This is a genomic window from Butyricimonas sp. BSD2780061689_150309_C8 (assembly GCF_015560935.1).
GTDB lineage: Bacteria > Bacteroidota > Bacteroidia > Bacteroidales > Marinifilaceae > Butyricimonas > Butyricimonas paravirosa.
Map to the genome: position 1 here is coordinate 1 of NZ_JADMSV010000011.1, position 115,343 is coordinate 115,343.

The window sequence follows — 115,343 nt, forward strand, 5'->3', positions numbered from 1 at the left end:
CCGAACAGAGAAGTTAAGCCCGTTAGCGCCGATGGTACTGCCCTTGGGTGGGAGAGTAGGTCGATGCCGAATTTAGAAGAGAGGGCGAGTTCAAGTGACTCGCCCTTTTTTATTTTCTTTCATTTTCAATTCTTCATTTTCAATTTTCAATTGTTTCATTACCTTTGTGTACATGAGAATTCGGACCAATATAATATCGATAGGATTAATCTTGTTAGCTTTATTCATTGCCGCTATTTATTTAATAGGGGAAAAGATTAGTGACGTGGGGAACGATATGAATAATGCGAATGCACGAGAGGCTTGTCGATACCGGGCAGAATCTGTTGCGTATGAATTTAAGAAAACCGAAGAATTACAGCGATTGGCGAGAGAGTTTTTTGGGAAAAGTGAATCTTACCGGGAGCAGGATTTATTTTCGCTTTTGAAGACGATGCAACAATTGGACCCGAAATTAAGTAGAACTTGGTTTTTCAGGGGCACCAATGATTCTCTACGGTTGTTGGAACGGAATAGTTCCGAGTTACGCAAGATGAAACTTTCCGGGATCGAGTTAAAGTATATGTATACCTTATTGGATTCACATGCGGATCACCATTTTAGTGGTACGTACCACGAGGATGGAAAGACTTACTGGACAACAATCGAGGCTATTGAACCGACAGCGACCCGGCGTATTCTTTTTGGATTTGATATCTCGTTGACAGACTTACATTCATACTTTGCAGAGGTTACAGGGAAGGTGTCAAGTTACGTGTTTATTGTAAATGAACGGGGTATATTACTTTCGCATCCCGATGAAAATTTATTGGGAACCTCACCTTTCCAAAAAGAAGAGTTGGATTCTATCAAGGAAGTATTAAAAAGTCAGAGTGAATTGGAAATTATGGTTCATTCTAATTTTCTGTCTTCACAGGTGCTTCGAATTTACTATCCCCTACTTGTCGGGAGTGAAAAGTGGGTGATTGCCGTTAACGTGCCGCAGTATGGAAATCGGGAGATATTGGATGAATTTCATCGTTACACGGCTATGATTGCCTTGATTACAGTAGTTATATTCGCAATTTTGTTACTTTTTGCCCAGCATAAATGGCGTAAGGAATACCGTTTGCGGCGTAGTTTGGAACAGGAGTCTATGGAACTGCATTTACAACAGTTGAAAAATCAGATTAACCCTCACTTTTTGTTTAATTCCTTGAACTCCTTGAGTGTGTTGATTGGTTCGGATTCGACTTTGGCGAGGGAATTCGTGTTGAAGTTATCAAAGGTGTATCGCTATTTGCTGGAGACAAGAAACGAAAGCTTGTCCACGGTGAAGGAAGAGATCGAGTTTACCCGGCAATATTATTTTTTGCAGAAGATTCGTTTTGGGGATCAGTTGGATTTGTCCATAGATGTGAGACCGGATTGTTTGGAAGCAAAGGTTCCTTCGATCAGTTTACAGATGTTAGTAGAGAACGCTATAAAACATAATCAGGTGACTTTACAAAATCCCTTGCATATTAAAATTTATGATCGGGATGAATGTTTAATCGTGGAGAATAATTACCAGCCCCGTGCAGAATCTAGCGAGGAGTCCATGGGCGTGGGTTTCGAACGCATTCAGGCCATTTATGACTTTTATTCTGGTGAGAAATTTGTATGTGATTGTGAAAATGGATGTTACGTTTGTCGACTACCTCTTTTAAAAAATCGTTTATAACAAAAAATCGATGATTCACTCCTTTTTTTCGGGGTTTCACTCCCCTTTTATTTTTATTGATTGAAATCTGTCTTATCATTGTAAAGAATCAGTTAACCAGATAGATTTAATGAATAAAAGAAGTATGGTAAGAACAAAAACATTCATTTTAGGTGCGATAGCCCTTGTTGCCCTATCATTATTGTCAGAACCGGGATATTCTCTGGAAAGACGAAAGAAAAAACATGCCAAGGATACAACGGAAGTGTCTAAACCGGATGCTTACGGGGATTTGGTGAAAAAAGCCAAGATTACTGAAGGTATGGTAAAGATTTTAACGGTTGAGAATGATTACTATTTCGAGGTGGCTGATTCGTTGATGGGACGTGATCTTCTAATCGTTAATAAAGTGTCGGGAGTACCTTACGAGTTGAATGATGCAGGCTTGAATAGAGGAATGGAGTCGAATGACAAGCTCGTGCGTTTCTATAAAGATAAATCTATGAACAAGGTGTGGGTGACAACTTACAATGGAAAGGTAAGTGTACCCGAGGGAGATGCGATCAGTGAATCTGTGAAAGCCAATTATCGCGAGTCCGTGATCGAGTATTTCCCGATCGAGGCTTACGGGAAGGATTCGACTTCCGTGGTTATCAAGGTGAACAAGATTTTTGACGGAAGTGAGAAAAGTTTTAATGATATATATAATGAAATTGCTTTAGGCGGTTCGGTAAAAAAGGACTTGTCGAAGATATTGGGCGTGAAGGTTTTCCCCAAGAATGTGGTGGTAAAGGCGTTAATGACGACGCAGGTGGTTGATGGCGGCGTGGCGGTACCTCTTACGGTTGAAACGACAACAAATTTGGTGTTATTACCTAAGGTTCCTATGAAGCCACGTTTCGCCGACCCCCGTGTAGGTTTTTTTGCCACGGAGCATATTTATTTTACAGACGAGCAACAGCAAGTGGAAAAACGGGAATTCGTTCATCGTTGGAGATTGGAACCAAAACCGGAAGATATAGAGAAATATAAAAGAGGAGAGGTCGTAGAGCCTGTGAAACCGATCGTGTTTTATATAGATCCTTCTACCCCGAAACAGTGGAGAGAAGAGATTAAAGCAGGAGTACGGGATTGGCAGGCCGCATTTGAGGCGGCAGGTTTTAAAAATGCTGTTGTTGCGAAGGATGCACCGGAAGGTGATGAAGATTTTGACATAGACGACATTCGTTATTCGGTCATCACCTATGCGGCATCTCAGCAGGCTAATGCTATGGGGCCGTCCGTGGTTGATCCCCGTTCAGGAGAGATTATCGAGGCTGACGTGGTTTGGTGGCATAACGTGATGTCATTATTACATACTTGGATGCGAGTACAGACAGCACCGATAGATCCGAGAGCCCGTGCAAATAAATTGAGCGACGAGCATATGGCCAGTGCTATCCGCTTTGTTTCTTCTCACGAGGTAGGGCATACTTTCGGGTTGAAGCATAACATGGGTGCTTCTCATGCTTTCCCCGTGGATTCTTTGAGATCGCCGAGCTTTACGGCAAAAATGGGAGGAACGGCAAGTTCTATCATGGATTACGCACGTTTTAACTACGTGGCACAACCGGGAGACGGGGTAAAGGAAATTACTCCTAAAATCGGGACGTATGACAAGTTCGCGATTAACTGGGCTTATCGTTGGCTAGACACGGCGACACCTCAAGAGGAGTTGCCGATATTGAATGAATGGATTCAAGAGCATGAAGGAGACCCGATGTACTGGTATGGCGAGCAACAAGACCCGAAAGATCCGATCGATCCTCGTTCTCAGGATGAAGACCTTGGAGATGACATCGTGAAAGCCAATCGTTACGGGATTATGAATCTGAAACGGATTGTTCCGAATATTGTCGCATGGACAGAGGAAGACGGAGAATCTTTTGCGGAGGCAGGAAAATTATTGATGGCGGTGATTAACCAATGGAAGATGTATGCCGGGCATGTTACAGCTAACGTGGGAGGTATTTATATCAATAACCCGGTGAAGGGAAGTCCGGAGGATCGGTATATCCCGGTGCCGAAAGAGATTCAGAAAGAGAGCGTGAAGTACTTGATTGAAGAGGTGTTTATTGTTCCGGAATGGTTGTTTGGTGCTGAGGTCTGGAAGAAGAGTTACCCGATTCAGATGGGCGTGGAATATTCTCCTTACACGGTTGCACGTGAGTTGCAGTACGCTACATTCTATAATCTGTTGAAGGACGAGCGTTTGTTGCGTATGTTTGATTCTGAAGCGACTTTAGGCCGGGCGAAGAGTTACACGCCGGAAGAGATGTTCGCGGATATTCATAACGTGATATTTGCCAGCAGTAAGGCTGGGCGTAACTTATCTATCTACGAGCGGATGACACAAAAGAATTTTGTCGATGCGATCATCGTTAGCTCGAATAGGGCTGTGGAGAAAACAACCAAGAAAGCGTTACATCATTCAAACACGTGTTGTTTTGCCTCTAAAGTTCCCGAATTTACGATTGAGCCTAGAGAAGAGGTTCAATTGAGGACCTTACACTTCTCTTCCATGGGTAGAGTTTCCGAGGCTGTATCGGTGAAGAGAGGCGAATTGTTGAAAATTTTAAAATTAGCGGAAAATAAACGAAACACGGGTAATGTAGAAACTCGTAATCATTACGAGGATTTGATTATTCGGGTGAAAGAGGCGTTGAATATGTGATGATTTTACACCTTATAACATACAAATTAAATAAGTTAGCATGAAGAAAAGTTTATTATTAATTGCGTTATTGTGTCCGCTTTGGCTGTTTGCCCAAAGCGAGAGCGACTATCGTACGATCAAAGGAGTCGTGATGGACTCCGTGACGAACGAGACTTTGATTGGAGCTACGGTAATGATTGACCCGGATGCGGCAGAGGCTAAGAATCTCGGCCCGAAGGGAACGATTACTGATTTTGACGGAAAGTTTGAATTGAAAGTGCCGAAAGCGGTGAAATATGTGGTGGTTAGTTTTGTCGGTTATAAAAATGCGAAACTGGACGTGACGAAGACCACGGAATTTAAGGTTATGTTGCAACCGGATCAGGAGCAGTTGACCGAGGTGGTGGTGACGGGTTACCAACAGATCGAGAAACGTAAATCGACATCGGCGATTCAGACCGTAAAGATGGATGATATAAAGAGCATCGGTGTTGCTAGTATTGACCAGTTGTTGGAAGGGCAGGTTGCCGGTATGACGTCTATCCCCACGAATGGGGCTCCGGGAGCCCCGAACAAGATGCGAATCCGTAGTACGGTTTCTCTGACGGGAAGTACAGATCCGCTTTGGGTGTTGGATGGGATGATTTTGGAAGGGAATGATATTCCAGAAAATTTTAGTGACAAGGATAATATTGATAACTTGTATAATACTTCCATTGCAGGGGTAAACCCGGCGGATATTGAAAGTATAACAATCTTAAAGGATGCCTCGGCCACGGCTATTTATGGAGCACGTGCAGCAAATGGAGTCATTGTTGTAACCACCAAAAAGGGATCTGCCGGAAAAATGCGGGTGAATGCGTCAGCGGCAATGTTTATAACAACGAAACCTGACTTGGGGAAATTGAATTTAATGAATGCTTCTGAAAAAGTGGATTTCGAGTTAGGTATGGCGAGTATACCTGAGTTGACGTATCGTTCTAACTACGGAAGTGTGGCTCGAATTTTGTCAAATTCGGGAGAGTTAAGTGCTTTCCAAGAAGGAGGATTTAATGCATTGTCTGCACAGACTCAGAACGAGATTAATGCTTTGCGTACAACAGGATCCGATTGGGGAGATCTTGTGTATCAGAATGCTGTGAATCAGCAATATAATATAAGTGTATCAGGAGGCTCTGAAAAAGCTCGTTACTATGCTTCGATCGGTTATTATAATGAAGAAGGTACAACGATTGGGACGAATTTTGAGCGGATTACAGGTACTATGAAGACTGATTTTGATTTGAGAGATAACTTGACTCTTGGTCTTTCTTTATTCATGTCTCACAGTAAACGGAAAAGTTATATCACAGATTCGGATTCTTTCACGAATCCTTCTTATTATACTCGTAATGTGAATCCTTATTTGAATGTTCGTGATGAAAATGGTAAGTATGTTTATGACCAGGATATAAAGGGGTTGGATGATGCTTACTTGGAATTTAATTTACTGGAGGAACGTGAAAATACAGATTATTGGTTAAAGAATCTGGCTTTTAAGCCTATGTTAACTTTAAATTACAAGCCATGGTCTTTCTTATCTTTGACAACACAGTTTTCGATGCAGCTAGAGGATTCGAAGACAGAGAAATTTGCAGACGAAGAAACATATTTCGTGAGAAAATATAGGGAAGATTCTAACTATAACGGGACATATTTTTTGCCAGATGGTGGAATTATTCAGAACTGGGCTGCTGATATGTCACAATACCAATGGAAGATACAAGGGGAGTTCAGTCATATTTTTGCCGAGCGTCATTCCGTGAATTTCATGGCCGGTTTTGAAATGCGAGGGAATAAGAATACAAATGTTCATACCAAGGGCTTTGGCTATGATTCCAGAGCTTTGACGACCCAGCCTCTCGTATTCCCGGACGGTTACAGTACTTCTTCCATGTCGTCATCGAAATGGAAACAATATCAAAAGACCATGAGTGAGGATCGTTATCTGTCTTATTATATGACCGGGTCTTATACTTATGATAATCGATATACATTCTTTGGAAGTATGCGTTTTGATGGTTCGAATTTATTTGGTGTTGCTCGTAAATACAAATATCTGCCATTGTGGGCAGCTTCTGCCGCATGGAATGTTAATCGGGAAGAATTCTTGAGTAATGTTGAATGGTTGAATGATTTGAAATTGCGTGTATCATACGGTCTGCAGGGAAATGTGGATAAGAATACCTCTCCTTATGTTGTCGGGGAGTGGAATTCGACAACGGTTCTGCCTGGTTTAAATGAACCGACGATTAACGTGACCTCTCCTCCTAATCAAAATTTGCGTTGGGAGAAAACTAAAAACTGGAATGTTGGTATTGATATGGCAGTTTTGGATAATCGTCTCTCTTTTACAGTTGATGCTTATTATCGGAAAAGTGAAGATTTGATCGGGGCAAGGGCTTTGCCGCTTGAAAATGGTTTCTCTTCTTCTACGATGAACTGGGCTGAGGTTTCCAATAAGGGTATTGAATTTGCTCTTTCTACGGAGAATATCCGTACTCCGAATTTCCGTTGGAAGATGGATTTCAATATTGCCCATAACACGAGTAATGTGGATAAGATTCAAGTGAGAGATGATTCGTATTCTCCTTCTTTGGAAGGACATTCCATTGGGGCTCTTTTCAAATTGAGAACAGCAGGATTGGATGAAGACGGACTACCGATGTTTTATAATAAAGCAGGCGAGAAGGTGAATTTTGAGACTTTTTATGCTATAACGGATGAATGGAATATTGGCTATCCGACATCTTCGCTGACAAATGCAGAGTATCGAGACTTGTTCGTGTATGCAGGAACAACAGAGCCTAAATTTACAGGAGGTTGGATCAATCGATTCTATTATAAGAATTTTGATCTTACGGTAAGTTCTAGTTTTGTGATAGATCAGTTGATGCAAGAAACTCCATTTTATTCACCGAGTGAAACGTCTCCCGGTCAGAATTATTCGAAACGGGCTTTAGACATCTGGTCTCCTTCTAATACAACTGGAAAATATCCTCGTTTGGTGAATTATACGATGGAAGAGAATATGCGATTGGTAAATTATTATCAATGGGTAAATGGATTGGATTTAGGAGGAAATTCGTTTAGTAACTATGATTACTGGTTTAAGAATATGAGTTATTGGCGGATAAGTAGTATTCGCTTAGGGTATAATTTACCTCGGGAAATAGCAGATAAGTTACATATAGGCTCTGCCAGAATTAGTTTTGAAGCTCGGAATCCGTTTGTGATTGCTTCAAATTACAAGGGATATTTTGATCCTGAGACTTGGGGAAATATTTACACGCAACCCCTTGCACGGACTTTCTCAATAGGTTTAGATGTGTCATTTTAAAACTAGGTAAAAATGAAAAGAATAATATATATAATAAGTTTACTTGCCTTGTTCACATCTTGTAATTATTTGGATGTGAAACCCGTGGGGAAAGTAATTCCGGAAAAAGTAACGGAATTCAGAGCCTTGATAACTTCTGGTTATACGGCGGTGTCTGGCTATAAATATTTGTTAGCTTTACGGGCTGACGAGGTAATTCCTTCCGGTAGTGCTTACGCTTATCCTCGGTTGATAGATTTTGCTATTTGGAATGACAATTCTGTGAATATGGAAGAATCTTATCCGTGGGGAACTCCTTATAAAGTGATATTTTATGCTAATAGCGTTATTGATGATGTAATGAATGCGGATATTGATACGGAGGATGATTCTCGTGAGCAGATATTAGGAGAAGCTTATCTTTTGCGTGCTTATATGCATTTTGATTTGTTGAATCTTTACGGGAAACCTTACAATCCTTCGACGGCAGAAACGGATCAAGGGATTCCTTTAGCAACCCAAATAGACATAGAACAGGCGTATTCTCCCTCGACGGTAAAAGAAGTTTATGATCAGATATTTGAAGATATTGCTGCGGCTAACGAAGTTTTAACGGTTGACGAGCAACCTGCTTCTACTCTTTATCGGTTTTCCAAAAAATCTGCAAAAGCATTCGAGGCGCGCGTACGTCTTTACCATCAAGAATGGGAGAATGCGATGAATCTTGCAGAAGGTTTACTGTCTTCTTCTCCTCTGGAGGATTTGACTAGTGCAGATTTTACGGAACCTTATAATATCAATTCAAAAGAAGCTATTTTGTGTCTTGAAGAATGGGGAGACAATGATATGACTTCATATACAGAGCTTCTTCCGTCATTGATAGAAAAATATGATGCTGTAAATGATTTACGTTTTAACCTGTATTTTACAAGTAAAAATGATAAATATGTTCCGACCAAAGGAGGACCAAATTCTAATTACAAGGTTTCTATCCGTTCTTCCGAAATTTATTTGATAGCAGCGGAAGCTGCGGCTCATGTTGATGGAAAACTGGATCAAGCTAAAGACAGGCTGAAAGAGTTAATTAAAGTGCGATTACAACCTGATTACTATGAGGAAAGAGCAGCAGAGATAGATCAAATGACGGCTGAAGAGTTACTAGTAGAGATTGCGAACGAAAGAGCTAGGGAATTAGCTCTTGAAGGGGGACATCGTTGGTTTGATTTGCGTCGTACGGATCGTCCGGAGATAGTGAAAGTTTATACGACAGATCAAGGAGAACAAGATCGTCAGGTTTTGTCTAAAGATGATTCCCGGTATACGATCGCTTTCCCGAAAGAAGCAACGGAATCTAATCCGAATTTGCACAATTAATTTGTATGTTACTAGGTTGATCTAGTAGTTGGAAGGCCGTGGGGGTGGTTCCCCACGGCTGTTTTTATTGTTACATGAATTATTTTCGTTATTTTTGTGAATACAGAAACGATGGATGAAAGAATCCGGAGAAAGTATTGATAAAAATAGCCTATGAATGCAATTATAATTGAAGATGAATATCTTGCAGCGGCAGAGTTGGAACGGCTGTTGGGAGAGGTTGCCCCGGAGATCACTATATTGACGAAACTGGATTCGGTGAGCGAGAGCGTGAAATGGTTGAAGAAGAATAAAGCCGATGTGATTTTCATGGATATTCATCTGGGGGACGGGCAGAGTTTTGATATTTTCGAGCAGGTGGAGATCACGGTACCGGTTATTTTTATCACGGCTTATGATGAATATGCGCTCAAGGCATTCAAATATCAGGGGATTGATTATATATTAAAGCCTTTTGACAAGGAAGAGTTACAGCAAGCATTGAATAAGTTGGAATCGCTTTCCCCGGTAAATGCTCCTTTCCCCGTGGCATCGTTGACCGTGTATCAGGAGCGTTTCCTGGTTACCGTGGGGACGAAGATGAAATCCGTGACGGTGGGAGATGTTGCCTATTTCATGGCGGACGGAAAGTATCTGGTACTTTTCACCCGTGACGGGCAAAATTATATTTTGGATCAAACGATCAGTGGTATAGAGACAAAATTGAATCCGGCACAGTTTTTCAAGATCAACAGGAAATTTATTATCAGCTATAATTCGATCAAGGAGATGGTGAAATATTCCAACAGTAGAATCAAGATCGTGTTAACCCCGGCACCTCCTGCCGGAATTGAGGCAATCGTGAGTTCCGAGAGGATTCAAGAGTTCAAGCAATGGCTGAATCAGTAATTATTCTATCGGAATGTTGGTATCAGCCCGGTAAGTAGCGGGAGTTTTTCCTGTATGTTTTTTAAAGAATTTTCCGAACGAGGATTGATCGCAGAAGTGAAGGCGGTCGGCAATCTGTTGCAACGTGTAATCCGGATTCCGGAGTAGTAGTGAGGCTTGGGTGATTAGTTCATTGGCGATCACTTTATTTGCCGCGAATCCGATATATTTATGTGTTATTTTTGTGAGGTAATGAGGGGTGATGTTCAATTTGTCCGCGTAGAACAAAACTTCGTGCTCTTCTTCTATATGTTGCGTGAGAAGCTGGGTAAATTGATTGCAGAGTAATGAAGAGCGAGAGATTAATCTTTTTTTCTGTTGTTTTTCCATCTCTGCGAAGATCATTTGTGCAACCTTTAAATGATACAGTAAAACTGCATGTTCGAAGATACTTCGGTTTAACGGGCTTTCATTGGTTTGCGAGTTTTCCACGATGAGACGGAAATAGTCTGCCAAAATTTCGATTCCGGCCTTGGGGATTGTGATCGTGTGTTGAAAACGCATGGAAAGGACATCCCGGAAGGGGATCGGTTTGACCCCGTGATCTGCTCTGTCCATGAATGATTTGGGCAGGATGATGATGTGTCCTTTAAAGTCGTTACCCGGTGTCATCTGGGTGATGGTGTTCACCGGTTTAATGTTGACGATATTATTGTTTGAAGGGGTACATTTATGCCGGATGTTATCAATGACAATTTGAAGCGTTCCTTTTAAAATGACAATGTTTATAATGATGTTGGATATGGGTGGGAATTGCTGCAGGACGGTGTGGTCGAAACTATCGACTTGTAATTCAGCGAACAATACCTCTTGTTCGACTTGTTTGTTGGTTATCAGGGAAGAAAGAATGTCGATGTTTGCCATATCCTTGTTTAATTTTAGTTACAAAAATAAGAAATACGGATGAATACAAAAAGATGATTCGATCCGTATTTCAATCTATGAAACTATCTCCCTCCTCCGAGAGCCTGATAGAGCGTAATCGTGTTGGAAATTTCCGTCAAGTGGTTGGTCACTTGATTTACTTGTGCTTCCAACAAGGTTTGTTGGGCTGTCAACACTTCCAGGTAAGTGGTCGACCCGTGTTTCATGAGTAACTGGGTGCTTTTCACCGCATCTTGTAGATGTTTTACTTGTTTTGAGTAATTTTCTGCTTTTTCCCGTGCGCTTTTCACTGCAACCAAGGCGTCGTTCACTTCGATGCCGGCTTCAATGATTGTTTGACGGAAAGATATATCGGCTTCTTTCTGTTCGGCTTTGGCAATGTCAAGATTGGCTTTTAGTGTCCCTCTTTGGAATAGGGGCTGTACGAGCGACCCAACAATATCGTATAGCGAGTGTCGGAATTCGTAGTTTCCCGATATGGTCAAAGCGGGGTAGAAGGCTGCACGAGCCTCGTTCGTGGCATAAAATGCCTGAGCCAAAGTGTACTCGGCTTGTTTTACGTCCGGACGATTGGAGAGAACATGAAGTGGTACTCCCACATGAATCACTTCTGGAGCCAACCAGTCAGCGAGTTCTCCTCGCTCGATCGGGTGGGGTGTTTCCCCGAGTAAGGCGCAAAGTTGATTTTCCGTTTGTTGAATCTCTTGTTGGATATCGATCAGGTTATTACATACATTGTAATAATTTGCCTCTGTTTGTGAAAGTGAGGCGGCATTGTATTTCCCGGCTTTCATCAACCGGCGGGTGACTTCCACGTTTTGTTTCCAACTCTGTTCTGTTACCTCGTAGATTTTGTATTGTGCATCGAGGGATAACAATGTGTAATAGGTGGAGGCTACCGTGGCGATCAATTGCGAGCGTACAGCTTGCATGTAAGCTCCTGATTGGAGGTAAGCCGCCTGTTTCCTTTTCTTGGCGTTACGCAGGTTCCCGAACAAGTCGACTTCCCAACTTGCATTTACAGGTAATTGAACGTCCCAGGAACCATCGAAATCTGCACTGGGTGAAACGTTGAACGAGGGGAGAAATGCCAATTTTGATGCTTTGAGAGAGGCTTGTGCTGCCTGAATTTTCAAGATTGCGTTTTGCATATCGGCATTATTCTTTAAGGCGGTTTCTATCAAAGCGTGTAGTTTTTCATCTTGGAAAAAGGTTTGCCAGTGTATATTTCCTGTTGAGGCCGTATCCGGGGAAATGATGTCCCCGTAGGCTTTGTCTGTTATATCGTAGCGAGGCGTTTGGAATGTCTCGTATATGCCGCAGCTCCCCATCGTGAGTATGAAAATACATGAAACGATGGTGCGATGTATCTTGCAAATAATTATTTTATTCATAACGTTCTTCTTTCTTTTTGTGAATGATAAAACCGTATTTTTCCTGAAGTCTTTGCATGATGATGAAAAGGGGAGGAACGATGAATAGCAAGGCTATTGTTCCGATGATCATGCCTCCGACAACTCCGGCTCCCAAAGTACGATTCCCATTAGCTCCCGCACCACTGGCGTAGAGCAGGGGCAACATACCGAAGATCATGGTAAGTACGGTCATCAAGATGGGACGCAGGCGGACTTTGGCAGCGTCGAATGCCGCATCTTCAATACTCATTCCGGTTTGTCGACGCTGGGCTGCATATTCCGTGATCAAGATGGCTGTTTTGGCCAGCAGACCGATGATCATGATCATACCTGTTTGCAGGTAAATGTTGTTTTCGACATCGAATACCTGTGCCGCGATGAAACATCCCAGGATTCCGAAAGGCACGGAGAGGATAACGGCAAACGGGACAAAGAAACTCTCGTAGAGAGAACAAAGTAACAGATAGATGAATACTACACAAACGATAAGGATAAATACTGTATTATCTGATTGGCTTTGTTCACGGGAGGAACTTCCGAACTCGTAGCCGTATCCTTCCGGCAATGTATTTTGTGCCACTTCTTTGATGGCGTTGATGATGTCTCCTGAACTGTATCCGTTGGCCATGGTTACGTTGGCCGAGATACAGTTGAACAGGTTAAAGCGGCTCAGACTTTCCGGACCGGAGGTTTTGGTTAGTGTTACATATTGGCTGACCGGGGCCATTTCATCCCCGTTTTTGAAATAGATGTTGTCTAGGGAATGTGTGTCCAGCCGATATTCCGGGCTGGCTTGGATGATGACCCGGTATACTTTTGAGAAACGAATGATGTTGGAGGCATAGATTCCACCGTAGTACCCGGAAATGACATCCAGTATATCGGAAGGGGAGATCCCGGCCCGCTTACATTTTGCTGCATCCACGTCCACCACGTATTGTACGTAATCCACTCTGAAGGAGCTGAAAGCGGACATGACTTCCGGGCGTTGGTTCAGTGCGCTGAGAAAGTTTTGGGCAACATCATAAAAATCATTGATTTCCCCGCCTTTCTTGTCCTGCAGGTAGAGTTCCACGGCATTTCCCGTACCGTATCCGTCAATCATACTTGGAGCCATGACGAAGACCGAGGCCTCTGTAACTTGTTGCATATCCCGGTTGAGTCGATTCATGATTGCCGTGGAGGAATGTTCGTCACCTTTCCGTTCGGACCAATCCTTGAGCTGGATAATAAGCATCCCGCTGGATGAACCGGAACCACCTGTCATGCTATGGCCTACTACTCTGGAATAGGCTTTTATCTCGGGATAGGACAGAACAATCTTTTCAATCTGGTCCATGACCCCTATCGTGAATTGCATATTACTTCCGGGTGCGGTGCTGACGGAAACGAACAAGGTACCCGTGTCTTCATCGGGAATTAAACCGGTTTTCGTGTTATTCATCAGGAGAACGGCAAGGACAATGGAACAAGCGAGTGCTATTCCGGCAATCCATTTCCGTTTAAACATGAGGCGCAATCCGGATTGGTATTTGTTGTACAGTGCCAGATAGGAAATACTGTATGCTTTTTTGACGAGGGTGGTCAGTTTGCGGTCTTTGGATTTCCGTTGAAGTAATAGTGCGCTTAGTGCCGGACTTAATGACAGGGCGTTGACGGCAGAGATTGCAACGGCAACGGCCATTGTCAGACCGAATTGTTTGTAGAATGTTCCGCTTGTCCCGCTTATGAAGGATACGGGGATGAATACAGCCATGAATACGATCGTGGACGTGATGACTGCTGCCGTGATGTCATGCATGGCGTGACTTGTTGCAGTGGCAGAGTTTGTTTCTCCCGAATCCATTTGAGTCTGTACGGCCTCAACGACGACAATGGCGTCGTCGACAACTGTTCCGATCACCAGTACCAGGGCAAACAACGTGAGTAGGTTCAAGCTGAATCCCATCAAGTAGATGAAAGCAAAAGTTCCGATAAGGGATACGAGGAGTGAAAGTGTGGGTATTAAGGTTAGTTTATAGTCGTGAAGGAAGAAAAATACTACCAGTACGACGAGAATAATGGCTTCCAGCAATGTTTTGACAACTTCACCGATAGAGGCAAAAAGGAAATCATTGGTATTCTGGAGATATAGGTAATCAAGTCCTGCGGGGAATGATTCTGATAATTCTTCCAGTAATGTTTCTATTTGAGAGTTGATTTCCGTGGCGTTGGAACCGGCAGTCTGGTTGATCATCATGGTCACTCCGTGGTGTCCGCTGATCCCTCCGGCATAACTGTAACTCTGGTCTCCCAATTCGATTTCGGCGACATCTTTTAACCTTAGGACTTCTCCGTCCGCGGTGGAACGTACCACCAGTTCACCGAATTCTTCCGGGGTCTGGTAACGTCCCCTGTATTTCAGCGTGTACGTGAATACATTGTCAGAGTTTTCTCCGAAAGAACCCATGGAGGATTCAATGTTCTGTTCATCCAGCACGGCCGTGATGTCTGCCGGGACAAGTTTGTAGTGGGCCATCGTTTCCGGGTTTAACCAGATTCGTATACTGTACGTGGCTCCCATGCTCCGGACTTCCCCGACGCCTTCGATACGCTGTATCTGTGGAGCAATATTGATATTGATGTAGTTTGTAATGAATGACTCGTCGAATGAGTCGTCCGGGCTGTATATACCTAGAATGGCAAGAGTACTGATCTGTCTCTTCCCGACCGTGATACCTACTTTGGTGACCTCACTCGGTAGTTGTCCTTGTGCTTCCGATACCCGGTTCTGCACGTTCACGGCTGCCTGATCGGGATCTGTTCCTTGTTTGAAGTAAATGTTGATACTGGCGGAACCTGATGATGCGGAGGATTCCATGTAGGTCATGTTTTCCACCCCGTTGATCGTTTCTTCCAGGGGGACGATCACGGCTTTCTGGACGGTTTCTGCGCTTGCCCCCATGTAGGATGCGGAGACATGAACTGTAGGCGGAGCGATGTCCGGGAACTTTTCTACTGACAGGGATTGCAATGCCAGTAACCCCAAGAATACGATGGCTATGGATATACAAATAGCCAGTACGGGGCGTTGTATAAATCTATTTTCTTTCATGGCTTCTTTTATTTTTCAGGAGACGTGGTGTTTACACTTTTCACTTGGACTCCATCTTTGAGCAGTCCGGCACCGGATGCAATAATTTCATCCCCGACTTTTAACCCGTCGAGTACGATGTATTCTTTACCGTCATTGGTGGAAGAAACGGTAATTTGTGTTGACTTGGTTTTGCCGTCAATAATCTTGTAAACGAAAACCTTGTCTTGTAACTCGAAGGTCGCTTCTTGTGGAATTAGAATAATATCGGTGTAAGTTTCGGGGATAACCACGCTCCCGTTTGCCCCGCTATGAAGAAGTCGGTCCGGGTTGGGGAAGACTGCCCGTAGGGATGCCGTTCCCGTGTTCTCGTTGATGACACCACTGATACTGGCCACCCGTCCGGTTTGGTTGTATAGGGTTCCGTCGCTCAATTTGAGTTGAATATCGGGCATTTGTTCCAGTGCTTTTTCCAGAGTTCCGTACTCCCGTGCCATGTTAAGCAGGTTGTTTTCGTTGATGGAAAAATATACGTACATTTCTGAGTTGTCGGACACGGTTGTTAACGGTTCGGACATCGTTGAACTAACGAGTGTTCCCTGGCGATAGGGAATCGTACCGATCACCCCGTCTGATGGACTTTTGATTTCCGTGTAGGAAAGGTTGTTTGCCGCGTTGACTCGAGATGCCTCCATTTGTGCCAGAGTTGCCTCTGCCGTGTGTAACTGGTTTAAGGCCGTTTGGAGTTCATAATCGGATACAACTTGGTTGTCGTATAACTCCTTCGTGTTGTCATAGTCTAAACGGGCGGAGGCGACCCCGACTTTTGCTGCCGCGTAATTGGCTTCTGCCACTCCCAGGGCTGCATTATAGGGTACCTGGTCTATAACGAATAGAATCTGTCCTTTCTTGACCCTTTGTCCTTCCGTGACTTTAATATCGGTGATTTTGCCCGATATTTCTGCATAAATACTGACATCTTGTTTTCCCCGGATCGTTGCGGAGTAGGATGTTGATAGGGTTTTACTACTGTCTTTTACGACAAGGGTTGCGTACTCCTTGTTTATCGGTTGCGATGTCTCGTTCTTGCAGGAAGAAATCATTAGCACGAATCCGATTAATACCAAATAATAATTTTCTTTAATTCTCATATCCTTTTTCGTTTTGTGTGTATTCCAAATAACTGGTGTAAAATAAGCTAATAGAACTTATTTTGTCCATAGCCATACCCGCACGGGTTTGGTTCAAAACGAAACACTTTTTGTTGTCAGGAAAATGGAGATTAAAGTAAATGGAGCCGTGACATTGCCACGGCTCCATTCCCCTATTGATTACCTAGTTGTTTAACCTGTTTAATTTCCCATAAAGACGATACCGACACTGATCGTGAAGTTTTGCATGGCTTCCACTTTCCCGGATTTGGTTCCGTAGGTGTATTTAGCCCCGATGTTGAATGCAAATTGGTCATTGACGGGGATAATGGTACCTATTTCGGGTGCGAAAGCGAATTGCCATCTTGCGTTCGTGGCAGTGAATTGTCCCAGATCGGTTTTTAGTTCTGTCCAACTGGTACCTAGTCCGAGTCCTAGGTAAGGTCTGAACATGGTGTTTTGATCTGTCAGCCAGTAACGTCCCATCACCATGATGGGTACCGTGTTGATGTAACGGTATTGATAACCGGTGATCGTGTGTATATCTTTACTGCCTTTGAACAGGAAGTCTCCCGTTAATTTACCTTTGTCCTTGTAGAACGTGTTCCAACCGATCATACCCCCGATAGAGAATTTCTCGTTTAGGAAATGATGGTATTCAAGATCCATACCCCGGAAACTCATTTTGCCGGCGTAGTCATTCATTTTTCCAAGTGGAACAGACATCTGGTAGTTTAAGTTCAGCATTTGTCCTTTTACTAATGGGCTAAGCCCGAATAGTATGAGCGATATAATTAATAACTTTCTCATAATCGTTTAAATTTAAAATTGACAATTAATGATCTATCCTACTATTTTTTCAAGTATGGTGACTGGATGAAACACTGGTCAATCGTTGTTTCCATTCTGTCAATAATAGATTGTTTTGATCCTTGTAGCAAACCGTCGGCGATACCGCTCCAGAGTACAGGAACTTTCTTGGTTGAGCTGGCTTCTTGGTTGGTTGCGATCATGTCAATCACGATGGAACCACTTCTGTAAGAGTATACCGTTACCGGGTACCACGGGTATGAAGGACCCCAACCCGGACCCCATGTCGGACCCCAGATCCAGTTCCAGCCCGGATACCAACCCCAGTAGTTATACCAGTAGTCAGAGCCATAATAGTAGTTCACGTTAGAGAAAGCTGATACGGTGACAATGAAACTCGGTTGTTGATCCTCCTCGCTAGTCGGTTCGATGTACGAGTATCCGAGTTGGGTAAAATTGTCTTTTACCAGTTGTAAGATTTGGGCATCGAATTCGTGGTTCGGAGTTTCTCCTTTTGCCACGAAATAAACAATAGTGTCAGGGAGCGAGAATGTGGTGTACTTGGTGAAGTCCGCATTTTTGTCATAATTCGTTATGGCAACGTCCATCTCCTCCACGTTGTCAGCGCCTCCGGGATAGCATGATACCAGAAACTGTGCAAACAGCCCGATGAATGATAAAAATAATAAACGTTTCATACTGTGTTAGTTTTAGTTTAACAATTGTTGCTAATATATTTATCTACAACGAGATAATCATTACAAGCGATGAATGTCAAGTTTTGCTCACTTGTGAGGTTGTATACGCCGACTAGGACGATAGGTTTCAGCTACACGATTATTTTTTTTCGTGAACCTGTTCTGTGTTAATCCGGTAGTATGAATTTTTAGAGGCTATTCGGGTTCCGTGCTTAGGATAAGGCGGTAGTTGTGATCTTTGGCGATATTCATCACTTTCACGATTTGTTCCAAGGGAACAGATTTATCTGCTTGAAGAGAGATACACGGATCTTCCAATTCCCGTAGTTCTTCCACGAGTCGGCGCTCTAGCATGGAGAAAGGGATTACTTTTTCGTTCAGGTAGAACGTGTAGTTTTTGTCGATAGACACGACCGTGATAGGTTTGTCCGAAGTTTGATTCGTGCTTTTGGGTAATAATAATTTCAATGCGTTGGGATTGATCAACGTCGAGGATATCATGAAGAATAGCAACAATAGAAAGAATATGTCGGTCATGGACGACATGTTGAAATTCGGGTTGATCTTGCTTTTACGTTTTATTGCCATGACGAAATAATTGAAAATTGAAGATTATTTTTTGGGACGGAGGTATTCGATAAGTTCAGAGGAGTAGTGTTCCATGCGGAAAACGATTTTGTCAACACGGGCAACCAGAAAGTTGTAGGCCAGTTGGCCGATGATTCCGACGATTAACCCGGCCACGGTGGTGATCATGGCGGTGTAGATACCCCGGGAGAGAAGACCTATGTCGATGCTGTTTCCGGCCATGGACATATCGTAAAAAGATTGTACCATCCCGACCACGGTTCCCAAGAATCCGATCATGGGAGCGGTTCCGGCACAAGTGGCTAAGGTCGGAAGACCTCGTTCCAAGTTGGCGACCTCGTAATTGGCCGTGTCTTCCATGGCCTGGCGAATTTCTTGCGGGTCTTCGTTGCTTATTTTGATCCCCTTGGCGATAGTGTGTGCCAGTGGAGAGCCTTCTTTTTCACATTCTTCGAGTGCGACACGTGTGTTTCCGGTTTTCAAAGTTTCTTGTATTTTTTCCATAAAAGGGACATCCGTTAGCCCTGTTTTGCGGATAAGCCAGAATCTTTCGCAAGCAATGTAGATAATGATAACAGACAATATAAATATGGGGATCATCAACCAGCCGCCCATTACGACCATATCCCATAGATTCATTCCAGCGTTGTTTGTAGGTGCAGTTTGAACTGCCAGTATAAAAGTTTTAATCATACTCGTTTTTTATCGTCGTGCGAAGATAATGTGGTTTTTATAAAAACACAAATATGACTTCAGTTTATTGTCCATATATTTTGAATTCGATTCATAAATACGTATTATTGTATTGTATTTGAGGAATAAATTGTTTACAGGCGTTAATTTTATATGGGTGTATGAAAGGAAAAAGTTTATTTTTAGTAATCGTTTTTTCCATTTTTTGCTTGGCTTCATTCGGGCAGGTGGAAAAGAGTCTTAAACGTAAAGTGGCTATCGGGCGTTTTTCAAATGAGACGCAATATGCCAAGAGTGTCTTTTATGATAAAGACAATGACCCGATGGGTAAACAGGCTTCTGATATTTTATCTGCCAAGTTGGCGAGTTCCGGGAAATTTCTTTTAATTGAACGTCAGGATTACGACAAGATCGTGGCTGAATTAGAAAAAAATGGGGGTATGTCTCAACAGATTGGTGCGGACTATATCATTATTGGTTCGATAACGGAATTCGGACGTAAAACCATCGGAACACAAAAGGTTTTTTCCAATAGCAAGAAACAGATCGTGGAGGCGGGAGTAAATTTGCGCTTAGTGGATGTTTCTACCGGAATGGTTATTTACAGCGAGGAAGCGAAGGGTGAGGCAGAAACGGAGAACAAGAAAGTTATGGGATTGGGTAAATCGGCAGATTATGATGCCACGTTGTCAGAAAGGCCATTTCCGCGGCAATTACGAAATTAGTCGAGAATGTTATTAACAAGTGCATGGATAAACCTTGGAAAGCTTACATCCTGTCTGTTGAGGATGGCGTGTATTTTGTCTCCGGGGGAGCGAGTCAGGGGATTGAAACGGGAGATGAGTTTGCCGTGATGCAAAAAGGTAAGCAGGTAAAGAATCCCCAGACCGGATTGATGATTGAATTACCGGGGAAAGTTGTGGGTAAGATCAGGATTGAGCAGACGTTAGGTGATACTCCTCAGGATGAAGTTGCGATGGCTTCTCTGGTGGAGGGAACGATAGACGCGAATGCGCTGGATAAGTATTATGTAACAGAATTAAAAAAGGACTAGCGTGATGAAACAATTATTTTTTGCAATTATAGCTGTATTGTGTTTCTCCGGATGTGGTAAGCATATGTATAGTACGATGTCTTCGGGAAAGGATAACCAATCTTTTATTATTGTTCTGAGGCAAGATCAAGCTTATCCTTCAGGGGTCACGATTGTTGTTGATGATAAAGATCATTTTACAGTGGATAAGGTGTTCAAAATGAAATTTCAAAGAAAGGCTCGTCCGATCGTGATCACTCCGGGCAAGCACAGTATTAAGGTTCTTTTTGATGGAAAAGAGTTACGTAGGGAAGAGATTTTTATCGGGTTACAGGAAACGAAGAAAATAGTACTGCCATGATAAAATATATCTGTATTGTGATCGGGTGCCTCACTTGTATTTCGTGTGCATCCACGACTTCCTTGTATTCATGGAGAGGGTATGATGAAGCGATATATGCTTATACCGAAAAGGCTGATGAAACCAGAATGCGGCAAATTTTGAAAGTTTACGAGAAGATACTGAAATCAAAAGGGACCCGGGGAGTTCCTGCTCCGGGTATATGTGCGGATTATGGTTTCCTTTTGATAAAGAACGGGGAGGTGGATAAGGGCAAGCAACTATTGCAGAAAGAGATTGAGTTCTACCCGGAATCAGAAACTTTTATTAGTAGAATTTTGAAAAGATTTGAAGAATGAGAATATTATTTATACTGGGTGTCGTGGCTGTTATCATGTCGGGATGTGGTGCTACCGGTCCGTTGAAGTCCGAGACTTATAAATCGTTGTATGACGAGAAACCATTGAGTATTCTTGCCTTACCTCCAATCAATAAAAGTACCAAGGTCGAGGCTAAAGAGTTGTTTTATAGTTCTGTTGTCGTACCTTTGGCCGAAAAAGGTTATTATGTCATGCCTCCTTTATTGGCTATGGAGATACTGAAAGAGGAAAGTGCTTACGATAGCGAGATGTTTTTTGATCGTTCTATAAAAAAGATGGGAGAGGTTTTCGGTGTCGATGCCGTTTTGTTTACAGTTATACATGAGTGGGGGAAAACGACGCTTTTGAATCAAGTACACGTGAAAATTGAATACATTCTGAAATCAACGAAAACAGATGCTGTTTTGTTCGATCGTGTTGGAGATGTTACTTTAAAGCAAAATATGAATAGTGGTAATGCTTTGGCCGATTTGATTGGTGGAATGTTGGCAGCTGCGTTGACAAAAGAGATTGTTGTCGGGGAAAAGTGTAATTATTACACGTTGGATGACCTTCCTGCAGGTAGGTACAATTCTCTTTTTGGTAAAGACGGGAATACCGTTTCCGGACCCAAGGAATTTGAAAAGACCCTTTAGATTTGTTTTTTTGGAAAGAGGGAGGTGTGTCAAAAATCTTTTGACACACCTCTTTTTTATCGGGATCTGATCTCCTTTCTCATGAAAGAACCATACGAGAGTGCGAAACAGATGACGGTGGCAGCAATCAGTCCCGTGAGTTGCGGCCAGACAACCATTAAACTTTGTCCCAGTGGTAGCGGGCTGGGGATTGCCCCATGAACCTGTTCCATGGTCAAGGGGCCCAAGCTACGAACCGAGGGCATCAGTAGTGTCGTGGTTGCCTCGTTGAAGAGCATGCTCGGGGCAAAGCGTAACAGGTTGAGCATGAATTTCTGATAACTGATGACTTGGTAGGCGCTAGCCATGGCCGAGGGACTGATGGCTTTACCGACCAAGTTGATAATCATGTTGTAAAAGACGCTGAAGAATAACCATACGGCCACGCATGCCAGAGCCGAGGTGGCGGCTTGCTTGAACTTTATCGAAAAGAAAATGGATAAGTTCAGCCAGAAGGCCACGTAAATAATACTAACCACCACAAAGGCTATAATGCGTAAAAACTCTTCCGCTGTCGGCGGTATTCCTATCGCTATTAGCCCGAATCCCATAACCAGAAGTGCTAGGGCTAGTAACATGCTCCCGATAACGATCAAGGCTCCCACGAATTTGGCGTTGATCAGGTAATCCCGATGAATGGGTTGGGACAGGATGCGACTAAGCGTTCCTTTACTTTGTTCGGAATTGATAGCATCAAACCCGAGCGCGATGCCTAATAACGGTCCGAGAAAGTTAATGAAGATCACGAACGAGGGCAGGGTGCCGTCGGATACGGTGAATAGTTTCAAAAACAAAAATGAACCGTCGGGATCATTGGGTTTGATGGCTGCTCCGATATTGGTTAATGCCGTGTAGAGGGAACCCATGCAAGTCAGCGCGATAATGGCTATCAGGATAATGAATTTCCAGCTTCTGACATGGTCGGCGACTTCTTTACGGACAATAACCCAGAACGGACTTTGTATTTTATTCATGGCTTTTTCCTCCTCCGAAATAACGGTTATACATATTTTCGAGCCCGTGTTCCTCGTTTTGTAACTCGTTGACGTTGACCTCTGCCAAGAGTTTACCTCCCCCGAACAGGCCTACCCGGTCACAGATTTGCTGAACTTGATCCAGATGATGGGAAGAGAATAGCACGGTCAGCCCGTTTTCTTCTCTTAACTGCCGGATCAAATCCATGAATTCCTGAACCCCTGCCGGGTCAATACCGGATGTCGGTTCGTCAAGGATGATCACTTCCGGTTGCTTGATCAGCACATCCGCCAGTCCGAGACGTTGGCGCATACCCCGGGAGTATTTCCCGGCTTTCTTCTGTGTGTCAACCGGTAGCCCTACCCGTTCGAGCAATTCCTTGGCCTTGGTTCTTGCATCCGCTTCCGGGATCCGGTTCAGGCGGGCCGTGTACAACAGGTTTTCGATACCTGTCATGTCATCATAGAATCCGACGTCTTCCGGCAGGTAACCCACCTTTTCCCGTACCTGTATCGGGTTCCGGGTTGAATTGATCCCGCAGACCTGTACCGTTCCGGAAGTCGGATCCGTCAATCCGAGCATCATTAGGATTGTCGTGGATTTGCCGGCCCCGTTCGGGCCGAGAATCCCGAATATTTCCCCTTTCCGGACGGATAGATTTACGTGATCAACAGCGGTGAATTTCCCGTACTTTTTCGTCAGTTCATGAAGTTCGATGATAGGCTCGCTCATGATCTACCTCCTTCCATATTTGCGGAACAGGTAGTACACGCATCCCAAGGCGACAAGGATGACCAGTACGCCCATCCAACCCCAGATCATGGGTGTTCTCACCGCAATTCTGAAATCTGCCGAGGAGTTTACTTCCGGGGTTTTGGCAGATATTTTAGTCACGTAATCTCCCGGAAGAGCTTTTTTGGATGCTTTTACCGTGGCCGTGACGTTAGCGGTTTCACCTGCTTTCAAGCGATTGATTTTTGCCGGTTCGAAGGTTACTTCCCAGTCAACCGGTTTGTTGGCAGATAGCTGGATGTCCTTTAGTTCTGCCGATCCGGTATTCTGGACAATTAAATCTATATTCTTGTTATCTCCCGCGGTGATCTCGCTGCTGAGCAGGCCACGGGGTGTTGTCAGTTCCATCTGGTAGGTTCCCGTGATCACAACTTCCAGCTCCAGCTCGGCAGAGGTGGTGCTTGTCGTTGCTCGTACCGGAATTTTGTAACTTCCAGCTTCAACGTTGGCCGGAGGGTTAATGTCAATCGTGATGCTCTGGGTGGCATTCGGTTCAACTTGGGCCGATGTGGCTTGCTTGTAGTTTGCCTTGAAGACCACGTTCCAGCCTCTGGGAGCTTGTGCCATCAGCGCATAGAGCTGTTGTTCTGCTGTTTGGTTTTTCAGCGTGGCATTGAAGGTAAACGAGGATTTGGAGTTCCCCTGCATGTTGGGTTGATTCGTGGTGAAATCGGTTTGGTAGGTACCCTGTTTGGAGACCGTGATCGCGATGGGGAGTTCTCCAAGTCCCTCTGCAACAACCGTGAAACGGTAAGTCCCTTTGTTGACTTTTAGCGGGATGTCCACTTTTAGTGAAACGTTCTTTTTCTCGTGGGGTAGGACCGCAAGTTCACTGATGGTCCATGTGCCGGCCTTTAGTTCGTAATTCCAGCCTCGTGGCAGTCCTTTCACGGATAAGTTCACGTTTTTAACTACATCGTAGTTGTTGATAACGTCAATACTGTAGTTTACAGATTCTCCCGGTGGAACAGCGATTTTCGTGTAGGGAGTGTACAGAATCACATTTTTGTCGGATTCCGAGGCCTGCAATTGTATGGGAAGAACCCCCATCAGCAGTACCAGTAATAGATTAAAATAATTTGCACGCATTGTCATAAAAATTTTCGTTAGATAATTTTGATATGATTTTCAATACGTTCCCAAATATATATACTATCTGTATTACTTATTTTTAAAAGATTTGAAAAAAAATTATTTTGGTTCATAAGGTTCGTAAAGTTTATAAGGTTTGTAAAGTGACGGGAGTCCTTCGAACCGTGTTTAATGGTTGTTCTAGCTGCAATAGACAAAGCGTCCTTACTGGACGCTTTGACTTTATGAACCTTATAAACCTTATGAACTTTATAACCCCATCATAGTAGCATGATCACGCTAGCTGATAGTGTGCTGATGCAAATCCAAAGGATGATGCCTAACAGGATCGGTTTGAAACCTACTTGTTTGATGGTATCTTTAGAGAGGCCGGCACCGATAAGGAATAGTGTGAATAACATTCCGACTTTAGCGAATCCCACGATTTGAGTGTAGAGATGTCCCCATTGCGGTGTGTAGGTAGCGATGATCATGGCGACAATGTAGAAGAATATAAAGTAAGGAATGGATATTTTTGATTTGGTGTTTGTTCCTTTATTATAGAAGAAAGCGGCGATCAATGAAACCGGAATGATCCAAAGTGCCCGGATCAGTTTGGTCGTGGTGGCGATAGCCAAAGCCTCGTTGCTGTATGTTTTGGCCGCACCGACCACGGAACTCGTGTCATGGATGGCAATAGCACACCAGTATCCGAATTGATGATCGTCCATCTCCAACCAACGCCCGATCAGTGGGAAGATAAATAGTGCCACGGCGTTAAGCATGAAAATGGTTCCCATGGCCACGGTGATGTCCTTGTCTTTGGCTTTAATGACAGGAGCCAAGGCGGCAATGGCACTTCCCCCACAGATGGCGGTTCCCCCGGAAACGAGGAATCCGGTGTCCCGGTTGACTCTTAGTTTGCTGGTAAAGAACAATCCCAAACCGATGGTAACGACAATGGAAAATATAGTGAACAGGATTCCTGTTTTCCCGGCCTCGATGGCTTGTTCCACGTTCATACCGAAACCTAGTCCTACAACGGAAATCTGGAGAAGTATATGGGTGATCCGGCTATTAATTGCCAAGAACGGGTGACCGATAGTCAGCGATAAAATTAGACCTAGTAAAAGGGCAAAGCCCGGATCAAGAAATGGTACAAGAAATAAAGCTACGATGAAAAGTACTTCCTTTTGATTTTTGTTCAGTTGAATTTTGCTCATAATCTTTAGTTATTTGTTCGGTGCAAAATTCTCTCAAATATATGAATCTTGGAAATAAGAAATATTCAGATGGTATAACTAAAAGTAATATATTATTCGTCCTTGCAAATTTGAGATAGGAAAGTAAATTGTAGAAAAGCGTGGCAAAATTTGTATGCATGATAAATTAGTGGTAGTTTTGCCACAGAAATGAAAAGGGAACACTCATGAAAACGATGAATCAAGTTGTTGGAGAAAATCTAAAGAAAATTAGAGAGTTATCCGGTTTTACACAAGAAGAGGTTGCCAAATCTATAGGAGTAGAACGTTCTACCTATAGTAATTATGAAGGGGGAACACGAGAAATTCCTTATCCTGTTTTGGAAAATATTTCAAATCTATTCGGTTGTGAAGCATTTGTGTTGTTTGAAGATAGTATTCATGCGGATAATGAAATTATGGCTACTGCTTTCAGGATTTCAGATTTAGAAGAGAATGATTTGAAAGAGATAGCAGTTTTTAAGGATATTGTGATGTCTTATCTTAAAATGGAACGTATAGCACAACATGAGACCGAATAAGTTTGTTATCGAGAAACAAGTTTCTGAGTTTCGCTCGGATAATGGGCTTAGTTCGTCTGAACCCATTGCTTTAAAAAGTTTACTTTTGAAGTTGAATATTCTTACTATTTTTAGGCCGTTGTCTGAAAATTTTTCGGGAATGTGTTTAAAGGATAAATCAGACCATCGTTTTATGCTCGTTAACTCCAATCAATCCCGTGGAAGGCAGCATTTTACGATTGCTCATGAATTGTATCATCTTTATATAGAAGAAAATCCCACACCACACAAGTGCAATCCGGGAAATGGTAGTAAGGATCCGGTGGAGCAATGTGCTGATATGTTTGCTTCTTCCTTGTTAATGCCTGAAACTGGTATATGCCAGTTAATATCAGAGACTGAATTAGCAACTAAAAATATATCCATAGCGACAGTTTTAAAACTTGAACATTATTTTTCTGTTTCCCGTTCGGCTTTGTTATATCGGTTGTTAAATATCAAGCTTATAACCGAAGCCACACGTGCTAAGATTGCTGCTTTGGGAGTGAAAAGCTCGGCACGGTGTTTCGGGTATGATACTGCTTTATACGAGTCGGCAAATGAAGGGTTGATTATTGGTGATTTTGGAGAAAAGGCGCATGGATTATTTGAGCAAGGAAAAATTTCGGAAGGCCATTATATCGAATTACTTCATAAAATAAATATTGATGAAACTCAGGAAAACGAAGATAGTACTCGATGCTGATGTGATTATTCATTTTATGGAAGCTGATTGTTTTTCGCTACTACCGGCTATATTTCCTGAATATGAATATTTGATATTAGATGTAGTTTATGATGAAATTTCCAAAAATTCCAAAACGAAAGATTTCATAGATAAGTATCTTCATTTTTTCTCAAGATTGAAGAAAGAACTTTTCGTTCCTAAAGGAGAATCAATAAAAGAATATTTTTTGCTACAACGAACCTTGGGAAAGGGCGAAAGTGCTTGTATGGTTTATTGTAGGGATAATCGAGATGTGTTGGGAAGTAGTAATTTGAAGGATATACGAAAGTATTGTTCTGAAAATGATATTACTTATCTGACAACGCTGGATTTCCTGTATTATGCCTATTGTAGAGGGAAAATGACAGAACAGGAATGTCTTGTATTTATGAAAGCCGTAAATGATGCAGGGAGTAAACTTCCAATTGTTGATATTACCCGGTACACGTGTAACGTGCATATTTAGATTAAATCGCTTATCATCGTTTCGATTTTCTATTTCGGGATTCGCAGAATCTCAGGAGTAGCTCGGCGTAGGGATCAATGGTGCCCTGCTTGTGAATGGCATAGAGCGTACGGGAGATTTCGAGGTCGTCGATGTCGATGATTTTTAGCAGGCCACAGGACAATTCGTCTTGGATGGAAAACACGGAGACCAAGGCGTAGCAATCGGAGTGTTTGAGGTATTGTTTGATTCCCTCGGTACTTCCGATAACGATCTGTTGGTTTAGCTCGTTGATAGACATCCCGGCTGCGGATAGCTGGCGCTGGATAATATTATATGTTCCGGAGCCTTCTTCCCGAACGACGAATTTTAACGTCTTCAGTTGTTCTTTCGTGATCGATTCCGGGGAATCATTTTTGGCCGAGGTAACTAGGACGATTTCATCTTTTAAAAAAGGGATGTAGTGAATGTCCGTTTGCGAGGGTACACCTTCAATGAAGGCGAGTTGGATGTTTTTATCCAGTAATTCCTGCTCGATCTGGTAGGTGTTACCACTGATCAGGTTTATTTCGATATAGGGATGAGTTTCCCGGAAACGGGCCAAGTATTCAGGTAATATGTACTGGGATAGCGTGGTACTGGCTCCGATGTGTAAAGTTCCGGAGAACTCTTTTTTCATGTGCTGCAGGTTGAAGGTGATGATGCGTTCCCGTTCAATCAGTTCTTCGCTTTGTTCCAAAAGGTATTTTCCGGCAGGGGTAAGCATCAACCGCCCTTTCTCACGATCAAAAAGAGTGATCCCCAATCCCTTTTCCAGTTCTTTGATACTTTTGGAAATGGCCGGCTGGGAAAGCCGTAATATCTCGGCGGCCTTTGTCGTGTTCAAATGTTTTGCCGTGTGATAAAAGATCGTGAGTTTATGGTCTAGCATCTTGTTTGCTTTTAATTCTGAACAAAGGTAGAGAAAAATGGTCAATCTATTGCTTTAAAGTACACGTTCCTTTGCATCGTGGTTATTTTGATGTCATTATTGGTAAAAAGATAGTAATAATCATGTAATAATCTGATGTAAGTCTTTGAGGGGAGTTCATTCGCACTTGTAGTTCTATTGACAATGGGCGATGAAAGGGCGATGAAAGGGTGTGAGATGGGAGAGAGGAGATTATTACGGTGGCTTTTGTATGCCTTTATGAAGAACATATAGTGTTAAATGGATAATTTTTTTTCAAGAAAATATTATTTGTTTTTTGTAAAGAATTTTTGGGTAGGGAAAGAGGGTAATTTGTTGTTTATTAGTATGCTGTAAAGATCGAAAAACGATCGTTTAATGCGCTGCAAATATACATCAATTTTAAATATCACCATCTATTTGTCAATTTTTTTTGGACTCTTGTAATTAGATATTTACACTTTTAGGTTATCAATTTAACAGATCTGTTTTGTTAATATCATTAAACGATCGTTTTTTAATTCAAATGAATCGTTCGTGCAGACAGCTTTCATGCATTGTTGCTGTGTAAAGTGAAGTGCGTGGAACACATGGCCGTAAATCAGGACCCGTGACAGGGTTAGTGCGCGAAGCGCGTCCGGGCGGTTCGTGTGTCCGGGGATTACAGAGACAGAGAAAATCATCGTTCGCTAGAAAATAGGGAAAGAATAAAAATAATGGTTGCGTGTAACAAGTTAAACTGGTATGCTGCTTATACCCGTGTAAATCAGGAATTATTGATCAAAAGAAAGCTGGATGAACTGGGGATCGAGAATTTTTTGCCCCAGGAAGAACAGGTGCGAGAAACACCCGTTGGACGTAAAAAGATCCGGGTACTTTTGATTCATGGGTTAATATTTATCCGGACGGATAAGGCAACAAGTTTTTCCTTGATAAATGATCATTCGTTGAATATTGTTTATTTGAAAGATATTGAGGGACGCCATTCGCTGATCGTTCCGGATAAACAAATGCAGGATTTCATGTTTTTGTTGGATTTCTCAACTGGTAGCGTGGAGGTTTTGAACAAAGGAATCAAACGGGGTGATCGGGTAAGAGTTATTAAAGGTCCCTTGCAAGGATTGGAAGGTGAGTTGGTACGTTTGAAAAATCATAAACGTGTAATTATTCGTTTGGATGGGGTAGCCTCTATTGCTACTTCTTATATTCCAAGTTCGTTTCTTGAAAGAATAGAGTGATACAAAATAATGGAAAAAGGTTTATTTCACGAATTGTATAAACGGTCGTGTGAGTTAGAAATGGGGCGTTGTCCCTCCCCGGCGTTGTCAGGATTCTTGCATGGTTACTTGTCCGTGTACTCGATGGTTCGCGTCTATCCTTGGTTGGAAGAGAGTTTCGGGGAGACGTATGAAATTCATGAACGAGTGCGTGAGATCGCCCGGTTTATAGAGCCTCTGGCTGGAAACAAAAACCTCCCTGCAGATGTTCGGGCCGGTTACGTGGTGGATTTGATGGATGCTTACCAGTTATATTCAGACTTGAATTTCTTAAACACGGCGTTGGATGCGGCTTATGACATACTTACCCCGTGGGGAAGTGACAAAATTGTTTTACCGTGTCGTACTCCGAATATTTGCCGATTGTTGTGTAATTGTTACTATTTCACGGGTGAAATGGAGAACGGGGTTTTGGCTGGTAGCCTGATTTCCGAGGCGCTTGGCTCTATTCGTGATTTGGGCCGTCAGGGATTGATGGCATGGTGGGATACATTCTGTTTTTATGAAGATGTTGTTGGGGCAATGGAGTTGCCGGAACCGGAACGGGTACGATTGGCCGAAGAGCGAGTTCGGTTGGCCGTCAGTGTAAAGCAGGAGGAGGAGGAAATGATAGAACGTTTTGCCCTGTCTACTCGTGACGATTTGGAGTTGTTCGGCCGGGTGTTTTGTATCTTGGCTAGGCGGGAGTTTGCAATCCATGACAAATTGTATGGTAAGAAGGAATAATTTAGACGTGATTCACAATATAAATCTCAGATTCCGGGAGATGCAACCCCCGGTTATAGCGTCTCCCTCAACGGTACTTCTAAGCCGGATCAGCTATTAATACCGGAGGGGACGCTCCTTTTTGAAGTTTGGTATAAATGAGATACTCCATTCATTCCATTTGTGATCGTTTGTGCGAGAGAAAAAAGTACGTTGATTCTTGGACGGTTCTTTTCGTGGATATTTTGTTGTCCGTGGGAAGTTCATTCGTGGCTCTTCTTTTTGTAGACAATTTTATTGTCGACTTGTCAAGGAATGCTTACTTGTTCGTTATTGTGGGATCGTTCTTGATCAGTCTGCTCGTGTTTATGGCGTTGGGAGTGAACAAAAATATAATTCGCCATGCCACCATAAAAAGTATCGGGAAGATGGGCGTTGCGATCTTTTTTAAGGAGGTGCTTTTACTAGGATTAGTTTCTCTTGTTGTTTCCCGGATGTTCAATAACCATGCTTTTGCGTGTTTTCTTGTTGATTTTCTGGTAACAACGGTGGTTCTTATCGGGTTCCGGGTGATGCTTGTGCTTGTTTATGATTTGGTAATATCGCTGTATCGTTCAAGTAAAACGAGGGTGCTGGTGTACGGGACGGATGATAAAAGTGTGGCGTTGAAGAAAAGGATGCACACGAGTAAGCATTATCACGTGGTGGGATTCGTGAATCCGGATAAGCGACTTAAGTCTTACTCCATTTCGGAACTGCCGGTTTATTATTTTGAAGACGAGGCTAATTTTGCTTGTTTCGTGAAGAAATACAATATAAATGGTCTGCTATTTCCTTCTCCGGAAACAGCTCAACGGGAGGCTGAAGGGTTGGTACGTTACTGTCAGGCTTATGGAGTGAAAAACTTGGTGGCTCCACCCATAAACGTTTTGGGTGACGGGTTGAAGAAAACTGTTATCCGAGAAATCCGGATCGAGGATTTGCTTGGTAGGGAGGAAATCGAGATAAACACAAAGGAGATTGAGGCGAATTTTGCCGGAAAGGTCGTGATGGTAACGGGGGCAGCCGGAAGTATCGGTAGCGAGTTGTGTCGTCAACTGGCAACTTTTGGTGTAGCTCATTTGGTATTGTTTGATAATGCCGAGACCCCGATGCATGAACTCCGTCTTGAATTGGAACGGAATTTTTCAAGCCTAAAATTTACCCCTTTTATCGGTGATGTCCGGCAGAAAGAGCGTTTGAAAGGAGCTTTTGAGAAATTTCACCCGCAGGTAGTGTTTCATGCTGCGGCCTATAAACACGTTCCATTGATGGAAGAGAATCCTTGCGAAGCCGTTCGTGTGAACGTGGTTGGTTCGAGACTCGTGGCGGACTTTTGCGTGGAGTACGGGGTGAACATGATGGTGATGATTTCGACGGACAAGGCGGTAAACCCGACTAACGTGATGGGGGCATCGAAACGTTTGGCAGAGATATATGTGCAGAGTTTGGGACTGGCGATGGAACGAGGTGAGATCAAGGGAGAGACCCGGTTCGTGACCACCCGATTCGGGAATGTGCTGGGAAGTAACGGTAGTGTGATACCGTATTTCCGAAAACAAATAGAACAAGGTGGGCCGGTTACGGTAACCGATCCGAGGATCACTCGCTTTTTCATGACGATTCCGGAGGCATGTCGTCTGGTGATGGATGCGGCGACGATGAGTACAGGAAATCAGATCTTTGTTTTTGACATGGGTGATCCGGTGAAGATTGTGGATTTAGCAGAAAGAATGATTCGATTAGCCGGGTATACGCCAAATGAAGATATTAAGATCAAATTTATCGGTCTGAGGCCGGGAGAGAAACTGTACGAGGAAGTACTAAGTAACGAGGAAAATACGGTACCCACGGGACATGATAAGATTCGGGTGGCTAAAGTTCGGGAGTACAAGCGTAAAGAGGTGTTAGAGACTTATGATAAGTTGGCAGAATTGGCGTTGGCGGTGAAAGTGGAAGATTCCGTGCGATTGATGAAACAGGTGGTGCCGGAGTTTAAGTCGAGGAATTCGGAGTTTAAGAAGTTAGATAAAAAAGAATAACAATTATTGCTTGAATAATTATGAGAATTGGTATTATTAAAGAAACAAAAGTTCCTGAAGACAATCGTGTGGCATTATCACCTCAAGAGATCGTTGATTTGCAGCAAAAGTTTCCTGATGTTGAATTTGTAGTACAAAAGAGTGATATTAGAGTGTATTCAGATGAAGAGTATGCTTTGAAAGGGATTAGGTTGGTTGATCATGTGGATGATTGTGATGTTCTTTTCGGGATAAAAGAAGCTGACATTGAATCTTTAATACCTAACAAGCATTATTTTTTCTTTGGTCATATAGCTAAAATGCAACCTTACAATAAGCCATTGTTGAAAAGAATGATGGAATTGAATATTACTTTTTCTGATTACGAATATTTGGTTGATGAAAAGGGATATAGATTGTGTGCTTTTGGTTGGTGGGCTGGTGTCGTTGGGGTATACAATACGTTGCGGGCTTACGGTTTGCGCATGAGGACGTTTGAATTACCCAAACCGGATAAACAATTCACCTTGATCAGGATGCAAAGTGAAGTGAAGGTTGTGGAGTTGCCTGCATTAAAAATTATTGTAACTGGTAATGGTCGGGTATCGCATGGGGCACAACACTTTTTGGATGAGGTTGGAATAAAGCAAGTTTCTCCACGAGAATTTTTAGAGCAGGAATTTGAGTTTCCCGTTTATACTGTGGCAAAGTTGCCTGATACGGTTTGTCGTATAGATGATGAATCTATTTTTGATCGAGAGGAATTTCATTCTCATCCGGAATTATATAAAAGTAATTTTTTACGTTTTGCTAAGGTTACCGATATATTTATTCCTTGCCATTATTGGGGACCTGAAGATCCGATTTATTTAGGGAAGGAGAATTTACGTAATCCGGAGGTAAAGATTAAAGTTATCGGAGATGTTACTTGTGATATCATGGGAAGTGTACAATCAACACTTCGTCCGTCGACACATAAAGACCCATTCTATGATTATAATCCTTGTACTGAAATGGAGGAAATTGCGTTTTCTTCTGAAAGTAATGTGACGGTAATGGCTGTTGATACATTGCCTAACGCATTGGCTTTAGACACGAGTGATTATTTTGGAAAAGCTCTCGTGAAGCATGTCATTAATGATATGTTACGTGGCAATACGGATGAGAGTGATGTGATAAATCGTGCCACGATTTTGAAGAATGGAAAGTTGACGGAACGATTTGCTTATTTGCGAGATTATGTATATTCTGAATGAGGTTTGTTGACTATTTAAATGATATTGCACTTTATTATGGGAAGAAAAGTGGGAAAAATAAAAGTATTTTTGTCTTTTTTGCGAGATGTTCATAAGGATTCTAGAAAGGGGTATTTCTTTTTATTGCGAGATTTTATACGATTAAAAAAAGAAAAAGGTATCAGTATAGAAGAGTATTCTAATTTCAAATTTGAAAGTCGAGGGAAAAAATTTCGAGATTCTTTTTTGTCGGGAGTCGAGCAGCGTCCTTGTTTGAATTTGTTAAATCCTAAAAAGTATTATATATTAGCTCGTAATAAATATCTATCTCATTTAATATTAGGGGCAAATAATATCAGGAAAGCGGAGTTGTATTGTTACTATCATCCGGAAGGAAGAGTAAAAAATGATCATATTGCTTGTGATTATGATTCCGTATTGGCAATATTGAAGTCTAAAAATATACATTCTTGTGTCATTAAGAGTACAGAAACATCTCATGGAGATGGAGTTATCGTTGTAAATGATATAGAGTATACAGATAAAGATTGTATCTTACATCTTTTTGATGGTCGTAAAGTTTGTTTGAAGGATAGATTGAAAGAATACGAGCCACTTATTTTTGAAAGTAAAATATATCAGACCAAACAGTTTGATTCATTTAACTCATCCTCTGTGAATACCATTCGCTTTATGACTACATTATATCCAACGGGAGATGTAAAGATTATTGCGATATGGATGAAGTTTGGTCGGGCGGGAGTTTGTGTTGATAATGCGGGTGCTGGTGGTAATGTTGATGCTGGGGTTGATATTAAAACTGGACGAATTTTTAATGTAACTCTTTTTGATGAGTGGAGAGAAACTCGGTCCATAACCCATCATCCTGATAGTGGTACTCTTTTGGAGGGGGTATTTATCGAAAATTGGAAGCAAATAACAGATGAAATTATTCAATTTCAGAAATCAATACCTTATTTGAAAGCCATTGGTTGGGATATCGCAATAACTCCGGAAGGACCTCTCGTTGTGGAGTTTAATGACTATTGGGATAGGACAGGGCAATTGTTTTTGGGGTATGGATGGAAAAAGGAAATTCAAGATTGTTATAAACAATGGAAGAAGTTGGAAGATGTAGGAAAGGTTTCTTATAAAATGGGGAGGTTATAAGTCGTAAATGTGAAATCAATTTTGTATGTCAGAAAATAAGGTAAGGCTTTTTATTTGTGGAGATTTTTGTTCTACTCCATCTCCATCTTTTATTTCCATAGCGTCAGATTTAAGATCGTTAATTGATTCTTGTAATTTGAAAATATGTAATTTTGAAGGACCGGTGAAGAGTGATGGGAGAAAATTGAATAAAATACCGCCTAATATACAGCAACACCCGGATGTACCAGATTTTATAGAAAACATGGGTTTCAATGTTATCTCCTTGGCAAATAATCACGCTTTTGATTATGGTGATGATGGATTTTTGGCGACCCAAAGAGCTTTTCGTAAGGCGAAAGTAATTGGTGCGGGAACATTTGATGAGGCTTATAAAGTGGAAATAACAGAGGTGAATGGTATTTCTATTGGAATTTTGGCCTTGACTTATGCGAGTTTTGGTGCTTGGGATTTAAGTACTGGTAAATTTGGTTGTGCGGAAATGGATCATTTACGGGTGAATCATTTGATTTTGGAAACCAAGAGTAAAGTAGATTATTTGTTTATTTATTTGCATGATGGGATTGAATATATAGATATTCCGCTTCCGGAACAAAGAGAGCGTTATCGAGATTTTGTAGATTATGGTGCTGATGGCGTGTTTGTACATCATCCGCATGTACCGCAAGGTTGGGAGGTGTATAAAGGTAGGCCGATTTTTTATAGTTTGGGGAATTTCTTTTTTAATTCTAAAAATACACCTGATTATAAGGCATCTAAACGATATTGGTATAATGGTCTAGCTGTGGTATTGGAGATTAGGGAGGAAAATAATTCACTAAAATTTGAAGTGTACAATATATTGAATGATAGAAACAGAAAAATTAGTATTGATACTTCAGAGAAGATGTTGATTCATACGACAGAGATTTGTGACCTTTTGAAGGAAAGTAAACTTTATGAACCGAAAGTTCGGCAAGAAACGGATAATTTGTGGAAAACAAAATATATGGGAGGGATGGTTTCATCTCTTGTTGCTGTCGGTTTGCGAACTAATTTTTTGGGGTGTTTGAAAAGTGTGGTTAAAGCTTTATTGAGTAATAATTCTAAGTTAGTTTATTCATATATACGGAATAAAAATCATCGGAGCAATGTAATTCGTTTGCTTAGGGAGATGCAAAAATATCGTTAAAATTGTATTATGGAGAAAAGTGTAAAACATCTTTTCAAGGCGACAATGAAAAAGTTGTCTCAAGAATGGGTAAAATATCAAAAGAGAAGGATATATAAACAAATGGTTTCTGGGGTGAAACTGAATAAATTATCAAAAGAAGAGAAAGAAGAGATCCGTTCTTATTATGAAAAACATTTGGGGAATGCTGTAAATCCACGTTGGCATCAGTATTATTATTCGATAAATGGATGTTTCACTCCGAAATACGTGCCGTTAGGTTTATATTATGCCGATATTTTGCCTTTGATGAATGATCGTTCCGTGACAAAAGCGTATGCGGATAAGAATTTCACTGAACGTTTGTTCCCTGACGTACTTCAGCCAAAAAGTATTGTGAAAAATATAAATGGTTTTTATTACGAGGGAATGAAAGTCATTTCAGAAGAGCGGGCGCTAGATATATGTTCTAATTTGTCTGATGCTATTATCAAACAGGCGGTAGAGAGTGCTCAAGGTAAAAGTGTTATTCGCTTCTCGTCTGTTCAGGGGAAGACGGATAGTGACAATTGTTCTGTAAAGGAGTTATTCAAAAAATATAAAAAGAATTTTATCGTGCAACAAGCCGTGATACAACATCCGGAATTGAGCCGATTGAATCCGACATCCTTGAATACTGTGCGCTTAACAACATTTAGAAGGGAAAATGAAGTGGTGGTACTAACTTCATTGCTTCGGATGGGACGTAAAGGTTCAAAAGTTGATAATGTTTCAGTAGGTGGCGTTTTTTGTGAGATAGAGAATTCCGGTAAATTGAAATCTCCGGCATACGGGATAAATCCCACGGGTGTATATGAAGAGAATGATTTTGGTTTGAAATATGATGGTGTTGTTGTTCCGCTATTTCAACAAATTGTAGCTGAAGCTAAGAGTATGCACATGACATTGCCTTACACGAGAATAATCGGGTGGGATTTTACGGTGAATGACAAGAATGAGGTCGTGTTGATTGAATTGAACTTGCATTCTCCGGGAGTATACCAATTGATAGGCCCTGCATTGGGAAATTATACGGATGAAATATTGGAAATGGTGCGTCAATCTAAAAAATAAACGTGATGAAAGAGTGGAAAAGAAGATACTGTAAATTTTGTCGGTTGAGGGATTTGATGCTTGATGAGGTAAATTGGTGGTGGAAGGTGTATTATTTGGTGGATTATATGTTTGCCTATGGATGTTATAAATTAGGGGTTGAAGAGTATTGGAATTATCGTTTTGATCAATTGAGACGGTCTGGCAGAAAAGAATTCATCGTAGGAGGTAAGCGGGATAGAATTTATAATATATGTAACCAAAAAGAATATCGGCGTTTGGTCTTTGATAAAATAGAATTTAATACGTTATATGATCGATTTATAAAACGTCGTTGGATTAATTTAAGTACTTGTTCTTTTTATGAATTTAATGTTTTTTTTGATTTGTTAAAAGAAAAACAGATGATAATAAAACCAACTTTAGGAAGTGAAGGAAGTGGAGTTGAAATTGTTAAAATTGCAAAAGAAGATGATTTATTTGAATGGTTTACATCATTGCAGACAAAGCTACAAAAAACAAAAGAAAGGTGGGTTGGGGAAGAGTTGTTAGTTCAAAGTGACGAGATGAGATCTTTTTATCCTCACGCAATAAACACTTTGAGAATTTATACGTTATTGGGAACAGACCAAGTTACGAGGATTATGGGTGCAGCAGTACGTTGGGGGAACAATGGTTCACATACGGATAATATTCATAACGGGGGAATTGCTGCATGTGTAGATGTGGAAACAGGGATAGTAGTATCCCCCGGGATAGATACAAATTATAAGACTTATTTATGTCATCCGTATTCGAGTAAACAGATTATCGGATATAAGATTGAACATTGGGATAAAATACTTGCTGTTGTGACAGAGGCTTCGAGAGTGTTACCTCAGGTTAGGCATGTCGGTTGGGATGTAGTGATAGGGAAAAATAGCGAAATTATTATTTTAGAAGGGAATAGTCGGCCTGATCCAATTTTAGTACAATTGACTAATCGGAAAGGAATTTGGAATGATTATAAAAGAAACATTGGGAAATAAGTGATGTCTGATAGTTTACGGGAAAGAACGATTTCAGGGATGTTGTGGAGTTTTATGCAAAAGTTTGGAACAATGGCTATAGCTTTTGTTGCAAATATTGTTTTGGCAAGACTATTAACTCCGGACGATTATGGGTGTATTGGGATGTTGTTGATTTTTATTGCGGTTGCCAACACATTTATAGACGGAGGGTTTGGTTCGGCGTTGATCCAAAAGAAAGAACCTACACAAGAAGATTATTCTACAATATTCTATTGGAATTTATTTCTATCTATTGTGTTGTATGGAATTTTATTTTTTACAGCCCCCTTTATTGCAGACTTTTATGAGATTTCTTTGTTAACTCCCGTGTTGCGAGTTCAAGGAGGTGTGTTGATTTTAAATGCATTAAGTATAATTCAATGTAATCAATTGCGTAAACAATTGAGATTTAGATTAATAGCGTCTGTGAATTTAACCGCATCGCTTTTTTCTGTTGTAATAACAATTGTTCTTGCATGGATAGGCTGGGGAATATGGGCTTTGGTCGCACAACAATTGCTTTTTAGTTTGTTTAATGCCATCTTGTTTTGGAGTTTCAATAAATGGGTTCCGTCTTTTTTATTTTCAAAAAAATCTTTTAAGGAATTATTTGGATTTGGTGGATTTATATTATTATCAAGTTTGATAAATACGTTTTGTGATAATATACATGGAGTATTGATAGGAAAATTTTTTTCGCCGGCAATAATGGGGTTATATACGCAAGCAAGAAAATTAGAAGAGATTGCATCCACAAGTATTTCCAGTGTGGTTAATCAAGTTGCTTATCCTGTTCTTTCTGAGTTTCAAAACGATAATTTATCTATGATTAGAGTGTTACAAAGATTCATAACTTCATTGGCTTTTCTTGTGTTCCCGTTGATGATGTTATTAATTCTTATAGCAAAACCTCTTATCATCTTATTGTATTCAGACAAATGGGTTGCGAGTGTTCCTTATTTCCAGATTCTTTGTATTGCAGGAATGGCTATTTGTTTGCAAATGATAAATTATAATGCGGTTGCTGCAATTGGGAGAAGTGATATCCTTTTAAAATGGACTATTATAAAAAGAAGTTTAGGTTTGATTCTTAATATAGGAGGATTAATTTGTTTTGGTATGTATGGATTATTGTGGGGAGGGGTATTGACAGCGTATTCTCTTTATTTTATAAATTCATATCTCGTATCAAGATATGTGGGGTATAGGATTAAATCTCAGATAAAAGATTTATTTCCAATAATTATTACTGTTTTGTTAACTTTTGTTATTACCTATTTCTTGAGTAATCTTGTCGTCTTGAATATTTATTTCGAAGGCTTAAGCGTTACGATTATCTTCATGATTCTTTATTTAAGCTTGTCAAGTGTTTTTAATTTAAGTTCGTTTAATCAATTCCGGACGTTGGGAGTTGAGGTGATTAAAAAATTTAGAACAGCATAAAATGTGTTTGTTGATATTTTACATTGTGGAAGTTTAAATTGTAATATATTTTATGAGAGGATTATATCAAAGATTGAAAAGTTTTATTGTTTTAATAAAACATTATGATCGTTATATAATAGCTCCATCTTATTATATGGAGTATGAACATAAATCGAGTGTTCGAATATTTTTAGAGCAATTGTATTTTATTTTGCGATATAGAGATTTTGAACCATATTATTTTACCTATGGATTTGATAGGAAAAACATGTCAATTCGGGAAATATGTTTTTCATATATTGTTCCATATTACCTTTTCCAAAAAAAAGTAAATCGATTAAATACGATTAATCCTGTGTATGGAATATTTCATGGAAGGAGTATTACTGCGGATAAGTTCTATTTCAGTATATTTTTAAATAGTTTTGGTATCCCTACTCCGAAAGTGCTCTGCTTTGTAAAAGGGCGGAATATCATATATATGGACTCTAAATTCGTAAACATAGAGGGAGTGACAGATAGAGAGAAATTGAAAATATTTTTTTCCATGGATATGGATGCTTTTGCGAAACCCTCAGATGGACAGTTGGGGAATGGGGTATTCTCTTTGCAGGTGAAAAATAAACAGATTTATAAAAATGGTCATATCGTGACGCTGGATGAATTGTTGGAGGTGATTTTATCTGCAGATTATTTGATTCAAGAACGAGTTTATCAGCATCCTGCAATGTCAGCATTATGTTCATCTACACTAAATTCGATAAGATTACAAACAGTTATGACTAAAGAGGGAAAGGTTATTCCTTTTGGTGCTGGGCTTAGAATCGGAAGGGAAGGTAGTTCGGTGGATAACTGGGCGAAAGGAGGTACGTTTGTTGGAATAGACATGCAAAAAGGTAGGTTATTGGAAAATGGCTTTTTAAAGCCACAATATGGGACGATAACTAAAAGGCACTTGGATTCGGGTGTCGTATTTAAGGATTATGAGATACCTTTTTTCCGTGAAGCTGTTGACCTCGCACTAGAATTACATACAAAGATGTATAGATGTCATTCTGTCGGTTGGGATATAGCCATAACAGAAAAGGGACCGGTATTTATTGAGGGTAATGGATTGTGGGAGATTTCTTTGTTGCAAGCTGTTCATGGAGGTCTTAAGTCTTTTGAAAAATATTTTATTGTTTGATATACTGAATGGTAGGAGTGTTCTTTTTTATGTTTGTAGATGAATGATTTGTTACAAATAAATGTAAAGAAGATAGGAGCATTGTTCTTGTGTTTCTGTTTGTTGGTGATGATCGGTCCCCCTGTTTTGAGATTATTGCCAATGGAAATAATGTTGCATTATTTATCGTTGTTCTTGATGATACTTGTATTTACTCTGTCGTATATGCAAAGACAATTAGTGTTTACAAAACAGCGGTATATTCTTGCTTTTCTTTTCTTTTTGTTAGGGGTTTCTTTTGGGTTACCTGTAGGTGGACATTCTTGGACTGCTAAGATATTTCTACCTTTACTAACAAGCGTATTTATTGTTTTTTTTGATAATCAAGTGTATTATATTACATTTGATTATTTCCGGAAAATGATGATTTTTTTTGCAGCCAGTTCTGTTTTATTGTCTGTTTTATTACTTTTTCTTCCCGCTAATGCTCTACCTTATTTTGAAATGGAACCGGTTTCTGCTGCCCATTTGAACAAACACATTATTTACCGAGTATATGGTTTTATTCTTTCGTATGATACTATTATTTTTGATATAGGCGGTTTCCACTTTTTAAGAACGACGGGACCTATGACGGAGCCGGGGCATTTTGGAATTCTTTTAGGATTAACATTGTCCATGGAAAAATTATTATATGCTAAGCGAACTCCAATTTTAGTAATTTGTGGATGTATGACATTTTCAACTGCCTTTTTTGTGATCTTGGTAATTTTAGAAGTGTATAATATGTTTATCATTCGGAAATTTCATTGGAAATGGTATGTTTGTGCGGTTGTGATCTTACTTGCATTTTTGATTTTAGCCGATAGTGTTTTGCTAAATGCCGTGTGGGAATATTCAATCGGAAGGAATTTCGGTGTGGAAGAAGTAAATATATTGGATGGTAGAACGAATAATACGGCTCTATTTATTTATGATAAATTTTTGAAATCCTCTTTTCCTCTTTTATTATGGGGGCATGGAACGTTTGCTTTGGAAGTGAATGAAAATGTAGTTTTGTCCGATTATCGGGAGTTTTTATATGATAGTGGTTTTATCGGCTTGCTTTTGGTTTGTTTGACGTTTTATGTCATATTTATGAAAGTAAGAGTGAGGTATTTGTGCCTTTTTTTACCAATTATTATTATTATTTTTTTGCATAGAGCCTGGATGTTTTGGTATTGTTATTTGTATATACTTCTCATTGTTGGTTTTGGGGCCTATACTTATAAAGCGAATTGTGGTAAAAATTCTATCTTGAAGAATTAGCAAATTGAATAAGGAGGCTACTGAAGAATAGAATCAATTGTTAGATATTTTGTTAAACATGAAACATCTCATTTATTTTTGTTACTATCTCAAGATTACCAATTGGTGTAAATTGAGAGAGCATCGTAATTTCGTAAAGAAAGCTTACGGTTTATCCTGTGGGTATCAAATATGGGATATGATTTGTACAACGTTAAGATTGGGTACGGCTTTTCACGAGTACTATTATTATGGTTTTTACAAAAAGCCCATGAAAGAGAGGCGAGAGTATGCTTCTATGGGTTTTATGTATGAGTTTCAGAAGAAAAATAATCCACCGCAAAAACGAGTGATACTATCTGATAAAATTAAGTTTTTCGATGCTTATAAGGAATTTTTAGGACGTTCGTGGATGAATCCCTTGTTGGGATCTGTTAAAGATATTGCCGCATTTATTGCGGGGAAAGAGAAGATCGTTCTGAAAGGTTCCACGGGAGGTGGAGGGAAAAACGTGAAAATTTTGAGAATTGCGGGAAATACTCCTGAAAAGATACTGCAACTTGCTCAAGAGTTACATTTTGATATTTTAGAAGAGTTTGTTTATCAGCATAATGATTTACAACGATTGGCTCCCAATAGTTTAAATACGGTGCGTTTTATCACGCAATTGAATCAAGACGGAGGTGTTGATATGATCGGAGCCAGCTTAAGAATGGGGATTTATAAAAATACTGATAATTTATCTTCCGGTGGAATTACTGCTAAAATAAACGTGGAAACAGGAGTAATAGAATCGGACGGAGTGTCGTTTGATATTACGTTACCAGATTATAAGGTTCATCCTGTTTCAAATATGAAAATTCAGGGTTTTAGAGTTCCTTATTGGAAAGAGGTGCGGCAACTTTGTGTGAATGCTACTTCTAAATACGGTGATAATAAATCAATAGGTTGGGATGTTGCCATAAAGCAAGATGGGCCTATTTTGATTGAAGGAAATCATGATTGGGGGGCAAGAGTATGGCAAATGCCGGCAGGAACAGGATTGAAAAAGATTTTATCAAAATATATCTAATCAGATTATTGTACCAATGAAAACAATTTTAATTACAGGTATTGGTGGAATGACTCCTCGTTCCATAGCTCGATTTATAAAAAAGCATTATCCCAGCTATAAGATTATAGGTATTGATGCGAATCCGAAAGCATTGGGTTTTTATATGCAAGGCTTAATTGACAAAGGATATGTTGCCCCAAGGATGGATAATCCTGCTTATTGGGAATTCGTGATAAACCTGATCAAGAGAGAATCCATTGATTATGCTTTTGTGCAACCGGAAGTTGAAGTTATCGGCTGGGAAGTGTATCGTAAGGAACATGGCACTTACCCTTGTCCTACTTTTATACCACCGTTAGAATTGGCAACAACTTTGATGGACAAATCGATCATGGCAGACATCTTGAATGGTTCTGTGTATATTCCCAAGACGATAAAGGTCACTCAAGATAATCCACATTTTGAAGAGGTTGAGAAAGAAATAGGTTTCCCTTGTTGGATAAGGGCGACGAAAGGTTCCGGGGGACTTGGTTCGTTAAGATTGGATAGTATTGATAATTATAAATCTTGGCTTTTTATCAATAAAGAAATTCCCGAATTTACTGTTTGTGAATTTTTGACTGGACGCCATCTTGCCACACAGATGTTATATATTGATGGAGAATACTTAAAGGGTGCTGCATTGGAATGCGTAGAGTATGTGATGGCTAATTTGGTGCCCTCTAAAGTTACTGGTAATACTTCTTTTGGACGTTTTTTGAATGAGGATCGAATCTTGTCGTTTTGTAATAGCTGTATTGAATATATTTGTAATAAATTGAACTTAAAGGCTCATGGTGTATTGAGTTTCGATTTGAAGGAAGATCGGGAAGGAAATATGAAGGTGACGGAGTGTAATATTCGCCATATGGCTTATACAGGGATTATGTCTGAAATCGGTTTTGACTTGGTTGGAGATTCCATGCGTTATATAGAGGCGGGGAATGCTTATGGGATAGAACGAGCACCTTATTATCACTATGAAAAACCTTATATTTTCTTGAGAGACGTTGATATAGAACCTATTATTTTGGATAGAGAAAGTGAATTGTTAGTTTCTTATGAGTGATTATGTACAAGTATTTTTTTAAGCGCTTGTTTGATTTTTTTATTTCATTGGTGGTCCTACTCTGTTTGAGTCCCTTGTTGTTGATTATTACCATTTGGTTGCATTTTGCGAATAAAGGAGCTGGTGTTTTTTTCTGCCAATCCCGCCCGGGTAAAAATGGGAAAATTTTTAAAATAATCAAGTATAAATCAATGACAGATGAGAGGGATGAGCATGGAAATTTTCTTCCGGATGTACAGCGTTTAACTTCTGTTGGACGATTCATAAGGGCAACATCTATAGATGAGCTTCCTCAATTCATTAATGTATTGATGGGTGATATGGCATTGATCGGGCCTCGTCCTTTGCTAACAGAATATCTACCCTATTATAAGGAGCGAGAAAAGTTGAGACATGTAGTTAGACCAGGTATTACGGGATATACACAGGTGCATGGAAGGAATAATCTTTCTTGGGATGAAAGGTTGGAAATGGATGTGTATTATGTTGAGCATCTTTCATTATGCTTGGATATAAAGATTGTATTACGTACGGTCGTGAATGTGATTACACGTAAGGATGTTCAAGTTATTACGGGAGATCAGGTAACCAGTAAACTTAGCCAACAACGGCAGATATGTAAATAATCGACCAATTAATTATGTTTGAGGTAGAAAATGTATTCAGGGGTGTAGAATCCAAACTTCAGATAAATGAAGATGTGAGTATTTATATCGGGCAGCCTCGAGAAGAGTTTTTTTATCAATACGTTTGTGATTATGATAGTGATTTTTATGAACCACTTAGTGTGCGAGTAAATTTGGTCGCTTTTGCAGAGAAAATTAGTCGGTTATCGACCATGTTTGTCGTTGTTTCAAGCAGTCATGTGGCAGGAATTGTGGCTTCGTATTTTTATGATGTTGAGAGTCGAAAAGGTTTTATTACGTTAGTGCATACGAAAAAAGAGTTTAGAGGGAAACGTTTAGCTTATCGCTTGATAGATGCTGTTGTGCATTACGCTAAAATGAAAAATTTTTTGAATGTAGATTTGGTTGTCTATAGAGATAATGTTGCTGCATTCAATCTGTATTTGTCCTCTGGTTTTGATCTGATTTCAGATGACGGTGGTAGATGTACATTAAGGCGTGTAGTGAAATAATTGAGAGATAAATCAAATAAAGATTGTTTGAAATGAAATTTTTCTTGTTTATATTTTTTGTTTGTTTTGTTTATCAAAGTAGAGCTTGTACTTCTGCTATTATTTCGGGGAAAGTGACAAAAGATGGGCGTCCGTTAATGTGGAAACATTTTGACAATGAGCAACAATTGAATAAGAAAGTTCTTTATTTGTCTGGCGGGAAATATTCGGCTATGGCGATTGTAAATGCCGGGTATAAGGAGAATAAAACGATCTGGATGGGATATAATTCAGAAGGATTTGCAATTATGAGTACTGATTCAGGAAATTTGCGTGATTCCGTTCGGGTTGAGACGAATATGTCCGGGGTGTTTATGAAGGAGGCATTACTTAATTGTGCGTCCGTGGAGGAGTTTGAGTCTTTTTTGAAGAATTATCCTAAACCTCATGGTTTTCGGGTGAATTTTGGTGTTATTGATGCGAGAGGGAATGGGGCGTATTTTGAGACGAATAATTTCACGTATGTTTGTTATGATGTAAATGATGCCAGAGTTGCTCCTAATGGTTATTTAATACGCACGAACTATTCTTTATCCGGTTTGCAGGGGAAAGGGCATGGATATATACGTTATAAAACAGTTGAAAAAATATTAGAACGTTATGGAGGTAAAAGATTGGATATTAATTTTTTATTGAATTCTGTTTGTTTTTCTTTGGAAAATTCTTTAAGTGGGCAGAAACTTCAAGATTTTGAAAATGCACGGGAACATGAGAAACATTATATGTATTTTCAGGATTGTATAAATCGCTATTCCACAAGTGCTGCTGCTGTCATTCAAGGGGTGAAAAATAATGAAGATTCGGGGATGACAACGATGTGGACGATAATTGGTTTCCCTTTGACATCGGTGGCGATACCTGTCTGGTTGTCGACCTCGGGAGAATTGCCTTCAATAATTACAGGGAACGGAGAGAAAAAATCTATGCTTTGTAATTTTTCTCTTCAATTGAAAAAAACACTTATTGCTGCAACTTATGGTGATATGAGGTATTATATAAATACAACAGGATTAAAAAATATAGAGGGAACTGGAATTTTACAACGCATTGATCCCGTGAGAAAAGAGGTGTTTCAACGTGGAATTGGATTAAAAGAGAAGTTGAAAAACGAGAAAGGAAGAGACGGGAAGATTAAAATGTATTATGAGTGGTTGGATTCTTATTTAAAGAGGGAATTGCAAGGAATAAAAGAATTGTACGTAAGATAATTATTAAAAAAATTTCAATATAGAGTTTCAAGCGGGACGGGATGAATGAATCTCGTGATGGCCCGTGGCGGGACGTTTACTGTTTACATGTATGGATCGAAAACGAATTTATCTTTGCTTGGCACACATGAGCGGCAAGGAACAAGACTTTATTAAAGAGGCGTTTGATACGAATTGGGTGGTTCCATTGGGACCGAACGTGAATGCTTTTGAAAAGTCCTTGCAGGACTTTCTAATTGAAAATGGAAAGTTGAAAATTGAGAATGAGGGAAAACAGGTGGTGGCGTTGAGTGCGGGGACGGCGGCGTTGCATTTAGGATTGATCTTATTGGGTGTGCAAGCGGGGGACGAGGTGATTTGCCAGAGTTTCACGTTTTGCGCATCAGCGAATCCGGTGACTTACTTGGGAGCAACGGCTGTTTTCGTGGACTCGGAAGAGGATACTTGGAATATGAATCCCGTGTTGCTGGAGGAAGCTATACGAGACCGGATCGCAAAAACCGGACGGGAGCCGAAAGCGATTATCCCGGTGCATTTGTACGGGATGCCGGCAAAGATGGACGAGATTTGTGCTGTGGCCGAGAAATATGGGATCCCCGTGTTGGAGGATGCCGCAGAGGCGTTGGGATCGGAATATAAGGAGCAGAAATGCGGTACTTTCGGGAAGTTCGGGGCGTTGAGTTTTAACGGGAACAAGATGATCACCACCTCGGGGGGCGGGGCATTGATTGTCCCTGATGAAAAGGCGAAAAAGGCGGCGATGTTTTACGCTACGCAGGCTCGGGAACCGTACCCTTACTATCAGCATGAGAAGATAGGTTATAATTATCGGATGAGTAATATTTGTGCCGGGATCGGGTTGGGACAGATGACTGTATTGGAAGAGCATGTGGCTCACCATCGTCATGTACATGAGTTATACGAACAAGCATTTGCCAACGTGAAAGGGATCGAGTTAAAATCGAATCCAGACGAGCGGTTTAATGCTAATTACTGGTTATGTACAATACTAATAGATAAGGAGGAGACAGGAGTGGATTGTGAAGAATTGAGAGTGTTCTTGGATCGTAAAGGGATTGAAACCCGGCCACTCTGGAAACCAATGCATTTGCAGCCGGTGTTTGCGGGCAGTCCTTGTTACGTGGATGGAACTTCGGAGAAATTATTCGAGAAAGGATTGTGTATTCCTGCTGGGCCTTGTGTGATGGATGAGGATGTAGCTTATATTGTGAGTGAGATAAAAAGTTGTATCTGTAAATAGTTAAAATATGCATTTGATAAAGAACGTGATCATGTTGATATGGGCTGCGGGATTGTTTGTTTCGTGTGCTTCGAGCAAGAAGGTGGTGTATTTGCAGGATGTTGATGTAAACAAACGGATTAAAGCGGAGTGTGAATATAAAACCGTGATTCATACGGATGATTTGTTGTCGATTATAGTGTCGTGTGATGATCTGGAATCAGCACTACCCTTTAACACGCCGATGATTGGTTTGGGGCGTGAAGTAAATACAACCTCTAGCCAGCAAATTCCGAGGGGGTATCTCGTGGATAAGAATGGTGAGATTGATTTTCCCGTGTTGGGGAAATTGAAGGTCGAGGGAATTTCGAGAAACGAGTTGGCGGAAATGTTGAAAGAGAAGCTGTCGGAGTACTTGAAGAACCCGATCGTGACTATTCAGTTCCAGAATTTCAAGGTGACGATATTAGGGGAGGTGAAAGCTCCCGGTAGCTATAAGGTCGTTAGCGAGCGGGTATCGTTGTTGGATGCACTTGGAATGGCAGGGGACTTGCAAATAAATGGTAAACGGAAAAACGTTTTGGTGATGCGGGAGCAAGGAGATGAGAAGATTTTTGCCCGAGTAGATTTGACATCAAGTGATTTTATTGATTCACCATTTTTTTACTTGCAGCAGAATGATGTGGTTTACGTGGAACCGAACAAAGGACGGATTGCCGGGGGAAGTGTCAGTACGTTCTTGCCTTATATTTTATCGAGTTTGTCGACAATCGTGGCCTTGATTTCTTTGACAAGATAGTTCCAGATTAATAGTATATGAAAATGATCAATCAAGATAATAATTTGTTACAGACAGAAGAAGAGGAGTATTTTGATCTGAAAACTTTTTTCTATAAAATTTTGGCCCGTTGGTGGTGGTTTGCTATTAGTATACCGTTATGCGCCCTAATTGCTTTGTATATTTGTTTTAGTTCGACCCCGGTGTATAAGGTGGGGGCGAAGGTGATGATTAGCGATTCGAAAAAAGGGGAGGTCGGGGTAAATCCGATGTTAAAGGAATTGGGGTTGTTTCAAGGAACGATGATGGTGGAGAATGAGATTGTGGAGTTGAAATCCAAGAACTTGATATTGGATGTAGTAAAAGAGCTGGAACTAAATGTGGATTATACGAGGGAAAAGGTATTGAGAGAAGAGAAACTGTACAAGGATTCTCCTTTTCGAATGCTCGTGGATTTACCGGAGAATATCAAGGATACAACCTTTTACGTGATTGCAAAGGGGGCAGATAAGATTGAGGTATTGGATGCGGATAAAAACGTGATGTTCGAGGGGAATTTTTCTCAAGCGATATCAATGGGAGACTATCGTATGACCGTGGAAAAAAATGATTCGTTATTACAAGTTGGAGATGAGATTCGAGTGGATTTATTAACTTACGGGAAAGCAGCAACGGATTTTCACAAGCGTTTGGAGATAAGTTTGTTGGAGAAAAATGCTAGCGCTGTGGGTGTTTCGTTAAAGGAAACGAATCCGGGGAAAGGGGTAGATTTCCTTTACACGATGATTCGGCGTTACAACCAAAATGGTATAGAGGATAAACAACTCGTGTCAGAAAAGACGGTTGAGTTTATCAACGAACGTCTTCGGGTCATTAATCAGGAATTAGGGGATATTGAGAATAGTGCGGAAACATTTAAAAAGACGAACCAGTTAACTAACTTGACGTCGGATGCAGCTCTTGCCATGGAACAAAAGAAGGCGACTGATGCTGAATTATTGAAATTGGGTACCGAAATGGATGTGGTGAAGAGTGTGCGTGCTTACTTGGAAGATAGACGAGGAGAAGAGTTTAGAATATTACCGGAACAGTTAGGGTTGACAGATGAATCTCTTAATAGTGGTATCAGTAAGTATAACGAGATGATTCTTCGTAGAGGGAAATTGTTACAATCGGCTCGGGAAAGTAACCCGATCGTGTTGGGTTTGGAAGCTCAGTTACGGGATTTAAAGAGTAGTATTCGGTCGGCTATTGCTAACGTGGAGAATGGATTGGATATAAAGATTAAGAGTTTGGAGCGGGAAAGCCAACAGGTGGAGGATAAATTAACTTCTGTGCCGACACAGGAAAAGCAGTATCGTTCTATTGCCCGAGAGCAGGAGTTGAAGGAGAACTTGTTTTTGTTCTTAATGCAAAAACGCGAAGAGGCGGAGATCGCCAAGTTGATGTATGTGCCGATGGCTAAGATCATAGAGAATCCGGATCCGGGGGAACATCCAGTGGCTCCTAGAAAAATGCTTATATTGTTGTTCGGAATGTTCATGGGAGTGGTGCTTCCCGTGGGAATCATGTTCGTGGCGGATATGTTGGATACAAAAGTGAGAAATGCTGATGAGGTGGGAAAAGTGGTAAATGCCCCGTTACTTGGAACTTTGCCGCAATTGCCGGAAGAGAAAACGTCGATAGAGAGCGAGGACTGGATGATGTCGGAGTCGATGCAGTTGATCCGGGAGAATTTGAATTACCTGATCAAGCGAAAGGACACGCCCGTGATCATGGTGTCATCGACGATACCGAGTGAAGGAAAATCTTTGGTTGCGGCGCATTTAGCGAGTGCTTACGCCCGGGCGGGAAAGAAAGTGATCGTGATCGGTTGTGACTTGCGTAACCCGAGGTTAAACGAGTACTTCAAGAGGGAAGGTCGGAAGGGATTATCGGCTTACCTGGCCGGGATGGTTGATGACTCGGGGATGCTGGTTGAGAAGGTAAACGATAACCTGCACGTGATATTTGGAGGAACGGTCCCCCCGAACCCGACACAGTTGATAGCTAGTCCCCGGATGGGAGAGTTGCTGGCGTGTTTGAAGAGCGAGTTCTCGTGTATTATCCTTGACACGCCGCCGCTGGGTATCCTGGCTGACGGATTCTCGTTGAGCGAGTACGCGGATGCTTGTGTTTACGTGGTTCGTGCGAACGTGCTTGATAAAAAAGGTCTGAGGGTTGTTGCCGACCTGGAGAAGGGTGGTCGTTTGGCGAACCTGGGAATCGTGGTGAACGGGATCAAGGTTAGTCGTTCCGGTGGTTACGGGTATGGTTATGGCTACGGGTACGGTTACGGCTATGGCTATGGTTACGGACAGGATGGCAAGGATAAAAAGAAGAAAAAATAACGATCATGGACTGGTTTAAAAGAAGGGACAAGCAATATTTTTCTTATGATCATGACATCCATTCTCATATTTTACCGGGATTGGATGACGGGGTGAAACGGGTAGAGGATTCCGTGGTGATCGTGAAAAAGATGCTGGAACTGGGGGTGAAACAGTTTTCTTTTACTCCTCATATTTCTTTTCCATCACCGATGAACACGCCGGAGATAATTCTTGGAAAACTGAACGATCTGAAAGAACGTTTATTAAAAGAGGGAATCGAGATCGAGGCGGATGCCGGGGCGGAATACAAGATCGGTGAATACATGATAGATTTGATCCGTCAAGGGAATATCGCCTCGTTTCACGGAGGAAAGGTGCTGGTGGAACATAGTTTCGTGGCCCCGTCTCCGGTTTTCGAGGAGGTGATTTTTCGTCTGCAGGACAAGGGCTACACGCCCGTGCTGGCACACCCGGAGCGTTACCCGTTTTACGCAAAACATCTGACGGAACGGGTGTGGGAATTGAAACGACGGGGATGCCGGATACAGGTGAACTTGCTGTCGTTTGTGGGTTTTTACGGGAAAGAGGCAATGGCAGGGGCAAGGGAGTTATTGGTGGCAAGGTTGATCGATCATTTTTCCGGGGACATACACTCGGTGAAACAGGTGGAGTTGTTGGAGAAATTCTTGAAATCGAAAGAATCGGAAAAGTTATTGGTTTAAGATTTACAAATTTGTATTTAAGCGGAGATATAACCTCGGACGAAGAGTGTCCGAGGTTTTTTAATTTATAAATTTTTATATTTAAGCTATGAAAGAGTTATTAAACGCAAGGTTTTTCTCTTGGTTAGAAGAGTGTGGTGGAAAAGATGTCACGAAAGATGAGGTAGAACTGGTCGTCGGGGAGTTCGTGGCGGATTTGGAACGGATGTGTGACAAGGAAAAGAACTATAAGGAAGAGGTGCGGGTGTTGGAACGAGTACGAATCCGCCTGCACGTTTGGGATGAAGTGTGCCAAGCGAGTGACGGATCGGGGAAAAAAGGGAATGCTCGGGTATTGCGTGGAGGCCGTGTTACAACGGGTAGAGGCCGAGATCCGGTTTTCCCGAGAGCGGCAGGAATACCCGGAGAGGTATGCCGGGAGTTCGGATGATGGACCGTTGGCGGTCTGGACATCGAACAATAACAAGATGGAGATAGCGGAACTGATGCTGGGAATTTATCTGGCGAAGGTGTTACGCACGCCGGACGGGATGTTGATGGAGTATCGAGAGATTATCCGGTTGGCCGAACGGGCGTTCGGGGTAAAAATTTCGAATCACAGGGAGTTGAAGCGGGATATTTTTAAACGGACGAACGAGCTGGTGATTTTCCTGAAACGGTTGATCTTTTTGATTGAACAGGAACGGGATAAGAAAGATGCTTGATGAAAAGAGGCTTGAGCGATGTGCTTGGGCCTCTTTTTTTATTAGAAATAATCAGTGGTTTGTGGGAAGATAGGAACACACGTGGGATGGTGTGTAGTGATGAAGTTTCGAAGGTGTTGTAGTTTTGTCGTTAGAAAAATGAGAGAGAGTATTCATTTAAAAAACGAGAAATTATGGCATCAGTTAAAAATGATTTTGGATTAAACGGGAAATTGGGGGATGTGATTATTTATCAAATAGGTAACAAGTCGTATGCAAGAAGAACGTTTCGAGCGAATAATCCGAAGACAATGAAACAACAGGAAGTTAGGGCGAGATTTTTAGTTGCAATCCGGTTTTACCAGAAGTTGAAAGAGACTTCGTTAAGGAGGGTATTGAAGGTGTCTGCTCAAGGAAACAGTTTCAATGGTTATACGTTTTATCTTGAAAAAAATATGAAGGTGTTCTGTGCGGATGGGTGTATCGGAGATTTCTCTCAACTTCAGTTTTCTGCGGGAAAGAGGCAACGAGTGTTTCATTTAAGAGGAGGGATTGATCCGGAAGGTCGTGTTTTATTACAATGGGAAAAGGTGGGTGGACGAGGATTTGTGGAGGATGATGATCGTTTGATGGTGGTCGTGTTACATGAAGGGCGGGCGTTTTGTCCGAGGGTGTTGGAGAATACTGGGGGTGTGCGGAAAGATGGTGCGGCGAGTTTCACGATTGACGGGTGGAAGGGGGAAACGTTGCATTTGTATTGTCTCTTTATTTCGCCTGATGAGAAGCAGTTATCTATGAGTCAGTATGTACGTTTACAGGGGAGGAAATGAAGCCGATAGCAGATGTTGTCAATGCTATTAGCGGGGTGATTAATGGCGTGACGCTCCCGGCGCGGGAGAAGAAAGAGTTACAGGCGGAGATATTGAGATTGGTGTACGAGCGGGAACGTGAAATGATTGAAGCTCGGGCTGGCGTGATAAGAGCCGAGGCTGCCGGGAATTGGCTACAGCGTTCGTGGCGGCCATTGGTGATGTTGATATTTGCTGTTATTGTACTTATTGGCACTTTCACGAGTTTGCCCATGCTGGCGGATACTTCCCGGTTCTGGGATTTGTTGGAGATTGGGTTGGGCGGGTACGTGGTGGGGAGGAGCGGGGAAAAAATGGCGGGGGCCATTTTTAAGATAAAAGATAAAAACTAAAAGATAAAAACTAATCAATTTTAGATCCTATCGATTAAGTGATTTAATGATTTTCGATGAAGTGATTTTAATCACCCAATCATCGAATCGGCAATCACGGAATCTTTTTCATTCTAAATTTTAAACTTTAAACTTTTTATGATGGATGTATTTTCAAGTTCTAATTCATCTTTTTCAATTGTCAATCACCGGTTAATGGGTGGTGGGGTGATTCATCTGGAATGCCCGAAGAATAGACGTGGACTAGGAGAGCCGGATATGATTATTTTACATTACACGGCAGGTATGGATGCCATGTCTTCAGCAAAATTCTTGGTAAAGCCGGATGTGAAGGCATCGGCGCACGTGGTGATCGGGCGGGACGGGCAGGTGATACAGATGGTGCCGTTTAATATCGAGGCGTGGCATGCCGGGAAGAGTAGTTACGGGGGAAGGAACGAGCTGAATCATTACTCGATCGGGATTGAGCTGGATAACCTGGGGCAGTTGCGACTGGAAGGGGGAAAGTTCGTGGCGGAATGTGGTAAGGAGGTTCTCGTGGGGGAAGTGTACACGGAAGATTCGGGAGAGGTGCCGACGTACTGGCATGATTACACGGACGTGCAGATGCGGGTGTTGAACGAGGTGTGTGGTTTGCTGGTGGATACTTATCCCATCGGGGACATCGTGGGGCATTCGGACGTGACGTCGAGGAAAGTTGATCCGGGACCGGCATTGAGGGTGGCGGACTGGATTAAATTCTACTAATTTTAAATTTTAGATTTTAGATTTCAGCGCACGGGGCTGCGTTTTCATTCTAAATTAAAATAAGTTTCTTGCATTTTTCGTGTAGGGCCCATGCGGGGAGTGCGGAATCATTTTAAATTTTCTGATTTATTCATTTTTAAATTTTAATGTTATGGCAAAATTTGATTCTTATTTATTGGGTAAGGTAACGAAAACCCTTGGTAACGTGACGATGTGTTACATGAACAAACAGAATATCGCTAGGGCGAGGATATTCTCGAGAAAGGATAAGCCGACTTCGGAGATGTTGGATCAGCGAGCCCGCATGAAGGTGTTGATCGAGTTGTCCCGTTTCTTGTTGCCGGTTGTGCAGAAAGGATTCGTGGGAATTGGGAACGGAACTACTTCGAATGCATTCGTCGCGAAAAACATGAAAGCGGTAGACGTGGACGAAAAACACGTGGCAACGGTAGATTACGAACGGTTGAAAATGGCTACCGGAGTTCAGGATGTTCCGGAAGTCTCGGTCACGTATTCCTCGGAGAATAAAATGTATTCTTTCGAACAGGAGATGCAGACGGAGGAGAACGGGTTCGCTTTGGTTGACGATCTGGTGTATGCTGTGGTGTTCGAGAGCGTGTTGATGCGGGTGAAATTGATCTCGTTAAGAAGTCGGGGGGAGAACGGCAATACCAGCGTGGCACTTCCGAAAAATTGGAACCATGCGAACGTGAAGATCTATTGTTTTGCAACCTCGAAGAACGGGAAAAGTATTTCGCCTAGCCAGTATCTCACGGTTGAGTGATTTTAAGGTTATGATGAGCTTATACTTTTTCACGGGAATATTTTTCACGCTGAGTTTGAATGCTTTTTTCACGCAGTTGGCAAATGATTTTGTTGCGGGAGTGTTAAGCATCGTGGGAGGAGTGATCAGCTCGGTCGTGGTGGCTTGGTGCAAACGTCGATGGGAACAAAATTGATGCGGATGGAGTGGCAGAGATTCTTTGCCACTCCTTATAGTTTATAAAGTCGAATCTTTGATTCTGAAAGTTTATAAAGTCCGTTGCCCCTAGTGAGCGCTTGTCTACCGATGGATTCTGTTTAAAGAACTCCCGTCATCTTGTGGACTTTTGATACATTTTTCTCTATCTTTGTGAAAAATAATTTGCAAGTGCATGGATTATTCGGCATTCATAGAGGGTATAAATACAAAAAATGAGAAGGCTTGGGGAAAGTTGTATGATCATTATTATGCCTCGTTGTGTAGTTATGTCGAGAAATTATTGAGTGATCCGGAGATGGCCGAGGATATTGTGCAGGAATGTCTGATTAAAATGTGGAATACAGATGTGAATTTTCCTGATGTCAGGGCCCTGTCTGCCTGGCTTTACAAGAGCGTGTATCATGCTTCCGTGAGTGTCCTGAGAGAGAAAAAATCTTTGGAGCGTTTTCAAAACGGGAGAGAAATTCTCATAAGCGATGAGGAGACGGCGCAAGAGATGGCGCTGCGGGAAGAGGTGATCACTTATTTTTACGAGCTTCTTTACCAATTGCCGGATCAGCAAAGGGATATTTTGTTATATAGTTTGCAAGGACATAAGGTACAGGATATTGCCGGAATGCTTAATATCAGCGAGAACTCGGTGAAGACGCAAAAGAAGCGGGCTTACCAGTATGTCCGGGAACATTTTGATGTGGCTAAATTGCGAGTGCTGCTAACGATATTCTTTGAAAAGAAAAAAGATCTTGCCTGTAATTCATTTTCGAAATAAAAAAAATCAAGTTATTTAAAAATCTTGTCACCCGTTTTTTTAATTTTTGCGTTTATAGGTGTATTTAAAATTTAAAACGATGAATTGGGAAAACATAGATGATTCGGCTAAACGTATGATGATTCGTGTGGTTGCCATACTCACGGGGGAGAAAGAGGAGGGTGAGGATAAGAGTGTTCGGGATTTTATCGAGGCCCGGATGTTCGAGGAGGAGATGGAGAGACGCGGGAAATACGATGGGCGTAAGGCATTCCGTCAGATTCAGAAGAGAAGGCGAAGAAGTATCGTGTGGAAAGTGAGTGCGGTGGCGTGTGGCTTTTTGCTTCTGTGCGGAATTTCTTTATTATTCTGGGAGAAACAACCGTCAGCTGTAGGAGATTTGAACGAGGCTTACGGGATTCATGAGGATCGACAGGTCGTGCTACAATTGAGTGGGGGGAGGCAGGTTGTTTTGGGAGGGACGGATTCTCTTCAGTTGCAGGAGAAAGACAAGTCGATAGAGGTGAACAACGGGTTGATTGCTTATCATCACGGAGATGTTAAAAGTGACGGGCCGGAAAATCTGTATAATACGTTACTTGTACCGAAAGGAGGTGAATTCCGGGTGAAGTTATCCGACGGGACCATCGTACATTTGAATGCGGATAGTGAGTTGAAGTACCCATTAACATTCTCGAGAAAAGAACGTCGGGTGTATTTAAAGGGTGAGGCATGGTTTGAGGTGGCAAAAGATCAAGAGTGCCCGTTTTACGTGACGACGGATGATATTCAGGTGCGGGTGTACGGTACGGAATTTAACGTGAATACTCATGGCGTGAATGAGGTACAGACAGTGCTGGTGGAGGGAAGTATCGGGATCCGGTCTTTACACTCTACCGGAGAAGTGCGGGTGCTGCCGGGGCAGTTGGCCGAATATAGCCGGAAAGATCAAGAAATCCGGTTGAAAGAAGTCGATGTACGTCAATACACGGCTTGGAGGGAAGGTTTCTTCTATTTTAACGATGAAACATTGGAAGATATTGTGGATGAGCTGGCTCGCTGGTACGATATGGAGGTATTCTTCCGTTCGGGAAATGCAAAAGAGTTGCATTTTTCGGGATTCTTGAAACGTTACGAGGATGTGCGGAAGATATTGAGAACGGTGACGGAATCTACCGGGGTGAAGTTTGATGTATCGGGAAAAACGATTGTTGTAAATTAAAAAGGAAGGTGTGACAGCACCTTCCAGATGATCATAATTCATGCAACCGGTATTGCGTCAACAAGGACCTGTTGCTATTATAAACCATAGTAATTACAAAATTATGCAAAAAAATCGACATTGCCATCGTGTCGGAAGATATGGTTGGCACAAATTTGGACGTATTATGAAATTATGCCTTATTTTGGTCTGTGTTTTTTCTTTCGGGCTTTCGGCGACGACGAAAGCACAACAGGAGCGTGTTAGCTTGAAATTGGAAAACGTGTCGTTAAAGATTCTGTTAGACAAGATTCAAGAACAGACCCAGTTGAATTTTATGGTAAACCGGGAACAGGCGGAACTGTTGGGATTGGTTTCGGTGAACGTGCAGGATGAAACCGTGGAGAACGTGCTGAATCGGGTGTTGTCGAATTCAAAACTGACCTACGTGTTTATGGACGAGATTATCGTGATCAAGGTACGACAACCGGAGGAAAAGGATAAAAAAGAGAAAATCACGATCCGGGGAGTGGTACAGGATGATAAGAAGCTGGCTTTACCGGGTGTGACGGTCGTGGTGAAAGGAACTTCCGTGGGGACAGCCACGGATACGAATGGTAATTTCACGTTGAACTTACCCGAGATGAAGGATGTCGTGTTGATTTTTTCGTTTATCGGGATGAAATCTCAGGAGGTGAAATATACCGGACAAAAGGAGATAAACGTGATTTTGCTTCCGGATGTGACCGAGATGGACGAAGTGGTGGTGACCGGAATTTTTGAACGTAAAGCAGAAAGTTATACGGGTTCTACTTCCACGTATAAAACAGAAGATCTGAAAATGATTGGTAGCCAGAATATTCTTCAAAGTTTGAAGACACTGGACCCCTCTTTTCATATCACGCCGAATAATGAATTCGGATCAGACCCGAATAAGTTGCCGGATATTGATATTCGGGGAAAAACGAGTGTTGTTAATTTGAAAGAAGAGTATGCTGTTGATCCGAATCAACCCTTGTTTATTTTGGATGGTTTCGAGGTCCCGCTGCAGACAGTGGTCGATTTGAACATGGAGCGAGTTGCTTCCGTGACGATACTGAAGGATGCGGCATCTACTGCTATTTACGGATCTAAAGCGGCCAATGGGGTTGTCGTGATCGAGACGAAACGTCCGCAAGCCGGTCAATTACGACTGAGTTATAACGGGGATTTTAGTGTGTCTATTCCTGACTTGTCCGATTATAATATGATGAATGCCAAGGAAAAGTTAGAGTTTGAATGGTTGGCGGGGGAATACTCTGTTTCTTGGGATCGGGATCAGAATAAGGAATACCAGTTATTGAATTTGTATAACAGACGTCTGGAAAAGGTAAAAAGCGGGGTGGATACCTATTGGCTGAGTGAGCCTTTGCGTACCGGATTCGTGCATAAGCATAATCTTTATGTCGAGGGAGGTGACGACGCGATGCTTTACGGTGTCGGGCTGAATTATAACGGGACGAGCGGGGTAATGAAGGGATCGGATCGGGATGTGTTTAGTTTTAACTTGGATTTACGTTATCGGAAAGGTAAATTGAGATTTGATAATAAGTTTACTCTGGATTACGGGGAGGCGAATAATGCTCCGCAGAGTTTTGCGGTATATGTGCAAACAAATCCTTATTACGAGAAAGATTACGAGGGGAGTATTCCTAAATATTTGGAAGAATCCGAGATTCGTGACGGGTTGATTACTGAGGTTAAACGTCCTAATCCTTTGTATAACGCCAGTTTGAATTATTTGGATTGTACCCGGAGTTTGGCTTTTCGGGATAATTTCCAAATCGAGTATCGTCCCTGTGACGGATTGATGGCCCGGGGACGTGTCGGATTAAGCAAGTCGAAAGACGAGACAGAATATTTCAAATCGCCATTCCATTCGGATTTTGATGAAACGATAAAGACCGAGCGGGGATTATACCAGAAATCAACATCCGATAAATGGACTTACGAGGGGGACGTGGTGGTTACTTACGGGAAGTTACTGGCCGAAAAACATCAAGTTAATTTCGTGGGTGGTTGGCGATTTGCCTCTTCCAATTACGTGAACGATTCTTACAAGGCTATCGGTTTCCCGGATGACAATATTCCAAATCCGGCGTTTGCGAATCAATATGCTGCCAATAGTAAACCTTCTTATTATAAAACGGTAAGTCGGAGTACTAGTTTTTATCTGAACGGGAACTATGCTTTTGATAACCGGTATTTGTTGGATTTTAATTGGCGTAAAGACGGATCTTCGGTGTTCGGGGTAAATAAACGTTTCACGGATAGTTGGTCTGTGGGAGTTGCGTGGAATATTCATAACGAGGCTTTCATGGGGGAGTGGATGGATTTGTTGAAGTTGCGTTTCTCGGTAGGAAATCCCGGAAATCAGAATTTTTCGTCTTATAGTTCTTACAATACTTATGGTTATAACACTTCCTTGCAGAATTTGTTCGGAATGGGAATAGATGTGCTTGATTTTGGAAATCCCAATTTGAAATGGCAAAAGACGATGGATTATAACGTGGGGGCAGATATAGCCGTTCTGAGCAATCGTTTGAAGGTGAATCTGGACGTGTACTATAAGGAGACCGATCCTTTGCTGGTGACCACGACGATCGCCTCTTCGACAGGAAGGGATGCCTACATCACGAATCTGGGAGCACAAAAAACAAACGGTTTTAGTGTGAACATGGTAGTGACCCCGATTTATCGTCCCGACGAACGAATTAATTGGTCGTTGACCTTTAATGGAAGACACCAGAAACAGGAGTATAGTAAGATCGGTAACAAGTTGGACTTGATTAATGATGAATTGAAGAAAACTTCTTTGCAGCGTTATCGGGATGGTGGTAGCCCGACGGATATTTGGGCAGTGCGATCTAACGGAATAGATCCGGCAACCGGGAATGAACTTTTTATTAAGAAGGATGGGTCGTACACGTTTGATTATGATAGTAACGACGAGGTGATTGTGGGTAATACCGAGGCAAAACTAGAAGGAGTTGTAGGATCGAACTTCTATTATAAGGGTTTTTCCTTTAGTGCTTATTTCCGTTATCGACTCGGGGCTGATTATTTCAATTCGGAGTTATACAACCGGATTGAAAATATCACGAGTTTTTCAGAGTATAATCAGGATAAACGAGCTTTATACGATCGTTGGCAAAAAGTGGGGGATCATGCTCAATACCGGAAAATTACTTCCAAGGTGGCTGCGAATGAGACTTACCCGATGTCAGACCGTTACGTGCAACGGGAGAATACGATTTCCGGGGAAAGTATTTCGGTTGCCTATGAGTTTAGTGGTCAGAAATGGTTGAAGATGTTGTATCTCTCAAGTCTGACTTGTCGGGCGAATATGAATGATATATTTCGATGTTCCACGATTCGGGCGGAGCGGGGGACGGCTTATCCTTTTGCCCGTACGGTTTCATTCTCGTTAAGTATGACCTTTTAAATGATTAAGATATGATAGTCAGTAGATATAAATTATTAGGCGTGTTGGTGGCTTTCTTGCTATCTGGTTGCAATAGTTGGCTGGACGTGGAACCTTATGATAAAATGACGGAAGATCAAGTATATGCTTCCGAACAAGGAATTCAAAAAAACTTGAACGGCTTGTACCTGAAGATGGCTTCCGAGGATTTGTATGCCCGGGAATTGTCGTGTGGAGTACTTGATGTTTTGGCTCAACGTTATTATATATCGGATTCGGAACATTCGTATTATAAGTTGAGTCGTTATCAATATACCGATAAGGATGTGAAGCCATTTTTCGAGAGTATCTGGAGTGCGGGTTGGAGTTTAGTAACGGCTTGTAACGAGATTCTGGAGAATGTACCCAAACATCAGGAGGTGTTGAGTAAACGGGATTATGCTCTGGTAATAGGGGAAGCTCTGGCGGTGCGGACATATATGCAATTTGATATATTCCGTTTGTTTGCCCCGGTGTATAGTGCGGAGACAGAAAATCGGGCGGCAATACCTTTGTATGACAAACCTACGGACGTCCCTGCATCGATTCTGACTTGCGGGGAAGTGGCAAATCGGTTGATAAGTGATATTGATTCGGCTATTTATTTATTACAACAGGATCCGATTCTTACGGATGGTATCGTGTTGGATGATGAGGACTTCTGGGCTTACCGGAATGTACGAATGAATTATTACGCGGCTTGGGGGCTGAAGGCTAGAATGTGTTGGTATTTTGGGGAGAAATACCGGGCAGAGGCTTATCGGATTGCGACATCCTTGCTAGAGGGAAAAGATCCGAAAAGCGGGGCTACGTTAAAGTTTGGTGATACTTTCGAGGCGATAACCAAAGACAATGCAGTCAAAGATCGGGTGTATTTTCCGGAAATGCTTTTTTGTCTGCACAATCTGAACCGGGATCGGTTGTATAAAGAAATGTTTTCTCAGGATTTGGAATCAAAGGTTATTTTCCAGGGATTGACTTCTTATCTGGGAGTGTTGTACAATGATAACCGGGATTATCGTAATCGTTTCTGGGAACAAGCATCCGGGGACGAGAAGGTGAAGATTTTCGTACGTTTCTATCCGCAGACCGTCCTGAAATCGGATAAAAATCCGTACACATATCAGATACAATCTTTGATGCGGATGAGTGAACTGTATTTGATAGCGGCTGCCACGGCTTCCGAGGAGGAGTTGCAAAAGGAGTGGCTCGAAAAGAGTCGGTTGAACCGAGGGTATCAGGATCATAATATGGACGGACAGGATGTGAATGATATCTTGGATAAGGAATGGCAAAGAGAGTTTTACGGGGAAGGTCAGTATTTTTTCTACTTGAAACGTAATCAGGTCAGTATCTTGTACGGACAGGATGGAAATACGAAATACGAGATGAAGGATTATTACCAGATTCCGTTACCCGAGAGTGAAGTAAATAATAGGTACGAATAAATACGTGTGGATTATGAAAAATATACTATTGATCTTTGGTTTGAGTCTGTTGTTGGTGAATTGTTCAGAGGATACTCTCGACACGTATCACGGGAATGACGGGATCTATTTTGCTCCTAGTATACTGGGGAAATATATTGATTCCACTTCTTTTTCATTTGCAATGGTGACGGTGGACGATACGGTGGTGAATATGGCAGTCCGGCTATACGGAGAGGTACAGGATTATGATCGTCCGTTCCGTGTAAAACTCGAAGAGGCGACAGGGGAAGAGGGAGTTGATTATGCACCTCTTGAAGAGGAGTATACTTTACCGGCTAATAAGGCGGAGGCAGCAATTCCCGTGCGAATATTCCGTCATGGTACGGCAAAAAATAAGTTGGTTCTACGAATTGTCCCGAACGAATACTTTACTCAAGCACTGTCCTTGAAAGTGCAGGATGAAGATACGTTGGATATGACGTTGAAAACATTGATATTTACGAGTAAGTTGACACAGCCGAAAAATTGGTATGATTGGGCTTTCGGGTATTTTTCGGAGGCAAAATATAAATTAGTCAACGAGTTGGGAAATATGGATCCGGAAGTTTGGAATGCGACTAGTTTTCCTTCCCAATACTATTACCAGTTGCCGCTTTTTATCACAAATTATTTGAATAGTAAAATAGCGGGTGGTCCCGAGAGCGCATTGAAAGATCCGGATCCCCAGTCTACCCGGGGATATATGACTTTTCCCGACGTGGTTATTCCGAGTTCTTTCCCGGATGCATGGCCTAAAGATGAATAATGGACGTGATTTTAATAGATAAAAATGATTGGTTATGAATAAATATATATACTTGGCGTTAAGTTGGGTAATGATCGGGTTATTGTCGTCTTGCTACGATGATAAGGGAAATTATGATTACGATTATATCCAGAGTGTCATATTAAGAGAGGAATTGAAAGACACGGTGGTGACAAGGGGAAAGGTGTTGACGTTGAAACCGGAAATTGCGAAGATTGTCACGCATGGAGAAAACGACACAACAGGAGTGAATGTTGATGACTATGATTACGTGTGGTACACGTATAATGAGGTTACCGGAAAACGGGATACCTTGGGAAATCGTTCCTATTTAGAGGATACAATTTATCTGCCGATTTCGGATAAGTACAGGGTGACGTTTTCAATTACTGAAAAGGCGAGCGGTGTGGCTTGGCTGAATCAGTTCGGGTTGAAGGTGATCGGGGCTTATAAGAATGGTTTTCTTTTTTTGACGGAAGATGCAACAGGTGAAGTCGAATTGGAATTGTACGGGGATGATGCGCAGGGAGGTAAAATACGTGAGACGGGAATGTTACAACGGTCCGGTTTTCCTTATCGGAAAGGAGGGGCTAATGCCGTCTCGTATATATCGTGGGATCGCATGAACATAAAACAGATCTGGGTTGCCACGGGAGAGGCGACAGGGTGGCTGACCATTCCCGATATGGTGTGGCTGGAAACGAATATGGCGACGTACATGATGGTGGAGGCAAAACCGATCAGTTATACGTTTAAGAAAATGTATGCTTATAAGCAGAATGATTTAAAAGAGTTTTTCGTGACGGACGAGGGTGAAGTGCATTGGTTTGACCCGACGGGAGCTTTTTATTCGGATTGTGCTTATAATGGCGGGCAGAAATTTAAAGCATCAACGATTCTGGGAGTGAGTGGAGATTGTATATTGCTTTATAATGAGACAGGGAAGTATTTCCTTTCTTATAGTACGTGGAGTCCCATGTATGCCAAATCCGAGTCCACTCGTTTGTCCGGAGCGGATGCTTTAGAGGGAAGTGACCTGATCTATATGCAGGGGATCGCTGATGGTAGTGTGATCGTGATTACCAAAGACCCGGATGGTTTGTATCGTCGGTACGTGTATGTGTCATCACTTGATTTCTCTTCGTATCCTCCGGGAGCCGTGTTTAAACAGGAAACAAACTTCACGCAGGAGTTGCAGAATAATGCGAATATGTTGGAAGAGGCCGAGCATATCGTGCTTGATAGGGGAAATGGGTTTATTTATTTTGCTATCGGTAGTACCTTGTATAATTACAGGGAAGGAGGCGGGATTGATGCTTGCGTGAAATTGAATGATTTGATGTTCGAGGGAGAAAAAGTTGTGATGGATGAGATTACGGCTATGGCTGTTGTTACAGATGGAAAGTATAACAAAGATGTTATTGTAGCTACTTATAGTGCTGAAACGAAAGGGAAAGTTTATGTGTTGCGGCCCGACCAGTCGGAAAGTCGTCGTATGGAAGTGGTGGAAATTATTCCGACAAATGAGATGGTGAAAAGTATAAGTTATTGGCAGTAAATGGATCGTATGATGAAATATATAAAGATACTGGTGTTGTTAGCAGGGGTGGTTGCAGGGAGTAATATGCTTTGTAATGCCCAAGGTGGAAAAAAAGCTATGGTAGATTGTTACACTTCCAAGGATGCGTTGAAGAGCATCGTGTTGAAAAGTGTGAAAGACGGGAAAACATGGCGGTTGGCAGAGGGAATGTGTTTGAATGATGACTATTTTGGATTTGGCTGCGTCCCGACTTATTCCGGGATATATGTGGTCGGGGACGGGAAGTTTATGGAGTACCCGATTTATCTGAAAGGAGGGGAGCGGCTCTCGCTCTATCTGGATCAAGATACGGTTTATCTAACCGGGAAAAAGTGTTCCCGGGAGAATAAAATTTTGTATGAATGGTTGGCATTATCGGGACAGACCAAACGAATTGCCACTCAAATAAAGTACATGTCTGTGGATTACACCGTCTTCTTTCCGATGTTCGAGGAGTTTTTGAAGAAAGCACGTGTGTTCCGGGATAACCTGAAGAGTGGAGATAAATCATTTGATACGTGGATGAAACGCTATATAGATTATGATGTTGATTATATAGCCTTGAGTTTCATGTACACGCCGAGAAAGAAATTCCCGGAGAAGAGCGAGTACCCGGAGTTTTTCAAACATATTTATGCAACGGAGAAATTAGCAGATGATATGTTGATGGAACTTCCTTTTGGGATGGCGTTGTTGGAACTCTATACTTTAGAACAGGTAATGGCTAATAGTGAGCCTTATATGTTTGAGTATTTTGAAAAGTATATTCCTGATTATCGATTAAAGGGTGAGATGTTGTTGGCACATTCGAAAAGGATTTCTTCTTATGCGGATTGTATGGCTCAAAAAGAGAAATGGGGTAAATTCCTAACAACGGAACAAATGGCTCGTTTCGATGAGGTTGCGGCAAGTTTATACAAGGCGGAAGAAGGGGTGAAGGGGGCGGATTTTACCTATCCTGATAAAGACGGTAAAATGGTTTCCTTGTCTGATTTTAAGGGAAAGGTTGTGGTGGTTGACGTGTGGGCAACTTGGTGCGCCCCTTGTCGGAAGGAGTTGCCTCACCTTAAAAAACTGGAAGAGGAGATGAAGGGGACGGATGTCGTGTTTATCGGAGTTTCATTGGATGAGGCGAAGGACCGGGAAAAGTGGAAAAAGTTTATTGCCGAAGAGCAACTTCCCGGGGTGCAATTGTTTGCAAGTGGTTGGAGTCATATAGCAAAGGCCTATAAAATTACCGGAATACCTCGATTCATGGTGTTTGACCGGGATGGGAAGATCGTGGCAATAAAAGCTCCCCGGCCTTCTGATGAGGCTTTAAAACGCTTGTTGGAGGCAGAATTAAAGAAATAAAGATTTACTGATAACGAACGAAAATGAGGAAAGCAGAGGGCGTCTACGATTTGTTAGACGCCCTCTTTGTTGTCGTTCTCGCAAACTCTTTGTGGTGGAATTCGTATCTGTTACAGGGATATTTTCAAGTGTCCTATTGTATAATTTTTATTTGTTATTGTCAATGTTTTTTAATATCTTGACGCCGTTTTTCTGGATTACTGGCACATTTATTGACACTTAGTTTTAATGAAAGTTTGTAAGATAAAATTAATATATAATACGTTTTTAGTATGGAGAATAAATTAGATATTTTGACCCAAAAGCTTTACAACGAGGGGGTAGATAAGGCTCGCCAGGAGGCGGAGAATATCATCAACCAGGCAAAGCAAGAGGCCGAAAAGATTATTGCCGATGCGAAAGCGAAAGCAGCACAGATGAATGCTGATGCGGAGACAGAGGTTTCTAACTTGAAAAAGAAGGCCGAGTCTGAAATGACATTAAGTGCGCGCCAAGCTATCACGGCTTTAAAACAGGCAATCACGAATCTGGTTGCCGGGGATGTAGCCGGGGATGTAGCCAAGATCGGGTTCGAGGAAAAAGCTTTTATTCAGGAGTTGCTTATGACGATCGTGAAGAAGTGGGATGTTGCCGGTGGAAACCTGAACATGGAAATTCTTCTTTCCGAGGATGAAAAGGCGAAGTTCGAATCGTTTGTTGCGGCCAAGTACAAGGATCTGTTGGATAAAGGTATTGATGTAAAGGTGGGTAATTTAGAAGAAGGGTTTGTGATCCAGCCTAAAGATGGTGGTTTCCAGATTGCTTTCTCCGAGAAACTATTTGAAGCCTTTTTTAATCAGTACATGAAAGGTTTCACGAAAAAACTGTTATTTAAGGATTGAGTGATTGGGTGATTATAGATTAAGTGATTGAATCACAAAATCGTTGAATCATTAAATCACGGAATCACAGAATGAATAATATGATATTAAAAAATAATTACTACTGTTTTATTGCAGGACTACCGGAGGTCTTTCTGGATGATCGGAAACTAGCGTTGTCCGTGAACGGGTTTCGGGAGTTGGCCCGGGAGGCTCTGAAGAAGGAGGATGTGAAGTTGATGGAGTTGTTTTTTCTGCCTGCCGATAATAAACAAGTTCTGCGGTTGCTAAATAAAATGGCTCCCGATACCAATCTTGAAACAGTATATCCATTACAATGTCTGGAAGACGAAATCACCGAACCGAAAAATTCTTTACCTGTTTATCTTAATCGATTTATTGCGGATTTTAAAGGGGAACATTTGAAATATGATGTTTCTCCGGAGAATGTGTTGAGTTGGATGTATTACGATCACTTGATGAAAAGTGGCAGTAAGTTTGTCCGGAATTACGCGGAGTTCGTGATGAACGTGAAGAATTTGGAGACTGCCTTGACTTGTCGGAAGTACGGGAAAGAGGTTGCCCCGGAGATTATTGGTGATAACGTGTTTTCTAAGGCGCTGAGAACTTCAAACTCGAAAGATTTCGGTTTGGGGATGGAATTCCCGTACGCGGAAAAGGTGATTTCTCTGATGGGAAATACAAACCTTGTCGAACGGGAGAGAGGGCTGGATTTACTTCTTTGGGATTATATCGAAGAGGCTGTGGTTTACGAGTATTTCTCCATGGAGAAAGTTTTGAGTTTCATGCTTGAGCTGATGGTCGTTGAAAGATGGAGCAAGATGAGTTCCGAATCGGGACGAAAAGTCTTCATGGAAGTCGTGGATAAGTTCAGAAAGAGTTTCGAGTTTGCGGAAGAATTTAAAAATTAAAATTGAGACATGAATAAGACACAAGGAAAAGTTCATAGTATTATTTCCAACCTTGTACTTGTGCGTACCGAAGGACCGGTATCTCAGAATGAGATTTGCTTTATCCAGCTTGGAAACGAGCGGTTGATGGCCGAGGTGATCAAGGTTGTCGGGGATATTGCTTATGTACAGGTTTTTGAAAGTACCCGGGGATTGAAACCCGGTTCCCTCGTGGAGTTCGAAAACCATATGTTGGAAGTTACATTGGGTCCCGGTTTGCTGTCAAAGAATTTTGACGGTCTTCAAAATGACCTGGATAAGATGACGGGTGTATTCTTGAAACGAGGAGAGTATACGAACCCGTTGGAAGAAGATAAAAAATGGAGTTTTACCCCGTTGGCCAAGGTCGGTGATAAGGTGACCGGTGCCGATTGGTTGGGTAACGTGAAGGAGAACTGGCTGGATCATAAGATTATGGTACCTTTCAAGTTGAAAGGGGAGTATACCATCGCATCAATTGCCACTGCCGGGGAATACACGATAAAAGATACGATTGCCGTACTGAAAGATGAGGCCGGAAAAGAGATTCCTGTTACGATGATCCAGAAATGGCCGGTAAAGGTGGCTATCCGTAATTACGTGGATAAACCTCGTCCTTCCCGTCAAATGGAGACCGGAGTACGTGTTATCGACACGATGAATCCGATTTTGGAAGGGGGAACCGGTTTTATTCCGGGGCCGTTCGGTACGGGAAAGACCGTGTTACAACACGCGTTGTCCCGGTTTGCCGATGCTGATATTATTATCATGGCTGCCTGTGGTGAGCGTGCGAACGAGGTGGTGGAGATCTTTACCGAGTTCCCGGAATTGGAAGACCCTCGTTCCGGTCGTAAATTGTACGAGAGAACCACGATTATTGCTAATACGTCCAATATGCCCGTGGCTGCCCGTGAGGCTTCCGTGTACACGGCTATGACGATCGGGGAATACTATCGTTCCATGGGAATGAAGGTGTTGTTGCTGGCCGACTCGACTTCTCGTTGGGCGCAGGCTTTGCGTGAGATGTCCAACCGTATGGAGGAGTTACCGGGACAGGATGCGTTCCCGATGGACTTGTCGGCTATCATTTCAAACTTCTACGCTCGTGCGGGAATGGTGTACTTGAATAATGGTAAGACAGGTTCCGTTACTTTTATCGGTACGGTATCTCCTGCCGGTGGTAACTTGAAAGAGCCGGTGACGGAGTCCACGAAGAAAGTGGCACGTTGTTTCTACGCCTTGTCTCAAGCACGTGCGGATGCGAAACGTTACCCGGCAATCGATACGTTGGAATCTTATTCAAAATACTTGGAATATCCGGAATTTATCGAGTTCGCCAAGAAGAATATTTCCGATACGTGGATTGCTGATGTGAACGAGGCTCGTAATATGTTGGTTCGCGGTCGGGAGACGGCAGAGCAGATTGATATTTTGGGCGATGATGGTGTACCTTTGGAATATCACGTGGTATACTGGAAGTCCGAGTTGATTGACTTCGTGATTCTGCAACAGGATGCTTTTGACAACATTGACGGTTCTACCGCGATGGAGCGTCAGAAGTATATGCTGAACATGGTACTGGGTGTGGTTCGTTCCGAATTTAATTTTGACACGTTCGAAGAGATTAACCCCTATTTCAAACGTATCATTAATGGTTTCAAACAGATGAACTATTCCGAATATCAATCGGAAGCGTTCAAAAAGTATGAGGCAGAAGTGAACGAGATCATTAACGAAAGAAAAAAGAAATAAATTTAGTGATTAGGTGATATAATGATTAAGTGATTTGACTTTATATTGAGAAGAAATCACACAATCATGGAATCGAAAATCACAGAATCAAAAAATAAATTATATGACGACTGCTTTTCAAAAAGTTTATACAAAGATCACCCAGATCACGAAAGCAACGTGTACGTTGAATGCCCAGGGCGTCGGGAATGACGAGCTGGCTATTGTAGACGGACGGTTGGCGCAGGTCGTGAAGATTTGGGGAAATGATATAACCCTTCAGGTGTTCTCTGGGACAGAAGGGATTCCGACGAATGCAGAAGTGACATTCTTGGGAAAAGCGCCTACTCTGAGAGTGGGAGACGATTTATGCGGGCGTTTCTTCAATGCCTTTGGCGACCCGATTGACGGGGGACCTGCAGTTGACGGGGAAGAAAGAGAGATTGGGGGACCGTCGGTGAACCCGGTGCGTCGTAAACAACCGTCGGAATTGATTGCTACCGGTATCGCGGGTATCGACTTGAACAACACGTTGGTGTCCGGTCAGAAGATCCCGTTCTTTGCCGACCCGGATCAGCCTTACAACCAAGTGATGGCGAACGTGGCGCTGAGAGCAAAGACCGATCGAATCATCTTGGGTGGTATGGGATTGACAAACGATGACTACCTGTATTTCAAAAATTTGTTTGATAATGCCGGGGTGTTGGATCGTATCGTTAGTTTCGTGAATACCACAGAGGCTCCGCCTGTTGAGCGTTTGTTGGTACCGGATATGGCATTGACGGCTGCCGAGTATTTCGCGGTGGATAAGAACGAGAAAGTGTTGGTGTTGTTGACGGATATGACGTTGTACGCCGATGCACTGAGTATCGTGTCTAACCGTATGGATCAGATCCCGTCGAAGGACTCCATGCCGGGTTCATTGTATTCCGATTTGGCGAAGATTTACGAGAAGGCCGTGCAGTTCCCTGCCGGAGGTTCTATCACGATTATTGCTGTGACCACGTTGTCCGGCGGTGATATTACCCATGCTATCCCGGATAACACCGGGTACATCACGGAGGGACAGTTGTTCCTGCGTAAAGACACGGAGATCGGTAAGGTTATCGTTGACCCGTTCCGAAGTTTGTCTCGTTTGAAACAGCTCGTGATCGGTAAGAAAACCCGTAAGGATCACCCGCAAGTGATGAATGCCGCCATCCGTCTGTATGCCGATGCTGCTAACGCCCGGACCAAGATGGAGAACGGTTTCGATCTGACGGACTACGACCGCCGTACCCTGGATTTCGCCAAGGACTATTCCAACAGCTTGCTTGCTATCGATGTAAACATCAGTACCGACCAGATGTTGGATACCGCTTGGGATCTTTTCCGCAAATACTTTAACAAAGCGGAATTGGGTATTAAGCAGGAAATCGTGGAAGAGTTTGGCAAATTCTCCGAGTGAGAATTTCCCGGATTTTAAATTTTAGATTTTAAATTTTAAATTGAGAGATGAATAGTACTGAATTTCAAGATAAAACGAAGAGATTAGGATTACACGTGATTCGTTTTGTGGAGGTACTTCCACAGAATTATACCTCACGGGTAATTATTAACCAGATTCTTCGGTGTGCTTTGTCTGTCGGTGCTAATTATCGGGCGGTTTGTAGGGCTAAATCAGATAAAGATTTTATCAATAAAATGAAGATCGTGGAGGAGGAATGTGATGAAACGATTTATTGGTTGGAAATTATTGAGGAGTCGGGGTTGGCTAAAATGGAGATTGTTACTCCTTTGAAAAGGGAGGCGAAAGAAATTCTAGCGATGATTGTAGCTTCTATAAATACCATGAGTAAAAATTTGAAATCAAAGAAATCTGAAATTTAAAATCTAAAATTTAAAATTTAAAATTAAAACATTGGTAAGGTGATAAAGTTTCAATATAATAAGACATCGCTTCAAGGGCTGGATAAGCAGTTGAAGATGCGAGTGAGGGCATTGCCTACCATCAAAAATAAGGAGTCGGCTTTGCGTTCGGAGGTGAAGAAGGCGAAACAGGTGGCGGATGAGTTTAATGTGAAGTTGGAAGAAACGCTGAATTCATTGAACGATATGCTGCAACTTTATGACGAGTATAAGGAAGACATACTTGTCGTGAAGGATGTCAGGATGTCGGTGAAAAAGATTGCCGGGGTAAAGACGCCTGTTCTCGACGGGGTGGATTACGAGGTGAAGGATTTCAGCTTGTTTAATCAACCCGGGTGGCTACTCGATGGTGTGGAATACATCAAAGAGGTAGTAAGTATCGCTTTGGAGAGGGAATTTTTCACCCGGAAAATGGAGCTGTTGGATAGGGCGAGAAAGAAAACGACACAGAAGGTGAATTTGTACGAAAAAGTGCAGATTCCGGGATTCCAGGAGGCGATTCGCAAGATCAAGCGGTTCTTGGAGGACGAGGAAAACCTTTCTAAGTCGTCACAGAAGATCGTGAAAACCCGTAAATTGATGGAGGAATAGCCTATGATAGTACCTATGATGAAATTGTCCCTATTGATATTTTACAAGGAATATCAAACATTTCTTGGAGAACTCCGGGAAAAGGGAATGGTTCATATTCATGAGAATACGGAACGTACGGCAGAAGATACGGATCTACAGGCGAAATTGATGTTGATCAGACGAACCGGGGAAATGATCACGCACATGCAGAGTCGGAATGACGTGGAGCAGGTGGAAAAAGTGAAGGTGGACGACGAGCATTTGCTGGATTATCTGGAAGGTTTGTATAGTCGGCAGGATCAGATCGAGCAACAATTGGCAGGTTTGGAGAAGGACCATGCGGCTTATCGTCCTTGGGGAAGATTTTCCCGGGAGATGATCCAAAAACTGGAGACTGCCGGTTGGGAATTTCATTTCTTTTCCGTGCCGGAACAGAAGTATCAGCCGGAATGGGAAGAGATGTATGACGCTGTTATAATCAGCGAGATGATGGGACAAAAATATTTTGTTACCGTTACTCCTGCCGGGACAAGCGTGAACTTGGAGGCTGATCCTTATCTTTTCCCTCAAGCTACGGCAGAAGAGCTGGCAAAGCAAATTACGGCTTTGCGAGAGGAATCCGTGAACATCGGGAAAGAGTTGGATGCTGTTTCTCAGGATGCGATTGAACGGCTGAAAAAGTATCGTTTGAAGATTACGGAGGTGGCAGACAAGATTAAAGTGGAGGATGCCGCTCAACATCTGATCGACGAGAAAGTCATTGCTTTGGAAGGATGGATTCCGGTGGAGAGAGAGGCTGAAATGAGAAGTTTTTTGGAAACAAAAGATGTGTACTTCGAATTCACCCGGCCTACTCCGGAGGATGATGTTCCCGTGCAGTTGAAAAACAATGCTTATTCCAAGTTGTTTGAACCGGTAACGGAGATGTTTGCCCTGCCGCAATATCGAGAGTTGGATTTGACGCCTTTCTTGGCCCCGTTTTTCATGCTGTTCTTCGGAATGTGTATGGGTGATGGTGGCTACGGGTTGATCATCTGGCTGGCTTGTTTCATTATTGGCCGGAAAGCCTCGCCTTCGGTGAAGGGTTACCTTGTGCTGGGGCAATATTTGGGAATCATGACGGTTATTGTCGGCTTACTGACGGGTTCATTCTTTGGTATCGCTTTGGATTCCGTGGAATGGCCTTGGCTGGCTGGCGTGAAGTCACTCTTCCTAACGGAGGCGAACTACGGGAAGTATCTGGGAGGATATAACCCGATGATGATTATCGCGGTTGCCGTGGGTATTATCCAGATTCTTTACGGAATGTGCTTGAATGCCGCAAGGTTAACGAAGCAGTTCGGATTTAAATACGCGGTATCGACGTTAGGCTGGGTCGTTGCCATTATCCTGTTGGGCGTGTTGATCGGGTTACCGATGCTAAAAGTCGTGATTCCGGAAGGTTTGAAATACGTGCTTTACGCTCTGTTAGGGCTTTCTGCGTTGACGATTTATTTCTACAATTCTCCGGGAAAAGGGATTTTCTCTAATTTCGGGTCCGGATTGTGGGGAACGTACAATATGGCTACGGGATTGCTGGGAGACACGCTTTCATATATCCGGTTGTTCGCGATCGGGTTAACGGGAAGTATCTTGGGAGGTGTGTTTAACACGCTGGCTTTCCAGCTTACGGATGGACTACCGTTTATCGTGAAATTCATTGCCGTGTTCTTGATCCTGCTTGTTGGTCACTCGATTAACTTCGGGTTGTGTATGATTAGTTCGTTTGTACACCCGATGCGTTTGACCTTCGTGGAATTCTACAAGAATGCCGGATTTGAAGGTGGGGGTAAACAATATGCCCCGTTCAGAAAAAAAGTAAATGATTAAAAATAAAGATTATAAAAATAACAATTAAATAGATTAGAATTATGGAACCAATTTTATTAGCTTATCTAGGTGTTGCATTGATGGTAGCATTATCAGGAATCGGTAGTGCGTATGGAGTTACTATTTGCGGTAATGCCGCGGTAGGTGCTTTGAAGAAAAACCCGACCGCATCGGGTCAGTATATTGGTTTGTCTGCGCTGCCTTCCTCTCAGGGATTGTATGGTTTCGTGGGATATTTCCTGTTAAGTAGTTTCTTGACGAACGTGGATATGGGTTGGGGGCCTGCTTCAGCTATCTTCGGTGCCGGATTGGGACTTGGTTTAGTGGCTTTCTTCTCTGCTATCCGTCAAGCTCAGGTATGTGCTAACGGTATCGTGGCAATCGGTAGTGGTTACAACGTGTTCGGAACCACGATGGTATTGGCCGTGTTCCCGGAGTTGTACGCCATCTTGGGATTGTTGGTATTGATCCTGATTACCGGGTTGATTCCTGCATAAGTTGCTTTCAACATTTCAATTATAAAAACGTGACAGCGCCCGGCAAATTCTTGCCGGGCGCTGTTATTTTTGTTCGGGAACCATGAATTTTGAATACCAGATGTAAACCATTTTTCTTTGCCAGCGTATCTTTTTTAAAAAGGTAATGAAAAATGATGATATTAAGACACTATATTACAATTCTCTTTTTGATGGGGTGGGGCTGGAATAGTTTTGCCGTGAAAATCGAGAAAAAATTGCTATATGACAAACATACGTTACAGGATACCTATAAATACGGGAAACTGGAGAGGCGTTTTCAATGGGATAAAATTTCGGTGTTCTTGGATTCGCTGGAGGCTTTTCAGGAAAGGAATGACGGGTACGGGATGTTGCGGAATTACAAGAATGCGAACGGGGTGCCACCTCTCACGAGAAAGTACGTGACCAATAAATACAAACAGATTCAAGATACTTTCGGGGTGAATCGTTACCAGGGAATTCCTCTCTACCGCTTGGATGATGTCCGTGTACCGGAGCGTTACGGACGGGATGGGGCTTATGTTTCCGTGATCAGTGATAGTGCCGATTACTTTCAGGTTATCCCGGCAACATTTGGCGGAATATGGCATGTTCCTAAAAAATACATGAAACTGATAGGGCCTCTTTCGATTAAAAAAGTTATATTTGTTGACCGAACGAATCAGAATATTGCAACTTTGGAGCAAGAAGGAGCGACTTGGTTGGTGAGAAGTATGAATCCGATAACGACGGGGGCTAACCGACCGCCTTACCAGCAACCGACACCGCCGGGAATTTATTTTATACAGCGGAAATTGTCGGAGATGCTTTTCTTGAAGGATGGGTCAGACGAGGAAGGAGGTTTCGCTCCTTATGCCAGTCGGTTTACCGGGGGAGCCTATTTACATGGGGTCCCGGTCAATTATCCCGATAACAAGTTGATTGAATATAGCTGGACGCTCGGAACGACACCCCGGTCTCATATGTGCGTGAGGAATGCGACATCACATGCCAAGTTCATGTACGATTGGGCGGAGGTGGAAAAGACGTTGGTAATTGTGTTTGATTGATGAAAAAATAACTTTATGCGTGCGTTATCGCTTATCTTGATTATCGGGGGAATTTGTTGGGGATCGCTATCGGGGATAGCGGCAGAGAGGTCGTCTGTACCGAATAGCCGAGCGCTTTATCACGAGATGGCGTTAGCCGGAACGATTGATTACGCGGTGTTCGAGCGGGCTATTGCGGGGTACAACCGGATGGGTGGTCACGACAAGGACATCCTTACGGTGATTGATTTCACGAAACCTTCCACGGAAAAACGCTTGTTCGTGATTGATCTGAAACTGAAAAAGGTCCTGTTTATTTCTTACGTGGCTCACGGTCGGAATAGCGGGGAGAAATACGCCACGTCATTTTCCAACCGGGAAGGCTCTTTCAAGAGCTCGTTGGGTTTTTACAAAACGGAAAACACGTATTACGGGAAGAATGGGTATTCTTTGGTGTTGGACGGTTTGGAACGGGGAATTAATGACAAGGCGAAAGAGCGGGCGATCGTGATACACGGGGCGACTTATGCAGACCCGTCAACCATTCGGTCATGTGGTCGATTGGGGCGTAGCTTGGGATGTCCGGCATTGCCGTTAGCCGTGAGCAAAAAAATTATAGATACGATTAAAGGTGGGACCCTTCTGTATATTCATGGAGATGACAAAACTTACGCGAGTCGGAGTACGTTCATCAAACAAGATGAGATACGGAAGGACCGGGCGGATATTTAATAACATTATTTTTTAGAGTAGATTATGATGACTTATGTTATACTTATTGTCACGGTTGTCGTGTCAATTGCTTGTTTTAATAATTATTCCCTGTTCAATAAATTGTCGTGTAACCCCTACCGGATGGTACATTCCAGAGAGTGGTACCGGATTATTTCTCATGGTTTTGTCCATGCCGACTGGACGCACTTGATTGTGAATATGTTTACCTTTCTCTCTTTCGGGTTATACGTGGAGAACCAGTTTGTCGCGTGGGGATTCGGTAGTTCCAGTTTCTTGATCCTGTATTTCGGGGGAATGGTGGCAGCCTCGGTATATGATGTGTGGAAATACCGGAACAATCAATACTATTCTTCCATTGGGGCATCCGGTGCAGTTTCGTCTGTTTTGTTCACGGCGATATTTTTGCATCCTTGGGATAAGATCTACTTCTTCGCGATCGTTCCGATTCCCGGTATTGTGTTTGGTTTCATCTACTTGCTTTATTGCCAGTACATGGCAAAACGGGATGGTGATAACATCAATCATAACGCCCACTTCTATGGAGCGGTGTTCGGCTTGATTTTTCCCGTGTTACTGGAACCGAGATTATTACAGATGTTCATTCAGCAACTTTTGCGGCATTAATTCGTTGTATACGGAAACAAGAACTTCATATTATCTTTTGTTCCGGAAATTAAATCTCCTATATTTGTATAGTTCAAGTGTGGAAAAGTTATGCGTCCGATAGATCAAGAGATTTGCTCGTTATTAAAAGTGCGGAAGATTGGCGGAATGGAACTTCTGTTTCGTGAATACTACAAGCCGTTGGTGGTTTGGGCCACGACTTTTTTACATGATACCCAGCGAGCCGAAGATATTGTGCAGGACTTTTTCGTGAAACTTTGGGAAAAACCTTATTCCGCATTACTTCCGGAAACGTTGAAATCTTACTTGTTCACCTCTATTCGTAATCTGGCATTAAACCAGTTAGATAAAATTGATCCTCTGCGCCGGGCTTGTGATGTGGCTTACTACGATAGTCCTTGGAATGAGTATGATAACTTTGAGGATGAAGTTTTTCGACGTGTAGAGGAAGAACTGGAAAAATTGACTCCCCGGGCGCAGGACGTGATCCGTAAGATATATTTGGAAGGGATGAAATATAAGGATGTGGCAGATAAGTTGGGAATATCTGTTGCCACGGTAAATAGTATTTTGGTAAGGGCATTAAAAAAACTCCGTCAACAGGCTGATAATAAGGATGAGTTGGCAATCTATTTATTTTTTCTTGAAAAAAGTTTGATTTCAGAGCAATGATTTTTGTTGTTGAGCTGTATTATAGTTGTAAAATGGATTATAACTATGATAGAGCAAAACGAAATAGATGAAAAATTACTGGCGTATCTTCTTGATGAGTTGGATGATGTCGGGCGGGAGGAAGTTAAGGCATGGCTCGAAGAGAGTGAACGTAACAAGGAATATTTCCGGGAATTTCAACGGGTACATCTGGAATTTCAATGGGGCGTATATGCCCGGGAGGTAAAATCGGATTTCAATGTCTTGCGGAAAAAATTGAGAAGGCGCTCCTCTCTTCAAGTTTGGTATGGCGTGGCCGCAGCCGTGGTGATATTACTGAGTGTGGGTGGAATGCTATTATGGAATTCGGGAGAGATAGAGGAAAAACCGGTACAGGTGGCAAAAAAGGTAACCATTCAACCGGGAAAATCACAGGCCATATTAGTGTTGTCTTCGGGAGAGGAAGTGGCGATGGGTAATGTTTCCCGGCAATTGGAAGAAAAGGATGGAACTTCTGTTGTGGTGAGTGAGACGGGTCGAATCTCCTACCAGTCAGCCGAGGGTAAAGGAGGAATAACCAAGGATACGGCAAGAGTAATGAACCGTTTGGTTATTCCGAGAGGAGGAGAATTTAATCTAACCTTGTCCGATGGAACCCGTGTGTGGCTGAATGCCGAGACCGAGTTACGTTATCCGGTACAATTCAATGGAAAAGAGCGGGTCGTTTATTTGAAAGGAGAAGCTTATTTTGAAGTTTCCAAGAATAAGGAAAAGCCTTTCTTGGTACAGGTTGATGATATGTCTGTCAAAGTGTACGGAACGGAATTTAACGTGAACACCTACAACAAGATCGAAACCGTTTTGGTGACAGGAAGTGTGGGTATGAATCAAGGAGGAAAAGAGGTGTTGTTGAAACCTAACCAGAAAGGCGTGTTTGATCAAGTGTCGGGTAAAATCACGGTGGAGGATGTGGATGTATTGGCTTATGTGTCGTGGAAAAACGGGGATTTCATTTTCCGGAATGAATCTCTGAACTCGATCATGGATAAATTGAGTCGGTGGTACGGGTTGGAAGTACTTTACCAAGATGCCGGGTTACAGGACGTACGATTGTCCGGAAACTTGAAACGTTACAAGGACGTACGGGAATTGTTTGTTTCTTTTGAAAAAATATCAGATGCACGTTTTAAAGTACAAGGAAATAAAGTAATAGTAAGTAGTAAATAAAAAAAGTGAAGATGTTTCCCCCATCTCCACCTTTTGAAAGATCAATGAATAGGTCCATTGGCAAGCGGATACCTATTCAGAATGTATAATCTTTAATAACAAAGTTATGAAATCTAATTGGAAAAGCGCTGTTTTCAGCGTGAAAAAATCAAAGACTTTTAAAATTATGAGACTGTTGATGATTTTTTGTTTCTTTTTCGTTTCCGGGGCCATGGCGAATGGTTACTCGCAGGAGCAAGTTGTTTCCCTCAATTTGCATCAATGTGACGTGAACACGTTGTGTCAGGAAATATGGAAACAGACTGGGTTACGCTTCATTTATAATGAAGAACACGTGAAAAATCTGACAGCTTTTGACGTGAAGGCGGACAAGAAAACGGTGCGGGAAGTGTTGGATCAGGTTTTTGACAACACCTCGTTGCGTTATTTCTTCGAACAGGATGTGATTTATATCCTCGCGAAGAGCGGTCAGGTGAAAAAGCCGGAAACAAAACAGGCTTCCGGAACGGTAAAGGATAAAAAAGGAGAGCCACTTCCGGGTGTAACGGTGTTGATTAAAGGAACTCACAACGGGGTGGTAACCGACATCGACGGAAATTTTATGATTAAGATTCCAAGTGACACGGTCACTTTTGTCTTCTCTTTCGTGGGTATGAAAAAACAAGAGGTGAAATACGCTCCCGGTAAAAAACTGAACATCGTGATGGAAGAAGACGTGGAGCAGATGGAGGAAGTGGTCGTGACTGGATATCAAACCCTATCAAAAGAGAGAAATGCCGGTTCTTTCGGTATTGTTTCCGGTAGCGAGATTAAAGAGCGTGTTGGATTGACCGGTAGCGTGTTGGAAAGTATGGAGGGATTGACTTCCGGTTTGAATATCAACTATGCCGACGGACAGGATAAATACTTGATCCGGGGATTAACTTCCATTTCATCCAACCGGAGCCCGTTGTTCGTGGTTGACGGGGTGGCCATGAGTTCCGAAAATTTCGAGAACATGGTAAATAGCAATGACATTGAAAACATCACGTTTTTGAAAGATGCAACGGCAGCATCTATCTGGGGAGCCCGGGCGGCTAACGGTGTTGTCGTGATCACGACGAAAAAAGGTAAAGATACCGATCGGAAGATTAAGATCAGTTATGACGGCTCCTTTACTTATAAAGGAATGCCTGATTTTGGTTATATGCAGTATATGTCAAGCGGCACGTTAATCAAAAGTGCGACAGAAATATTTGATCCGGAATTTTATACTTGGAATGCGGTAACGACAACCAACAATGGTATTAGCGGATTCCTCCCGATCGTGTATCCTCACGAACTCCCGATGTACAAGGCTGTCAATAAGGAGTATACCGAAGCCGAAAGGGATGAGGAACTTGCGAGACTGGCCTCTTTGAATAATCGTTCGCAAATTGAAGATTTGTTCATGCAACCGGCTTTTTTCACCAATCATAGCCTTTCCTTCATGGGGGGAAGCGGGGTACATCGTTATTACGGATCCTTGGGTTTCGGTAATGATCAGACCAACGATAAAGTGCGGACAAATAAATACATGCTAAACTTGAAGCAGGATTTTAATTTCACCGATTGGTTGAAAATTGATTTGACGGTCAATTTGGCCATGACGGACAAAAAAAACAAATCGATGTATTCGGTGAATAATAGCATATTACCTTATATGATGTTCAAGGACGAGAATGGAAATGCTCTTTCTCATTCCGTGTTGAATTTTTACGAGCCAGATCGCTTGAATTACGAGAATTTAAGTGGAGTTAGTCTGGATTATATTCCTTTGGAAGATAATCGGGATGGATTCAATAAATCGACACTTCTGAATGCCCGGGTGAATGCCGGAATTGAAATCAAATTGTGGAAGGGCTTGAGTTATAGCGGTCGTTTCCAATACCAACGCAGCGAAGGTAAAGCCGAACAATTTAATGACCAAGAATCCTTCTCCGTGCGTCGGGAATTAGTGGAATTTGCTCAAGCTGCCACGACAGAGAACGGGGTACCCACGTTCTATTTGCCGGAAACCGGAGGTCATTATACGAATACCTCGACGTATAACACGGACTGGACTGTACGTAACCAGTTAATGTATGATCGGAACTTTGAAGAGAGCGCCTCTCACGTGACCGGTCTTGCCGGAATGGAGGTTCGAGGAACCTTGACCAATAGTCATGGCACCTTCTCTAGGGGATATGACCCGCAGACAATGACGTATAATTCTTATGACGAGGGCGAGTTAATAAAGAATGGGATCAAGAATCCGATTTTAAAACAAGGAACGTCTGCCGTGAACAAATTGACAAAGAAACATTTCACGGACAGCGAGACGGAATATCGTTTTGTTTCTTTCTACGCTAACGGGGCGTATACCTATAATTCCAAGTACACGCTGAATGCCAGTATCCGTGTGGACCAGTCAAATCTATTCGGGAGTGATCCGAGCGTTCAATACAAACCGGTATGGTCCGTTGGTGGTGCATGGACCCTGGGACAAGAAAACTTCATGCAGCGCATCAGTTGGTTGGATCGCTTGGTTCTTCGCTTTAGTTACGGTTTAGGCGGTAACTCTCCGGATCCGGGTTTGGGCGGACCGTATGATGTATTGATTGTGACGCAGGATGCAGCCTATCCGGGTAAAGGATATAACGTCGTGACTCCTGCCAATGATAAATTGACTTGGGAAAAAACCCGGACCGTCAATGCTGGGGTGGATTTCTCGGTGTTACAAGGACGTTTGAACGGAAGCTTGGATGCTTATTTCAAAAAAACGACCGATTTGTTGGGTAACGTGCCATTGAATCCTGTTACGGGTTGGGTGAACGCCTTAGCAAACTTGGGAACGATGACGAATAAGGGATTTGAATTCTCGTTGAATAGTCAGAATATGAGTGGAGTGTTTAACTGGTCAACGAATTTTACCTTGACTTACAATAAAAACAAGATTGAAGAGTTATCTGTTGCAAATGCCTTATCTCCTTCCAGCATTATCTATGAAAACTATGTAGAGGGATATGCCGCCGGTAGTTTATTTGCTTATCGCTGGGCAGGTTTGGATAATATGGGAGACCCGCAAGTGTACGATGAGAACGGGGAGAAGGTGAAACTGACACAGGACCTTACCGATTTGAAATGTATGCGCTACATGGGAACCATGCAGGCTCCCTGGTATGGAGGTTTGACAAACACGTTTAGCTACAAGGGGATAGAATTGTCATGTATGTTTGTTTATAACTTGGGACATAAAATGCGGAATGATGTCAATCAATTTTATGCCGGACGTATCACCTCGAACTTGCACAAGGATTTCGACAAACGGTGGCGTCAACCCGGGGATGAAAATATTACAGATATTCCTTCTTACGAGGCGAACACGAAGACTTCAACTACTCGTCGGGATATAAGTCTCTATCGTTTCTCGGATCAACAGGTGCTGGATGCGTCGTACATAAAATTGCGTAATCTATCCTTGGCCTATGCTTTACCTAGTGGAATCTGTGATCGTCTGTCGGCAGAAAATATCAAAATACGTTTTCAAGTATCCAATTTATTCTACTGGGCGGCCAACCATCAAGGTATAGACCCGGAGGCAATGAATCTACGAAATGGCGTGCGGGCAACCCAGTTCGGACCCTCTTGGTCGATTGGATTAACAGTTAATTTTAAGTAATAATATAATGCGAAAAGATATGAAAACGAGATACAATATATTTTTTCTGATATGGGGGCTTTTGCTTTGCGGGTGCGATGATTTCCTCGATGTGAAGCCTAAAGGGAAGGATATTCCGGAAAAGATTGCTCATTATGACGGGTTGTTCAACAACACGATCCTGTCAAACCTGATCTTTTCAAAAGTAAATGAAAACGGTTCTATTACCGCACAGCAGTCCGAGATATATTTTATTTACATGACGGACGAATTGATCACGGATGAGGCTTCATACACTAATATGGGACGTTCGGCCCGGGCGGCATACACGTATGATCCGGATATATTCTTGGAAGAAGATTACAGTGCCGAGTGGAGTGCAGCCTATCAGCAGATTTATTTATACAATGTTATCGCCAACGGTGTGATGGATGCCGAGGACGGAACAACCCAAAAGAAAAAGGAGCTTTTGGCCGAGGCCAGGGTGGGACGTGCATTCATGCATTTTTATCTGACCCAATTCTTCTGTAAACCTTATCAAGAAGCGACGGCAGCAACTGATCCCGGTGTGCCTGTCGTGACAAAGGCTAATTCAGGGGAGACCTCTTTCTCCCGGGGAACGGTAAAAGACGTGTATGATTTTGTTACCAAAGAACTGGAAGAAGCTTGTCCCGATTTACCGTTACAGACTCAACATCGTCAGCGGGTGTATCGTGCCGCCGGTTATTTCATGTTAGGTAAAGTGTATATGGCAATGGGTGAATACGGTAAAGCTTTGGAGGCATTGGAAATTGCCTACGAGGGAACTCAAAATTCATCCATTATCTTGGAATTGTTTGATTATAACCAAGAGATTTATAATTGGGGTTACACGGGAGCTTCCAATAAATGGGGAATGTCGTGTACTTATCCGATCAACTTGAGTGAAGATAATAATGAATTGATATACAACAAACAGGTAAGCATCCTGCCGATTACCTTATTCCTGTATCCCCCGCAAGTGTACGTGAAACCGGAATACATGGCTTTGTACTCGAAGAATGACCATCGGGCGAAGTTTTTCAGTGACAAGGATTATACCGGGGTAACTCAATGGCCTTATTCGAAGAGAGTATGTCGCTATATGTTTACCGTTTGTGGCGATCTCCCGGATTTGTACTTGATGCTGGCAGAATGTAAGGCTCGTACGGGGGACGAAACAGGAGCGAGAGCGGATTTACTGACACTGAGAGAAAAGAGGATGCCGGCAGCAGAGGCCGCTATCCCGGCAAGCGTGAATAGTAAAGAAAAATTGATTCGTTTCGTGTTGGAGGAAAGAACACGTGAATTCATGATGAGTGGAATGCGCTGGTTCGACATCCGCCGCTTGTGGAATGATCCGCTTTTCCAAGATGATAAGAAAAATTATACCCATAAAGTGGGTGAACAAACCTACACGTTGACCGAAGATCGGTTGACTTACCGGATCCCGCCTAAGGTGATGAGCTTTAACAGCGGATGGGTGGATAATAATTGATAGTTAGTCGTGACATGAACTGAAATATGATGAAAAGAATAGTATTGATCGGATTCATTTGCTTGTTTTGTGGAATACAGCAAATGATGGGGCAGACGGATAGTTACACGGTGAAAGGGAAATTATCCGGGATGAGTGAAGATATAAAAATTATCGTTTTGGACAGGCAGGGTGGAAATTCCAAGTTTGATACCTTGAAAGTGGAGAACGGTGAGTTCGTGTACTCCGGGAAAGCGGATCAACGGCAACAACTGACGTTTATGCGTTTATCCCAAAAAGAGCAGGAAGCAAGTCGGGCGAAATGGAAAGGGAAAAGGGGAATGATTTTGTCCGGGAAATTTGATTTGACCTTTTTTGTCAGTCCCGGGGCCCAAATTGAGATTCAAGGTGACCAGAAAGATTTTCCTTTCGTGGAGGTGGTAAGCGAGGATGAATTTAACCAAGGGATGATGGAATTACAACGTCTGAATCTGAAAGAGCTGAAAGAGATAAATGTTTTACACGATGCGTTGAATGATGCCGTGTTGGCCGATGATTCGGTGGCCAAGATGGATGTTTTCGAGCAACAAAATGCTTTGCGGGCACGAATTTCTCAACGTACAACGGAGTGGATTACTTCTCACCCGAATCGGGAATACGCTATGTGGTTATACTTGAATTCCGGTTTGACTAGTAAGACTGCGGGGGAATTGAAACAACAATATGATCGGTTTTCAAACGAGGTGCAACAATCTGAAGCCGGAAAGAAACTTGCGGAATTGATTCGGGTTAGAACGGCTTTGGCTCCCGGAGCTCCGGCTCCTGATTTCACGTTGAAGAATATTTACACGGGCGAAGATATTCATTTGGCAGATTACAGGGGAAAATACGTGTTATTGGATTTCTGGGCCTCTTGGTGTGTACCTTGCCGGAAAAGTCATCCCCATCTGATTCAAATTAATCAAAAATACAAGGGTGAAAATTTTGTTCTTCTGGGAATTGCTTCGGACCGTAAGGATGAGGTCATTAAAAAAGCTGCCCAAGAAGATAAAATAGACTGGCCACAAATGAATATTTACGAAAAACGGGACCAGCAAAAACAACTCAACGAGATGTATGATATTTCAGCAATTCCGACTAAAATTTTGATTGATCCGGAGGGAAAGATCGTGGTGAAATATGTTGGAGACTCGGCTGGGCTTGATCGAGAATTAGAAAAGATATTCAAAAAATAGTAGAGGGATAAAATAGGGAATAAGGGGTGTCCCCCAAAGTCATTTTTCAAACTCCCTCCCCCCTTCGGGGTATTGAGCCTGCAAGCCGTCTCGAATCGGCTCTCGCTCGACAGACAACGAGTAAACTCTCTGTCTGTTCTCGCTTACTCGCCGATTTCCCTCTATAAACAGAGGGAGAGCTGAAATCCTCCCTGTTTTCGGGAAGAGTCACCAGCTCCTCCTCTGTTTATAGAGGAGGTGGCACGAAGTGACGGAGGAGTTTTTTCAATAAAATGACTTTGGGGGACAGCTCTATTTTATGGTCATGACCTACTCCTGCCTAACAGCTCCAGAATCTCTTCCCGTGTCAGCTTGTGTGAAAGATCCGTACCTTCGAGTAAGGAATCGGCGAGATCTTTTTTCGTGTGATGCAGGCGGATGATTTTCTCTTCGATAGTACCCTTGGCAATCAGGCGGTAGATCGTTACCGGGCGGGTCTGGCCGATCCGGTAGGTCCGGTCTGAGGCTTGATCCTCGACGGCGGGGTTCCACCACGGGTCCATGTGGATCACGAAGTCGGCTGCCGTGAGATTCAGTCCCAATCCCCCCGCTTTGAGGCTGATGAGAAACAGTAGGGATGTTCCCTCTTGGAATTGAGCCACGAGTTGCTCCCGCTGACGGATAGGCGTACTACCATCCAAGTATAAATAGGAAATACCCGCTTGGTCAAGCGCTTGGCGGATAAGTGCCAAGTGGGAGGTGAACTGGCTGAACACGAGTGCCCGGTGATTGTTTGCCTTGAGTTCGTTGACGATGTTTAAAAAGGTTTCCACCTTGGAGGCCTGCGTGGTGAAGGCTTTGTTGACTAAGTTTATGTTACAGGCGGCTAACCGTAGGCGAGTGATTTCCGCGATAATCTTTAGTTGGTCCCCGTTTGTTGCGTCAGCCAGTGTCATTTCCGCCTCTCGGCGTAACAACTCGTACTGGGCCATTTCCGCTTCGCTGAGTTCCACGTCCCGGATGATCTCCGTTTTCGGGGGTAATTCGTCCAGAACGGCATTCTTCGTGCGTCGTAATAGGAAGGGGGACAACAAACGTTTCAGTTGATTCTGGCGGGATTTATCTTTTAGTTGAGTGATGGGCTGCACGTAGCGTTCTGTGAAATGTTCGAGACTGCCGAGTAGTCCCGGGTTGATAAATTGAAACAGGTTCCATAGCTCCCCGAGATGGTTCTGAATGGGAGTTCCGGTAAGAATCAAACGGAAATCAGCTTGTAACTTCATGGCCGCCTTTGACATTTTGGTTGTTCGGTTCTTGATCGCGTGGGCTTCATCCAAGACGATCATTTGCCACGGTCTCCCTGTCAACCCCTTTTCTTCCGAGACAAGCATTCCGTATGTAGCCAGCAACACGTCGCCCGGTTGCATGGCGGTAATGGTTTGTTGCCTTTCGGTGGCCGAGTTTAGCCGGAAGACATTCAACGTGGGGGCAAATCGTCGTAATTCATGTTCCCAGTTGGGTAACACGGAGGCGGGACAGATGACGAGTGAAGGGCCTTTACGGGCAACGTGTAGCAACATGGTGATGGCTTGAACCGTTTTCCCCAGTCCCATATCGTCCGCGAGGCATCCTCCGGCTCCCCAGGCTTCGAGGCGGGCCATCCATTCGAACCCGTCTTTCTGGTATTCCCGCAGGTCGGCCTTCAGCGTAACGGGAATTTCTGGTTTTAAGCGGGAGGCCTTCTCGATCTTTTTCTGTAAATCCTTGAACCGTTTATCCGTGGTTAATTGAATTCCTTCTTCTTCCCAGTTGTCAAAAACAGGAGAGGCGAATTGTTGTATCCGGAAACGGTTGTTTTCCTCGACAGACATGGATTCCAGTTCTTCCAAACGTCTCTTCAGGGTTTGCGTGAGCGAGAGATACTCCTTGTCCCCGATGGGAATGAAACGTCCCTTGCTATGGCGACAGGCTTGCAGCAACTCGCTGATCGTCATGATTGTCTCTTCCCCGACACGCAGTTCACCCTCAAGGTCAAACCATTGGTTGCGCCCGGTGAGCGAGAGATGTAAATTATCCCCCGTGATGTAATGCTTTATCCGGTAGCGAACGCCTTCCGGCCATTCGATGGAAGCTATCTCGTTGCGGTGTTTTAGCGTTTCCAGTAGGTTCAGACAACTTTCCGGTGAGTGGAACACGTAAGCGTCCCCGTCGTAGTCATCCGATAATCTTTCCACGTCCGCTAAAACGGCATCCTTGAATCTCTTTTCTTCATCAAGGTCCCGGGTGGCGAGGCTTTTTTCCTCGTTCACGATCCCCGTGACACTTTTAGCCCCTTTCCCCGGCTTACAATATGGAGGAACTTCCCCGAAAGGTTTACAGAAAAGTTCAGCCCGCAGGGAATCGCCAATCGGGAGGAGTTGCACGACGATACGGCTGTCTCCCTTGATTGTCGGGAGTTGTTCTTGATCACCGATCAGATCGGAATGTACGACAATATTTCCGTTCAGATGCTTGATTAATTCCAAAAGACGTTCTTTAGCCTCCGGCGGGAAAGTTTTCACGCGTTGGAGCGTGCTGATGATCGTGTATTGTTCCGTTGTCATGTGAATTACTTTCGCCCGTGTCTGGGTTTCCCACGTGATCAGTATGGTCGAGTCGGGGGCTCCCGCGTTGCTCGTGATCGTGAACCCGTCGGCTTGCTGGCGAATGACGAGTTCTGGCTTTTCTTCCACGATCTCCACGGGGATACGAGGGTTGGAAGCGAGGAACACCAGCGGGTAACCCGTGAGGCAGGCGATGGCTTCCATGTCATTTAAATAGTAGTTGGGGCCATTGTAAGAGTAGCTTTGTTTCACGAGTCGGGCGATTTTTTCATCCACTTCGCTCATGTCTTGGAGACTCCTATCACTATATCGTTTTAAAGCGATATTCCTTCCCGCGCTCCATGTGATTCCATCTTTGGATTGTTGTAACGTCGGTTGTACGTGGTGATATTTGGGATCGATAAGATAGACGATTCGCGAAGTGCTTTTCGTGCCGACCGTTTTTTCCCTTTTCGTGGGAAGCAATAACTCCAGCGTTTTTTCCCATTCCGGAATGACTTTGATCCTGCTGATTAAAGGGGTGATGCCCAACTTTTTTTCTAATTCTACCCGAGTTCCCTGCAATTCGGGATAGGGTGCGGAAGTTTCCAGTAAGAGCAGGTCCCACCCGTTCTTCTGCAATTCTGGGACAAATAAATGTTTGTTTGTGCCAAAGGACGAGAGTGCTAGATCGTGATGCTGGAGAATCGTATGTACTAACAACCGGACGAGAGATGTTGAGAACATGATGTCTCGTAACCGAATCGTGTCGTGCAGTTCCTCTGCCGGAGTGTTTTTATGTATCATGAATAATAATGCGGCCGAGAAAGCTTCTTCCTCCTGCATGGATTTTTTCTTACTCAACACGGTTATACGTTTGTTGCTTTGCTCCGATTTATCCAGCATGAGTGCTATGGCGTACCCGTAGTTGTAGAAAGGCCACTGTGGTATATCCGTCTTCGCGAGTTTCATGCCGGCCTCGAAGTGTTTGATCGCTAGCGGGTAGTCTTCTTTATACAGATGGTACATCCCTTGTAAATAATATCCCTCGGCATTTACCGCGTTTTCTCCCGGGATACGACTTAAGTCACCGGGTAACAGGGCGTTGATTCTGGCAAATGTTTTTTCCAGTTTTTCTAGATATGGCGGGTTGAGCCCGATGTATGAAATCGTGCGTTGATACGTGTGTTCGAAATTTGGAGGAAGCTCTAACGTTTCATCCATCATGTCGACTTCTGTTTCGAAGGTTTCCAGGAACTTTGTTATCGGGAAAAAATGTTCAATTCCGCTAAATTCCGGCATGTCCAATGCCGCATCCAGCAAGAATTTGGCGTGAATATTTTGGTTCGCGACGGAAAGATAGCTGAAGGGCGTTTGGGTATAATAGTATTTTAATAACGTGTCTCGGACCCGCTTACCAAGGTAATTCGCCCCGTTCCAAAAATTGGTATCGCAAATTTCCTTTTTAAAATCTCGCTTCTGCTTGTCTAGCTGAAGCAAGAGGTGAAGGGAAAGGTGAGGTTCCAGCACGTAGTAGGAGTCTAGTATATTTTTGCTAGGCCAGATAATCTCGGGATAATCTTTTAACGAGAGGATGATTGCTCGGCGTTTTGATTTGGATTTTTCGAAAGGTAATTCAAGCCGTTCCAGTGTACTTTTGGAAATAGGACAACAGGAATAGGCTAGTAATTCCACGATATATTTGATCTCGGGTGGTAAAGCTTGGTATTTTTGTTCAAGGATTTCGCGTGATTCCATGATTATAAGAGGTTTATTATGTACAAAATTAACTATTAATAGGCTCTTATGCAATGGTTCCGTGGAAAAATGCGAAGAGATCGAAAACAGGTACTGACGAGTACAATAGTTATTTCGTGATAAATAGGTGATGACTACTAGATGAAATACGTAAGATATATTCTTCTTAAATTATAAAAATACTTTATGAACCTTATTATATATAAGGTTCATATAAGGTTTCTATAAGGTATCTATAAGGTTCATGACGGTATTCATCAGGTAGTGATCAACTTGTAATAAAGGATTTAGGTATTAATTGGGATTAAAAAGGGGATGTCCTAGAAGTCTATTTTTTGATATATTGGGGGCGCAGTTTAGAAAGGCGGTGATGGTTTGCCGGAAGAAAACAGTGGGATGGAATATTTCTTTGTTTATTATCGGGTGGTATGACCCACATTTACTGTTCCTTGACTTGAACGAGTAACAAGGGAATCGATCTTGATATTGTTTTTTGATGTAGAGCTTAAAGCATGAACGGGGGCTTTAGAATGCAATTTGTGTAGAAAAAGTATAAATGTTGGATCATTTTCGTCGAATGGCTGATAATTGTATTATCTTTGATTGACTTGGCGTAGGAATCAAGTCTAAAATGCGTGTGAAATTTATACTTTTTAGATGAAATTATTTGTAAATGTATGTTCGTATTTGGGATATGGAATGTTGTGGGTGGCTAGTTTTTTACCTCTGCCCGTGATGTATTTGGTGACGGATGTGTTGTTCGTTATTTTGTTTTATGGTGTTCGGTATCGTCGGAAGATTGTCGATATGAATTTACGGAATTCTTTTCCGGAGAAGAGCGAAGAGGAACGGAGGCAGATTGCCCGGAAGTACTACCGCCATTTGTGTGATACTTTTGCCGAGTTTTATAAATTGTGGCATATCTCGGAGAAAGAGCTAAAAAAACGTTGTGTCATGGTGAATATGGATGTACCACACCGCTATTTTGAACAAGGACGTAGCGTGATCGCTTTTTCCGGCCACTATGGGAACTGGGAGATGATGTATTCATACAAGTTGTGGGAGAAGGATATAGAGTTGATCCCGATTTATAAACCGATACATAATAAGGTCTTTGACCGGATGACTTGTAAGATTAGAGGCCGTTTCGGGGCGACGCCTTTAGCTAAAGCGGATACGCTACGGGTTATGTTGAAGAATCAGCAAGAGGGGAAGATTACGATGACCGGGTTTATCGGAGACCAGACTCCTAATAAACATTCTCTTAATTTCTGGACTCGTTTCTTGAATCAAGATACGGCCGTGCTGGAGGGTACGGAAAAGATCGCCCGAAAGTTGAATCAGCCGGTGGTTTTCGTGAATATGCGTAAAGTGAAACGAGGTTATTATCATGCCGAGTTTTACGACCTGTGTTCTGATCCGAAAAGTCTGGAACCGGGGGAATTGACGCGAATGCATATTCAAATGCTGGAACGTTTTATTCGGGAGGAACCTGCTTATTGGTTGTGGTCACACCGACGGTGGAAACATAAGAGGGTGGTTGTAGCATAAAAAAATCCAGGACTGAAATCCTGGATTTTTTATGAAGTGATGTCTCAACACTATTTCATTGCTTCCTCGATAGAAACAGCAACAGCAACGGTAGCACCAACCATCGGGTTGTTACCCATTCCAAGGAATCCCATCATCTCCACGTGTGCGGGAACAGAAGAAGAGCCTGCAAACTGTGCGTCTCCATGCATACGACCAAGCGTGTCGGTGAACCCGTAACTAGCAGGACCAGCTGCCATGTTGTCCGGGTGAAGGGTTCGTCCGGTACCACCACCGGAGGCAACAGAGAAGTATTTTCTTCCGGTTTCCATACACTCTTTTTTGTAGGTTCCGGCAACCGGATGTTGGAAACGAGTCGGGTTGGTTGAGTTTCCGGTGATGGAAACGTCCACACCCTCGTGACGCATGATAGCTACGCCTTCCCGAACATCGTCAGCCCCGTAGCATCTTACTTGGGCACGTTCGCCTTTAGAATATGCTTTTTCTTTCACGATTTTCAGTTCTCCGGTGTAGTAGTCGAATTCGGTTTGCACGTAAGTGAAGCCGTTGATGCGGGAGATGATCATGGCAGCGTCTTTACCCAAACCGTTTAAGATTACTTTCAACGGTTGTTGACGTACTTTGTTTGCTGATTTTGCGATACCGATTGCACCTTCTGCCGCGGCGAACGATTCATGTCCGGCAAGGAATGCAAAGCATTTGGTTTCTTCACGAAGCAACATGGCTGCCAGGTTTCCGTGGCCTAAACCCACTTTACGATCGGCGGCAACAGATCCCGGGATACAGAATGACTGCAAACCTTCTCCGATAGCTTCGGCGGCTTCAGCCGCTTTTTTGCATCCTTTTTTAATAGCGATAGCTGCACCGACTACATAAGCCCAAGCTGCATTCTCGAACGCTATGGGTTGAATATCTTTACACATTTTGTACGGGTCGATCCCCTTGGCATCACAGATGGCTTTTGCCTCTTCAATGTCTTTTATTCCGTAATTATTTAGAACCGTGTTAATTTGATTAATCCGACGGTCGTAACTTTCAAATAAAGCCATAATTAATTTTAGATTTAATGATTACAAAGTCGCGGGCGACTTTTGTGATTTCAGATTTTTTGATTAGGTGATTATCACTTAATCATAAATCGTAAATCACTAAATTGTTTTATTCTTGACGCGGATCGATGTATTTTACTGCATCCGCGAAACGACCGTATGATCCTGTAGCTTTTTCGACAGCTTCTTTGGGATCAATACCTTTTTTCAACATATCGGTGAATTTACCCAAGTGGATGAATTCGTAACCGATGACTTCTCCGTCTTCATCAAGACCCATGCGGGTTACATAACCTTCGGCCATTTCGAGGTAACGGGTACCTTTGGCTTTGGTTCCGAACATGGTTCCTACTTGACTTCTCATGCCTTTACCCAAGTCTTCGAGGCTGGCCCCGATGGGAAGTCCGCCTTCCGAGAAAGCGCTTTGGCTACGGCCGTAAACGATTTGCAGGAAGAGTTCGCGCATAGCTGTGTTGATGGCATCACAAACGAGGTCCGTGTTCAAGGCTTCCAGTAAAGTTTTGCCCGGTAAAATCTCGGAGGCCATAGCTGCGGAGTGGGTCATTCCGGAGCAACCGATCGTCTCGATCAATGCTTCTTCGATAATCCCGTCCTTGATGTTCAAGGTCAATTTACAAGCTCCCTGTTGTGGGGCACACCAGCCGATACCGTGAGTCAATCCTGAAATGTCCTTGATCTCTTTGGAACGAACCCATTTCCCTTCTTCCGGGATGGGTGCCGGACCGTGATTCGGTCCTTTTTTCACAACACACATGTGTTGTACTTCATGTGAGTAAATCATTGTTTTTGTTTTTTTGTTGATATATTGTTAAATACCTTGTCTTTGTTTTAAAGTCGGGCAAAATTAACACATTTGTTTTGGATAAAAAACATCTTATAAAACATAAAATCGTGCATACGTTTGCATGATAAGATATTGTAATATAGTGTATTACTGGTGGAGTTCCAATGGAAAGGAAATAATGATTGTTGTGTTTGGCTTTTTGTTTCTTTATGCCTAGTTTTGAGGAATAAAATGTAAGAGGATGAGAAAGTTGTTATTTATTTGGCTTGTTGGAGTATTGGTTTTCCTTTTCGAAAGTTGTAGTGAGTCCCGGCAGGTAAAGTACGTGTTCTATTTTATCGGTGATGGCATGGGCGTGAACCAGGTGAACGGGACAGAAATGTATCTGGCCGAACGAGATAGCGTTATCGGGGTGAAAGGGCTGAATTTTGCCAGTTTCCCGGTTCGTAATTACGCAACGACTTATTCTTCTTATCATGGTGTTACTTGCTCCGCTGCCGCCGGAACTGCTTTGGCTACCGGGGTGAAGACAAAGAATAACACGATCGGGATGGATAAGGAACAGAAGGAGCCTTTATATAGTATTGCCGTACAGGCAAAAGAAGCCGGACGTAAAGTGGGAATCATTACCAGTGTCGGGATGAATCATGCCACTCCGGCGGCGTTTTACGGGCATCAGCCCCGGCGGACGATGTATTTCGAGTTGGGGAAAGATGCCATCGAGGCCGGGTTTGATTTATATGGCGGAGGAGGTATTATTCAATCCGTATCCCCGAAAGATTCCACGAATCTTTTTGATTTGTTGCATGAGTCGGGATATTTGGTTGTCCGGGGAAACGAGATGTTTCGGGAAAAGATGGTCGAGACCTCTAAACTGGTGGTCATTCAGGGTGGGGCTCAGACGACGTTGTCATATGCGATAGATCGGGAAGAAGATGATTTCACGTTAAGTCAGATGACGGAAGGGGCGATAGATTTTTTGAGTCGGGGAAAACAGGGGTTTTTCCTGATGGTGGAAGGTGGTTTGATTGATTATGCTTGTCATGTGAATGATGCTGCCACGGCTTTTCGAGAAGTGGAAGATTTTGCTGATGCGGTACAAAAAGCATACGAGTTTTATTTGAAACATCCGGATGAGACGTTGATCGTGGTTACTGCCGATCACGAGACGGGAGGCATCGTTCTCGGGACAGGCTCGTATCAATTGAATCTTCGGGTATTGGAGAATCAGAGGGTGTCTCTGGAGAAATTGACTCGTGAGATTCGGGAATTACGAGATATGAAGAGTAATCAGGTGGCGTGGGAGGATGTGCAGGAGGTTCTGGCGAAGAATTTAGGTTTCTGGAATACCGTAAATTTATCGGCGGAAGATGAACAGACCTTGAAGAATTGTTATCGAGAAACATTTTCGGGCAAGACCGTTGAAATGGTTAAAAATTTGTATTCGGAGAATGAGCCGATCGCTCAATTGTCCATCAATATACTGAATCGTCTTGCCAAAATTAGCTGGGCCAGCGGAGGACATTCGGCGGGAGTTGTTCCGGTATATGCTATCGGGGTTGGTGCGGAACGGTTTAATGGGCGTTTGGATAACACGGATATTCCTAAACTAATTAGGACTTTAGCAAAATATGAATAGTGTTTAATTAGCAATATTTATTTTTTATTAAATGTTATTGGGTGGCGTGGTGTCGTTGAATTTAATTTCTTTATCAGTTTTTATTTCATCAATAAAATTGATAGAATGGAAAAGCGAGAGATTACTGGTGTACAAGGTCAAGTTAACAATATTGAGGTAATATTCAAAGAGTATTACGGTTCTCTTTGTTATTTCGCTTCCCAGTTCTTGAAAAACGAGGAGGTGATAGAGGATCTTGTACAAGATGTTTTTATCGCTCTGTTGGAGAAAAAGATGCTTTTTCAATCCGAAGTCCATTTGAAAAATTTCTTGTATTTATCTATTCGAAACTCTTGTTTAAATTATATCCGTAGTACTCGTTCGAAAGATCGGTATATTGCTTCGTTAGCTCATGAAGAACAGACTGAGGATCTTGAGGAAAGTATTATTTTGACTGAAATCCATAGGGAGTTGGCCGCTGCTGTTGAAAAATTACCGGAGGAATGCCGGAAGGTCTTTCAGCTTTGTTATTTTCAGGGGTTGGATAATGAAAGTGCTGCACAAGAACTTGGATTGAGTGTTAATACTGTAAAAGCACAAAAGGCTCGCGGAAAAAAGATTTTAAGAGAAAATTTGAAAGATATTTTCCCTTTATTAATGTTACTAAATCCCTTGTTCTAAGGGATAAATGTGGTGTATGGAAATTAGGCGTAGGTGTGAATTGTATTTTTTTTAGAAAAAAATGCGATCCCGTTTAATCCTTTCGAGGTTGGGTTGTGTAATAATAATGTATGAAAAATAGTATTAACACATATCCGTATGACATTGCCGCGATAATATTAGCTTATTTGCGGAATGAAATAGATGAGAAAGGACAACAAAAGCTAGATGCATGGTTGGAAGAGGCCGATTCTCATAAAGCTCTTTTTGCCCGGATTCAGGATGAAGAGATGCAATATGAAGACATTCAAAAAATTTTGTCTTATGATGCTGGTGGAGCATGGCAGATCGTGAAACAAAAAGCAGTCCGGAGAAAGAGAAAACGTTTGATGAGGGTATATCAAGTTGCGGCTTCTGTTGTGGTTATTTTGGGAGTGGCAATCGCTTTCTTGTTGAAGGAAGAGGCTACTGTTGTTCCGGTTGCCAAGGTGGAAGAGATTACTCCGGGGCGTTCCATTGCTAAACTAACTGTCGCATCAGGAGACGTCTATCATTTGGATTCATTGAATCAGGTCGATCTCGTTACTTCTTTGGCAGAAAATAACGGAAAAGAGGTTGTTTTTACAGATCGACAGTTGGAGGAAAGTGTGGGAGAAATAAGGTATAATAAAGTCGAGATTCCAAGAGGGGGAGAGTATCAGATTGTGTTGGGTGATGGAACCCGGGTGTATTTGAATGCGCAGACGGAACTTCGTTTCCCGGAAAGTTTTGCTAATAGCGAGCAGCGTTTGGTGTATTTGTCCGGGGAGGCTTATTTCGAGGTGGCTAAAAATCCGTCCAAGCCTTTTATCGTGCAATGTAAGGATTATGCGGTGAAGGTTTTGGGGACTTCGTTTAACGTGAATAGTTACGAGGGAGACGAAACATCTAAAACGACGTTGGCTACCGGTAAGGTTGAAATTGATATGGATGGGAAACAGACGATCTTGAAGCCTGGTCAACAGGCGATTATAAAAGATGGAGAAGTGAACGTGAGGGAAGTGGATGTTGAGGTGTACACGACTTGGATGTATGAGAATTTTCGGTTTAAAAGTGAAAGTATTCAGGAGATTATGACGAAACTTTCTCGTTGGTACACGATAAATGTGTTCTATATGAACGAGGCTGTCAAAAATTATCATTTTACCGGTTACTTGCCTCGTTATGCCAAGATTGCTGATGTGTTGGAATTATTGAGTTTAACAACAAATATAAAATTTGATGTAAAGGGTAGAACAGTGACAGTAATGGAGAAGTAGTGAAATAGTAAAGCCGAAGCTGCAACTCCGACTTTACAAAAATGTGTACTAAAATAAACCCAAAGGGGATTTCACAAATATACTTGATTTTTCTCCAAAACAAAATGATGTGTCTCAAACAATGGAAAATAATTTCATTGAATGGGAGTGTTGTGTTTGAATTTTTAAGTTTTAATAAACATCAATTGCTTGGGCCAGAGGCAAATTCAAAGAATTTGCCGAAACGTCCGGGTGTATGTGTGCAAAAATGACCTAAATAAAATTATCAATGAAAAGAAAAATTAAAAACTGCATGTTAGGTGGTAGCAAACGATCATTAGTCTGCAAGCTAATGATGATGATGCTATTGCTTACACATTTGGCATTTTCGGGCGAAAATGCGTTCAGCCAGCAGAGCATTACAGTTCGGTTTGAACAACAGTCTTTGAGCGAAGTCTTGAATGTTCTAAAACAAAAAACAGGTTACGAGTTTCTGTATAATGATGAGGAGATTAAAGGAGTGACCGGAATTACACGTTCATTCTCTAATGCCTCTCTTCAGGAGATCCTGAAGAGTTGTTTGACAGGGACGAAGTATACTTTTAAGATTGTTGACAATCTGATTGTAATTACTCCGGATAATAAAAAAGATGAGGTGAAAAAAGTAACAGTGCAGGGAAAAGTCGTTGACGATAGAGGAGAGATCCTCCCGGGTGTAACTGTACTTTTGAAGGGTACTGCAGTTGGAGTTGTGACGGATATTGATGGAAAATTTAAAATTGAATTGCCCAAACAGGATACGCTGGTCTTGATTTTTTCTTTTGTGGGGATGAAGTCACACGAGGTGGATGTGAATAAGATAAAAGATTTGGGTAAGGAGATTTTTATTAAAATGTTGCCGGATACCGAAGACTTGGAAGAGGTTGTTGTAACTGGATATGCTAATGTAAAAAAAGAGAGTTTTACGGGTAGTTCTATCTCGGTGAAACGGGAAGATTTACTGAAAGCTTCTCCGACGAATGTTGTGCAGGCTTTGGCTTCTTTTGATCCTTCTTTTCGGATACAGAAGAGTAATATTTGGGGATCAGACCCGAATGCAGTGCCTGAGATGTATATCCGGGGACGGTCGGGTATTGGTGTGAAAGGATTGGATAAGGATGCATTGTCAAAATCATCTTTGGAGAATAATCCGAATTTGCCGACTTTTATCATGGATGGATTTGAGGTGAGCGTTCAGAAAGTGTATGACTTGGATCCGAACCGGGTGGAAACGATTAATATATTGAAGGATGCTGCCGCTACGGCGATGTATGGTTCACGTGCAGCTAATGGTGTGATTGTGATCACGACAAGAGCTCCGAAACCGGGAGAAGTGACGATTTCTTACAATTTGACGGGATCGCTTTCTTTGCCGGATTTATCAGATTATAATTTGGCTAATGCCCGGGAGAAATTGGAGATAGAGCAGGCTGCGGGGATTTATGAGCCAGAAAACGGATATTATTCTAATCGAGAAGCTGCAATCAGAGCTTATAACGAGCGTTTGGTGAACGTGCAGAAAGGGGTTAATACGGATTGGTTGTCATTACCTTTGCGTAACGCAGTGAATCATAAGCATAGTTTGTCGATAGAGGGTGGTAATGTCGATTTACGTTATAATTTGGAGTTAGGGTACACGAATGAGAATGGCGTGATGAAAGGTTCATACCGAGATAACGTGGACGTGGGTTTCACGGTGGATTGGAGATTGAAGAATAAATTGCAGGTATTGAATAAAATTTCGTATAATTTCACGGATGCACCAGATTCTCCTTATGGAAGTTTCTCTGATTACGCACATTTGCAACCGTATGATCGTTTGTATGATGATGACGGAATTTTGGTACAACAGCTTAAATTTTCAAGAGATCGGAGTGGCAATTCGTTGAATAACCCGTTCTACGAGGCTAAATTGAATAATTATAACTGGGATAAACAGGATGAAATTATTGAACAATTCATGTTCCAGTGGTTTATCAATGATTATTTAACATTAAAAGGACAATTAGCATTGACAAAGACTATGGGGAGAACGGAACGTTTTATTGATCCCAAATCTTCTAATGCTACGGCTAGAACGGCGAATTCTAGTACTAGTACAAATTCTTCTTTATTGGGGGACCTTTATACGACCAGTAGTGATAACACTAAATGGGATACGCAGTTCTCATTGTATTATTCGAGATCGTTGGGCTTGCACAATCTGAACGTGTCGGCTATTGTAAACGCTCAGTCCACAAAGTCGGAATCTACTTCCGCTCATTACAGAGGATTCCCGTCGGGAGCGTTTCACTCTCCGAACTATGCGGCAGAGATTTATCAGAAGCCGAGTAAGAGCGAGAGTTTGAAACGGTTGGTTGGTTTCTTGTTGAGTGCCAACTACACGTGGAATGATATTTATTTGGCTGACTTATCCGTACGTTTCGACGGTTCATCGGAGTTCGGGTCAGATCAAAAATGGGCGCCGTTCTGGTCTGCCGGGGTGGGGGTGAATGTCCATAATTATAGTTTCTTGAAAGATAATGACATGATAAATCAGGTGAAGGTACGTGTGTCTTACGGCCAGACGGGTAAAGTGAATTTCCCGTCGTATTCAGCCAAGACAGTTTATGCAACAAATGACCGTTGGTATGCGACCGGATTCGGAACACAGTTAAAAGCACTAGGGAATCATAATTTGAAATGGGAAACGACGAATAAGTTGAATATGGGTACGGACTTGCAGTTTTGGAACGAACGTATCTCGTTGAATTTTGATTATTATTACAACAAGACGGTAGATTTGATCACGGACGTGTCATTACCTGCGTCGGCTGGATTCACTTCTTATAAAGATAACCTAGGGGAAACATTGAATAAGGGATTTGATATTCAAGTACGTTTTGACGTGTATAAGGATAAGGATTGGAATGTATCGTTGTGGGGTAATTTGAATCACAATAGAAATGAAATTTTAAAAATTTCGGATGCTTTACGTGCTTATAATGATCGAGTTAATGAGAAGTATGAGGCGGCAGAAGATGCGCAAGGTAATGTTAATTTATCTGCCTATGGATCGGAATATTCCGAACCGGAAATGAAATATGAAGAGGGAGCCTCGTTGACCTCTATTTTTGCGATTCGTTCTCTAGGTATTGATCCGATGACGGGTAACGAGTTGTTCTTGTATAGAGATGGTTCTGTTTCTTCACTTTGGAAAGCTACTGAAACGGTTCGCGTGGGTGATGAAGAGCCTAAAGCAAGTGGTTCGTTTGGAGTGAACTTGACGTATAAAAATTTGACGTTGTTTGCTTCGTTTGCATACGATTGGGGAAAACAGACGTATAACCAGACCTTGGTGGATGGGGTTGAGAATGCCGACATTGAGAATAGTAATGTGGATCGTCGGGTGTTGACTCAACGTTGGCAGAAACCGGGTGATATTGCTCCTTTGAGAAACATTAAGGATATGAACACTTCAACAATGCCTACCTCTCGATTCGTGCAAGATGATAATGAATTGTCATTAAGCGCACTGACGTTGAGTTATGACTTTAACACGGATTGGTTGAAGAAGATACGTCTGAAAATGTTGCGCTTAGAGTTGAGTACGAACGATCTTTTCAGAGCGTCTACGGTAAGACAAGAACGGGGGACGAGTTATCCGTTTGCCCGCACGTTTAATTTCTCTTTGAGAGCCACTTTCTAAAATGGGAAAAGTTATGAGAAAATATAGATTATTATCATTGTTGATTTTAGTGCTGTTTGCATATTCTTGCAACAGTTGGTTGGATGTGAAACCGGAGGATGAACTTGATGAGAGCGATATGTTTGCTAGCGGAGATGGATATCGTCACGCATTGAATGGTATTTATTATGGTATGAGTGGTCAGACCCTATATGGAGAAGATTTGACTTGGGGACTTGTAGATGTATTTGGGCGTACTTACACGACGTACAGTGTTTATGGTAGTGGCAATCGAGCTCTTGCTATGTTTTATTATGGTGTATATTTGAATAATTGGGATAATGATCAATTGGAGCCGGAGATTGAATCTATCTGGGAGAGTGCTTACAAGATGGTCGCCAATTGTAATAATTTGATCCAAAATATCTCGAAAGAGGACTCCGATAAATTTGCATATAAAGAGCGAGAACAGAAGATGATTTGGGGAGAGGCGCTTGCACTTCGGGCTTTTATCCAGTTTGATATGTTGCGATTATTTGCTGCTTCTCCGGCAATGAATCCTGGGGCAACGAAGTATATCCCATACATTTCAGAGTACCCGTCATACGTATCTATTCCGTTGACCGTGGATAGTTGTTTAAATAGTACAATTCGGGATTTGAAGGCGGCACGAGAGCTGTTATGGAAGGCTGATTCTGCAACAACTTTCACGGCGCAAAGACGTTTCGAAACGAGTTCTTCGGACGATGACTTTTTCTTGGACCACAAGAGAGGTTATCGGTTAAATTATCATGCCGCAACGGCTATTCTTGCACGGGTCTGCCTGTATGCACAACGGGTAGATGAGGCGTATCAATATGCCAAAGAATTGATTGATTACAACACGGCGACAAATAGCTTTACAGTGAAATATAGTAGCGTTAAAGATGGAGATATCAAGTTGTATGGAGATGTACTTTGGGGAGTGGAGTCATTGGATGTAATCGAGTATATAAATGTTTATAATAATTTGACAGATCCTAGCCCTTATAAACATACCTATTTGATAACAACTAATCTGGATGAGATATTCGAAGGGGAAGGAACTAAGGATATGCGCTATAAGAAATGGCAGAATAATAGTTCAGGCGAGTACCGTTTCAGTAAATATGAAAAATATGATGCAGATAATACAGCAGCTAATATAAGTAATTATTTAGTACCATTGGTGCGTATGTCAGAGGTATATTATATTGCGGCAGAGGCCATTTATAAGAAAAACTTGGATGAAGCAAAGGGGTATTTGCGGGCGGTGAAACAATCTCGATATGCTTCTTATAATAGCCTTTCGTTGGATAAAGTGAATAATGCTACTGAGGGGACTTTTATGGATGTGTTGATTAATGATATGCGTAGAGAGTGGATCGGGGAAGGGCAAATTTTTTATTTATATAAACGTTTGAAAAAAGATATACCTTTTGAGGGGAACGAGGTTGTGCCGATTGAAGCGAAGTATGTGATTTGGCCGGTACCGGATACAGAAACAAATCTTAAATAAAATCGTAAAGTGTATGGAAAAAATATATGTTTATTCGATCATATTGTTCCTGTTTTTCTTAGGAGCTTGTTCGAAAGAAGAAATAAAACTATATAACGGGGATACTGTGTATATATCTTTCGTGAACAATTCGACACAGGATAGTGCTGTGTATTCTTTCAAAACGTACCCGGATGGGGAAATTGTTGCCGAGATTCCTGTACAAATTCATGGAGCTTATTTGACTGAGCCTCGAAAGTTCACAATTTCTCCGACAGATTCGACCACACTTCCAGGGACAGCCTATGAGTTACCGGAGGTATGTGAGTTTGCCCCCGGCCAGGATGTTGATACGATACAAGTGAAGTTCTTCAATAATTTTGATGAATTGGATGATAAATCGTTCCGTTTGTTTTTGAAAATAGATAATAGTGAGAATGTAAAACAAGGGGATCGAGATTACCAAATAGCAAAATTTTACGTGTCTGATAAATTGGAGATTCCTATTTGGTGGAGTCGTAACGATGGTACGGTAGATCGACCAACTAATATTGTGGAAAAAGTTTATTTGGGTGAGTATTCAGAGACGAAATATATCATGTTTTTAGAGGAGTTAGAAAAAGGTGGGGAGTCGTTTGACGGAACGGATATGAATGTGATGAAGAAGTATGCTATCCGATTGAAATATACCTTGGAAGAGTACGAAAGGGTGAATGGAGAGCCGAAGAGAGATGAGAATGGGCGTGTAATAACTGTGCCTGTTGCAGGATAATTTAAATAGAAAAGTTATGAAATATATATTGTTTATATTTGTATCGGTGTTTATTGCCGTGTCTTGTATTGATGATAAGACAAACTTGGATTACAAGGAGATAAACGAGTATCAGAATTGGAAAATAGAGGGAGTTGACGCAAGTTATTCATTATTTCCTGGAGAATCAGTGACACTAACACCTAAAGTCCGTTTATCTATCGACTCTTTGAATCCGGACGTGAGTTATTCTTGGTTGTTGGATGGAAAAGAGGTGTCTACTCACGCTTCTTATACGTTTACAGCAGATGTGTACGGAGAATACGAATTGATATTTAATGCTATTGATAATAAAACGGGAGTGGCTTTCCCGGAAGCGATTATCATGAATGTGACTCCATTGTATAAATTGGGTTGGTTGTTTTTGGGACGTACGGCTTCTGGTGCCAGTCGCTTAGATATGTTAATCACGAAAAGGCAAACGATTCATTATCTTAATGAGTATGGTTATGATAGATGGCGGGATTCTTTGTTGCATGTACAATTTGCGACTGGACTTGGAGAACAATTAGGAATGGGGCCGATAAAATTAGTTGAAGAATTTTCTTATAATGACTATGTTTCAACCGAAAATTCAGAAGTTATGGTGTTGCAAGAAAGTGGTCCTGTTGAATTAAGTGGTAATGCATTAACTTATGCGGGGCGTCCTTTTGATGAATTTATGGGTACTCTTCCGGAAAATTTAGTTATCCAAGATGCCGCTCTTTCAAAAACAAGTAAATGGTTATTGGCGGAAGATGGCTTGTTATATTATGCTGTTGCTAACGTGTTGACGGATTTGCATTCAGGACGTTATAACGATGATCCAGCATTTAATGGGATGAAATTTACATCTTTAATTCAGACATCGAAGGCTGATAATGATTACCATATAGATGTAGTACCTGCTATCGATGCAGAAGGAACAATGTGGGCATTTTATGATGATGCGGGTAAGGATAATAGTACTTTTATTATTAATCCGCAGAATGAGGTTGGACGGAAGTTGGAGATTCGGAATAACACCGCTGGCGAGTTTGATATGAGTTTGTTTCAAAAGTTTAAAGGAAAGCGTATTAAGGATTGTTTTGTCAGTGATTACGATTACCTTTTATCGTTATTGAAGTTGGAAAATGGAACTTATGTATGGCATCGATATGCTTTTGGTGATCATAAAGATGCTGCGGATTTTATAGGCTTAGAAGAGTCTCAAGTGAGAGAATTTGCAGATCAGTCGATGTTTACGAATTTTAAGGATGCTGTTTATTTCCATTACAATTACGGTTATGATCCAAATACTTATGACGATTATGAGTGGTTATTTATTGCTGCCGGAAACCAACTTTACGGGTGTGGTATGGAATGGGAAGGAACAGGGCAACAGTCTAGCGAGCATTTTTACACGGCGCCTGTAGAGATTCAATCCATAAAAATCCGTTATATCTCGGAGTTGGATTACATATTACTTGGTGTGTTAATGGTAGACGGGACTTTTGAAGTGTTGGAAGTGAGACGTTCGGAAGAAGAAAGGTTTGTGTACAAGAGTGTGTATAAAGAAAACTTGAAGACTTTAGATCCGGAGATGGTGGAAGTAGTTGATTTTATTCCTAAATGGGGAAGTGGCGCTAACCTATTCCAAGGAACTTGTTTATAATTTTGGTTGATGGAAGTTAATGCTTAGATGAGCCTCGCTTGCCCGTCATGCGGGGAGGCGGGGTTTATTTTAGATGTTGTATGTTTGTTTGTTTTTACTTGTATGAAAAAGATATTTTTTTTGTTGGTCGGTTTGACGATGACCTCATTGTTGTGGGGACAACAAAAAGCAAATTTTAAGTTAGCAGACCGTTTCACGAGTAGTAATTTTCGGGTAGCGGATGGAAATAGCATGAGTATATACCCTATGTATATCAATGACGGGGAATGTTTTTGGTATTCGTTCACGACAGAAGAGGGAAAACGTTATTACTATGTGAATCCAGAGAAAGGGGAAAAACGCTTACTGTTTAACCCGGAGAAATTGTTTGGATTTTTAAATCAGGAAACACATGGGGTGTGTGATGCAAAGAATTTCACGTTTCAAGAGTTGAAATTTGATAAAAAGGGGACTTCTTTTACGTTCAATTTTGAAAAGCGCAAGTATCGTTATAATATGATAACAGAGGACGTGACGAAATTGGATACCGTGATTAACGAGGGATTTGGGGACTCGTGGAAAAAATATTCACCGGATAGTACATATATAGTGTTTGCCCAACGGCATAATCTCTATGTTATGGGTAATAAGGATAAAGGGAAAGATACCACGATCGTGCAGTTGACGACAGATGGGGAGAGATATTTTTCTTACACCAAGGACGAGGACGAGATTGCGGCAGATACTTTTCCAACGGCACCCATAGCTGTGTGGATGAAGGATTCAAAAAAAGTGTATGCATTACGTTGTGATAACCGACACGTGGATGAGTTGTTTTTGGTGGATGTGATGACAGATCCCCGTCCCACACTGAAAACCTACAAATATGCTATGGCAGGGGACCAGAAATTGGAAAAATACGAGTTAACGGTTATTGACGTGGAAACGAAAGAGGTGAAAACGATCGATATCAATGGTTGGCAAGACCAGTACGTGGATGTACTTTACACCTCGAAAGATGGTAATAAGATTTATTTTGAACGGAAAACCCGGGCTTTTGACGAACAAGAGGTTTGTGTAGCCAATCTCGCAACGGGAGAGGTGAAAGTGTTGATTCATGAAATAGACAAACCTTTCATGGATTATAAAATGGCGAATATTATGTTCCTGAACGACGGGAAAGATATTATTTATCGTTCCGAGCGTACGGGATGGGGACATTATTATCTCTACGATAACGAGGGGAATTTTAAACATGCCATTACTTCCGGAGAATGGGTGGCAGGACCTTGTGCGGAAATCGATACGGTGGGACGTACACTTTATTTTTATGCATTGGGGAAAGATAAAAATATTGATCCCTATTATTATATTCCATGCAGGGTAAATATTGATAAGCCGGAGAGCTTGACACAATTGACTTTCGATAATACGAATCATCAAGTGCATTTCTCGAAATCTTTCAGGTATTTTGTGGATATTTACGAGCGGGTGGATATGGTACCCCGTATCGTGTTGAAAAACCGGAATGGGAGAGAGATTATGGAATTGGAAAGGCCTGATATTCGCCGGGCGTTAGAGATGGGGTGGAAAGCGCCGGAGCGTTTTAAGGTGAAAGCTGCCGATGGAATGACAGACCTTTACGGGGTGATGTGGAAACCGTTTGATTTTGATTCGACGAAAGTTTATCCGATTATCTCTTCCGTGTATCCCGGCCCTTTTTATGAATACGTTCCAACACAGTTTCGATTGATTCATGATGAAAATACCCGTTTGGCCCAGTTAGGATTTATCGTAATTGCCGTGGGACACCGGGGAGGAACACCTATGCGGGGGAAATTTTATCACACTTATAGTCATGGGAGATTGCGGGATTATCCGTTAGCGGATGATAAATATGCGATTGAGCAATTGGCTGATCGTTATTCTTTTATTGACGTGACGAAAGTGGGAATTTACGGCCATTCTGGGGGAGGATTTATGTCAACTGCCGCTATTTGTACCTATCCGGATTTTTATAAAGCAGCTGTGTCATCCGCAGGAAATCATGATAACCATATTTACAATCACTGGTGGGGGGAAACTCACAACGGCGTGAAGGAGGAAAAGAAAGTGATTAAGGATAGCGTGAATGGTGATCGGACCGAATCGACCTTTAAATTTAGAGTGGGGACGAATATGGAATTAGCGAAGAATTATAAAGGCGGTTTGTTGTTGGTACACGGTTGGATGGATGATAACGTACATCCGGCTCACACCTTGCGAGTGGTGGATGCGTTGATTAAGGCCGGTAAGAATTTTGATTTGATTATGCTGCCGAGATCGAATCATGGTTTCAGTGGAGAGGAGAATATTTTTTATGAGCGTAAGATGTGGTTCCATTTTGCCCGTCTCCTGTTGGAGGATAATACCGGGGATTACTATTATGAAATTGAACAATACAAGAAATCTGATAAATAGGATATGTTAAAGAAATTAGTTATTAGTCTGTTTCTGCTTGTTTCTGTTGGAACATTCGGGCAGCAAAAAGCGAATTATGAGCTTGCCGAACGTTTCCGGCGTATAACACAAATGCCTTTGACGAAGAATAGCTTGGAAGTGAATCCTTGTTTTATTAATAACACGGATCGTTTTTGGTATTCTTTCCGCACGAGTGAGGGGAAAAACTATTATTTAGTTGATCCGGCTAAGAAAGAGAAACGTTTGCTTTTCGACAATGCAGAGCTATTAATGAAAATCAGTGAGATCACTAAAAAGGGATACAATCACAAAGATTTAGAATTGAATCTTGATTTCGATGAGGATGGGGAAACTATTCGTTTTTGGTTTGATAGAAAAGATTTTACTTATAATATCAAAACGAAAGAATTAAAACTAGAAGAAAAGCAGAAGGGGCGGACGAAGTATAATCCTTATTGGATGTATTATTGTCAGGATAGTTCTTATATGTTGTTTGCTAAGCGGCATAATCTCTATATCGTGGGAAATGCGAGTAAAGGTAAGGACACGACTGAAGTGCAATTAACGACTGACGGAGAACGTTATTATACTTTTAATCGAGAGGATGAAGGCGAAGTGGATGAACGTATGGGATGTTCTGCCCAATGGTTTAAGACGGGACACAAGTTTTACGCTGTTCGAGACGATTCCCGTAAGGTGGAGGATTTGTGGTTGATCGATGCTTTAGCAGAGCCTCGTCCTCGCCTGAAAACTTATAAGGCAGAATTAGCGGGTGATAAAAACGTGGTTCAATTCGAATTATTAATCGGGGATGCGGATACTCGGGAGGTAAAAAAGATTAATATTGATCGTTGGAAAGATCAATATGTAGATATTTTGTATGCTAGTAATGATGCAAAACGACTTTATTTTCAACGTTACAAGAGAACGTGGGATGAATGTGAGATTTGTGTAGTCGATACGGAAACGGGAGAGGTGAAAGTGTTGATACATGAAGTTGACAAGCCTTATTTAGATTATCAAATGCGAGCAATTCATTTCTTGAATGATGGAAACGAGATCCTTTTCCGTTCAGAACGTAGTGGGTGGGGACATTACTATTTGTATGATAAAGATGGTAATTTGAAAAATCAAGTGACATCTGGGGCATGGGTGGCCGGACCGATTATGAAGATTGATACCGCCCGTCGACAGATTTATTTTATAGGTTTGGGAAAAGAGAAAGAGATTGATCCTTACTATTATGTCCTTTACCGTGCTGATCTGGATAAGGCTAATGCAATAACATTGTTGACCCCGGAAAATGCTTCACATGACGTGGATATATCTCCATCAAGCAAGTATATTGTGGATTGTTATTCCCGGGTGGACATGGAGCCCGTCAACGTGGTGCGTGACCGGAAAGGAAAAGTGATTCTGGATTTGGAGAAAGCGGATTTGGAGAGCCTTTATGCTTTCGGTTGGAAAAAGCCCGAGCGTTTTAAAGTGAAAGCTGCTGACGGGGTAACGGATATTTATGGTGTGATGTGGAAACCAGCGGATTTCGATTCCACGAAAATTTATCCAATTATTTCGTCTGTTTACCCAGGACCGTTTTTTGAATACGTGCAAACTCGTTTCACGATAAATGATGATTTAAATACTCGTTTGGCCCAGGTCGGTTTTATCGTAGTTTCTTTGGGACATCGGGGAGGAACGCCTATGAGAGGTAAATATTACCATACATATGGGTATGGCAACCAGCGGGATTATCCTTTGGCTGATGATAAATATGCAATTGAACAATTAGCAGAACGTTATTCTTTTATAAATGAGGAAAAAGTAGGTATTTTTGGTCATTCCGGAGGTGGATTTATGTCTACGTCGGCTTTGTTGACTTATCCTGATTTTTATAGTGCGGCGGTGTCGTCTGCTGGAAATCATGACAATAATATTTATAATAAAGGTTTTGTCGAAATTCATTACGGGGTGAAAGAGAATAAGCGAGTCGTCAAGGATAGCGTGAATGGAGATAGAGAGGAGATTACTTTCGAGACGAAGAGTAAAACGAATCAAGAATTGGTAAAGAATTATAAGGGAGGATTATTAATTGTGACGGGCGATATGGATAAGACTGTACATCCTTCGCATACTTTACGGGTTGTGGAAGCTTTGATTCAGGCCGGAAAAAATTTTGATATGATTGTATTGCCTGGTAGTACGCATGGTTTCTTTGGAGAAAATGGTGATTTCTTTGAACGGAAAATGTGGTTCCATTTTGCCAAATATTTGTTGGGAGATGATTCTGCCAATTATCAAGGAGATATCGATTACTTCATGAAAAAGCATTGATCTAAATGAGTAAAGGTATTATGTTTTTATGCAGTCTGCTATTTATTGGAATTGCAGACTGTATGTCTCAAAAAAAGCCTTTGGATATGGAGGCTTATAAATTGTGGCGAAGAGTGGAGGGGCAACAGATGTCGGAGGATGGGAAATGGGTAACTTATCGTTTTGTTTATATTGATCAGGAAGGACATGATAAGGATGTTCCTGTTACTTATTTACGAAACATGACGTCTGGTAAGGTATATGAGTTGCCGAATGTTCGGGAGGTGAGTTTTTTTAACCGGGGAAAGGGACTGAGGTACGTGGTACAGCCTTCTCCACTTGATACGTTGAAAGAAAAAAAAGATTCTCTTTTCTTGCTATCCTTGAAGGATATGAGAAAGACTTGTTGGGATAAACCTTATGGTTTTCGAGAGTCTCCCAATTCTCCCTTGATTTCTTATTCCTACCCGATTGATCAGAAGGGTAAGAACCGGGCACTTCGTCGGTTGATTGTTTGGAATTTCGAGACAGGAGATTCTGTACGAATAGATAGTGTGGAAAACTATTTTTCTGCAGATGATTATAAATCTGTGGCTTACATTCAAAATGCTAACGGGAAGAAATCTTTACGAGTGGGGCCGGTACAAGGGCAACATCGGGTTATCTATGATGACGAAAAGGCTGTTGTTACTAATTTTTCTCTGAACCGAGGGGGGCTGGAAGGCGTGTTCTCGGTGGCTTCGGATTCTTCTTATTTGAGTGAACCGGATTTGTTATATATGTTTTCAGTGGTAGATGGGAAGTATCGGTTGGTGATGGACACAAAAGAGGTGATTGTGTCGGATGAGTATAAAGTTCGGGGAGGAATTTATTCTGTTTTCAATAATGGAAAATATATATTCGTGGACGTGGGATTACAGCAGTCGGAGGCACGGAAGCCGAAAGCGAAACCGGATAAGAGTTTTGAGTTGGAGTTGTGGAAATGGGATGATGAAGTTTCACAGAGTAGACAGTCGTATGGATCAGGGGGAGGTAGACGGAAGGTGCCTAAATACGTGTACCATGTGGATACAAAAAAATGCGTCCTAGTGGCCCCACCCCATATGGATCAAATGTATCAGCCGGATTGTGACGCGTATAGTCATGTTATTATTGCAGATGAAACTCCTTATCGGGCGCTTACAGATTGGCGGGATGGTGTAACGGCTGACTTGTATTTAGTAAGTTTGGAAACGGGTGAACGGACATTATTATTTAAAGATTTTCGGCAACGGCCCGTGTGGAGTCCGAATGGAAAATATGCCATGCTGTATCATGCCGAGAAGAAGGTATGGTATAAGTTGAATCCGGAAACGGGAGAATTGACAGATGTTTCGACACCGATAGGATTTGCTGTGTATAATGAAGAGCATGACTTACCGAAACCTGCGGCTCCTTATGGTATTGTAGGTTGGTTGGCAGGTGGAGATCAAGTTGTCCTGTATGATAAATATGATATGTGGGTGGTGGATCTTACTGGTAAACAACCCACGTATTCATTAACGGATGGTTGGGGACGAGAACATGGTATTTCTTTGCGTTTGTTGAAAGCGAATCGAGAGATACGTTGGATTAATCCGAAACAGGATATTTTATTGCGTGGTTTGGATCGGAAGACTTTGGATCAAGGTGTTTATGTGTTGACACCTAACCGGAAAGTAAAAAAACGGATGTCTGGAGCTTATGATTTGTATTTTAACCAACAGTCTGAGGATGGTAAATTTTATCTGTTTACTCGACAAAGCTATACAGAATTCCGGGAGCTTTGGTGGAGTAAGAATGATTTCACACATCCCGTACGAATAACGAACACGAATCCTCAGCAAGAAAATTATTTGTGGGGAAGCGTGCAATTGGTAGAGTGGACGAATTTTGAGGGAAAATCGAATCGGGGTTTGTTGTATTTACCAGAGAATTATGATTCAACGAAACGTTATCCTGTAATTGTAAATTTCTACGAGACTCACACAGGAGATATTCATACTTACCAACTTCCCTCATTGAGTAGTGCGATGATTAATACGGTAACTTATGTGAGTAACGGATATGTGGTGTTTATGCCAGATGTACATTTTACTGTAGGAACCCCAGGTGAAAGTTGTTATAATGTGGTGGTCAGTGGGGCTCAAATGTTGATTGATCGTGGTATTGCAGATAAGGATCGCATTGGAGTACAAGGGCATAGCTGGTCTGGTTATCAGGTCGCTTATCTGGTGACACGAACCAATATGTTTAAATGTGCTAGTCCGGGAGCTGCCGTGTCTAATATGGTCTCAGCTTACACTGGTATCCGAACGGGAAGTGGTATGCCTCGAATGTTTATGTACGAGGAAACGCAAAGCCGGATGGGAAAGACACTTTGGGATGATCCGGAGGCATATATTAAGAATTCGCCAATTTTTTATGCGGATAAGATTCAGACTCCATTGTTAATATTTCATTGTGATGGGGATGAGGCGGTGCCGTATTCCGAAGGGTTAAATCTTTTCTTGGCAATGAGACGGTTGCATAAACCTGCGTGGTTGTTGAATTACAAGGGAGACCGACATTTCCTTTATAATAAGGCGGCAGAGATTGACTGGACAATTCGTCTGCAACAATTTTTTGACTATTATTTGAAAGATACTCCGATGCCTCGTTGGATGAAAGAAGGAATTAATGTGAATGAGCGTGGGGTTGACCAGAAATATGACTTTGTGAAATAAATCATGTGTTTAGATAAATATAATTTAAATTTAAAATGGAAAAAATGAAAAAGTTATTATGTATTAGTTTGATTTTGTTTGCTTTTGCTTGTGCAAGTGATCCTCAAAAGGAAATGGAAAAAGCAATTGTCGGTGAATGGTGTAATCCGTATACATATCAATCTACAGGCGAATTGAAAGGTTTTAATTTCAAAAAAGGTGGTGTTTGTGAGTCAATTAATATTCCTTCTTTGGAATTGAAATCTTGGGAAATAAAAGATGGTTATCTTATCGTGAAAGGATTGGAGGTTACAGAGGATGGAAGCAAGACCGAGTATGCAACAAAAGAGAAGATAGGTCAATTAACCACCGATTCTTTATGTTTGGTTGTGCAAGAGGCGAACCCCCGTCTGGCCTTTTTGTACTTGAATTCAAAGGTTATCAAAGAACGTGTTAATGCTCAGAAGTAGTTTTTTATTGTGATAGACAGATGAATATGTATCGTGTTATTTTTATTTCAATTGTTTTATTTGTGATAACGTTGTCTGGTTATTCTCAAAAGAGAGAATTAGATGAAGAAGCTTATAAGCAATGGCGACGTGTTGATAATTATGAATTAGCAAATAACGGAGCATGGGTAAAGTTTCGATACATGTTTTATGATAATGACTCGTTAAATAGTCTTATTTGCAATACCTATTATTTTTATGAATTAAAGTCAGGGAGAATCCGTATCTTAAGGGATATTGATTCTCCCGAATTTTTTGCGGGGGGAAATTGGATTGCTTTTTTCAGAATAGGAGGGGATGGAACAAGTGTTCGTGTCGCTCATCGATTAAAAGATGGGTTTGAGATTCATATACATGCGGATGCAGAATTGAATTACGTTGTTCCACAGGTGGCCTACAAGGAGGATGATCGCTTGATTATTTTGAATGTGGCCGAGCGTGACAGTACGATATTAACCGGTGTTCTCCAATATTGTTTATATGGTGACCAATGGAAGGTGATTTGCGTGCATCAAGAAGATCAAGGATACGTGTTGCGTTATGGAGGAGACGGGAATAGCGAGGGGAAAGTGCTCTATGTGGATAAAACGAGAAGTTTAGATAACTTTTATTTTTATGAGGGGAAACTAGAAGGGAATTTTTTTGTTTGTACAGACACAAATGATAAAGAGAAACAAGATTATTACACTTTTTCTTTGACGGATGGAAATGTAGAAAAGATTCTTGGAGCTGAACAAATGGCACAATTGTCATTAGATAAATATTCAATACAGTTCCTCGAAGGAAATAAACGATTTATGTATCGGAAAGAAGGAGTACAAAGGGTTAAAGCTAAAAAGCAAGTGAAGGATGAAAGTTTTCAATTGGAGCTTTGGAGTTGGCATGATCCGGTGGTCCCTTCTGAACAGGCTAAAGGAGGTTTTTATAAAAAGCGGTCTCAGCCTGCAATGTATTTATATGATAGAGAAAACGGGAAAGATTATAAAATTTGCGAGGAGAATCATTCGGGGCTATATGTTGCAGAAGGAGAGAATCCTATTTTTGCTTATGAAAAAGATGAAAAGCCTTATTTAGGGCAGAAGGATTGGAGGCATGATCAACGTTTTGATCTTTACCTGGTGGATTTGAGAAATGGGGACCATCATTTGTTGGCGAAAGAATTGACACGGTCTGTTCATTGGAGTCCCCAAGGAAATCATCTTCTTTATTTTGATAATACGAAATTGTCGTGGGTTGTTGTAGATCCATTGACAAAGCAACAAAATATATTAACAGATGTTATCCCCTTTGCTTTGTATGATGAGCTATATGATCGTCCTAATCCAGCACCTCCCTATGGTTTGGCAGGATGGAGCAGGGATGGGAAGAATGCGATTGTTTATGATCGTTTTGATATATGGGTCATTCATTTGGATGAAATTCAGAAATCGTATTGTTGGACAAAGGGAGAAGGACGTGAGAATAATACCATATTGCGGTTATTAGATCCCGGTAGAAATGGGTTATCCGTTGATTTATCACGGGATAATAAGGTGGAGATGTTTGATTGGAAAAATAAGAATCAAGGGTTGGGTAATTTATCTGCCAATGGGAAGTTAATTCCGTTGGTTCAAGGGAATTTTGCTTTTTCTGTTGTTCAAGAGGCAAAAAATGCCAATACTATGTTGTGCATGAAACAGAGTTATACAGATGATCGAGATTTGTGGGTATGTGATGGACAAGGGCGTCGTCTAAGAAAGGTTATTGACGTTAATCCCCAGCAATGTAATTATAAATGGGGTTCTGCTCAATTGGTGGAATGGACAAATTACAAGGGTAAAAATAATCAAGGAATCCTTTATTTGCCTGATGGATACGATAAGAATGAAAGTTATCCGACTATTGTTACTTTTTATGAAACACATTCTTCGGAATTACATATACATCCCGTCCCCGGATTGAGTCAAGCTATGATAGATATTCCAACGTATGTCAGCAGGGGATATGTTGTTTTTCAGCCAGACGTTTATATCGAGATTGGAAAACCGGGCGAGAGTGCTTATGATGCAGTCGTTAGTGGAACTCGGGCATTGGCGGATAGAGGAATTATTGATTCGTGTCGTGTCGGTTTACAGGGACATAGTTGGTCGGGTTTTTTAGTTGCTTATCTCGTTTCTAGAACAGATTTGTTTAAGTGCGTGAATATTGGGGCGGCGACAGTGAATTTAACCTCTGTGTATACGGCTCTTCGTGAAGGAAGCGGTCAGCCGAATATGTTTATGTTTGAGGACTGGCAATGTCGTATGGGAGCAACCTTATGGGAAGATTTAGATGGCTATATTGCTAATTCTCCTTTACTTTTTGCCGATAAGATACATACTCCGGTTTTGATTTTTCATTGTGATCAAGATGAGGCTGTCTCATTTTATGATGGACGTAATCTTTTTTTAGCTTTGAGGCGCTTGCAGCGTCCGGTTTGGATGTTGAATTATATGGGACAAGGACATTTTTTAACTTCACGTCCGGCTGAAGTGGATTGGACGATTCGTCTGCAACAGTTCTTTGATCATTATTTGAAAGATATCCCGATGCCTCGCTGGATGAAAGAAGGGATTAATATTAATGAACGAGGGATGGATCAGAAGTATGATTTGGTAAGATAGTTTTGTGTATAAAGTTGGGACTGTCTAACAATAAAATGTTATTCAGTCCTCTTTTTGTATCCCTCTAATAATATCTCTTCTTTTCATTAAGTTTATGTAGCCTTATTTTCTCTATAATGGTTCGTTTATTAATATATGAGATGGTTCCGTTTGTTTGGAAAAATGTTTTTTGAACTATCTAATTATCAATTAATAAAAAAACGATGCGTTAAATTGGAGAGAAAGTTATTTTTATTACTTTTGATATCAAAAAATGAACGTTTAATAATAGGTCGAGTTTGAATATTGATTGGGAGTATATTCTTGGTATATAGTTAATTGTTTTATATCGTACAAAAAAATGTTACTAGAAATGGGACGCTTAAATCGACCGTAATTCCGTGAACGATTGATATGATTACAAATTCTTTCCCGCAAAATTTTGTGATAATCGGAAGTGTGGTGTCTGCGGTGGTCGCTCCTCCCACAGAAATAGGGGCTAGTTTACCAAAATAGCGAACGAGCAAAGGGGCGGCTAATAGAGCAATTAATTCACGGAGAATATTAGACACCAAGGCAATCGTACCCAGTTCTGCTCCTTTATATTGAGTGATAAAAATAGTAGAAAGGGAATAATATCCAAATCCAGAGCCTACCGCAAGACAATCGGTAAGACTTTTACCACTAATGACCA

93 protein-coding genes (1 of these 93 running past the window's edge) are annotated in these 115,343 nt (G+C 42.0%); 76 read left to right on the plus strand and 17 right to left on the minus strand.

Annotated elements, in window-relative coordinates; translation table 11 throughout:
• The first annotated feature begins 172 nt into the window (after positions 1 to 172).
• The 5 genes from I2I33_RS10055 (at position 173) to I2I33_RS10075 (ending at position 9,996) form a co-directional block, all read left to right on the plus strand.
• On the plus strand, positions 173 to 1,702 hold the full coding sequence (locus I2I33_RS10055; protein WP_087422518.1) for a histidine kinase: 1,530 nt from the start codon (positions 173 to 175) through the stop codon (positions 1,700 to 1,702).
• Between the two features lie 124 nt (positions 1,703 to 1,826).
• Positions 1,827 to 4,394 carry a zinc-dependent metalloprotease gene (locus I2I33_RS10060; protein ID WP_087422519.1) on the plus strand — a complete coding sequence of 856 codons (2,568 nt, stop codon included), beginning with the start codon at positions 1,827 to 1,829 and terminating at the stop codon, positions 4,392 to 4,394.
• Positions 4,395 to 4,434: 40 nt separating this feature from the next.
• The gene (locus tag I2I33_RS10065) at positions 4,435 to 7,755 is read left to right on the plus strand and encodes a SusC/RagA family TonB-linked outer membrane protein (protein ID WP_087422520.1); all 3,321 of its coding nucleotides are present in this window, start codon (positions 4,435 to 4,437) and stop codon (positions 7,753 to 7,755) included.
• Positions 7,756 to 7,767: 12 nt separating this feature from the next.
• Entirely contained in the window at positions 7,768 to 9,108 is a 1,341-nt protein-coding gene (locus I2I33_RS10070; protein WP_229128264.1) for a RagB/SusD family nutrient uptake outer membrane protein, read from the plus strand.
• A 153-nt stretch (positions 9,109 to 9,261) separates the two neighbouring features.
• On the plus strand, positions 9,262 to 9,996 hold the full coding sequence (locus I2I33_RS10075) for a LytR/AlgR family response regulator transcription factor (protein ID WP_087422521.1): 735 nt from the start codon (positions 9,262 to 9,264) through the stop codon (positions 9,994 to 9,996).
• Here I2I33_RS10075 and I2I33_RS10080 read toward each other — a convergent pair whose 3' ends face one another.
• The 8 genes from I2I33_RS10080 to I2I33_RS10115 all read right to left on the minus strand — a co-directional run bounded on the left by I2I33_RS10080 (position 9,997) and on the right by I2I33_RS10115 (position 19,348).
• Complete coding sequence (locus I2I33_RS10080; protein ID WP_087422522.1) at positions 9,997 to 10,899, minus strand: helix-turn-helix domain-containing protein; 903 nt, start codon at positions 10,897 to 10,899, stop codon at positions 9,997 to 9,999.
• 83 nt (positions 10,900 to 10,982) lie between these two features.
• Positions 10,983 to 12,290, minus strand: coding sequence for a TolC family protein (locus I2I33_RS10085; protein ID WP_407712232.1), 1,308 nt, complete (start codon positions 12,288 to 12,290; stop codon positions 10,983 to 10,985).
• 16 nt (positions 12,291 to 12,306) lie between these two features.
• The gene (locus I2I33_RS10090) at positions 12,307 to 15,429 is read right to left on the minus strand and encodes an efflux RND transporter permease subunit (RefSeq protein ID WP_087422524.1); all 3,123 of its coding nucleotides are present in this window, start codon (positions 15,427 to 15,429) and stop codon (positions 12,307 to 12,309) included.
• 8 nt (positions 15,430 to 15,437) lie between these two features.
• Positions 15,438 to 16,559 carry an efflux RND transporter periplasmic adaptor subunit gene (locus tag I2I33_RS10095; protein WP_087422525.1) on the minus strand — a complete coding sequence of 374 codons (1,122 nt, stop codon included), beginning with the start codon at positions 16,557 to 16,559 and terminating at the stop codon, positions 15,438 to 15,440.
• Between the two features lie 201 nt (positions 16,560 to 16,760).
• Entirely contained in the window at positions 16,761 to 17,369 is a 609-nt protein-coding gene (locus I2I33_RS10100) for an outer membrane beta-barrel protein (protein ID WP_087422527.1), read from the minus strand.
• Positions 17,370 to 17,410: 41 nt separating this feature from the next.
• Entirely contained in the window at positions 17,411 to 18,067 is a 657-nt protein-coding gene (locus I2I33_RS10105; RefSeq protein ID WP_027201729.1) for a DUF4136 domain-containing protein, read from the minus strand.
• Positions 18,068 to 18,262: 195 nt separating this feature from the next.
• Entirely contained in the window at positions 18,263 to 18,655 is a 393-nt protein-coding gene (locus I2I33_RS10110) for an ExbD/TolR family protein (protein WP_087422528.1), read from the minus strand.
• Positions 18,656 to 18,679: 24 nt separating this feature from the next.
• On the minus strand, positions 18,680 to 19,348 hold the full coding sequence (locus tag I2I33_RS10115; RefSeq protein WP_087422529.1) for a MotA/TolQ/ExbB proton channel family protein: 669 nt from the start codon (positions 19,346 to 19,348) through the stop codon (positions 18,680 to 18,682).
• Positions 19,349 to 19,509: 161 nt separating this feature from the next.
• Between I2I33_RS10115 and I2I33_RS20290 the strand changes: the two genes are divergently transcribed.
• From I2I33_RS20290 to I2I33_RS10135, 5 genes are read left to right on the plus strand one after another with little or no spacing between them, the layout of a single operon-like run.
• The gene (locus I2I33_RS20290) at positions 19,510 to 20,073 is read left to right on the plus strand and encodes a CsgG/HfaB family protein (RefSeq protein ID WP_229128265.1); all 564 of its coding nucleotides are present in this window, start codon (positions 19,510 to 19,512) and stop codon (positions 20,071 to 20,073) included.
• A gap of 23 nt (positions 20,074 to 20,096) precedes the next feature.
• Positions 20,097 to 20,402 carry a hypothetical protein gene (locus I2I33_RS20295; RefSeq protein ID WP_229128266.1) on the plus strand — a complete coding sequence of 102 codons (306 nt, stop codon included), beginning with the start codon at positions 20,097 to 20,099 and terminating at the stop codon, positions 20,400 to 20,402.
• Between the two features lie 4 nt (positions 20,403 to 20,406).
• A complete protein-coding gene (locus tag I2I33_RS10125) occupies positions 20,407 to 20,742 on the plus strand; it encodes a hypothetical protein (protein WP_087422530.1) in 336 nt (111 codons plus the stop codon).
• Complete coding sequence (locus I2I33_RS10130; protein ID WP_087422531.1) at positions 20,739 to 21,080, plus strand: DUF4810 domain-containing protein; 342 nt, start codon at positions 20,739 to 20,741, stop codon at positions 21,078 to 21,080. The genes I2I33_RS10125 and I2I33_RS10130 overlap by 4 nt, the downstream gene beginning before the upstream one ends.
• Positions 21,077 to 21,736, plus strand: coding sequence for a GNA1162 family protein (locus tag I2I33_RS10135; RefSeq protein WP_087422532.1), 660 nt, complete (start codon positions 21,077 to 21,079; stop codon positions 21,734 to 21,736). The genes I2I33_RS10130 and I2I33_RS10135 overlap by 4 nt, the downstream gene beginning before the upstream one ends.
• Positions 21,737 to 21,792: 56 nt before the next feature.
• Here the strand turns inward: I2I33_RS10135 and I2I33_RS10140 are convergent, their stop codons facing one another.
• The 4 genes from I2I33_RS10140 to I2I33_RS10155 form a co-directional block, all read right to left on the minus strand.
• Entirely contained in the window at positions 21,793 to 22,749 is a 957-nt protein-coding gene (locus tag I2I33_RS10140; RefSeq protein WP_087422533.1) for an ABC transporter permease, read from the minus strand.
• A complete protein-coding gene (locus I2I33_RS10145) occupies positions 22,742 to 23,482 on the minus strand; it encodes an ABC transporter ATP-binding protein (protein ID WP_087422534.1) in 741 nt (246 codons plus the stop codon). The genes I2I33_RS10140 and I2I33_RS10145 overlap by 8 nt, the downstream gene beginning before the upstream one ends.
• Positions 23,483 to 23,485: 3 nt before the next feature.
• Complete coding sequence (locus I2I33_RS10150) at positions 23,486 to 24,631, minus strand: NEW3 domain-containing protein (RefSeq protein WP_087422535.1); 1,146 nt, start codon at positions 24,629 to 24,631, stop codon at positions 23,486 to 23,488.
• 263 nt (positions 24,632 to 24,894) lie between these two features.
• Positions 24,895 to 25,836 carry a YeiH family protein gene (locus I2I33_RS10155; RefSeq protein ID WP_087422536.1) on the minus strand — a complete coding sequence of 314 codons (942 nt, stop codon included), beginning with the start codon at positions 25,834 to 25,836 and terminating at the stop codon, positions 24,895 to 24,897.
• A gap of 206 nt (positions 25,837 to 26,042) precedes the next feature.
• Between I2I33_RS10155 and I2I33_RS10160 the strand changes: the two genes are divergently transcribed.
• From I2I33_RS10160 to I2I33_RS10170, 3 genes are read left to right on the plus strand one after another with little or no spacing between them, the layout of a single operon-like run.
• Positions 26,043 to 26,396: a helix-turn-helix domain-containing protein gene (locus tag I2I33_RS10160; protein ID WP_087422537.1), complete on the plus strand. Its 354-nt coding sequence runs from the start codon at positions 26,043 to 26,045 to the stop codon at positions 26,394 to 26,396.
• Complete coding sequence (locus I2I33_RS10165; RefSeq protein WP_087422538.1) at positions 26,383 to 27,120, plus strand: ImmA/IrrE family metallo-endopeptidase; 738 nt, start codon at positions 26,383 to 26,385, stop codon at positions 27,118 to 27,120. The genes I2I33_RS10160 and I2I33_RS10165 overlap by 14 nt, the downstream gene beginning before the upstream one ends.
• Positions 27,083 to 27,607 (plus strand): hypothetical protein, encoded by a 525-nt coding sequence (locus tag I2I33_RS10170; RefSeq protein WP_087422539.1) that lies wholly within the window; start codon positions 27,083 to 27,085, stop codon positions 27,605 to 27,607. The genes I2I33_RS10165 and I2I33_RS10170 overlap by 38 nt, the downstream gene beginning before the upstream one ends.
• A 13-nt stretch (positions 27,608 to 27,620) precedes the next feature.
• Here I2I33_RS10170 and I2I33_RS10175 read toward each other — a convergent pair whose 3' ends face one another.
• Positions 27,621 to 28,517: a LysR substrate-binding domain-containing protein gene (locus I2I33_RS10175; protein WP_087422540.1), complete on the minus strand. Its 897-nt coding sequence runs from the start codon at positions 28,515 to 28,517 to the stop codon at positions 27,621 to 27,623.
• 734 nt (positions 28,518 to 29,251) lie between these two features.
• Between I2I33_RS10175 and I2I33_RS10180 the strand changes: the two genes are divergently transcribed.
• From I2I33_RS10180 to I2I33_RS10425, 50 genes are all read left to right on the plus strand, one after another.
• Positions 29,252 to 29,773: a UpxY family transcription antiterminator gene (locus I2I33_RS10180; protein WP_027201723.1), complete on the plus strand. Its 522-nt coding sequence runs from the start codon at positions 29,252 to 29,254 to the stop codon at positions 29,771 to 29,773.
• 9 nt (positions 29,774 to 29,782) lie between these two features.
• Positions 29,783 to 30,538 carry a hypothetical protein gene (locus I2I33_RS10185; RefSeq protein ID WP_087422541.1) on the plus strand — a complete coding sequence of 252 codons (756 nt, stop codon included), beginning with the start codon at positions 29,783 to 29,785 and terminating at the stop codon, positions 30,536 to 30,538.
• Positions 30,539 to 30,675: 137 nt separating this feature from the next.
• A complete protein-coding gene (locus I2I33_RS10190) occupies positions 30,676 to 32,598 on the plus strand; it encodes a polysaccharide biosynthesis protein (RefSeq protein ID WP_087422542.1) in 1,923 nt (640 codons plus the stop codon).
• 20 nt (positions 32,599 to 32,618) lie between these two features.
• The gene (locus I2I33_RS10195; RefSeq protein WP_087422543.1) at positions 32,619 to 33,833 is read left to right on the plus strand and encodes an NAD(P)-dependent oxidoreductase; all 1,215 of its coding nucleotides are present in this window, start codon (positions 32,619 to 32,621) and stop codon (positions 33,831 to 33,833) included.
• A gap of 36 nt (positions 33,834 to 33,869) precedes the next feature.
• On the plus strand, positions 33,870 to 34,982 hold the full coding sequence (locus tag I2I33_RS10200) for a sugar-transfer associated ATP-grasp domain-containing protein (protein ID WP_158572075.1): 1,113 nt from the start codon (positions 33,870 to 33,872) through the stop codon (positions 34,980 to 34,982).
• 25 nt (positions 34,983 to 35,007) lie between these two features.
• Positions 35,008 to 36,153 carry a CapA family protein gene (locus I2I33_RS10205; RefSeq protein WP_087422545.1) on the plus strand — a complete coding sequence of 382 codons (1,146 nt, stop codon included), beginning with the start codon at positions 35,008 to 35,010 and terminating at the stop codon, positions 36,151 to 36,153.
• 9 nt (positions 36,154 to 36,162) lie between these two features.
• A complete protein-coding gene (locus tag I2I33_RS10210; protein ID WP_087422546.1) occupies positions 36,163 to 37,245 on the plus strand; it encodes a sugar-transfer associated ATP-grasp domain-containing protein in 1,083 nt (360 codons plus the stop codon).
• Positions 37,246 to 37,250: 5 nt separating this feature from the next.
• Entirely contained in the window at positions 37,251 to 38,252 is a 1,002-nt protein-coding gene (locus tag I2I33_RS10215; protein ID WP_087422547.1) for a sugar-transfer associated ATP-grasp domain-containing protein, read from the plus strand.
• 39 nt (positions 38,253 to 38,291) lie between these two features.
• Positions 38,292 to 39,716 carry a lipopolysaccharide biosynthesis protein gene (locus I2I33_RS10220; RefSeq protein ID WP_255378871.1) on the plus strand — a complete coding sequence of 475 codons (1,425 nt, stop codon included), beginning with the start codon at positions 38,292 to 38,294 and terminating at the stop codon, positions 39,714 to 39,716.
• 52 nt (positions 39,717 to 39,768) lie between these two features.
• Positions 39,769 to 40,884, plus strand: coding sequence for a sugar-transfer associated ATP-grasp domain-containing protein (locus tag I2I33_RS10225; protein ID WP_087422549.1), 1,116 nt, complete (start codon positions 39,769 to 39,771; stop codon positions 40,882 to 40,884).
• 204 nt (positions 40,885 to 41,088) lie between these two features.
• Entirely contained in the window at positions 41,089 to 42,171 is a 1,083-nt protein-coding gene (locus I2I33_RS10230) for a hypothetical protein (RefSeq protein ID WP_140402625.1), read from the plus strand.
• Positions 42,172 to 42,229: 58 nt separating this feature from the next.
• Positions 42,230 to 43,222: a sugar-transfer associated ATP-grasp domain-containing protein gene (locus I2I33_RS10235; RefSeq protein WP_087422551.1), complete on the plus strand. Its 993-nt coding sequence runs from the start codon at positions 42,230 to 42,232 to the stop codon at positions 43,220 to 43,222.
• A gap of 16 nt (positions 43,223 to 43,238) precedes the next feature.
• Positions 43,239 to 44,312, plus strand: coding sequence for a hypothetical protein (locus tag I2I33_RS10240; RefSeq protein WP_087422552.1), 1,074 nt, complete (start codon positions 43,239 to 43,241; stop codon positions 44,310 to 44,312).
• Between the two features lie 2 nt (positions 44,313 to 44,314).
• Positions 44,315 to 44,938, plus strand: a complete 624-nt coding sequence (locus tag I2I33_RS10245) for a sugar transferase (RefSeq protein ID WP_027201710.1) — start codon at positions 44,315 to 44,317, stop codon at positions 44,936 to 44,938.
• 14 nt (positions 44,939 to 44,952) lie between these two features.
• A complete protein-coding gene (locus I2I33_RS10250) occupies positions 44,953 to 45,450 on the plus strand; it encodes a GNAT family N-acetyltransferase (protein ID WP_027201709.1) in 498 nt (165 codons plus the stop codon).
• 32 nt (positions 45,451 to 45,482) lie between these two features.
• The gene (locus tag I2I33_RS10255) at positions 45,483 to 46,697 is read left to right on the plus strand and encodes a carcinine hydrolase/isopenicillin-N N-acyltransferase family protein (RefSeq protein WP_051465904.1); all 1,215 of its coding nucleotides are present in this window, start codon (positions 45,483 to 45,485) and stop codon (positions 46,695 to 46,697) included.
• 91 nt (positions 46,698 to 46,788) lie between these two features.
• Positions 46,789 to 47,958: a DegT/DnrJ/EryC1/StrS family aminotransferase gene (locus tag I2I33_RS10260; protein ID WP_087422606.1), complete on the plus strand. Its 1,170-nt coding sequence runs from the start codon at positions 46,789 to 46,791 to the stop codon at positions 47,956 to 47,958.
• A gap of 7 nt (positions 47,959 to 47,965) precedes the next feature.
• Positions 47,966 to 48,736 carry a polysaccharide biosynthesis/export family protein gene (locus I2I33_RS10265; protein ID WP_034502565.1) on the plus strand — a complete coding sequence of 257 codons (771 nt, stop codon included), beginning with the start codon at positions 47,966 to 47,968 and terminating at the stop codon, positions 48,734 to 48,736.
• Positions 48,737 to 48,759: 23 nt separating this feature from the next.
• Entirely contained in the window at positions 48,760 to 51,105 is a 2,346-nt protein-coding gene (locus I2I33_RS10270; RefSeq protein WP_087422607.1) for a GumC family protein, read from the plus strand.
• A gap of 5 nt (positions 51,106 to 51,110) precedes the next feature.
• Positions 51,111 to 51,809 (plus strand): tyrosine-protein phosphatase, encoded by a 699-nt coding sequence (locus tag I2I33_RS10275; protein WP_087422553.1) that lies wholly within the window; start codon positions 51,111 to 51,113, stop codon positions 51,807 to 51,809.
• Between the two features lie 88 nt (positions 51,810 to 51,897).
• Complete coding sequence (locus I2I33_RS10280) at positions 51,898 to 52,239, plus strand: hypothetical protein (protein WP_087422554.1); 342 nt, start codon at positions 51,898 to 51,900, stop codon at positions 52,237 to 52,239.
• Positions 52,133 to 52,513, plus strand: a complete 381-nt coding sequence (locus I2I33_RS10285) for a hypothetical protein (protein WP_140402626.1) — start codon at positions 52,133 to 52,135, stop codon at positions 52,511 to 52,513. The genes I2I33_RS10280 and I2I33_RS10285 overlap by 107 nt, the downstream gene beginning before the upstream one ends.
• Positions 52,514 to 52,686: 173 nt before the next feature.
• Positions 52,687 to 53,322, plus strand: a complete 636-nt coding sequence (locus tag I2I33_RS10290; RefSeq protein WP_087422556.1) for a DUF6266 family protein — start codon at positions 52,687 to 52,689, stop codon at positions 53,320 to 53,322.
• Entirely contained in the window at positions 53,319 to 53,693 is a 375-nt protein-coding gene (locus I2I33_RS10295) for a 3TM-type holin (protein WP_087422557.1), read from the plus strand. Before I2I33_RS10290 ends, I2I33_RS10295 begins: the two co-directional genes overlap by 4 nt.
• 138 nt (positions 53,694 to 53,831) lie before the next feature.
• Positions 53,832 to 54,440: an N-acetylmuramoyl-L-alanine amidase gene (locus I2I33_RS10300; RefSeq protein ID WP_087422558.1), complete on the plus strand. Its 609-nt coding sequence runs from the start codon at positions 53,832 to 53,834 to the stop codon at positions 54,438 to 54,440.
• 151 nt (positions 54,441 to 54,591) lie between these two features.
• A complete protein-coding gene (locus I2I33_RS10305; protein WP_087422559.1) occupies positions 54,592 to 55,224 on the plus strand; it encodes a hypothetical protein in 633 nt (210 codons plus the stop codon).
• Positions 55,225 to 55,234: 10 nt separating this feature from the next.
• Positions 55,235 to 55,399 carry a hypothetical protein gene (locus I2I33_RS10310; RefSeq protein ID WP_162613872.1) on the plus strand — a complete coding sequence of 55 codons (165 nt, stop codon included), beginning with the start codon at positions 55,235 to 55,237 and terminating at the stop codon, positions 55,397 to 55,399.
• A gap of 195 nt (positions 55,400 to 55,594) precedes the next feature.
• The gene (locus I2I33_RS10315; protein ID WP_087422561.1) at positions 55,595 to 56,191 is read left to right on the plus strand and encodes an RNA polymerase sigma factor; all 597 of its coding nucleotides are present in this window, start codon (positions 55,595 to 55,597) and stop codon (positions 56,189 to 56,191) included.
• A gap of 79 nt (positions 56,192 to 56,270) precedes the next feature.
• The gene (locus I2I33_RS10320) at positions 56,271 to 57,392 is read left to right on the plus strand and encodes a FecR family protein (RefSeq protein WP_087422562.1); all 1,122 of its coding nucleotides are present in this window, start codon (positions 56,271 to 56,273) and stop codon (positions 57,390 to 57,392) included.
• A 166-nt stretch (positions 57,393 to 57,558) separates the two neighbouring features.
• Complete coding sequence (locus I2I33_RS10325) at positions 57,559 to 60,855, plus strand: SusC/RagA family TonB-linked outer membrane protein (protein ID WP_087422563.1); 3,297 nt, start codon at positions 57,559 to 57,561, stop codon at positions 60,853 to 60,855.
• Between the two features lie 11 nt (positions 60,856 to 60,866).
• Positions 60,867 to 62,321 (plus strand): RagB/SusD family nutrient uptake outer membrane protein, encoded by a 1,455-nt coding sequence (locus I2I33_RS10330; RefSeq protein ID WP_087422564.1) that lies wholly within the window; start codon positions 60,867 to 60,869, stop codon positions 62,319 to 62,321.
• Positions 62,322 to 62,334: 13 nt separating this feature from the next.
• Entirely contained in the window at positions 62,335 to 63,108 is a 774-nt protein-coding gene (locus I2I33_RS10335; protein WP_087422565.1) for a DUF4843 domain-containing protein, read from the plus strand.
• 34 nt (positions 63,109 to 63,142) lie between these two features.
• Positions 63,143 to 64,666, plus strand: a complete 1,524-nt coding sequence (locus tag I2I33_RS10340; protein WP_087422566.1) for a PKD-like family lipoprotein — start codon at positions 63,143 to 63,145, stop codon at positions 64,664 to 64,666.
• Positions 64,667 to 64,675: 9 nt separating this feature from the next.
• Entirely contained in the window at positions 64,676 to 66,040 is a 1,365-nt protein-coding gene (locus I2I33_RS10345; RefSeq protein ID WP_162613873.1) for a TlpA family protein disulfide reductase, read from the plus strand.
• A gap of 272 nt (positions 66,041 to 66,312) precedes the next feature.
• On the plus strand, positions 66,313 to 66,921 hold the full coding sequence (locus I2I33_RS10350) for a V-type ATP synthase subunit E family protein (protein WP_087422568.1): 609 nt from the start codon (positions 66,313 to 66,315) through the stop codon (positions 66,919 to 66,921).
• 71 nt (positions 66,922 to 66,992) lie between these two features.
• Entirely contained in the window at positions 66,993 to 67,832 is an 840-nt protein-coding gene (locus tag I2I33_RS10355) for a DUF2764 family protein (RefSeq protein ID WP_087422569.1), read from the plus strand.
• 9 nt (positions 67,833 to 67,841) lie between these two features.
• On the plus strand, positions 67,842 to 69,602 hold the full coding sequence (locus I2I33_RS10360) for a V-type ATP synthase subunit A (protein WP_087422570.1): 1,761 nt from the start codon (positions 67,842 to 67,844) through the stop codon (positions 69,600 to 69,602).
• Between the two features lie 103 nt (positions 69,603 to 69,705).
• Positions 69,706 to 71,028: a V-type ATP synthase subunit B gene (locus tag I2I33_RS10365; RefSeq protein ID WP_087422571.1), complete on the plus strand. Its 1,323-nt coding sequence runs from the start codon at positions 69,706 to 69,708 to the stop codon at positions 71,026 to 71,028.
• A gap of 47 nt (positions 71,029 to 71,075) precedes the next feature.
• Positions 71,076 to 71,450, plus strand: coding sequence for a four helix bundle protein (locus I2I33_RS10370; protein ID WP_087422572.1), 375 nt, complete (start codon positions 71,076 to 71,078; stop codon positions 71,448 to 71,450).
• Positions 71,451 to 71,489: 39 nt separating this feature from the next.
• Entirely contained in the window at positions 71,490 to 72,080 is a 591-nt protein-coding gene (locus I2I33_RS10375) for a V-type ATP synthase subunit D (protein ID WP_027201693.1), read from the plus strand.
• Between the two features lie 15 nt (positions 72,081 to 72,095).
• Positions 72,096 to 73,931 (plus strand): V-type ATP synthase subunit I, encoded by a 1,836-nt coding sequence (locus I2I33_RS10380; protein WP_162613874.1) that lies wholly within the window; start codon positions 72,096 to 72,098, stop codon positions 73,929 to 73,931.
• A 41-nt stretch (positions 73,932 to 73,972) separates the two neighbouring features.
• Entirely contained in the window at positions 73,973 to 74,428 is a 456-nt protein-coding gene (locus tag I2I33_RS10385) for an ATPase (protein WP_027201691.1), read from the plus strand.
• A gap of 152 nt (positions 74,429 to 74,580) precedes the next feature.
• Complete coding sequence (locus I2I33_RS10390) at positions 74,581 to 75,498, plus strand: L,D-transpeptidase (protein WP_087422574.1); 918 nt, start codon at positions 74,581 to 74,583, stop codon at positions 75,496 to 75,498.
• A 15-nt stretch (positions 75,499 to 75,513) separates the two neighbouring features.
• Complete coding sequence (locus I2I33_RS10395; RefSeq protein ID WP_087422575.1) at positions 75,514 to 76,209, plus strand: murein L,D-transpeptidase catalytic domain family protein; 696 nt, start codon at positions 75,514 to 75,516, stop codon at positions 76,207 to 76,209.
• A gap of 24 nt (positions 76,210 to 76,233) precedes the next feature.
• Positions 76,234 to 76,836: a rhomboid family intramembrane serine protease gene (locus I2I33_RS10400; RefSeq protein WP_087422576.1), complete on the plus strand. Its 603-nt coding sequence runs from the start codon at positions 76,234 to 76,236 to the stop codon at positions 76,834 to 76,836.
• Between the two features lie 90 nt (positions 76,837 to 76,926).
• Positions 76,927 to 77,508 (plus strand): sigma-70 family RNA polymerase sigma factor, encoded by a 582-nt coding sequence (locus I2I33_RS10405; protein WP_087422577.1) that lies wholly within the window; start codon positions 76,927 to 76,929, stop codon positions 77,506 to 77,508.
• A 45-nt stretch (positions 77,509 to 77,553) separates the two neighbouring features.
• Positions 77,554 to 78,714, plus strand: a complete 1,161-nt coding sequence (locus I2I33_RS10410) for a FecR domain-containing protein (protein ID WP_087422578.1) — start codon at positions 77,554 to 77,556, stop codon at positions 78,712 to 78,714.
• Positions 78,715 to 78,820: 106 nt separating this feature from the next.
• Entirely contained in the window at positions 78,821 to 82,393 is a 3,573-nt protein-coding gene (locus tag I2I33_RS10415) for a SusC/RagA family TonB-linked outer membrane protein (protein ID WP_087422579.1), read from the plus strand.
• Positions 82,394 to 82,412: 19 nt separating this feature from the next.
• On the plus strand, positions 82,413 to 83,888 hold the full coding sequence (locus I2I33_RS10420) for a RagB/SusD family nutrient uptake outer membrane protein (protein WP_162613875.1): 1,476 nt from the start codon (positions 82,413 to 82,415) through the stop codon (positions 83,886 to 83,888).
• 29 nt (positions 83,889 to 83,917) lie between these two features.
• Positions 83,918 to 85,102, plus strand: coding sequence for a TlpA disulfide reductase family protein (locus I2I33_RS10425; protein WP_195666801.1), 1,185 nt, complete (start codon positions 83,918 to 83,920; stop codon positions 85,100 to 85,102).
• Between the two features lie 302 nt (positions 85,103 to 85,404).
• Here I2I33_RS10425 and I2I33_RS10430 read toward each other — a convergent pair whose 3' ends face one another.
• Positions 85,405 to 89,421 (minus strand): DEAD/DEAH box helicase, encoded by a 4,017-nt coding sequence (locus I2I33_RS10430; protein WP_087422582.1) that lies wholly within the window; start codon positions 89,419 to 89,421, stop codon positions 85,405 to 85,407.
• Between the two features lie 657 nt (positions 89,422 to 90,078).
• Between I2I33_RS10430 and I2I33_RS10435 the strand changes: the two genes are divergently transcribed.
• Positions 90,079 to 90,972, plus strand: coding sequence for a lysophospholipid acyltransferase family protein (locus tag I2I33_RS10435; RefSeq protein WP_087422583.1), 894 nt, complete (start codon positions 90,079 to 90,081; stop codon positions 90,970 to 90,972).
• Positions 90,973 to 91,022: 50 nt separating this feature from the next.
• Here the strand turns inward: I2I33_RS10435 and I2I33_RS10440 are convergent, their stop codons facing one another.
• Complete coding sequence (locus tag I2I33_RS10440; RefSeq protein ID WP_087422584.1) at positions 91,023 to 92,021, minus strand: GGGtGRT protein; 999 nt, start codon at positions 92,019 to 92,021, stop codon at positions 91,023 to 91,025.
• A gap of 109 nt (positions 92,022 to 92,130) precedes the next feature.
• Positions 92,131 to 92,823, minus strand: a complete 693-nt coding sequence (locus tag I2I33_RS10445) for an iron-sulfur cluster assembly scaffold protein (protein WP_027201981.1) — start codon at positions 92,821 to 92,823, stop codon at positions 92,131 to 92,133.
• A 244-nt stretch (positions 92,824 to 93,067) separates the two neighbouring features.
• Between I2I33_RS10445 and I2I33_RS10450 the strand changes: the two genes are divergently transcribed.
• From I2I33_RS10450 to I2I33_RS10505, 12 genes are all read left to right on the plus strand, one after another.
• A complete protein-coding gene (locus I2I33_RS10450; protein WP_087422585.1) occupies positions 93,068 to 94,465 on the plus strand; it encodes an alkaline phosphatase in 1,398 nt (465 codons plus the stop codon).
• 105 nt (positions 94,466 to 94,570) lie between these two features.
• Positions 94,571 to 95,125: an RNA polymerase sigma-70 factor gene (locus tag I2I33_RS10455; protein ID WP_087422586.1), complete on the plus strand. Its 555-nt coding sequence runs from the start codon at positions 94,571 to 94,573 to the stop codon at positions 95,123 to 95,125.
• Positions 95,126 to 95,235: 110 nt separating this feature from the next.
• Positions 95,236 to 96,402: a FecR family protein gene (locus I2I33_RS10460; protein WP_087422587.1), complete on the plus strand. Its 1,167-nt coding sequence runs from the start codon at positions 95,236 to 95,238 to the stop codon at positions 96,400 to 96,402.
• 268 nt (positions 96,403 to 96,670) lie between these two features.
• A complete protein-coding gene (locus I2I33_RS10465) occupies positions 96,671 to 100,108 on the plus strand; it encodes a SusC/RagA family TonB-linked outer membrane protein (protein WP_087422589.1) in 3,438 nt (1,145 codons plus the stop codon).
• A 13-nt stretch (positions 100,109 to 100,121) separates the two neighbouring features.
• On the plus strand, positions 100,122 to 101,624 hold the full coding sequence (locus I2I33_RS10470; protein ID WP_162613876.1) for a RagB/SusD family nutrient uptake outer membrane protein: 1,503 nt from the start codon (positions 100,122 to 100,124) through the stop codon (positions 101,622 to 101,624).
• 13 nt (positions 101,625 to 101,637) lie between these two features.
• Positions 101,638 to 102,375 carry a DUF4843 domain-containing protein gene (locus tag I2I33_RS10475; RefSeq protein WP_087422591.1) on the plus strand — a complete coding sequence of 246 codons (738 nt, stop codon included), beginning with the start codon at positions 101,638 to 101,640 and terminating at the stop codon, positions 102,373 to 102,375.
• A 16-nt stretch (positions 102,376 to 102,391) separates the two neighbouring features.
• On the plus strand, positions 102,392 to 104,047 hold the full coding sequence (locus I2I33_RS10480) for a PKD-like family lipoprotein (protein ID WP_087422592.1): 1,656 nt from the start codon (positions 102,392 to 102,394) through the stop codon (positions 104,045 to 104,047).
• A gap of 102 nt (positions 104,048 to 104,149) precedes the next feature.
• Entirely contained in the window at positions 104,150 to 106,486 is a 2,337-nt protein-coding gene (locus I2I33_RS10485) for a S9 family peptidase (protein ID WP_087422608.1), read from the plus strand.
• A gap of 3 nt (positions 106,487 to 106,489) precedes the next feature.
• Positions 106,490 to 108,817 (plus strand): S9 family peptidase, encoded by a 2,328-nt coding sequence (locus I2I33_RS10490; RefSeq protein ID WP_087422593.1) that lies wholly within the window; start codon positions 106,490 to 106,492, stop codon positions 108,815 to 108,817.
• A 5-nt stretch (positions 108,818 to 108,822) separates the two neighbouring features.
• The gene (locus tag I2I33_RS10495; RefSeq protein WP_087422594.1) at positions 108,823 to 111,540 is read left to right on the plus strand and encodes a S9 family peptidase; all 2,718 of its coding nucleotides are present in this window, start codon (positions 108,823 to 108,825) and stop codon (positions 111,538 to 111,540) included.
• A gap of 44 nt (positions 111,541 to 111,584) precedes the next feature.
• Positions 111,585 to 111,989, plus strand: coding sequence for a lipocalin family protein (locus tag I2I33_RS10500; RefSeq protein WP_087422609.1), 405 nt, complete (start codon positions 111,585 to 111,587; stop codon positions 111,987 to 111,989).
• A gap of 62 nt (positions 111,990 to 112,051) precedes the next feature.
• Positions 112,052 to 114,670: a prolyl oligopeptidase family serine peptidase gene (locus I2I33_RS10505; RefSeq protein ID WP_162613877.1), complete on the plus strand. Its 2,619-nt coding sequence runs from the start codon at positions 112,052 to 112,054 to the stop codon at positions 114,668 to 114,670.
• Positions 114,671 to 114,993: 323 nt separating this feature from the next.
• Here I2I33_RS10505 and I2I33_RS10510 read toward each other — a convergent pair whose 3' ends face one another.
• Positions 114,994 to 115,343, minus strand: partial view of a lysine exporter LysO family protein gene (locus I2I33_RS10510; protein ID WP_087422596.1) — the 3' portion only. Its footprint extends 253 nt past the window's final position; 350 of the gene's 603 nt are visible here — the last part of the coding sequence; the start codon falls outside the window, past its right edge; its stop codon occupies positions 114,994 to 114,996.

Bases quoted from the DNA above. Each gene is read 5' to 3' on its own strand.
- I2I33_RS10055 (WP_087422518.1), top strand. From the start codon at position 173: ATGAGAATTCGGACCAATATAATATCGATAGGATTAATCTTGTTAGCT.
- I2I33_RS10060 (WP_087422519.1), top strand. From the start codon at position 1,827: ATGGTAAGAACAAAAACATTCATTTTAGGTGCGATAGCCCTTGTTGCC.
- I2I33_RS10065 (WP_087422520.1), top strand. From the start codon at position 4,435: ATGAAGAAAAGTTTATTATTAATTGCGTTATTGTGTCCGCTTTGGCTG.
- I2I33_RS10070 (WP_229128264.1), top strand. From the start codon at position 7,768: ATGAAAAGAATAATATATATAATAAGTTTACTTGCCTTGTTCACATCT.
- I2I33_RS10075 (WP_087422521.1), top strand. From the start codon at position 9,262: ATGAATGCAATTATAATTGAAGATGAATATCTTGCAGCGGCAGAGTTG.
- I2I33_RS10080 (WP_087422522.1), bottom strand. From the start codon at position 10,899: ATGGCAAACATCGACATTCTTTCTTCCCTGATAACCAACAAACAAGTC.
- I2I33_RS10090 (WP_087422524.1), bottom strand. From the start codon at position 15,429: ATGAAAGAAAATAGATTTATACAACGCCCCGTACTGGCTATTTGTATA.
- I2I33_RS10095 (WP_087422525.1), bottom strand. From the start codon at position 16,559: ATGAGAATTAAAGAAAATTATTATTTGGTATTAATCGGATTCGTGCTA.
- I2I33_RS10100 (WP_087422527.1), bottom strand. From the start codon at position 17,369: ATGAGAAAGTTATTAATTATATCGCTCATACTATTCGGGCTTAGCCCA.
- I2I33_RS10105 (WP_027201729.1), bottom strand. From the start codon at position 18,067: ATGAAACGTTTATTATTTTTATCATTCATCGGGCTGTTTGCACAGTTT.
- I2I33_RS10110 (WP_087422528.1), bottom strand. From the start codon at position 18,655: ATGGCAATAAAACGTAAAAGCAAGATCAACCCGAATTTCAACATGTCG.
- I2I33_RS10115 (WP_087422529.1), bottom strand. From the start codon at position 19,348: ATGATTAAAACTTTTATACTGGCAGTTCAAACTGCACCTACAAACAAC.
- I2I33_RS20290 (WP_229128265.1), top strand. From the start codon at position 19,510: ATGAAAGGAAAAAGTTTATTTTTAGTAATCGTTTTTTCCATTTTTTGC.
- I2I33_RS20295 (WP_229128266.1), top strand. From the start codon at position 20,097: ATGGATAAACCTTGGAAAGCTTACATCCTGTCTGTTGAGGATGGCGTG.
- I2I33_RS10125 (WP_087422530.1), top strand. From the start codon at position 20,407: ATGAAACAATTATTTTTTGCAATTATAGCTGTATTGTGTTTCTCCGGA.
- I2I33_RS10130 (WP_087422531.1), top strand. From the start codon at position 20,739: ATGATAAAATATATCTGTATTGTGATCGGGTGCCTCACTTGTATTTCG.
- I2I33_RS10135 (WP_087422532.1), top strand. From the start codon at position 21,077: ATGAGAATATTATTTATACTGGGTGTCGTGGCTGTTATCATGTCGGGA.
- I2I33_RS10140 (WP_087422533.1), bottom strand. From the start codon at position 22,749: ATGAATAAAATACAAAGTCCGTTCTGGGTTATTGTCCGTAAAGAAGTC.
- I2I33_RS10145 (WP_087422534.1), bottom strand. From the start codon at position 23,482: ATGAGCGAGCCTATCATCGAACTTCATGAACTGACGAAAAAGTACGGG.
- I2I33_RS10150 (WP_087422535.1), bottom strand. From the start codon at position 24,631: ATGCGTGCAAATTATTTTAATCTATTACTGGTACTGCTGATGGGGGTT.
- I2I33_RS10155 (WP_087422536.1), bottom strand. From the start codon at position 25,836: ATGAGCAAAATTCAACTGAACAAAAATCAAAAGGAAGTACTTTTCATC.
- I2I33_RS10160 (WP_087422537.1), top strand. From the start codon at position 26,043: ATGAAAACGATGAATCAAGTTGTTGGAGAAAATCTAAAGAAAATTAGA.
- I2I33_RS10165 (WP_087422538.1), top strand. From the start codon at position 26,383: ATGAGACCGAATAAGTTTGTTATCGAGAAACAAGTTTCTGAGTTTCGC.
- I2I33_RS10170 (WP_087422539.1), top strand. From the start codon at position 27,083: ATGAAACTCAGGAAAACGAAGATAGTACTCGATGCTGATGTGATTATT.
- I2I33_RS10175 (WP_087422540.1), bottom strand. From the start codon at position 28,517: ATGCTAGACCATAAACTCACGATCTTTTATCACACGGCAAAACATTTG.
- I2I33_RS10180 (WP_027201723.1), top strand. From the start codon at position 29,252: ATGGTTGCGTGTAACAAGTTAAACTGGTATGCTGCTTATACCCGTGTA.
- I2I33_RS10185 (WP_087422541.1), top strand. From the start codon at position 29,783: ATGGAAAAAGGTTTATTTCACGAATTGTATAAACGGTCGTGTGAGTTA.
- I2I33_RS10190 (WP_087422542.1), top strand. From the start codon at position 30,676: ATGAGATACTCCATTCATTCCATTTGTGATCGTTTGTGCGAGAGAAAA.
- I2I33_RS10195 (WP_087422543.1), top strand. From the start codon at position 32,619: ATGAGAATTGGTATTATTAAAGAAACAAAAGTTCCTGAAGACAATCGT.
- I2I33_RS10200 (WP_158572075.1), top strand. From the start codon at position 33,870: ATGGGAAGAAAAGTGGGAAAAATAAAAGTATTTTTGTCTTTTTTGCGA.
- I2I33_RS10205 (WP_087422545.1), top strand. From the start codon at position 35,008: ATGTCAGAAAATAAGGTAAGGCTTTTTATTTGTGGAGATTTTTGTTCT.
- I2I33_RS10210 (WP_087422546.1), top strand. From the start codon at position 36,163: ATGGAGAAAAGTGTAAAACATCTTTTCAAGGCGACAATGAAAAAGTTG.
- I2I33_RS10215 (WP_087422547.1), top strand. From the start codon at position 37,251: ATGAAAGAGTGGAAAAGAAGATACTGTAAATTTTGTCGGTTGAGGGAT.
- I2I33_RS10220 (WP_255378871.1), top strand. From the start codon at position 38,292: ATGTTGTGGAGTTTTATGCAAAAGTTTGGAACAATGGCTATAGCTTTT.
- I2I33_RS10225 (WP_087422549.1), top strand. From the start codon at position 39,769: ATGAGAGGATTATATCAAAGATTGAAAAGTTTTATTGTTTTAATAAAA.
- I2I33_RS10230 (WP_140402625.1), top strand. From the start codon at position 41,089: ATGCAAAGACAATTAGTGTTTACAAAACAGCGGTATATTCTTGCTTTT.
- I2I33_RS10235 (WP_087422551.1), top strand. From the start codon at position 42,230: ATGAAACATCTCATTTATTTTTGTTACTATCTCAAGATTACCAATTGG.
- I2I33_RS10240 (WP_087422552.1), top strand. From the start codon at position 43,239: ATGAAAACAATTTTAATTACAGGTATTGGTGGAATGACTCCTCGTTCC.
- I2I33_RS10245 (WP_027201710.1), top strand. From the start codon at position 44,315: ATGTACAAGTATTTTTTTAAGCGCTTGTTTGATTTTTTTATTTCATTG.
- I2I33_RS10250 (WP_027201709.1), top strand. From the start codon at position 44,953: ATGTTTGAGGTAGAAAATGTATTCAGGGGTGTAGAATCCAAACTTCAG.
- I2I33_RS10255 (WP_051465904.1), top strand. From the start codon at position 45,483: ATGAAATTTTTCTTGTTTATATTTTTTGTTTGTTTTGTTTATCAAAGT.
- I2I33_RS10260 (WP_087422606.1), top strand. From the start codon at position 46,789: ATGGATCGAAAACGAATTTATCTTTGCTTGGCACACATGAGCGGCAAG.
- I2I33_RS10265 (WP_034502565.1), top strand. From the start codon at position 47,966: ATGCATTTGATAAAGAACGTGATCATGTTGATATGGGCTGCGGGATTG.
- I2I33_RS10270 (WP_087422607.1), top strand. From the start codon at position 48,760: ATGATCAATCAAGATAATAATTTGTTACAGACAGAAGAAGAGGAGTAT.
- I2I33_RS10275 (WP_087422553.1), top strand. From the start codon at position 51,111: ATGGACTGGTTTAAAAGAAGGGACAAGCAATATTTTTCTTATGATCAT.
- I2I33_RS10280 (WP_087422554.1), top strand. From the start codon at position 51,898: ATGAAAGAGTTATTAAACGCAAGGTTTTTCTCTTGGTTAGAAGAGTGT.
- I2I33_RS10285 (WP_140402626.1), top strand. From the start codon at position 52,133: ATGCTCGGGTATTGCGTGGAGGCCGTGTTACAACGGGTAGAGGCCGAG.
- I2I33_RS10290 (WP_087422556.1), top strand. From the start codon at position 52,687: ATGGCATCAGTTAAAAATGATTTTGGATTAAACGGGAAATTGGGGGAT.
- I2I33_RS10295 (WP_087422557.1), top strand. From the start codon at position 53,319: ATGAAGCCGATAGCAGATGTTGTCAATGCTATTAGCGGGGTGATTAAT.
- I2I33_RS10300 (WP_087422558.1), top strand. From the start codon at position 53,832: ATGATGGATGTATTTTCAAGTTCTAATTCATCTTTTTCAATTGTCAAT.
- I2I33_RS10305 (WP_087422559.1), top strand. From the start codon at position 54,592: ATGGCAAAATTTGATTCTTATTTATTGGGTAAGGTAACGAAAACCCTT.
- I2I33_RS10310 (WP_162613872.1), top strand. From the start codon at position 55,235: ATGATGAGCTTATACTTTTTCACGGGAATATTTTTCACGCTGAGTTTG.
- I2I33_RS10315 (WP_087422561.1), top strand. From the start codon at position 55,595: ATGGATTATTCGGCATTCATAGAGGGTATAAATACAAAAAATGAGAAG.
- I2I33_RS10320 (WP_087422562.1), top strand. From the start codon at position 56,271: ATGAATTGGGAAAACATAGATGATTCGGCTAAACGTATGATGATTCGT.
- I2I33_RS10325 (WP_087422563.1), top strand. From the start codon at position 57,559: ATGAAATTATGCCTTATTTTGGTCTGTGTTTTTTCTTTCGGGCTTTCG.
- I2I33_RS10330 (WP_087422564.1), top strand. From the start codon at position 60,867: ATGATAGTCAGTAGATATAAATTATTAGGCGTGTTGGTGGCTTTCTTG.
- I2I33_RS10335 (WP_087422565.1), top strand. From the start codon at position 62,335: ATGAAAAATATACTATTGATCTTTGGTTTGAGTCTGTTGTTGGTGAAT.
- I2I33_RS10340 (WP_087422566.1), top strand. From the start codon at position 63,143: ATGAATAAATATATATACTTGGCGTTAAGTTGGGTAATGATCGGGTTA.
- I2I33_RS10345 (WP_162613873.1), top strand. From the start codon at position 64,676: ATGATGAAATATATAAAGATACTGGTGTTGTTAGCAGGGGTGGTTGCA.
- I2I33_RS10350 (WP_087422568.1), top strand. From the start codon at position 66,313: ATGGAGAATAAATTAGATATTTTGACCCAAAAGCTTTACAACGAGGGG.
- I2I33_RS10355 (WP_087422569.1), top strand. From the start codon at position 66,993: ATGAATAATATGATATTAAAAAATAATTACTACTGTTTTATTGCAGGA.
- I2I33_RS10360 (WP_087422570.1), top strand. From the start codon at position 67,842: ATGAATAAGACACAAGGAAAAGTTCATAGTATTATTTCCAACCTTGTA.
- I2I33_RS10365 (WP_087422571.1), top strand. From the start codon at position 69,706: ATGACGACTGCTTTTCAAAAAGTTTATACAAAGATCACCCAGATCACG.
- I2I33_RS10370 (WP_087422572.1), top strand. From the start codon at position 71,076: ATGAATAGTACTGAATTTCAAGATAAAACGAAGAGATTAGGATTACAC.
- I2I33_RS10380 (WP_162613874.1), top strand. From the start codon at position 72,096: ATGATGAAATTGTCCCTATTGATATTTTACAAGGAATATCAAACATTT.
- I2I33_RS10385 (WP_027201691.1), top strand. From the start codon at position 73,973: ATGGAACCAATTTTATTAGCTTATCTAGGTGTTGCATTGATGGTAGCA.
- I2I33_RS10390 (WP_087422574.1), top strand. From the start codon at position 74,581: ATGATGATATTAAGACACTATATTACAATTCTCTTTTTGATGGGGTGG.
- I2I33_RS10395 (WP_087422575.1), top strand. From the start codon at position 75,514: ATGCGTGCGTTATCGCTTATCTTGATTATCGGGGGAATTTGTTGGGGA.
- I2I33_RS10400 (WP_087422576.1), top strand. From the start codon at position 76,234: ATGATGACTTATGTTATACTTATTGTCACGGTTGTCGTGTCAATTGCT.
- I2I33_RS10405 (WP_087422577.1), top strand. From the start codon at position 76,927: ATGCGTCCGATAGATCAAGAGATTTGCTCGTTATTAAAAGTGCGGAAG.
- I2I33_RS10410 (WP_087422578.1), top strand. From the start codon at position 77,554: ATGATAGAGCAAAACGAAATAGATGAAAAATTACTGGCGTATCTTCTT.
- I2I33_RS10415 (WP_087422579.1), top strand. From the start codon at position 78,821: ATGAAATCTAATTGGAAAAGCGCTGTTTTCAGCGTGAAAAAATCAAAG.
- I2I33_RS10420 (WP_162613875.1), top strand. From the start codon at position 82,413: ATGAAAACGAGATACAATATATTTTTTCTGATATGGGGGCTTTTGCTT.
- I2I33_RS10425 (WP_195666801.1), top strand. From the start codon at position 83,918: ATGAAAAGAATAGTATTGATCGGATTCATTTGCTTGTTTTGTGGAATA.
- I2I33_RS10430 (WP_087422582.1), bottom strand. From the start codon at position 89,421: ATGGAATCACGCGAAATCCTTGAACAAAAATACCAAGCTTTACCACCC.
- I2I33_RS10435 (WP_087422583.1), top strand. From the start codon at position 90,079: ATGAAATTATTTGTAAATGTATGTTCGTATTTGGGATATGGAATGTTG.
- I2I33_RS10440 (WP_087422584.1), bottom strand. From the start codon at position 92,021: ATGGCTTTATTTGAAAGTTACGACCGTCGGATTAATCAAATTAACACG.
- I2I33_RS10445 (WP_027201981.1), bottom strand. From the start codon at position 92,823: ATGATTTACTCACATGAAGTACAACACATGTGTGTTGTGAAAAAAGGA.
- I2I33_RS10450 (WP_087422585.1), top strand. From the start codon at position 93,068: ATGAGAAAGTTGTTATTTATTTGGCTTGTTGGAGTATTGGTTTTCCTT.
- I2I33_RS10455 (WP_087422586.1), top strand. From the start codon at position 94,571: ATGGAAAAGCGAGAGATTACTGGTGTACAAGGTCAAGTTAACAATATT.
- I2I33_RS10460 (WP_087422587.1), top strand. From the start codon at position 95,236: ATGAAAAATAGTATTAACACATATCCGTATGACATTGCCGCGATAATA.
- I2I33_RS10465 (WP_087422589.1), top strand. From the start codon at position 96,671: ATGAAAAGAAAAATTAAAAACTGCATGTTAGGTGGTAGCAAACGATCA.
- I2I33_RS10470 (WP_162613876.1), top strand. From the start codon at position 100,122: ATGAGAAAATATAGATTATTATCATTGTTGATTTTAGTGCTGTTTGCA.
- I2I33_RS10475 (WP_087422591.1), top strand. From the start codon at position 101,638: ATGGAAAAAATATATGTTTATTCGATCATATTGTTCCTGTTTTTCTTA.
- I2I33_RS10480 (WP_087422592.1), top strand. From the start codon at position 102,392: ATGAAATATATATTGTTTATATTTGTATCGGTGTTTATTGCCGTGTCT.
- I2I33_RS10485 (WP_087422608.1), top strand. From the start codon at position 104,150: ATGAAAAAGATATTTTTTTTGTTGGTCGGTTTGACGATGACCTCATTG.
- I2I33_RS10490 (WP_087422593.1), top strand. From the start codon at position 106,490: ATGTTAAAGAAATTAGTTATTAGTCTGTTTCTGCTTGTTTCTGTTGGA.
- I2I33_RS10495 (WP_087422594.1), top strand. From the start codon at position 108,823: ATGAGTAAAGGTATTATGTTTTTATGCAGTCTGCTATTTATTGGAATT.
- I2I33_RS10500 (WP_087422609.1), top strand. From the start codon at position 111,585: ATGAAAAAGTTATTATGTATTAGTTTGATTTTGTTTGCTTTTGCTTGT.